Raw genomic sequence first — 113,638 nt, forward strand, 5'->3', positions numbered from 1 at the left:
TGAGCCATGTAGCCGAAGGAGTAGAGATGCACGAGGGCGGACACCGTGTTGACCACAATCAACATGATCGCGGTGAGACGATCCATGCGAATGCCCCAATCGACCGACAGCGCCCCGGATTCGATCCAGCGCAGCACAGTGATGTGATGGGTCTCGCCATCTTGGCCGAGGAACACGACCCAAGACAGCAATGCCGCCAGGAACAAAAGACCCGTGGTCAGATATTGCGCGCTCTTTTCGCCAATCACACGCCAGCCAAAGCCCGCGATGATCGCGCCCACGAGAGGCGCAAAAAGGATGATCGTTTCCATGGACTTTACCCTTTCATCACGTTGACGTCTTCGACGTCGATCGTGCCGCGGTTGCGGAAGAAGCTCACAAGAATGGCCAACCCGATCGCCGCTTCAGCGGCGGCCACGGTGAGCACCAGCATCGTGAAAATCTGCCCCGTCAAATCCCCGAGATACGAGGAGAAAGCGACAAGGTTGATATTGACCGACAGCAGGATCATCTCGATGGACATCAAAATGATGATGACGTTCTTTCGGTTCAAAAAGAGCCCGAAAATGCCGATGACAAACAGCGCCGCTGCGACTGTCAGGTAATGTTCAAGTCCGACCATGCCGTCCCTCAGTTCTTTCTCTCACGCCGCGTGTCGCGGCCTTTGGTTCGGGGCGCTGCGCTCAGGCGCGCCCCTCGTAAGTTTCGTCAGACAGGCTTAAAGCCCCTGCCCCGGTTTGACGTCCTTGAGCTCCATGGCTTTGCCCGGATCGCGGTACATCTGTTGCAACACGTTTTGGCGTTTGACGTCCGAACGGTGGCGCAGCGTCAATACGATGGCACCGATCATCGAGACCAAAAGCACCAGACCCGCGAGTTGGAACAACATCAGATATTGGTCATACATCAACAGGCCCAAAGCGGCGGTGTTGTGGATCTCACCCGCGTCCGGGGTCACCGACTGGCGCAGGGCTTGTGCCCCCTCCGAGGTGGTCCAATCGCCAAAGGCAAGCCCCATCTGCAACAGCAACACCACACCGATCAGCAAAGCGAAGGGCAGGTATTTCGCCATCCCGGCTTTCAACTCGGCAAAGTCCACGTCCAACATCATCACCACGAAGAGGAACAGAACCATGACGGCCCCGACATAGACGATGATCAACAACATCGCGACGAATTCCGCGCCCAACAGCACGAAAAGCCCGGAGGCGGACAAGAACGTCAGGATCAGCCAAAGCACGGAATGCACCGGGTTTTTAGAAACCACAGTGAAAAGCCCGGCCACCAACATCACGATGGCGAAGGTGTAAAAAGCGAAATCTACGACAGTCATTCACTGCCCTCCTGCGTCTCGGAGAAGACGGCCTGCGCCAACTCCAGTGCCTTTGACATTGCGGGCACACCGCCCAACATCGACATTTGATAGATCACTTCCGCGATCTCCTTTTGCGTGGCCCCCGCTTGTATCGCGTGGCGCACGGTCATTTTAAACGGCACCTCGGCCTGAGCCCCCAAAACCGTTTGCCCGGCAAGCACGACGAGCAGGCGGGTTTTGGCATCCAAACCGTCCTTGTTGAACGCATTTCCCCAAAACATTTCCAATTGTTCCTTCGACATGGTCGGGAACAGCTTGTCGAACGCCGGCATCTGGAAATTTTCCAAAGCCGGGTTGAAAGAGGCAGCCATCTTTTGGCTTTGTTCGATCATTTCTGCGAAAAGTTTGGTGAAATCATTCATGGGAATCCCTTACCGATACGGTGCATCGAGTTCGAGGTTACGGGCGATTTCCGCTTCCCACACCGCGCCGTTTTCAAGCAGTTTTTCCTTGTCGTAAAACAGCTCTTCGCGGGTCTCGGTGGCGAACTCGAAATTCGGACCTTCGACGATGGCATCGACCGGACAAGCCTCTTGGCAAAAGCCACAGTAGATGCATTTGGTCATGTCGATGTCATAGCGCGTGGTGCGGCGCGAGCCGTCTTCGCGCGGTTCGGCATCAATGGTGATCGCCTGCGCCGGGCAAATTGCTTCGCACAGTTTGCAGGCAATGCAACGCTCTTCGCCGTTCGGATAGCGACGCAGCGCGTGCTCGCCGCGGAAACGCGGAGACAGAGGTCCCTTTTCATGCGGGTAGTTGATCGTCGCCTTGGGCGCAAAGAAATACCGCAACCCGATTTTGAAACCGGCAATGATGTCGGTCATCAGGAAGTATTTCACAGCGCGGCTGTAATCGAAGGGAGTGTCGGTTTGAGCCATGATCAGCCTCCAATCGCCCAGCGGGCATAGAACCCACCGAAGACTTCGAATTTTGCAAGGAATGCCACCAGAACGACCCAGAACAGCGACAGCGGCAGGAAGACTTTCCAACCAATGCGCATCAACTGGTCGTAGCGGTAGCGCGGCACGATGGCTTTGACCATCGAGAAGATAAAGAAGAAGAACAACATCTTGCCGACGAGCCAGAGGATACCGTCCGGCAGGAATTCAACCGGGGAGTTCCAGCCGCCAAAGAACAAGATCGACACGAGCGCGCACATCAGCACCACGGCCATCAATTCGCCCATCATGAACAACAGGAACGGTGTGGAGGAATATTCGACCTGATAACCAGCCACGAGTTCCGATTCCGCTTCGGGCAAATCGAACGGCGGGCGGTTGGTTTCGGCCAGCGCGGAGACGAAGAACAACACCACCATCGGGAAATGCGGCAACCAGTACCAAGAGAAAATCCCGGCCCCGTCTTGCGCCGCGACGATGTCGCCAAAGTTCATCGAGCCGGTGGAAATCACCACACCGATGATGATCAAGCCGATGGAGACCTCATAGGAAATCATCTGTGCCGCAGAGCGCAGCGCCCCCAAGAACGGGTATTTCGAGTTCGACGCCCAACCGCCCATGATCACGCCGTAGACCTCAAGCGAGGAGATGGCGAAGATATAAAGGATCGCGACGTTCAAATCGGCAATCACCCAACCCTCGTTCCATGGGATCGCTACCCAGGCGATACAGGCGGTGACAAAGGTGATCATCGGCGCAAGGTAAAAGACAAATTTGTCCGCCCCCGCAGGCACAACCACCTCTTTCACGATGTATTTGATAAAGTCCGCAAAGGACTGCAACAAACCAAAGACGCCCACGATATTGGGGCCTTTGCGCATCTGGACCGCCGCCCAGATTTTACGGTCGCCATACATCAAAAAGGCGAGCGCAACGAACAAAGGCACCAAGACCAACAGACATTGTCCGAGGACCAGGAGCGCAATGCCCAGATTTGTTGTCGTGAAAAATTCGACCATGTCTTAGCCTCTCACACCATCGGTATTCTATTTTCCCGGCAGTTTGCCACCACGACCTCAGCGTCGAGTTTGCTTACACCATCGGGGAGCGCTGGCGAGATGGTGTAAACAGCATCCGCGCGCCAAATTCCAGCCTCTTGTGCGACATTCGTGCGCACATGTCGTGCAAATCCGAAACCACGGATCAGCGTATATTGCGCGGCGGCGCATTCTGCATAAGCCACCACATTTTTTTCGCCCTCATGGCCCCGAAAGGACACAAGAAAATTGACCAGATCGCCGTCCAAAAGCCGGGTCTCAACACCGAGATACTCACGGACCTGCGCCGCACGCCCCACCTGTGCGTTCGGGGTCGCAGGAGCCGCCATCGCACAGCCCGCAAGCGGGACGAGCGCAGCCAGCGCCAGCGCCTGAACGGCGGAGGGATATGCGGTGGGTGCGGCCATTATTCCGCAGCCATCGCCGTGTCTTTGCGGGCTTTCGCCTGCGCCGACAATTCCGCCATCAATGCGGATGCCCGTGCAATCGGGTTGGTCAGGTAGAAATCTTTGACCGCATTGCGGAAGGTGGCCGTGCCAAGCTTTTTGGTGGCCAAGGGTGACCATGTATTTTCCGCCACCTCGTCGATCAGTGCCAGATGCGGCACCTCAGCGATCAAAGCGTTGCGCAACTGCGCCAGTGAGTCATAGCCCAACTTGGCCCCGACTTCGGCAGAGAGCGCGCGAATGATCGCCCAGTTTTCTTTTGCCTCGCCAGGTGGGAAAGCGGCGCGTAGCGCAAGCTGCGGGCGACCTTCGGCGTTCACGAACAAGCCGTTTTCTTCGGTGTAGGCAGCGCCCGGCAGGATCACGTCAGCGCGGTGTGCACCACGGTCGCCGTGGCTGCCTTGATAGATGACAAACGCGCCCTCGCCCACTTCGACCTCATCCGCGCCGAGGTTGTAAATCGCTTCGGCCCCGTCGAGCGCCGCCGCCAGGCCGCCCTCGGTGGTGGCATTCACATCCATCGCACCGACGCGCGAGGCCGCGGTGTGCAGGATCATCAGCTTGGATTTGGTGGCTTCAGCCAACTGCATCGCGGCGGCCAAAACGGCCTCGCCATCGGCTTCGTTGATTGCGCCTTGGCCGACGATCACGAGTGAAGGCTGATCGAGAACCGCGCCGTAGTCTTTGTTCAACAGGCTGTCCAAAGCGGCACGGTCGGTGCCAACATGGGCATATTTATAGGTGAGATCAACGGCTTCGCCGACCAAACCGATATTGGCGCCATTGGCCCAAGCGCGGCGGATACGCGCGTTCAACACCGGTGCTTCGTCGCGCGGGTTGGTGCCGATGAGTTGGATGAATTTCGCCTCATCAATGTCAGCGATCGTCGCAGTGCCCGCATAAGCGGCACGGTTGCCGCTTGGCAGTTTTGCGCCATCAATGCGGCATTCAATCGCCCCACCCAGACCTTCGACCATTTGTTTGAGCGCGAAAACCGCCTCAACCGGGGCCAAATCGCCAACCAAAGCGGTGACTTTTTTGCCCTTCAAACCCGCAGCGGCGGCAGAGAGAGCCTCAGACCAAGTGGCTTTGCGCAGCTTGCCGTTTTCACGGATGTACGGCGTGTCCAAACGCTGACGACGCAGACCGTCCCACACGAACCGGGTCTTGTCGGAAATCCATTCTTCGTTCACGCCATCATGGTTGCGCGGCAGGATGCGCATCACTTCGCGCCCCTTGGTGTCGACGCGGATGTTAGACCCGAGCGCATCCATCACGTCGATGGATTCGGTCTTGGTCAATTCCCACGGACGGGCGGTGAAGGCGTAGGGTTTAGAGGTCAGCGCACCGACCGGGCAAAGATCAATGATGTTGCCCTGAAGGTTCGAAACCAGCGTTTCGTTCAAATAAGAGGTGATTTCGGCATCTTCGCCGCGCCCGGTTTGGCCCATCTGGGTGATGCCCGCGACCTCGGTCGTGAAGCGCACGCAGCGGGTGCAGGAAATACAACGGGTCATCGTGGTCGCGACGAGCGGGCCAAGATCAAGATCCTCGGTCGCACGTTTCGGTTCGCGGTAGCGCGAGAAATCCACACCATAGGCCATGGCTTGGTCCTGCAAATCGCATTCGCCGCCTTGGTCGCAAATCGGACAATCGAGCGGGTGGTTGATCAGCAGGAATTCCATCACCCCTTCGCGGGCCTTTTTGACCATCGGCGAATTGGTTTTCACCACCGGCGGCGCACCCTCCGGCCCCGGACGCAAATCTTTGACCTGCATCGCGCAACTTGCGGCGGGTTTCGGCGGACCGCCGACAACTTCGACCAGACACATGCGGCAGTTGCCCGCAATAGAGAGCCGTTCGTGGTAGCAAAACCGCGGCACTTCGACACCAGCCTGTTCGCAGGCCTGAAGCAGTGTCAGGCGCGGATCGACCTCGATCTCGGTCCCGTCAATGATGATTTTGCGCGTATCTGCCATGTTCTAATCACCTGTTTTTCATGAGTTTGCCAAGCGCTGTCTTGTCGGCAATCTCAGCTGTTCCAAAGGCACAGAGCGCCTTCGTATTGTTAGGATCGACACCGCGCGCCGACAACATGTCGTCCGCCGCTTGTGCCAGTTGCGCAAGATAGGATTCGTCGCGCAGCAAAATGATTTGAGCCGAGCCATACCCGGTCTCGTCGATATAGGCGACCATCTCGGCCGTCTGTTTTTTAAGCTGCGCCTTGCGCGGCGCAATCGTGTCACACTCTGAAATCAACCGGGTCGAAATCAGCGACTGAACCATGATCTCTTTGATCACGGTATCCTCGGTGATCAGCTTTTGTGTCTGCGCCAGTGCGGGCGTGGCCAAAAGCGTCATCGCGATCAAAGCGACATGATATGTCAAACGCGCGCTCATGATTTATCCTTCAAAAAAGACCCAATGATCGAGCCGCGTGCAATCTCCGCTTTGCCAAAGGCACAAAGCCCCTCCGATGTGGTCGGGTCAAAGCCAGAGGCGCGAATATAGGCGGTTCCGAGGTCGCGAATGCGCGCCTCTTCGGCGTCGCTATCGACATAGGCACGGATTTCATCGTCCGAATAGCCCAACGCGGAGGCTTTGCTTTTCAGCCCCCACAGAAAGGACAGGCCTTTCATTTTCTTCACGTCGATGGTCGGGCATTCATCCGCAACCTCAATCGCCAGCCCGGCCCAAAGCATGTTTTGGTCAATCTCTTTGACCTCGCGCAGAGGCGGCAAATCGGCGGCGGCCACAGGCCCGGCGATGAGGGCAAAGGCCAATGTCAAAGAAGAGGCGATATGTTTGAAAGATGTCATAGGGTCACTCCGCAGCTATGGGCCGACAGCTTTTCGTTTTGAAAAGCGTGGCCTCCGTCAGATACGACCAGCCAAAGGCATGATCGCTGTCCCCATGTGTGTCTTTGTAGGCCAGGCGTTCGAGCGCCTCGTCCAATGTGGGCTTATGCCCTTTCTCGACAAACCACATCACAAAATGCGGCCTGGTCATGACCTCGAACCACTCTTGGCGGCGGTCGTAGACCTGTTTGTGGACCGTGTTATAGACGAAGTTTTCCAAAGACTGGACATCTTCCCACACGGTCAGGTTGGAGACGAATTGCGCGTCTCCACCGATGGCGTTTTCAGTGTTGCCAGTCCCCGGCTCCCCGGAGCCCTCCATCATCCACACGAAACCCGGCATGCGTTTGCCAAGCCCGTTGATCCGGTCCAGCGCGCCCATGAACTCCGCCACGCGCGGGTCATCGGTGGGCGCGATGAGGCGTCCAACGTTGAGTTCCGCGATATGATGGCTGGTGTTCATGATTGCTCTTCAGTCCCAGATCACTCTGCCGCCATGGCGCCCATGCGCCCGGTTTTCTTGGCTTTGATACGGTCTTCGATCTCTTCGCGGTAGTGGCGGATGAGACCTTGGATCGGCCAGGCGGCGGCGTCGCCAAGCGCACAAATGGTGTGGCCTTCGACCTGTTTCGTGACATCGAGCAACATGTCGATCTCTTCGATCTCCGCGTCGCCCGTGACCAAACGATCCATGACGCGCATCATCCAGCCGGTGCCTTCGCGGCACGGTGTACACTGGCCACAGCTTTCGTGTTTAAAGAACGACGCCAGACGCCAGACGGCTTTGATCACATCGACCGAGTTGTCCATGATGATCATACAGCCGGTGCCGAAGGAGGATTTGTTTTCCCGCATCCAGTCGAAATCCATGATCGCATCTTCCAAAGCGTCTTTCGGCAAGATCGGGCAAGACGCCCCGCCCGGAATGATGGCTTTGAGATTGTCCCACCCGCCGCGAATACCGCCGCCGTGACGTTCGATCAATTCACGCACCGGCATGGACATGGATTCCTCAAACACGCAGGGCGTGTTGACGTGGCCAGTGAGGGCAAACAATTTGGTGCCGACGTTGTTCGGACGCCCAAAGGACGAGAACCACTCCGCGCCACGCCGCAGAATAGTCGGGACAACAGCGATGGATTCCACGTTGTTCACCGTGGTCGGGCAACCATAAAGACCCGCGCCCGCCGGGAAAGGCGGTTTCATCCGCGGCATGCCCTTTTTGCCCTCCAGGCTTTCGAGCAACGCGGTTTCTTCACCACAGATATAGGCCCCTGCCCCATGGTGCAGATAGACGTCGAAATCATAGCCGGATTTGCACGCGTTGCGCCCGATCAGACCGGCATCATACGCCTCGTCAATTGCCGCCTGAAGCGCCTCTTTTTCGCGGATATATTCACCGCGAATGTAGATGTAAGCGGCACAGGCACCCATGGCGAACCCGGCGATCAGCGCGCCCTCGACCAGCGTGTGCGGGTCGTGACGCATGATTTCGCGGTCCTTACAGGTCGCGGGTTCGGATTCATCGGCGTTGATCACCAGATAGGCCGGGCGTCCGTCAGACTCTTTCGGCATAAACGACCATTTGAGGCCCGTCGGGAAACCCGCACCGCCACGACCCCGCAGGCCGGAGGCCTTCATCTGGTCGATGATCCAATCCCGGCCATTGGCCATGATGCCAGCCGTGCCATCCCAGTGGCCACGCTTTTGCGCGCCCGCAAGGCTACGGTCATTCATACCGTAGAGGTTGGTAAAGATCCGATCCTGATCCTTGAGCATAGCTCTCGTCCCTTCAGTCCTGCTGACGCCGGTCGCGCCAGATCTGATAAATCACCACAAACGCCCAGACAAATGCCGCGAGCGCTGCCAGATCGAGGAGAAACACGAAACGCGTTTGCATCGCGAATTTCCCGCCCAACCATTGCGCCCCGAGCCACACCAGCATTGTCACGGCGATCACCACGGAGACCATCCGTGCCTTCTTCGCCAATGCTTGGTCTTTATCGGGGGCCATTTTTCTTCCTTAGTAGACGTCGCCCTTTTGGACGCGTTTCGAAAACTCTGTCTCGCCGCCTGCGGCAAGGATTTTGGCCTGTTCGGCCCATTTGCTCAGCTGTGCCGCCGAGGTGCCTTTGAGTGCTGCCCCCAGATCTTCGATCTCGGTGGCGCTCAGGGCCGCAACCTGGGCGAAGGTCACGATGCCACGTTCATGGAGTTGGACCTCGATCTTCGGCCCCACGCCTTTGATCTCTTTGAGATCATCCGCGCCAGAAACGGCCGCAGCGGCCGGGACTTCAGCCACGGTTTCGGCAACCGGCTCAACCACCTCTTCAACCACCTCAGCAGGCTCATCCTCAATGGGACGCGCCCGCTCAGAGGCCGCAGCCGCAGCCGAGCGCACTTCGCGCGTGTCCGCCGCATGATGCTCCACCGCAATCTCCGGTGCCGCAGACATCGGCTCATCGCCCACGGAGGTCGCCGCCATCAAGCCAGCCGTGGTCACATCCGCCTCAGGGTGACCGTTGTCCACGGAACGCATTGTCTCCTTGTCCTCGGTCTCCTTGTCCTCGGTCTCCGAGTCCTCATACCAGCCGATCCACAACAGGATCGCCACCAAAAGCGCCACAAGAACGCCAACGATCAAAGAAGCCGCCGTGGAATAGCCTGCAATCCACAACAGCGCCATAAAGGCCAAAACGCCTATGATGGCTGAAATCAGCCCAATCTTAAGGGTTTTCCCCGAAGTCGTCTCAGTCATCGCATCGCTCCTTTAATCCCTGTTGGTTCAATACCATACGGGCCTTTTGGCCTCTTAGGTCAGTCGTATTTGGCGCGTTTGGAAAACTCGGTGCTGCCGCCTGCCGCCAAAATCTTGGCTTGATCGACCCAACCATCACGTGCAATGCGGCCTTTGAATTTCAGGTTCTCATCGACCCATTCAATTTCCTCAGCGGTCCATTTGGCAATTTGGTCGAAATGCCAGAATCCCATGGCATTCAACGTTTCTTCCAATTTCGGGCCCACACCTTTGAGCATCTTGAGATCATCGGCCCCGGCTTTGCGCGGGGCTTTCATCGTGCGGGGTTTCTTTTGGGCGGGCGCGTCTGCCACAGCGGCGTCTACTTTAGGTGCCACAGCTTTGGGCGTCGCTTTGGGGGCCGCCTTTTTCGCCTCTGCCGCCTGTTGCACGGCGGATTTCGCCGGGGCTGCGGGTTTCGGCGGGGTCGGTTTTGATCCGCCTTTGGAAATCCATGGCGTCAACAGCGGCACTTCGGTGCCATCAATGCGTTTGATCGTGTCGCCAATGTCCACCGCGCGCTGCACAGAGCCGTTGTACTGTGCGCCCGTGCCTTTGTACTCGGCCAAAGTCACCAGTTCACCCGCAGGCTCGGACGAGAAGCGGCCGGTTTGCGAGCCGGGAAGCGGCACATTGCCGGCGGCCATGTCGTCCAAGAGTTTGGAGAAATTCTCCGCCGTCAGGTCTTCATAATAGTCTTTGCCGATCTGGGCCATTGGCGCGTTGGCGCAAGCGCCCAGACATTCGACCTCTTCCCACGAAAACTTGCCATCTGCAGAGACCGTATGCGGCGTCGGGGAGATTTTCTCTTTGCACACAGAGATGATGTCGCCAGAGCCACAAATCATACAGGTGGTGGTGCCACAAACCTGAATATGCGCCACCGAGCCGACAGGCGCGAGTTGGAACATGAAATAGAAGGTCGCCACTTCGAGCACGCGGATGTAGGGCATGCCCAACATATCCGCGACCGTTTCCAGCGCCGGTTTGGTCAACCAACCGGTCTGTTCCTGCGCCCGCCACAACAGCGGGATGACCGCAGAGGCCTGACGCCCTTCAGGATATTTCGCGATTTGGCCCTCGGCCCAGGCAAGGTTTGCCGGGGTGAATGCGAAAGAGGCCGGTTGTTCATGATAAAGACGGCGCAGCATTAGCGGTCGACCTCCCCAAACACGATGTCCATGGTGGCGATGAGGGCGGAAACGTCAGCCAATTGGTGACCTTTCGCCATATGATCCATCGCCTGCAAATGTAGATAGCCGGGCGCGCGCAATTTGGCGCGGTAGGGTTTGTTGGTGCCGTCCGAGACCATATAGACACCGAATTCGCCTTTGGGCGCTTCGACGGCTGCATACACTTCGCCCTCGGGCAATTTGAAGCCCTCGGTGTAAAGTTTGAAGTGGTGGATGAGCGCCTCCATCGAGGTTTTCATATCCGCCCGCTTTGGCGGGGTCAGCTTGCCACGCGCCAAGACATCGCCTTGGTTTTCCGGCAATTGCAGCAGGGCCACCGCCTGTTTGATGATCTTGGTCGACTCGTACATTTCCTGCATCCGGCACAGATACCGATCATAGCAATCGCCATTGGTGCCGACCGGAATTTGGAAATCGAATTCGTCGTAGCACTCATAAGGCTGCGCCCGGCGCAAATCCCATGCCATGCCGGAGCCGCGCACCATCACACCCGAAAAGCCCCAATCCAGCGCCTCTTGTTCGGAGATCACACCAATATCCACGGTCCGCTGTTTGAAAATCCGGTTTTCGGTCAGCAAGTAATGGATGTCGTCCAAAATTTTGGGGAAGTGATCGGCCCAGGCGTCGATATCCGCCAAAAGCTCCGGCGGCAGGTCCTGGTGCACACCACCGGGCCGGAAATAGGCGGAGTGCAGACGCGCACCACAGGCGCGCTCGTAAAAGATCATCAGCTTTTCGCGCTCTTCAAAGCCCCAAAGCGGCGGAGTCAGCGCGCCGACGTCCATCGCGCCGGTGGTGGTGTTCAACAGGTGGTTGAGCACGCGGCCAATCTCGGAATAGAGCACGCGGATGAGCGAAGCGCGTCGCGGGATTTCGACACCTGCGAGTTTCTCGATCGCCAAGCACCATGCATGTTCCTGATTCATCGGCGCCACATAATCGAGGCGGTCGAGATAGGGCAGGTTTTGCAAATAGGTGCGGCTTTCCATCAGCTTTTCGGTGCCGCGGTGCAACAACCCAATATGCGGGTCGGCGCGTTCCACAATCTCACCGTCAAGCTCAAGCACCATCCGCAACACGCCGTGCGCAGCCGGGTGTTGGGGCCCAAAGTTGATGTTGAAATTGCGGATCTTTTGTTCGCCCGGTTGGGCGTCCCGCGAACCATCATCATAGGTATTTTGCCGGATGTCGCCGTCCATCATTCAGATCCTCGCCATATTCGCCTGCCACCGCGCGGGTAACGGGCCAAAGGTCTTTTCTACATAGGCATATTGCGGGGCCAGAAATTCCGCCGCTTCACACCGCTGTTTGTCACTCAGTTTCAATTTCACGCCCTCATGGGCACGGAGTTCTTTTTTCACGGGGTTCTCCGCGATCCCCAAAAAGGCGCAGAGCGTCTTAAGCCCCTCGCCCGTCAAAAGGTCTTCGGTAAAGCCCACCAGGAGCTTGCCTTCGGGGACCGCGCGTTTGAGCTTTTCCGCGATCTCCACATAATCCCCACGTGACGTAATTTGGGTTTCCAGCCCTTGTTTCACGACGCGGTCCATGATCCGCTGCGCCTTGTCTGGAATCTGTTCACCGGGCTGTAGCTGGTGTATCGCCTGCATGCGCACATGCGACCACAACCGCCCCACCGGGTCGCGCATCAAAAAGACAAAGCGCACATCGGGCGCCATATGCGCCATCCGTCGCAGCCGCGCCTCGGACAAAAGCGCATAGGCAGGCGTGATGTCACAAGCAACTTTGCGCTCGTCGTGTCCCTCCAGAAGGTAAACGAGATAATCTTCCTCACCGTCTTCACCACGCTCCAACATGCTTACCACGGCAGCTACATCGGCAATCTGGCGTTGAATATTCAGGCTTTTCCACACATCCAGATCAGCTTCGGCCGCGGCCAGTTGCCGTTCAAGATCGGCCCGCCGTCGCGATAAGGTCTTCAACTGATACTGATAAGTATCGAAGTCCACCGTGTCGAAATAGTGAATCTCTTTGATGGACCGCGCATAGACGTCCGGGTGATTGCGCAAATAGCGGTAAAGCGAGCTTGTGCCCGCTTTGGTCGCACCTACACAGATCAAGATGGCCGGATCGTCACTCACGGGGCTTACGCTCCCTTCTCGTCACCGGGGAGGATGTATTTGGCCCCTTCCCACGGAGAAAGGTTGTCAAACTGGCGGTATTCCTGAACCAGGGACACCGGCTCATAAACCACGCGCTTGAGTTCATCGTCATAGCGCACTTCGGTGTAGCCGGTGGTTGGGAAATCCTTGCGCAACGGGTAACCACGGAAACCGTAGTCGGTCAGGATGCGCCGCAGATCCGGGTGGCCGGAGAAAATGATCCCAAACATGTCGAACACTTCGCGCTCAAACCAACCGGCGGAGGGGTGAACCGAGATGATCGAAGGGATCGTCTCATCTTCGCGCACGGCGGTTTTGATCCGAATGCGGTGGTTTTGATACATCGACAGAAAGTGATAGACCACGTCAAACCGCGCCTCGCGGCTTGGGTGATCCACCGCGGTGATGTCCACCAGCGAGGAGAATTTGCAGGTGCCGTCGAGTTGCAAAAACTCCACGAAATCCACAATCCCCGCCGGTGTCACCGTGATCGTCAATTCGCCAAAGGTGATCTCGGTCGAAATCACATCCTCCGGGCGTTTGAATTCAATATGGGCGCCGAGTTCTTGAAGGGCTTCGCTCATCGTCAATCTCCTTAGCGCGCAATCGTGCCAGTGCGGCGCATTTTGCGTTGCAACTGAAGAATGCCATACATCAACGCCTCAGCAGTCGGCGGGCAACCCGGAACATAAATGTCGACGGGCACAATGCGGTCACAGCCGCGCACAACCGAATAGCTGTAGTGATAATAACCACCGCCATTGGCGCAGGACCCCATCGAGATCACATAGCGCGGTTCTGGCATCTGGTCATACACCTTGCGCAGAGCCGGGGCCATTTTATTGGTCAGGGTGCCCGCAACGATCATCAAATCGGACTGACGCGGAGAGGCGCGCGGCGCTGTGCCGTAGCGCTCAAGATCATAGCGCGGCATCGAGGTGTGCATCATCTCGACGGCGCAGCAGGCCAAACCAAAGGTCATCCAGTGCAACGAGCCGGTGCGCGCCCAGTTGATGAGATCCTCGGTCGAGGTCAACAGAAAGCCCTTGTCCTGAAGCTCTTTGTTCAGCACTTGAGTGGAATTCTCTTTGTCCACGCCCGCAGTATTTGCAGAGGTCATCACGCCCATTCCAGCGCCCCTTTCTTCCATTCGTAGGCAAAACCTACGGTCAGAACGCCCAAGAACACCATCATCGACCAAAATCCGGTCATGCTCAGGTCCTTAAAGGCGACGGCCCAAGGAAAGAGAAAGGCGATTTCGAGGTCAAAAATGATGAACAGGATCGACACAAGGTAGAACCTGACGTCGAACTTCATCCGCGCGTCGTCAAAGGCGTTAAAGCCACATTCATAGGCCGACACTTTTTCCGGATCCGGGTTGCGTACGGCAATGATGAGGGCGGCGAAAATAAACACAAGACCCAGCGCAATGGCGAGGCCAAGGAAGATGACGATGGGGAGGTAGTCCCGAAGCAAAACGTCCACGTGCGGCTCCTTGATAGGCGCGCGTGCGGGTCTCTGAAAGAGAAGCGACCTTAGGCGCGCGGCAATGCTAGCTTGTCGTGGTTTAGCCCTCTGTGGCAGAGGGGTCAACCGAACCGAGGTGGAGAAAGCCCTTTGTTTCGAGGCCGCTGGCAAGTTTTTTTGGCCGAAATGCGACTTGGAGCGGATTGTGCCGTGAAATTCAGCTTTGACGCGATTCGAAGCGCGTTACCTTATCATTTCACTCGGACATGAAACCTCGCCTGCTGCAGAAGACACAGGGATTCCCGCCAATATAGGGTGTGACCGCCTAAGCGCACTCTGCGACCGCCGCCACCTCATCGCGAATGATCCGCGCCAGCGTCGCACAGTCCTCAAGCGAAAAGGTCAAGGGCAGGCGCATATCGACAATCGCCCGCAACACCCGGTCACTGTCGGGCAAAGGCTGAGGATCGGCGTAGCGCCAAGAATCATAGCGCGAGGTAAAGGCCACCGGCTCCGCCGCGCCAAACCATTTCAAATCCACACCGCGCTTGCCGCAGCCCGCCACCACCGCTTCGATTTTTTCGTCCGGCCAATCGAGTAAAAGGAACTGAATCGACGAGCCAACAAAGCGTTCTTGTTGCGGACGCACAATGCGCGTCAGCCCCGGCACATCTGCCAGCCCCTCCTCAACCATCCGGTAACGCGCGTTCCAATTGTCCACCTGAGAGGTCAGGTTTTGCAACTGCACCCGCAGGATCGCCGCCCGCAAATGATCCATCCGACCCGACACATTTGGCGTGTCATATTTGATCTTTTCGAACACTTCCGGGGCCGGTCCGGCGGTGTGTTTGGGGTATAACATGTACGAACCGGACAACATGATGGCGCGCGCCGCGATTTCATCCTCATCGGTGACGAGCAACCCGCCCTCCCCCGAATTGATGTGTTTATAGGTCTGGGTCGAATAGCAGCCGATGATCCCGTGCCGCCCCGAGGGCACACCATCCCAAGCCGCACCCATCGTATGCGCGCAATCTTCGATCACCGCCACACCCGCGCCGTTACAGATATACATCAGCGCATCCATATCCGCGATATGCCCACGCATATGCGACAGCATCAAAACCTTGGCCCCGCTCTCGGAAATTTTCACCTGAAGATCATCGAGATCAATCACCAGCCCCTCGGTGACGCCGACAAACACCGGACGCGCACCGACCGACGCAATCGCGCCCGGCACGGGGGCCAAGGTAAAGGCATTGGTCAAAACCGGCTCCCCCGGCTGCACCTCAAGCGCACGCAGCGCACAGCCCAAAGCATAGCCGCCCGAGGCCACGGCGAGTGCGTATTTTGCCCTGGTGACGGCGGCAAACTCCTCCTCCAAAAGCGCCACCTCGCCTTTTTCCCCCGGCAAAGTGTTGTAACGATGCAGCCGTCCCGAACGCATCACTGCGACGGCGGCCTCAATTGCCGCCTCCGGGATTGGCTCTTGTTGCGTGAAATTTCCGGTGAAGACCTCAGATGTCATCCGATCAACTCCTGTGTCACGCGGGCCAGATCATCATAATGATGCAACAGCGCCTCGGGGGACAAATCACGCACGCCCTCGCCATCCGGGCCAAAGGTCACCAGCGCACAAGGTACGCCCGCCGCCCGCGCCGTTTTACGATCCGTATCGGTGTCCCCCACCAAAAAGCTCTGCGCCACCACCCCGCCCGCCTCTGACACAGCGGCCAGATAGGGTTTGGGATCAGGTTTCGAGACCCCCACTGTTTTCGCGCCAATCATCGAGGCAAACAAATCGCGCACGCCCAAACGGGTGAGCAACCGATCGGCCAGATCCTCGGGCTTATTGGTGCAGATGCCCACCGCATAGCCCTTTGATTTCAAAACCTCAATCGCGGCAACCGCGCCGGGATAAAGCTGTGTGTGGATATCAATCGCCTCGCCATATGCTGCCAGCAAAAGCGGATATTGCGCCATCACGTCGGCCTCGGAAAACCCCGGCTGCACCTTTGAAAACCCAAGCGTCAACATCGCCCGCCCGCCATGAAAGGCGGTGGACGCGTCCGCGACCGGGTCCAACACATCACCATAGCCAAGCCCACGAAAACAGGCATTGGCGGAGGCGATCAGATCGGCGGAAGTGTCCGCCAACGTGCCATCGAGATCGAAAATCACCGTGCGCATGGTCTCTCCCTATGCCTCTTCTTCGCTGTCGCAACTCCGACCCGGTCACCCAGCTTTGGCAAACTGTCGCGCATTGCTGTAATGTGGCGTCAAAATAAGTGAAGCGGTTTCACCGCAACTGGCCTTGCGGCCCTCTCTCCCATGGGTAAAACGACAGACAGATAAAGAAAAGAGCAGATCGGGACCCAAATCACATGGCCACAGCCCTCATTCTTTTGGCCGCAGGCCAAGGCACGCGGATGAACTCCGACCTCCCCAAGGTGTTGCACCCCATCGGCAACGCGCCGATGTTTGCCCATGCGCTGGCCTCCGGTGCCGCATTGGACCCTGCCCGCACGGTGGTCGTGGTTGGGCACGGCGGCGATCTTGTGGCGCGCGAAGCGCATAAGATTGACGAGGACATCCTCATCGCCCGCCAAGACGAACAACTGGGCACTGCCCATGCGGTGTTGCAGACAAAGGAGGCTTTGGATGGGTTCGAGGGCGACGTCTTCATCCTCTATGGCGACACGCCTTTTGTGTCTGAAGATACGATCTTGCGCATGGCCGAAGCCCGCCGGACCCATGACGTGGTGGTGCTGGGCTTTGAGGCCGCTGATCCGGGCCGCTACGGACGCTTGGTGATGGTCGGTGACAAACTGACCCGCATTGTAGAATATAAAGACGCCACGGAAGCCGAACGCGCGATCACCCTGTGTAACTCCGGGCTGGTCGCCGCAGACGCTAACGTATTGTTTGACCTGTTGGACCAAGTCGGAAATGACAATGCGGCGGGGGAATATTACCTGCCCGACATTATTGAAATCGCTTGGAAATCGGGATGGACAGCGACGGCGGTCTCTTGCGCCGAAACCGAAACCTTAGGCGTCAACACCCGCGCGGAACTGGCCCGCGCCGATGGCATTTTCCAAGCCGCCAAACGCGCCGAGGCGATGGAGAATGGTGTCACGTTGATGGCCCCTGAGACGGTGTTTTTCTCGCTCGACACCTATCTGGGCCGGGATGCGGTGATTGAACCGAATGTGATCTTTGGCCCCGGTGTGACGGTGGAAAGCACCGCACGCATCCGGGCGTTCAGCCACCTTGAAGGCTGTCATGTGTCGATGGGATCGACCGTCGGTCCCTTTGCACGGCTGCGCCCCGGCGCGGAACTGGCGAACAACGCCCATATCGGCAATTTCGTCGAGGTCAAAAACGCTCAGATCGGCGAAGGCACCAAGGTCAATCACCTCAGCTATATCGGCGACGCCGACATCGGCGATGGCACCAATATCGGCGCGGGCACGATCACATGTAACTATGACGGCGTCTTCAAACACCGCACCACGGTGGGACGCGATGCCTTTATCGGCTCCAACACAATGCTGGTCGCCCCGGTCACCGTGGGCCATGAGGCGATGACCGCGAGCGGATCTGTGATCACCTCTGACGTGCCAAACGGCGCCTTGGCAATTGGACGCGCCAAGCAAGTGAACAAACCTATGTTGGCGGTGCGAATGTTCGAAAAGTTAAAGTCTCTCAAAGCTAAAAAGCAAAAAGGGCAGTAAAATGTGTGGTATTATCGGTATCTTGGGAAATCATGAAGCCGCCCCGATCCTTGTCGAGGCGCTTAAACGGTTGGAATATCGCGGCTATGATAGCGCCGGGATCGCCACGGTTCACGAAGGCAAGATCGAGCGTCGCCGCGCCGTTGGCAAGTTGGCGAACCTGTCGGATTTGTTGGTGCATGAACCTCTGGCGGGGAAAACCGGCGTGGGCCAGACCCGCTGGGCCACCCATGGCGCCCCCTCCGTGACCAACGCCCACCCGCATAAATCCGGGCCTGTCAGCGTGGTCCACAATGGCATCATCGAGAATTTCCGCGAATTGCGCGCAGAGCTGGCCGAAAAGGGCTATCCCCACAACACCGACACCGACACCGAGCCGGTTGCGCTTTTGTGTCATAGCTTCATGGATGCGGGCAAAACGCCGGTGGAAGCCGCCATGGCGACGGTGGACCGGCTTGAAGGCGCCTTTGCGCTCTGTTTCATGTTCGACGGCGAGGAGGATCTTTTGATCGCGGCCCGCAAAGGCGCGCCGCTGGCCATCGGTTACGGTGACGGCGAGATGTTCGTTGGCTCAGACGCCATCGCGCTTGCCCCCATGACCCATCAGATCACCTATCTCGCAGATGGCGACCGGGCCGTGCTCAGTCGCGTGAGCGTCGAGATTTTCGACGAAACCGGCGCACAGGTCCAGCGCGAGCGTCGCGAAATCCGCATGGATTCCGCCCGGATCGAAAAAGCCGGGCACAAACATTTCATGGCCAAGGAAATTGCCGAACAACCGACGGTGATTTCCGAGGCGCTGGCCTATTATCTGGCCAATGACGGTGCGGGGATCATCCTCCCCGATCCGGGCATTGATTTCTCCGCTTTTGATCGCATCACCATGGTCGCCTGTGGTACGGCGTTTTATGCCTGTTACACTGCAAAATATTGGTTCGAACAGGTGGCCCGTATTCCCGTCGAGATCGACGTGGCGTCCGAGTTCCGCTATCGCGAACCGCCCGTCTCCGCCAACACTTTGGCGATTTTCGTCAGCCAATCGGGTGAGACCGCTGACACTTTGGCGGCTCTGCGCTATATGAAGGGCAAGGCCAAAACCATCCTGTCGGTGGTCAACGTGGCGGAAAGTTCGATTGCGCGCGAAAGCGATATGGCGCTGCCGATCCTGGCCGGTGTCGAGGTCGGCGTGGCCTCGACCAAAGCGTTTTCGTGCCAGTTGACGGTCCTCGCACTTTTGGCGCTTGAGGCGGCGTGCGCACGTGGCGAAATGAGTGCGGACACGCTGGCTACGCGCCTGTCAGAACTACGCACATTGCCGGGGCTTTTGACCCGTGCACTTGACCTTGATGAAACGCTGAACGCGGTGTCAAACGAACTGTCCGAGGCAAAAGACGTGTTGTTCCTAGGGCGCGGGATGATGTTCCCTCTGGCTCTGGAGGGCGCATTAAAACTCAAAGAAATCAGCTACATTCACGCCGAAGGTTATGCGTCCGGCGAATTGAAACACGGCCCCATCGCGCTCATCGACAGCCACACCCCGGTGATCGTTTTTGCCCCACATGACGCCTTGTTCGACAAGACCGTGTCGAACATGCAAGAGGTCATGGCGCGCGGTGGAAAAGTGTTGTTGGTCTCGGACAAAAAGGGACTTGAAGTGGCGCGCGAGGGCGTTTGGCAAACGGTGCAAATGCCCGAAGTGCCGGACCTTTTTGCCCCGATCCTCTATGCCATTCCGGCGCAATTGATCGCCTATCACACGGCGGTGGCCAAGGGCACGGATGTGGATCAGCCGCGCAATTTGGCGAAATCTGTGACCGTGGAGTAACCGCAAAATGTCGGATCAGTTTCCCAACATCAGTGACGAGCACCGCGCCTTTATCGAAGCGCAACACATGTATTTCGTCGGCACCGCCGCCCCCGAGGGCCGGGTTAATGTCTCTCCCAAGGGCATGGACAGCCTGCGCGTTATGGGACCAAACCGGATCGTTTGGATGAATTACACAGGGTCTGGCAATGAGACCGCGGGGCATCTGCCGCGCGCGAACCGAATGACGCTCATGTGGTGTTCGTTTGACAAAAAGCCGCTGATCCTGCGTGCCTATGGCACCGCCCGCTCCGTGCATATGACCGACCCCGATTGGGACGAAATGGCCGCACTCTTTACGGTGGAGCCACACATACGGCAGTTCTATGACATGACGGTCGATTTGGTGCAAAGCTCCTGTGGCTTTGCCGTGCCCTATATGACATTTGACAAAGACCGTCCGGTGCTCAGCCAATGGGGACAGACGCGGGGCGAAGACTATATTCATGACTATTGGCGTCGCAAAAACACGCAGACGATTGACGGGTTTGACACCGACATTCTGCGCCTCAATTTGGGAGAAGATCAATGACGCCACAGGACGCAATCAGCGCGCTGAACGCCGCCGCGGACCCCACCCGCGCCGCCGATTTGGGCGCACGGTTTGGGGATGGGGAGTACCTTGGCGTGGCCCCCGCCGCCCTCGAAGAGATGGCGCGCGATTGGCGTCAAACGGTGGCCTTTCCCCAACGGCTTGACCTCGCGCGCGCGCTTTGGGCCACGGGCGTGTTTGATGCGCAACTGATGGCGGCCAAGCTTTTGACACAGGCCCGGATCAAAGACGATGCTGAGATTTGGGCGCAGATTTGCGACTGGTTAGAGCAAGCTGCGACATGGCCGATCATAGACGCGCTGTCTGCCGCTGGCGGCCGTCGCATCGCGGTGGATCTGTCCAAAATGGACAAGGTGCATGCCTTGGTCCAATCCGAGCGTGGCCTGGATCGCCGCGCCGCTTTGATGTTGTCCATGCCCTTGGCGAAACTGGCCCACCCGACGGATGCCGAGAAACTGGCCATTGATGACGTGCTGTTTTGGCTGACCTATGCGCTGCAAGATGCTGACAAAGATGTATCGCGCACCGCCGAAACATGGCTGAAAAGCCTTGGCAAACACGATGTCAAACGGGCGAAGATGGTGCGGCGTGTGGTTCAAAGCCGCGTGAGCGACAGCTAATGCCCTTGGCAGAACTCGGCGCGCGCCCTAAATAGTCTGACATGTCCAACGCCCTCGCCCCACGCCTCATCGACCCATTTGCCCGCGCGATCACCTATCTGCGGGTGTCGGTGACGGATCGGTGCGATTTCCGCTGTGTCTATTGCATGTCGGAAAACATGACGTTTCTGCCGAAAAAAGAATTGCTCACGCTCGAAGAATTGGACCGGATGTGTTCGACCTTCATCGGCTTGGGGGTCGAAAAACTACGGATCACCGGCGGCGAACCTTTGGTGCGGCGCGGGATCATGACGTTTTTCGACGCGATGTCGCGGCATTTGGACAGCGGCGCATTGAAGGAACTGACCGTCACCACCAATGGCTCACAGCTCGACCGTTTCGCCACCGACCTTTATGCGGCGGGGGTGCGGCGCATAAATGTCTCGCTCGACACACTCGATGCGGCGAAATTTGAACGTGTGACGCGCTGGGGCAAGCTCGATAAAGTGCTTTCCGGCATCGACGCCGCACGCAAGGCAGGGCTCAGAGTCAAGATCAACACCGTGGCGCTCAAGGGCTTTAACGAAGACGAGTTGTTCAGCCTCACCGACTGGTGCGCCCGCGAGGATATGGACCTGACCTTTATCGAGGTCATGCCGATGGGCGATCTGGGCAATGAGGACCGCGTGGGCCAGTATTGGGCCTTGGACGATTTGCGCGCGCAGCTTGCAACACAGTTCACCCTCACCGATCTGACGGAACGCACGGGCGGTCCGGCGCGCTATATTCGCCTTGAAGAAACCGGGCAAAAGATCGGGTTGATCACGCCTTTGACCCATAATTTCTGCGAAAGCTGCAACCGGGTCCGGATGACCTGCACCGGCGAATTGTACATGTGCCTGGGCCAAGAGGACAACGCCTCTCTGCGCGACATTCTACGCGCCTCGCCCGAAGATGACGCCCCTTTGATTGCTGCCATCGAGGCCGCAATCCTGCGCAAACCCAAAGGCCATGACTTTGATTATTCGCGGCAAAAGGCGGATGGTCAGGTCTCGCGCCACATGTCGCACACGGGTGGGTGAGCTTTGAAAGCTCAGACCCAAACCACAGCCACAAGCGCGACCAATGCCGGAACGGTTTGAATAAACAGGATTTTGCGCGACGAACTGATCGCGCCATAAATCCCGGCCACGGCCACACAAAGCAGGAAAAACACCACCACATCGGCCTTTGCGGCCGCCAGCCCCCAAATCAACCCCGCTGCCAGAAAGCCGTTATAGAGCCCTTGGTTCGCGGCCAGAGCCTTGGTCGATTTGGCAAACTCTTCGCTGGTGCCAAAGGATTTTCGGGTGCGCGGGCGCTCCCACGCAAACATTTCCAGGTAGAAAATATAAACATGCAGCAAGGCCACCAAGGCGGCCAGAAAAATGGCGAAAAAAGACATGTTCACTCCCGAAAGCCGAGTTTGACGGCCCCGATCGGGACCGCCTGTTTCCTTAGCTGATCACCGTTTCACATCACGCCGCAGGCAGGCGGCTTTCCACCATTTCGGCATACCAAGAACAGCCCGCAGGCAGGGTCTCATCGTTGAACATATATTTCGGGTGATGCACCGGGGCACCGGGGCCGTTGCCGACGATGATATAGGCTCCGGGACGTTCCTCAAGCATATAGGCAAAATCCTCGCCCCCCATGACCAGCGGGTATTCCCCACAGCCGCCCGACACTTTGGTGGCAGCTTCAATCGCGTATTCGGTTTCTTGGTCGTGGTTGACCATCACCGGGTAGCCGCGGTGATAATTGACCTCGATCTCAGCCCCGTAAGTGGCGCCCACGCCCGCACAGATCGCTTTGATCCGCTCTTCGGCCTGATCACGAATGCCTGCGTCGAGTGTGCGCACGGTGCCTTTCAACAGCACACTGGCGGGCAGCACGTTATGGGCTTTTGAGGAGGATTCGATGGTGCAGACGGAGACCACGATTTGTTCGGTCGGATCGACATTGCGCGAGGCAATGGTTTGCAGCGCCAGCACAAGATGCGCGGCGGTCACGGTGCTGTCGACGGTTTCATGCGGCTTGGCGGCATGGCCCCCCTTGCCACGCACCACGAGGTCGAACTCGTCGGCCGCGGCAAAAAACGGGCCCGGACGGATCGCGAATGTGCCGGTCTCCAAGTTCGGCCAATTGTGCATGCCATACACTTCGTCAATGCCGAAACGGTCCATCAACCCCTCTTCGCACATCACCCGGCCACCGCCGCCACCCTCTTCGGCAGGCTGGAAAATCATCACGGCGGTGCCGTCGAAATTCCGGGTTTCACAAAGATATTTGGCCGCGCCCAAAAGCATCGAGGTGTGGCCATCGTGACCGCAGGCGTGCATGACGCCTGGATTTTTCGACGCATACTCCGCCCCGGTTTCCTCCAAGATCGGCAATGCATCCATATCGGCGCGCAACCCAATGGTGCGGCCTTTGGTGTCGGTTTTGCCTTTGATCACCCCCACGACCCCGGTTTTGGCCATGCCTTCGACCACCTCGTCACACCCGAACTCACGCAACAAATCCGCGACCTTTTTCGACGTGCGCGGCAGGTCGAATTGCAGCTCAGGGTTTTCGTGGATGTCCCGTCGCCATGCGGTGATTTCGGGAAGCATTTCTGCGAGGCGGTTTTTGATCGGCATTTTGGGCTCCGAGGGTCATGTGAAAAGGCCGCCCGATGGGGCATCTGGCCTGAGGTCGCGTTTAAGGGACGGCGATGACGCGCCCGAGGCAAGTGCCGATTTCGCACAGCCCCCCTGTTCGCGATTGAATAAGGTGAAAGTGATCGTGCTTTGTGCGAAGGTCAAGGGAATGTGCCACAAAATTTATCGCGTGGTAAAAAAAGTTACAAAAAACGTCACGTTGGGTCTTGCGGCCTCGGTCCGAGGTGATACCGTTTGAACAATTCAAGCCCCGGACAGCCGGAGCAAACATAACAAAAGTCAACAACACCAACAACTTGGGGGTCTGCGCATGGCCGATGGGGCCGCACCCGTGCTCAATGTCCGGGACCTGACGACTGTTTTTAAAACACGGTCCGGTGCCGTTCATGCCGTGAATTCCGTTTCCTTCTCGCTCAAGCCCGGTGAATTATTAGGCATTGTTGGCGAGTCTGGTTCGGGCAAATCCGTGACGATGATGTCGCTCATTGGGCTGATCCCCGCTCCGCCTGCGATTGTGTCGGGCGAGGCGGTTGAATTTGGCGGCCTTGATTTGCTGACAGCACGCGACGATGAGCTGCGGCGCATTCGTGGCGCACGCATCGGCTTTGTCTTCCAGGACCCGATGACCTCGCTGAACCCGGTGTTCACCATCGGCTATCAGATCATGGAGCCACTCAGAAAGCACATGGGGATGACCAAACCGGAGGCGCGCGCGCGGGCGCAGGCGCTTTTGGAATTGGTCGGCATTCCTGATGCCGAGCGGCGGTTGAAAGACTATCCGCACCAGTTTTCCGGCGGGATGCGCCAACGGGTGATGATCGCCATCGCGCTGGCCTGTGATCCCGAAGTGTTGATCGCCGATGAACCGACAACCGCGCTCGATGTGACCATTCAGGCGCAGATTTTGGAATTGATGCATGAGCTGCGCGCCAAATTGGGCATGGCGGTGATTTGGATCACCCATGATCTGGGCGTGATTGCCGGCATCGCGGACCGGGTGTTGGTGATGTATGGCGGGCAGATTGTTGAACATGCCGATGTGCGCGACCTGTTCAAACAGCCGCGCCACCCCTACACCCGCGCATTGTTGCAAACCGTGCCACGGGTACGGGGTGAACGCGCCGAGCGGTTGGAAGTGATCGAAGGCCAGCCGCCGATCCTGCATGCCGCCCCCTCAAGCTGTTCTTTCGCGGCGCGCTGCCCCTTTTCCTTTGAGCGTTGCCTGCGTGAAAACCCGGCCCGATTTGAGGTTGGCCCCGGTCACGATGCCGCCTGTTTTTATGATTTTGATGCCGGAGGCCCGCGCGATGTTGGATGATCCGAAAGTGTCTAAAATCCTGGTCGAAGTGCGCGATCTCAAGATGCATTTCCCGATCCACGCCGGTGTTTTGAAAAAACGCGTTGGCGAGGTGAAGGCGGTCGATGGCATAAGCTTTGACATTTACGAGGGCGAAACGCTTGGCCTTGTGGGCGAATCCGGTTGCGGCAAATCCACCGTCGGGCGGGCGATTTTGCGGCTCTACGACATCACCGAAGGCTCGGTGAAAATTGACGGCATCGAGATCGGTCATACGCCGCAGTCAGAGCTGCGCACCATGCGTCCGACGATGCAAATGGTGTTCCAAGACCCGCAAGCCTCGCTCAATCCGCGCATGTCAGTGTCCGCCATCATTGGCGAGCCCTTGGACGAGCACACCAAGATGAGCAAGATTGAGAAGCGCGCCAAGGTGATGGACCTGATGGATCAGGTCGGGTTGAACCGTGATTTCGCCAACCGCTATCCGCATGAATTTTCCGGCGGTCAAAGGCAACGGATCGGCATCGCCCGTGCCTTGGCCCTGAATCCGAAATTCATCGTCTGTGACGAACCGATTGCCGCACTTGATGTGTCGATCCAAGCGCAGGTGGTAAACCTTTTGGAGGATTTGCAGGCCGAACATGGCTTGACCTACCTGTTTATTTCGCATGACCTGTCGATGGTGCGCCATATCGCGGACCGGGTGGCGGTGATGTATCTGGGCCGGGTGGTCGAGTTGGCCAGCCGCGAGCAACTGTATGAAGCGCCCAAACACCCCTACACCCAAGCGCTGTTGTCCGCCGTGCCCGAACCCGATCCATGGATCGAGGATAAGATCGAGCGGGTGATTTTGCAGGGCGATGTGCCCTCCCCCGCCAACCCGCCGAAGGGCTGTAATTTTTGCACGCGCTGTCCGCAGGTCATGGAGATTTGCAAAACGGACGAGCCACCGACTTTTGAGATCGCACCCGGCCATGTGACCGCCTGCCATCTTTATTCCGCAACAAACACAGAGAGCGCCAGTTAAGGCGCCGGCCCACCGAGGACAAAAAGAGCATCCAACAAGGAGAGGTTAATTATGAACTTCAAAACAGTCTTAATGGGCGCAGTGGCGGGTATCGCCATGGCTCCCGCCGCTTTCGCAGAACGCGGTGCGGACGGCCACGTCAATATCATCTATTGGCAAGCCCCTTCCACGATGAACCCCTATCTGTCAGGCGGCACCAAGGAGCTTGAAGTCGCGTCACTCGTCCTCGAACCGCTGGCGCGTTACGACGAAACCGGCGCGATGGTGCCGTTTTTGGCCGAAAGCGTACCGACCGTTGAAAACGGTGGTGTCTCCGCAGACCTCAAAACGATCACATGGAAGCTCAAAGAGGGCCTGAAATGGTCCGATGGCTCCGATCTGACCTCCGCAGATGTGAAATTCTCTTGGGAATATTGCACCTCGGAAGGTGGCGGTTGTGCGCAGTCCGAAAAATACAATGACGTTGAAAGCGTCGAGACCCCGGACGATCTGACCATTGTGGTCCATTTTGCTGTCGCCAAACCCTTCCCTTATGGACCTTTCGTCGGCGCACAAGCCCCGATCATTCAAAAAGCGCAGTTTGCCGATTGTACCGGCCCTGCGATGGCCTCTTGCACCGATCAAAACTTTGCCCCCATCGGAACCGGCCCGTTTGTGGTGGATGAGTTCAAGACCAACGACGTTGTGTCGATGTCCGCCAACCCGAATTACCGCGATCCGATGAAACCGGCCTTTGCAACCGCGACCGTCAAAGGCGGTGGCGATGCCGCAGCCGCAGGTCGTGCGGTTTTGGAAACCGGCGAATTTGACTACGCATGGAACCTTCAGCTTGCCCCCGACGTGTTGGCCGATATGGAATCCAAAGGCAAAGGTCATTTGGAAGTCTCCTTCGGCACGCTGGTGGAACGTATCATGGTCAACTACACCGACCCCGATCCGGCCCTTGGGGAGGAGCGCGCCACCGCGGCACATCCGCACCCGATCCTGTCCGACAAAGCCGTGCGTCAGGCGCTGTCCATGGCGATTGACCGCGAATTGTTGGTCGAAATCGGTTATGGCGCGGCGGGTAAAGTGACCTGTAACGTGCTTCCCGCTCCGGCAATCTACGCCTCGACCGCCAATGACGCCTGCATGACTCAAGACATCGAAGGCGCGAAAGCACTTTTGGAATCCGCTGGCTGGGTTGACTCCGACGGCGACGGCATCCGCGAAAAAGACGGCAAGAAACTGGCATTGTTGTTCCAGTCCTCGACCAACGCCGTGCGTCAGGATTTCCAAGCGATCATCAAACAGTGGTGGGAAGAAATCGGTGTCCAAACCGAGCTGCGCAACATCGACAGCTCCGTGTTCTTTGGCGGCGATGCGGGGTCTCCCGATACGTTCCAAAAGTTCTTTGCGGACGTCGAAATGTATGCCAACAACTTTGATGGCACCGACCCCGAAGCCTACATGGCCAACTGGGAATGCAAACAGGCCCCGCGTCCGGAAACCCAATGGCAGGGCAACAACATGCCACGTTATTGCACCCCTGAGTTCGACGCGCTGGTGGCTGAAATGGCCAAAACCGGCGAGCTTGAGAAACGTGCGGAACTTGCCAAAGCGATGAACGACATGTTGATGCAAGACTATGCGATCATCCCGCTGGTCTATCGCGGTCGTGTCTCTGCGGCCTCCAACACTTTGGGCGGCGTGATCATGAACTCGTGGGATTCCGAGCTTTGGAATGCCGCCGATTGGTATCGCGAAAAGTAATGCACTGATCTCTGGGTGTCCCGTCACATCATGGCGGGGCACCTTTTTATTTCATCCAAGACAAAGACCTGAACCGAGGCGCCGCCCATGCTCAATTACACGATCCGTCGATTGCTGATCTCTATTCCGACGCTTCTGTTCATCTCTTTGGTGATCTTCCTTTTGCTCGACTTGGCACCGGGCGATCCGATGTCTTCGATCCCGCTCACCGTGCCGCCCGAGGTCAAAGAGAAAATGCGCGAAGCCTTGGGCCTTGGCGAACCCGTTCACATTCGGTTTTTGAACTGGCTCTACCAATTCTTTGTCGTTGAGCCGCAAGTCGCATGGGATCACCTGTTCGGCACCGATTTTGCCGAGGGAAAACAGCGGATCATCTCGTTCCAATCGCGCTCGCCGGTGATGACCGTGGTGGCCGAACGCATGCCGCAAACGCTTTGGGTTGTCGGCCCGTCCTATGTCATCGGCATCCTGATCGCCCTGCCGATCGGCATTATTTCCGCCTACAAACAATATTCGTGGTTCGACCAGATCGGCACGTTCATTTCGATGATCGGCTTTTCGATCCCCACCTTTTTCTCTGGCGTGTTGTTGATCGTGGTCTTCTCGGTGATCTTGCAATGGTTCCCGTCGATCTATGACACCACCCACACCGTCACCGACTGGGGCAGTTTCTGGTATCAAGTCAAACAGATGATCATGCCGGTTTCGGTCCTGGCGCTGTATAACGCCGCGCAAATCTCGCGGTTCATGCGCGCGTCTATGTTGGACAACCTCAACCAGGATTACGTTCGCACCGCCCGTGCCAAAGGCATGTCGGAGAAAGTCGTCGTGCTCTCCCATGTGCTGCGCAATTCGATGATCCCGGTGGTCACCGTCATTGCGCTGGGTGTGCCGACAATTTTTGGCGGCGCGATCATCACCGAGCAGGTGTTTCAAGTGAACGGTCTGGGACAGATGTTGATCACCGCCATCTACGCCTCTGACGCGCCGATGGTGCAAACCCTGACCTTCATCTTCGCCGTGCTTATCGTTCTTTTCAATCTCATCGCGGATATTCTGTATGGCATCCTCGATCCCCGCATCCGCTACGACTGAGGCCCATCATATGACTGACGCAACCGCACAGACCCAGGCCGCCCGTCCGCCCCGCAATCAATGGTGGGACGTGTGGGACCAGTTCAAAACCCACAAAGGCGCGATGGCCGGGCTGATCTTTTTCATCTTTATCATCGCCGCCGTTTACCTTGGCCCCTATCTGTGGAAAATCGACCCAACCTACATCGACATCCGCGCCCGTAACAAAGGCCCGTCTTTGGCGCATCCGTTTGGTGCCGATCAATTGGGTCGCGACATCTTGGCCCGGATGCTCAAAGGTGGGCAAACCTCGATCTCCGTTGGTCTGACCGCGATGGGGCTGTCCTTGGTTTTGGGCACCTTCGTCGGCGTTCTGGCCGGCTATTGGAAACGGCTCGACGGCCTATTGATGCGCTTCACCGATCTGTTTTTGGCGCTGCCGCTGTTGCCGCTTTTGCTGGTGATCATCATGCTGTTTCGCGATCCGTTGCGGGCGATGTTCGGGCTTGAGACCGGGATTTTCGTCCTGATCGTGTTCGTGATCGGCATCACCTCGTGGATGCAGACCGCGCGGATTGTGCGTGGTGATGTTTTGGCCCTCAAAGAGCGCGAATATGTGCTGGCCGCCCGCTCCATCGGCACGCCAAGCCGCCGCGTCGTGTTGCGTCACATCCTGCCCAATATCATGTCGCCGATCATGGTTTCGGCCACGTTGGGCATCGCCAATGCGATCATCACCGAATCCGCGCTGTCTTTCCTCGGCCTCGGCTTTCCACCGGATTTCCCAACTTGGGGTCGGCTGTTGTTCGATGCTAAAGACATGATCCAGCAATATCCCGAGCGGGTGATTTGGCCGGGTCTGGCGATCTCGCTGACCGTGTTGGCGGTGAATTACATCGGCGACGGGCTGCGCGACGCTTTGGATCCACGCATTCGCGGTCGCTAAGCCGACCCGACAATAAAAACGAAAAACGCGCTGGTCTCGCCTGCGCGTTTTTTTGTGCCACATCACTGCTGGACCGCGAAATGACAGGCCGGGGAATTTGGTCCGAACGGGAACAAAATTCCTGACAATGCGTCCATTTGGAACGGCCTCGAGATTGCAAAGCCACACGATCGGCCTTTATCAAGACAAATATTCCACGCACAGCAGACCTCGGAGACGGACCCATGTACGAGACCCTCGGGCTAGACATTCTGCCACGCCAAGCGGCGATCCTTTTGGGCTTGGCCCTTGGCCTTGCTTTTGGCGTCTTGGCCGAGGTGTCGAAATTCTGTTTCCGCCGCGCGGTGGCTGGCCCCATAGGCGACCGTCGCGCCGCTGCCGGGGTTTGGCTTGCGGGTCTTGCAACCGCCATCATCGGCACCCAACTCGCCGTCACTCAAGGCCTTATCAGCTTCGACGAGCACCGTTTCCTCGCCACCGATCTGCCGTGGCTGGCGATCCTTTTGGGCGGATTGATGTTTGGAGCGGGCATGGTGTTGACCCGTGGCTGTGTGTCCCGACTCACCGTCTTGACGGGCACCGGCAACCTGCGCGCGGCCCTCGTCTTGGTGGTTTTCGCCGTCGTCGCCCACGCCACGCTCAAAGGCATCTTGGCACCGCTGCGCACCACGCTTGGCGGCTTTACCCTGCCGCTGCAATCCGCCGCGCTGCCCGGCTCTGCGCTGATCTGGACCGCCGTGTTGGCCGGAGGCGCCGCCTTGGCCGCCTGGCGCTTTTCGGCGCGCGGCCGCGACCTTGTACTGGGCGCCTTGATCGGCCTTTTGGTGCCCTTGGCCTGGATCGGCACCGGCTATGTGTTGTTCGACGAATTCGACCCAATCGCAATGGAAAGCCTGTCCTTCACCTCGCCTTCTGCCGAAACCCTGTTTTGGACTGTCGCGGCCTCCTCCATCCCTGCTGGGTTCGGTACGGGCCTCATCGGTGGCGTGATCTTGGGGGCGCTGATTTCGTCGCTTTCCGCCCGCCGGTTCCAGTGGCAAAGCTTTGAGTCCCCGCGCCAAACCGGACGCTACATCGCAGGCGCGGCTTTGATGGGCATCGGTGGCGTTTTGGCGGGCGGCTGCACCGTGGGTGCGGGGCTTTCGGGTGTGCCGACGCTGTCGTTGGCTGCGATTTTGGCGCTGATCTCGATTGCGGTGGGCGGCGCATTGACCGCCCGCCTTATCCAAGGTGATGCTTCTTTATCCGCCGCAGGCCAAGCCACACGGCAAGGACAACCAGCGGCGTGACCATCGCCAAGGCCAAGCCTTTCGAGAGGCCCAGAGGTTCCAAAACCGGGTAGACCAGATAGCCGACGAGGCTGACCGCATAATAGCTGATTGCCACCACGGACAGGCCCTCCACCGTCTCTTGCAACCGCAATTGCAAATCGGCACGTTTGTCCATGGATTCAAGCAACGCCTGGTTTTGCGCCTGGCGCCCGACATCGACCTTGGTGCGCAACAGATTGGCCGCGCGCGCCGCCCGTTCAGCGAGACTTTCCAATTGCCGTTCGGCGGCTTTGACCGTGCGCATCGCCGGATCATAGCGCCGCATCATGAATTCCGAAAACAACTGCCGTCCCATGAACCGCGCCTCGCGCAGCACCTCCACCCGCTGCGTGACGATGGCCTCATAGGCCCCCGTCGCGCCAAAGCGGAAATTGCTGCGTGTCACCAGATCTTCGATCCGGGTCGAAAGCCCCAGAATATCATCCAACACCTCCTCAACCGGGGTGCCATTGCGCTCGGTCAGTGCCGTCATCAGTTCCGACAGTTCCTTTTCGATATCGGCCAATTCGCCGACAACTTTGCGCGCCTGAACGAGACCCAGCATCGACATGGCTTTGTAGGTTTCGATCTCGCAAAGCCGCTGAACCACCCGCCCGATCCGGCGTTGGCCACAGTCCTCTTGCGGAAACAGCGCAAAGCGCATGTGCCCGGCCTCATCAATGCGGAAATCGCCCGCAACCACCATGGCCCCATCCAACACCCGCGCCGTGGCAAGGCTCTCGCGCTCGAACCACTGGTCAATCCGCTCAGACACGGCGGCATCATCCGCCACCGTTTCCACCCGGATCAACGCCGAGGTGATCCTTTGGCCCGGAGCTTCGGTCAACCAGTCCTCGGGGAACAACTCAAACGTGCCCTTGTCATAGGCGCGCTCAGAAACGCCATCGGCAAAGATGGTATAGGTGACGAATTCGGTGTGGCTTTCCCATTTCAGCCGGTATTTGCCCAAAGACCCGGCGTAATGGGTCGCCCCCGGTGCCGGATGCGCCGCCCCATAGCGATCCAACAGTGCCAAGAGATGCGCCCGGTCCAAATCCCGATCCCGCCGCGCTGCGTCCCCCGATGCCCGGATCGCCAAATAGGCCGCGCGTGCCTGCCCTGGCATTTCGGGAAAGGGCCGTGCGTGCAATTCATTGGCCAATTCATAACGGCGAGGGTGATCAGTCAGGGGAGCCATAGGACGCCTTTATAGATATGGAACAGGTGCGATTTGGGCGCAGCATAGCGGCAAAACCCGATCTGAAAAGAGATAAATTGCCGCAATATCAATACCTTGCTGGAATACCTCCGTATACAGGACCATAGTCGCAGATCATCCACGCCCCATCTCTGCCCCAGGGCGAGCGTCAGCGCGATCCATGCCGGGCCGCAAAAGGCTTTGAAATCTTTGGCTTATCGCCTCTGACGTAGAGGCTTCACGCGCTGGATTCTGTCTTTATCGCGATGCAAATACTCAAAGAAAAAGGGCGGCCATATGAGGGCCGCCCTTTCGTGAGTATTTATCCTACGACGAAACTCAGTCGAGCTTCGGCAGCAGCGCGTTCATGCTGTCTTTGGCATCGCCATAGAACATGCGGGTGTTCTCTTTGTAGAACAGCGGGTTTTCGATGCCCGAATAGCCGGTGCCCTGACCGCGTTTCGACACGAACACCTGCTTGGCTTTCCACACTTCGAGAACCGGCATCCCGGCGATCGGGGAGTTCGGATCTTCTTGGGCGGCCGGGTTCACGATGTCGTTGGAGCCGATAACAATGACCACATCCGTGTTCGGAAAGTCTTCGTTGATCTCGTCCATTTCCATCACGATGTCGTAGGGCACTTTGGCTTCGGCCAAGAGCACGTTCATGTGGCCCGGCAAACGACCCGCAACCGGGTGAATGGCGAAGCGCACGTTTTTGCCTTTGGCGCGCAGCTTGTTGGTGAGTTCAGAGACAGCCGCCTGCGCCTGAGCCACAGCCATACCGTAGCCCGGAACGATGATGACAGAATCTGCCTCGTTCAACGCCGTGGCAACACCATCGGCATCAATCGCGATCTGTTCGCCTTCGACTTCCATCGCCGGCCCCGTGGTGCCGCCGAAGCCGCCCAAGATGACCGAGACAAAGGAGCGGTTCATCGCCTTACACATGATGTAAGACAGGATCGCACCGGAAGACCCCACCAGCGCGCCAACCACGATCAACAGGTCGTTGCCAAGCGAGAAACCAATCGCCGCCGCGGCCCAGCCCGAGTAGGAATTGAGCATGGAGACCACCACCGGCATATCGGCGCCGCCGATGCCCATGATCAGGTGGTAACCGATGAACAGCGCCATCAGCGTCATAATCGCCAGCGGCAAGAAGCCACCAGTGTTGAAGTACCAAATCAACGACAGCACGGAGATCGCAGCGGCAGCCGCGTTCAACATGTGACCGCCCGGAAGTTTGGTGGCTTTCGAGTTCAGTTTGCCCGCGAGTTTGCCAAAGGCCACGATGGACCCGGTAAAGGTCACCGCCCCGATAAAGATGCCGAGGAACAATTCGACCTTGAGGATGTTCAGCTCGACCGGGGTTTTGTGAGCCAGAAGCGCCGCAAACCCGTCAAGACCATGACGTGCAGCCGCGTCCAGACCCGCCACATTTGTCGCTTCGAAATGGGCGTTAAAGCCCACGAAGACCGCAGCCAAACCAACGAGCGAGTGCATCGCGGCCACGAGTTGCGGCATTTCGGTCATTTCGACCTTGGTGGCGACCATCCAGCCGATGATCCCGCCGCCCGCAATCAGCACAAGCGACAAAAGCCACAGGCCAGAGCCCGGCCCGATCAGGGTGGCGAACACGGCCAAAGCCATGCCGACAATCCCGTACCACACCGCGCGTTTTGCGCTTTCTTGGCCCGACAATCCCCCGAGAGAGAGGATGAAGAGCACCGCTGCGACCACATAGGCCGCTGTCGTAAATCCGTATTCCATGATCCCTACCCCTTAAGATTTCTGGAACATGGCAAGCATGCGCCGTGTGACCATAAAGCCGCCAAAGATGTTGATCCCGGCCATGAAGACCGACAAAGCACCCAGAACGATCACGAGCCAGGAGCCCGACCCGATTTGCATCAGAGCGCCTAGAATGATGATCGAAGAAATGGCGTTGGTGACAGCCATGAGAGGCGTGTGCAGCGAGTGCGACACGTTCCAAATGACCTGGAAGCCGATGAAGACGGAGAGAACGAAGACGATAAAATGCTGCATGAACGAGGCAGGCGCAACAAGGCCAACCCCCAGCAAAAGCACCGCACCGATCGCCATCAAAGTGACCTGTTGTTTGGTCTGGGCTTTGAAAGCGGCGGTTTCTGCGGCGCGTTTTTCCTCAGCCGTCAATACCTTAGCCGCTTCTTTCGGCTTGGCGGCGATGGCTTTGATTTTCGGCGGCGGCGGCGGGAAGGTGATCGCGCCTGCGTAAGTCACCGTCGCGCCACGGATCACGTCATCTTCCATATTATGCACGATCTGGCCGTCTTTTTCCGGCGTCAAATCGGTCATCATGTGACGGATGTTGGTGGAGTAAAGCGTCGAGGCCTGAGCCGCCATGCGGGACGGGAAATCGGTGTAACCGATGATGGTCACGCCATTCTCGGTGACGATTTTCTCGTCCATTTTGGTCAGCTTGCAGTTGCCGCCCTTTTCCGCCGCGAGATCGACGATCACGGACCCCGGCTTCATCGCCGCAACCATGTCTTCGGTCCAAAGTTCGGGCGCTTCGCGGTTCGGGATCAACGCGGTGGTGATCACGATGTCCACTTCGGGGGCCAATTCGCGGAATTTCGCCAGCTGCGCTTCGCGGAACTCAGGCGAGGACACAGAGGCATAGCCGCCCGTGGCCGCGCCATCCTGTTGTTCTTCCTCGAAATCGAGGTAGACGAACTGCGCGCCCATGCTTTCGACCTGTTCGGCCACTTCGGGACGCACGTCAAACGCATAGGTGATCGCACCGAGCGAGGTCGACGTCCCAATGGCGGCAAGACCGGCCACACCGGCACCGACAACCAACACTTTAGCGGGCGGCACTTTACCCGCGGCGGTGATTTGCCCGGTGAAGAAACGGCCGAAATTGTTGGAGGCCTCGATGACTGCGCGGTAGCCCGCGATATTGGCCATAGAGGAGAGCGCATCCATTTTCTGGGCGCGCGAAATCCGCGGCACCATTTCCATGGCGATCACGTTGGCGCCTTTGGATTTGGCCATCTCCATCCCGGCCTCATTGGCACCCGGATTGAAGAAAGAGATCAAAGTCTGACCCGATTTGAGCCGCTTCATCTCCGTCTCGGACGGCTGGCGGACCTTGGCGACGATGTCGCAGTCCTTCCAAAGCGCAGCGGCGGTCTTGATGACCTCGACGCCTGCCTCCGCATAATCTTTATCGGAGAACCCGGCAAGCGCACCGGCCCCGGTTTCAACGGCACAGTCATATCCAAGCTTTTGTAATTGCTTGGCGCTCTCAGGAGTCAACGCGACGCGCGCCTCCCCCTCAAAGACTTCCTTTGGAACCCCAAATTTCACGAGATTTTCCTTTTCCCCAGTCCTATTCGCATTCTTGGTGCATCCTTACCCAATCCTGCCGATGTTTCGCAACATTATTGCGCTAACATTTTCGACTCGTGACGGGAGACTACAACCAACGTCGCGTTTTTTTGGCCCAAACGGAGAAATCCTGTGGAAATCCCGCCCGGAGCTTTTGTTCCTCCTCAATGATAAATCGCTTTTGTATCACGGCCATAAAGGCCGGAACCAACACGATCCCCATCGAACTGCCGCAAAGTAAAGCAAAGCCTGCGAGTGTAAAGACGTCGCCCAGATAAATTGGATTGCGCGACAGGGCGTAGACACCATTGGTGACGATGGCCGAGGGCCGTTTGTGGGGGATGACTGTGGTTTTGTGTTGCCACATCGTGAAGGCGGCCACCCCCATAAGCCCCACGCCCAGCGCGATCAAAATCCACCCGACCAGAGCCACCAGCGGCGGCACGGTAAAATCGACCCCCACACCGGCCAAGGCGTAAGCGGCGCACATAAAGGCCAAAAGCCAAACCGGGGGATAATCGAGATATTTCATATCGGCCACTCTAGCCGAGACACCGCCCGCGCGCTACAAGTTCGGACATGAAAATACGCGCCCTCACATTGCGTCCGATCACAGTACGTCCGATCACCGTCAAAGACGCTGATGCCTGTTACGCGCTGTTTCACCGCACGGTGCACGGCGGCACAGGCGCGTTTTATACGGCGGCGCAGCGTGCGGCGTGGGCACCGGACCGCGACCATGCCCCCGAAACCTGGCCCGCACGGCTGACTGCGGGCTATGCGATCTGCGCCACGCGATGGGGACGGCTCAAAGGCTTTTTCACCATGGGGCATGACGGTCATATCGACTTTGCCTATGTCGCCTTGGAGGAGATGGGCAAAGGCACCGCCGCCAAGCTCTATGACGCCTGCGAGACGGAGGCGCGTCGTCTTGGCCTGCCCTACATGGACACAGAGGCGTCGCATCTGGCCCGGCGTTTCTTTGAAAAACGCGGCTGGCGGGTGACGGCCCGGCAAACGGTGATCCGCGACGGTGTCGGAATTGAAAATTTTCGGATGGAAAAGGCGCTTTGAAAGGGATTTGACCGCTTAAACGGCCTTCGACAGCGGCCGCGAGACCCCTGCGCGCGCCGCAGCATAAGCATGAACCGCCTCACCAAAGGCGGCAAACAACGGCCGCGACACCGGGTCCTGACAGGCGTTCCATTCCGGGTGCCATTGCACCGAAAGTGTGAACCCCGGCGCATCTTTGACATAAATCGCCTCAGGCGTGCCATCGGGGGCGTAGCCGTCAATCACGATGCGCGCACCGGGGGTTTTGATCCCCTGCCCGTGCAGCGTATTGGTCATCACCTCGTCGGTGCCAAACAAGCGATGAAACACCCCGCCCTCGCTCAAACGCACCGGGTGGCGCAGGGCGAATTTTTCCTCAATCGTGCCATCTGGCGGCATCCGGTGGTTCATTCGCCCCGGCAGATCGCGAATTTCAGGATAAAGCGTGCCCCCCATGGCGACATTGATCTCCTGGAAGCCGCGACAAATGCCAAGGAACGGCAGACCCGCCTCAACACAGGCGCGAATAAGCGGCAATGTCACCGCATCGCGACAGCGATCAAACGCCCCATGGGCTTCAGTCTCAGGTTCGCCATATTCCTCTGGGTGCACATTGGGCCGACCGCCGGTGAACAAAAAACCGTCACAAACGCCCATCAGCTCCTCGGGGGAGACGAAATTGGGATGCGCCGGGATCAAAAGCGGCATACAGCCCGCAACATCGGAGACGGCCTCGGCGTTCATCTTGCCGCCGGTAAAGGCCGGGTATTGCCCGTTCAGCAGGTCCGAATTTCCGATCACGCCAACGATGGGTCTGCTCATGATATGCCTCTCCTTTTGGTTAAGGATACCTGCTTTGCGAGCAGAGAAAAGGGGCATGGGTGCGCAAGGCCTCTGCATCCCTGCGCACATGCACCTTTGCGCTGTTCGCATACTCACCCAATTGCGCCCGCTGCCCCTTTATTGATCACATCCGGCATCGCGACTGAGTTTTGAGCGCCCATATCGCACCATGCAAAGGCCCACGACTGGCCTCGACCGGACCAAAACATTTGTGAGGTTAGGGGAGGTGCGAAGCTGAAGAGCTTGTTTGCAACTTGCCTTTGAGATCAGCACTTCATGGCGCTGAAACCTGTCATGACGCGCAACCATACGCGGGTTTTCGTTTCAACCTGGCGACGACACCGGCCAGCGCGCTCCCAAACGTCACTCGACAAAAACTTAGCCAAAATCCTAAGTTTTTCTTGCATCACGCGGCAAAATCCGAATACTTAGCTACATGACTAAGCATTCAAACGATCTCGACACGCTGTTCTCAGCCCTCAGTGACCCAACCCGCCGCGCAATCCTGACCCGGTTGGCGCGCGGCCCGGCCACCCTGTCGGAGCTGCACAATCCCCATGACATGGCTCTTCCCTCCCTCATGGCTCATGTGAAGAAACTTGAAACCGCCGGGCTGATTTCGACTGAAAAACGAGGCCGCATCCGCACCTGTCGCCTCACCCCCGGTGCCTTTACCCCGGTGCAAAGCTGGCTTGAGCAGCAACGCAGCCTTTGGACCGGCCGCCTCGACCGTTTTGATGCCTATGTCACCCAACTCACCCAATCCGCAAAGGAGCACACAGATGACCCTCGATCCAAAGACTGACCTCAGCTTTACCCGCACTCTGGCCGTGCCCCGCGCCCTGGTCTGGGACTGTTGGACGCAGCCCGAACACATCCCGCATTTCTTTATCCCCGCCCCACACAAAGTCACCGCCTGCGACATTGATCTGCGTGTGGGAGGGCGGTTCAACACGGTCTTTGACGTAGATGGTGCGGTGATGGACAACACCGGCGTCTATCTTGAACTGATCCCCGGAGAAAAGCTTGTCTTTACAGATGGCTATTCCGAAGGGTGGAAACCCGCGCCGGACCCGTTCATGACGGCGATCCTGACCTTTGCGGATGCGCCAGACGGCGGCACGATCTATACAGCCACCGCCCGACACCGCTCCGAAGAGGCGGCACAAACCCATAAAGACATGGGCTTTTTTGACGGTTGGGGCACAGTGGCGGATCAACTCGTCACCTATGCCAAGGGGTTGCTCTGATGGACCGCTCTGCCGAAAACCGCACCATGACCCTCTCCCGCGACATCGCCGCACCCGTTGCGGCGATCTGGAGCGCATGGACCGCCCCCGAGGCGCTCCCCAAATGGTGGGGACCCGATGGGTTCAGTTGCCGCACCACACGCATCGACCTGCGCGACGGTGGCGAATGGGTGTTCGACATGATCGGGCCGGATGGGACCGTCTTTCCAAACCATCACCGCTACACCCGCGTGATCCCCATGGAGCGGATTGAGTACGAGCTTCTCTGGGGTGAAAACGGCCCCAAACATGCTGACGCATCGGCGGTTTTCGAAGCCACCGGCCACGGATCGCGGATCACATTGCGGATGATCTTTTCGAGCGATGCGGAATACCAAGAGGCCAAGGGCTTTGGCGCGGTCGAACTTGGGATGCAAACCTTGGGCAAACTCGCCGCCTTTGTCGGTGCGGCATAACCTCATCACGGGCTGTCCCTCTTGCCAGGCACGCGCGCCATCGCGCGCGTGATCACAAGATGATTACATTGAGACCCGTGGGTGTTGAAGCCCCCTGTCCCCCGCTCTAACGTGCCAAAAACGCGCCACCCGCGAAAGGACAGAGAATGAAAGATGCAGCCACCCAAACGATCTACCTCAAAGATTACCAAGAGCCGCACCATTGGGTGCGCGATGTGCATCTGACCTTTCGGCTGGCCCCTCGGGCCACGCGGGTTCTGTCCAAAATCACCTTTGTGCCGAATGTGCAAAATCCCGGCGATCTGATTTTGGACGGCGAAGGCCTGAGACTCATCGCCGTGGCCGTGAATGAAGCCATCGTGCCTTATCAGGTCACGGACACCCATCTGGTAATCAAATCCGGCGATCTTCCGACCGCCCCCTTTACCTTTGAAGCCGAGGTGGAGATCAGCCCGCAGACCAACACCGCCTTGGAAGGTCTCTACATGTCTCCGCTGAACGTGGAAGCCCCCGAAGAGGGCGAGCGCGAAAGTCAGCCCGGACAAAATGCCATGTATTGCACCCAATGCGAGGCCGAAGGCTTTCGCAAGATCACCTATTACCCGGACCGCCCCGATGTGATGGCGCCCTTCTCCGTACGCATTGAATCCGACATGCCGGTGATGTTGTCCAATGGCAATCCGGGGGCCTTTGGACCGGGCTTTGCCGAGTGGCATGACCCCTGGCCGAAACCCTCCTATTTGTTCGCTCTGGTGGCCGGAAATCTAATCAACCATCCCGGCGGCTTCACCACAAAATCCGGCAAGCAGGTCGAATTGAACATCTGGGTGCGGCCCGGTGACGAGGGCAAATGTGCCTTTGGGATGCAGGCGCTCAAAGACAGTATGGCATGGGACGAGCGGGTCTATGGTCGTGAATACGACTTGGACATATTCAACATTGTGGCTGTTGATGACTTCAACATGGGAGCGATGGAAAACAAGGGGCTGAACGTGTTCAATTCGTCCTGTGTTTTGGCTTCGAAAGAGACCTCGACAGACGCGAATTTTGAACGGATCGAAGGCATCATTGCCCATGAGTATTTTCACAACTGGACCGGCAACCGCATCACCTGTCGCGATTGGTTTCAGCTTTGCCTCAAAGAGGGACTGACAGTCTACCGCGATCAGATGTTCTCCGGCGACATGCGCAGCCATGCCGTCAAAAGAATTGAAGAAGTCCTGACCCTGCGCGCCCGTCAGTTCCGCGAAGACAACGGACCGCTGGCCCATCCGGTGCGGCCCGAAAGTTTTGTCGAGATCAACAATTTCTACACCGCCACGGTCTATGAAAAAGGCGCGGAAATCATCGGGATGCTCAAGCGGATTGTCGGTGACGAGGCTTATAAAAAGTCCTGCGATCTCTACTTTGAGCGCCATGACGGACAGGCAGTGACCATCGAGGATTGGCTGGCAGCCTTTGCCGATACGACAGGGCGCGATCTTGCACAATTCAAACAATGGTATTCTCAGGCGGGCACGCCGCGTCTAAGTGTTGAAGAGGACTGGCAGGACGGCACATTCACCCTGACCTTCACCCAATCCACCCCTGCCACACCGGGCCAGAGCGACAAAAAGCCGATGGTCCTGCCCATTGCCGTGGGCCTCATCGGCCCAAATGGCGCTGAGGTTGTTCCCACCACAGTGTTGGAGATGACAGAGGCGACACAGAGCTTTTCGTTCGAGGGGTTGGGCGCGCGTCCAACGGCCTCGATCCTGCGTGATTTCTCCGCCCCCGTGGTGCTTGAGCGCGAGATGAGCGCCAAAACCCGTGCCTTCCTGTTGGCCCATGACACCGACCCGTTTCAGAAATGGGAAATGGGGCGAATGCTGGCGAAAGACACGTTGATCGCGATGATCATGGACGGCACACCGCCCGCCAACGCCTATCTCGACGCGATCAAAACCGTGCTCACCGATGACAGCCTTGATCCCGCCTTCCGCGCGCTGACGCTTGGGCTGCCGTCACAGGACGATTTGGCACAAACGCTCTATGATGCCGGCGTCACGCCGGACCCGGATAAAATCTATGCCGCCCGCGAAGAGGTACGGCGCATTTTGGCGGCGCATCTGCGCGAAGTGCTGCCCGCGCTCTATGTGGAAAACGATGCCGGGGCCTTTGCTCCCGACGCAGAAGGCTCGGGCAAGCGCAGCCTGCGCCTGTCTGCCCTCTCACTTTTGACGCTGAGTGATGGTGGAGCCACGGCGCGCGCGCTTTACAAACGCGCGGACAATATGACCGAACAGGCCGGGGCATTGCAGGCCTTGTTGTCGGCGGGACTTGGCGAAGATGAATTGGCGGATTTTGCCGCTCAGTGGCAAGACGACCGTTTGGTCATGGACAAGTGGTTCATGATGCAAGTCGCCTCCGCCGCCCCCGATCAGGCCGCGGACATTGCCAAATCCCTCACCCAACACCCTGATTTCACCATGAAAAACCCAAACCGATTCCGGTCGGTGTTTGGCGCATTGGCGGGCAATCACGCAGGTTTTCATGCCTCTGATGGCAAGGCCTACGCGCTTTTGGCCGATCACCTCATTGCGCTGGATGCGCTTAATCCGCAAACCACAGCCCGGATGTCCGGGGCATTTGAAACCTGGAAACGCTATGATGCGGATCGCCAAGGCATGATGCGCGACCAGTTGGAGCGGATTTTGGCCACCCCGACCCTGTCGCGGGACACGACCGAAATGGTGACGCGCATTCTGTCCGCCTGACGCTCGGATGATGCAAACCACAACAAGCAACCGGGTGCGACATTGCGCCCGGTTAGCGCCATCATAACAAAAAATTGAACCGATTCCGGAGCTTGCATCGCCGGGCGGGACAGATTGTCATATTCACTTTGCACAATACCATGACATGATTGGCCAATCGTGCGGACACATTCGTCATTCATTACGTCACCTGACAGGGAACATCATCTATGCGTAAACTCATTATCTCGACCGTCATCGCCGCCACTGCCGCGACCGGAGCGTTTGCCCAATCCCCCTCTGACGTGGCCAAAGCACGCCGCGCGTATTTCACCCTTGTGGGCTTTGAAATGTCCACATTGGGCGCCATGGCTCAGGGCAAAATCGACTACGATGCCGATGTCGCAAGCCAAGCGGCAAAGGATCTGGCGGCTCTCACCGGCTACACCATGTCCGACCTTTTCGCACCCGGCACCTCGAACGACGACCTGCCGGGTGAAACCCGCGCCAAGGCCGACATCTGGGCCGATATGCCCGGAGTTCAGGACAAAGGCATGGCCTTTTACCAAGCTGTGGCCGAGTTGAACGGCGTCGCGGGCAACGGCCTTGAGGCGCTGCAGCCCGCCGTCGGCAAACTCGGCGGCACCTGCAAAGCCTGCCACGACGACTACCGCGCCAAAGATTTTTAAGCGCTAAGACTGAGGCGAACCGATGTCAGAGCCGCTGAACAAAACCTATGTTTGGGACCCCGTTGTCCGCATCCTCCACTGGGCTTTGGTGATTGCTTTCGCCACCTCATGGGGCTTGGGCAAATTTGGCCCCAATATCATGACGTTGCATTTCTATTCTGGCTACATCCTGGCCGGGATCGTGGTGTTGCGGCTGTTGTGGGGGCTGTTCGGCACCAAAACGGCGCGGTTCGCCACATTTGTCAAAGGTCCGGGCAAGGTTATGGCCTATGCCCGGACGCTGCCCTCACCTACGCCCTCACGCTCCTATGGTCACAACCCGGTCGGCGCGATTTTTGTCGTTGGGGTTTTGCTTGTTCTCACGATGCAGGTGATGTCCGGGCTATTGGCAGACCCGGAAGATTACATCAATGTCGGCCCGCTGGCGCAGTATGTCTCAAGCGATGTGGCGCGCAAGGCACTGTCGCTGCATGAGCCGCTCTCAACCCTGCTTTTGCTGATGGTTCTGGGCCATGTCGCCGCGATTTTTTGGTATAAAAAGCGCAAGGGCGAGAATTTGGTCAAGCCGATGATCACCGGCTATGTCGATCTGCCCAAAGACAAAATCCCGCATTGATCGGACGCTAAATCGGGCCGGGGCGGCGTTCCTCGGACAAAAGCACATTGGCCTCAACGTTGCCCACACCGGGCAGCGTCATGATCCGCCGCCTGAGCACGCGCTCAAAATCCGGCAGGTCTTGCGCCACCACGCGCAGGCGGTAATCAAACAGGCCTAAAACGTGCTGCACCGTCTGCACCTCCGGGATCGCGCGCACGGCACGTTCGAAATCCTCCAAGGACACTCGGCCTTTCGTGGCCAGTTTGATGCCCAAAAACACCGTGACGCCAAATCCCAATCCCTCAAGATCCAAATCCACCCGGCGCGGCCCGAAAATGCCCAGTTCTTTCAGCCGCTTGATCCGCCGCCATGTCGCCGGTTGACTGAGCCCCATCTCACGCCCCAAAGCGCCCGCCGATTGCGTTGCATCCTCGCATAAAGCGCGGATCAGGTGCCGGTCGATATCGTCCAATTCCATCGCATCTTGGCTCATAGCGGCACCGATTGCGCGTCTTTAATGGTCGCCACCTGCATTAGCGCTTCGATGTCGGTCATATGCGGCAGGGACAGGATGTATTCGCGATAAATTCGTTGATAATCAGACATATCGCGCGCAATCACCAAAAGCCGCGCATCGACCCGGCCCAGGAACGTGCCAATGGAAATCACTTCCGGCACAGCGCGCGCGGCAATGATGAATTCGTCAAAGGCGCGCGGTTCGGTTTTGTCCAAGGTGACGCGCAACGACACCTCGACCTCATAGCCCAAGGCGCGCCAATCGACCTGTTCGCGGATCGCTTTGACCACGCCGCCCTCGCGCATCCGCTCCAATCGGCGGGCGAATGTGGCGGGCGTCACCCCGGCGCGCTCGGCCAATTCCGAGGCGGGTGCTTCGGGATCGGCCTGCACTTGGCGCAGGATGCGGCGGTCTGTGTCGTCTACTTGCATGATTTTTTCATAAATTTAATATTGTGCGAATGATCTTATTTCACAAACCAGAAATGAGGTCAAATTTTGCACGCGACAGAGGTTGGATTTGAACGATAGTGCCCGCAGACTCGAAAGAGGCTTGCACACAGACAAAAAATAAGGAGCGCCCATATGCGCGTTTATTACGATCGCGATTGCGATGTGAACATCATCAAAGACAAAAAAGTCGCCATCCTGGGCTACGGCTCGCAAGGTCACGCCCACGCGCTCAACCTGCGTGACTCCGGTGCGAAGAACCTCGTCGTCGCTCTGCGCGAAGGTTCTGCTTCGGCCAAGAAAGCCGAAGCGGAAGGCCTCAAAGTCATGGGCATTGCCGAAGCCGCCGCGTGGTGTGACGTGATCATGTTCACCATGCCCGACGAATTGCAGGCCGAAACCTACAAAAAATACGTTCACGACAACATCCGTGAAGGTGCTGCAATTGCCTTTGCTCACGGCTTGAACGTGCATTTTGGTCTCATCGAGCCGAAAGCGGGCGTTGACGTGATCATGATGGCCCCCAAAGGTCCGGGTCACACCGTGCGCGGCGAATACACCAAAGGCGGCGGCGTGCCCTGCCTCGTGGCCGTCGACACCGACGCCACTGGCAAAGCGCTTGAAATCGGCCTGTCCTATTGCTCCGCCATCGGTGGCGGTCGTTCGGGCATCATCGAGACCAACTTCCGCGAAGAATGCGAAACCGACCTGTTCGGTGAACAGGCTGTGCTCTGTGGCGGTCTGGTCGAGCTGATCCGTTGCGGTTTTGAAACGCTGGTCGAAGCCGGTTACGCGCCGGAAATGGCGTATTTTGAGTGCTTGCACGAAGTGAAACTCATCGTTGACCTGATCTATGAAGGCGGCATCGCCAACATGGATTACTCGATCTCCAACACCGCAGAGTACGGCCAATACGTCACCGGCCCGCGCATCCTGCCCTATGAGCAGACCAAAGCCGCGATGAAAGCCGTTTTGACCGACATCCAGCAGGGCAAATTCGTCCGCGACTTCATGTTGGAAAACGCTGTGGGCCAGCCGACGATCAAAGCGTCCCGCCGTGCCAACGACGAACACATGATCGAAGAAACCGGTGCGAAACTGCGCGGCATGATGCCGTGGATCACTGCCGGCAAAATGGTCGACAAATCGCGCAACTAAAGCGCAGTGTCAAAGATGACGAAAGGCCCCGGCGGATGCGTCGGGGCCTTTTTCATGAGGATCTATGACCTCTTTCAACGGCCAATCCGCCCACACCCCTTACGAGGATTAACCATGTCGCCCCTCCCCAATATCACCCGCGCCTCTTGGATCATGGTCGGCGTCTTAGGATTTGTCTGGGGCTCAACCTTCATGGTGATCGAGATCGCGCTCACCGGCATTGCACCGTTTTGGTTGGCGACCTTCCGGCTGGCCATTGCGGCAATGGTGATGGCAGTGTTTTGGGGCAAGGACGGGTTCAAAATGGGCACCGACCCGGATAACAAGCCACATCCCATGGCGTTGATCTGGGCCGGGGCGATTTCCTCGGGCGTGCCGTTTTTGTTGCTCAATTGGGGGCAACAATATGTGACCTCGGGTTTTGCCGGAACCTCGATGGCGGCCGTGCCTTTGGTGGTCTTGCCGATGGCGCATTTCATGGTGGCAGGCGAGCGCCTGTCCCTGCGCGCGGTCATCGGTGTGACGCTTGGGTTTTGCGGCGTGGCCTTGCTCATTGGCAAAAGTGCGTTGGACAGCACGGGCGCCGATTTGGAATTTTGGGGTCGCATGGCCTGTCTCACCGTGGCATTTTGCTATGCGCTCAATTCCATCACCATCCGCCGTATCCCGCCAATCAACTCGACCGCCTTAACCACGATTATGATGGCGACCGGGGCGCTGATCACCCTACCCTTTTCGATCTTGACCGAAGGCGCGCCGGGCATCCCTCCGCTCAAAGCCTTTGTTGCGTTGATTTTCCTGGGTGTGGTCTCGACTGCGGCGATGAACCAGTTGCGCGTTTTGGTGATCCGCTCTGCCGGGCCAACCTTTATGACTTTGGTCAATTATCAGGTGCCCGTGTGGTCCGTGGTCTTGGGCGCACAGGTTCTGGGCGAGCCTTTGCCGCCCACGCTGTTGATCGCGCTGGGGCTGATCCTTGGCGGGGTGGCGATTTCGCAATGGGCCTCAGTGAAACGCATCTTTGTGCGCGGATGACAGAGAGGTCCTGCGGAAACGTTATATTGTAACGCATCCAGCCCTCCCCATATCCCCCCCATGATACACACAGTGGACACAAGACAGGGGCTGCCAGAAGAGATGCAGCTTCTGCTTCGGGACTATCCGCGCGATGTCTGGCCGGATCACCCGAATTTCGCCAGCTCCATCCAAAATTGGATGGGCGCTCACACCATGTTTCGCACGCTGTCCTCCTATGTTTTGGAGGACACCGAGGCCTTTATCGACACCGAGTTGGACGATCAAATCTATGCTCAAAAGCTCGCCAAATACGGCGATCTCCTGTTGCGCAATCTGCATGGGCATCACAGCTGGGAAGATCGGAAATTCTTTCCCGAATTGGGGACCGCAGAGGGGCGTCTGATGGCAGGGCTTGAGATGTTGGAGGCCGATCACGCGGCCCTCGACGCCACATTGGATCGGTTCCAACGCAGCGCCAACCGCGTGGTGCAACTGGCGCATTTGTCGCCTGTCGATATGCGCGCTGAGGTCGGCGATGTTGAGAGCAGCGCCCGAGACATCAGCGCCCTTTTGACGCGACACTTAAGCGACGAAGAAGACCTCGTGGTGCCGATCATCCTGCACCATAAATTGCGCGGATAAGCCCAAGAAGACGCCCAAATGCGTCGAAAGAGCGCCTTGCGGGGCGCTCTTTTTCATGTGCAGATGGGCCAAAGGAGTTTCCCATGACCAATACGCCACATGACGACCACATCCCTGCCGATCTGACCCCCAAAAATGAGGGCGAGATCCAAGCCGAGCGGGCGCGGATGTTTACTTTTGGGTTTTGGAAAAGCCTTTTGGCCGGGCATGAGGGCCTTGGCGACACGTTTTGGGCCGGCAATTATCTGGCAGGCTTGTTGTTTTTGCCCGTCATGGTTGTTTTTTTAGCGCTTGCCTCATTCGTTCCATTCTTGGCGCCGCTGTTGAGTGCGTCGTTTGTCGTGTTCGGCGTCTTCCTTTTGGGCGTCGCGCGCGCCGTAGCGGTTGCTCAACCCAAAGGAAATTCTGGGATCGGCCTGCGTATCGTTGGCGTGATCTGGACACTGATGAACGCGGGCATGTGCCTCGTCTACTCCCCTTTTGTGGCGGGCCAGTAAACGAACAGCTTGCACAAATGCGATATATTATAAAAAAGGCGGCCCATTAAGCCGCCTTTTTTTATCTTTATCCAACATATCGGTTTACCGCGTTGCGGCTTCCACCGCCGCAACCACCTGATCTACAGCCCCGTTCAACACGGTCTCGCTGACGCTTTCCGCCATCACGCGGATCAACGGCTCGGTGCCGGATTTACGGATCAACAACCGGCCATTGCCCAAAAGCTTGGCCTCCGCATCCGCGATCGCCGCTTTCACGCCGCCATTCTCCAAAGGAAGCTGCCCTGAGGCATAGCGCACGTTTTTCAAAAGCTGCGGCACCGGGTCGAACACCTGTGACATCTCAGAGGCCTTTTTGCCGGTCTCAACCATAGCGGCCAGGAATTGCAGGCCCGCCAACAAACCGTCACCGGTCGTGGCATAATCGGTCATCACGATATGACCGGATTGCTCGCCGCCAAGGTTGAACCCGCCCTGACGCATCCGTTCGACCACATAGCGGTCGCCCACAGAGGTGCGCTCCAACCGTAGGCCTTCCGCCTCCAAGAATCGCTCCAACCCGAGGTTCGACATCACGGTCGCGACCAAAGCCCCTCCCGCCAAACGGCCCTGATCGGCCCATGATTTGGCCATCAACCCCATAAGCTGGTCGCCATCAGCCACCTGCCCGGTCTCGTCCAAAATCATCACCCGGTCGGCATCGCCATCCAAGCAAATGCCAACATCCGCGCCATGTGCCACCACCGCTTCGGCGGCAGTTTGAACATAGGTCGAACCACAGTGATCGTTGATGTTGCGGCCATTGGGATGGGTGCCTACAGGGATCACTTCGGCACCCAATTCCCAAAGCACTTCAGGGGCGGTGCGATAGGCCGCGCCATTGGCGCAATCAATCACCACCTTGAGACCCGAAAGGGTCATCCCACGCGGCAGGGTGGATTTGACTCGTTCGTTATAGCGAAACCGACCATCGTCGATCCGTTTGGCGCGGCCGATATTGTCGGCCTGCGCCGGCTCAATATCGGTTTCCATCAGGCGTTCAATTTCAGTCTCGGCCTCGTCCGACAATTTGAACCCATCGGGGCCAAAAAATTTGATGCCATTGTCCTCAGCCGGGTTGTGCGAGGCGGAAATCATCACGCCGACATCAGCGCGCATCGAGGTGGTCAACATGCCCACGGCCGGGGTTGGCACCGGACCAAGCAGAAACACGTTCATGCCCGTCGAGGTAAACCCCGCCGTCATCGCGGTTTCAAACATGTAGCCCGACAGGCGCGTGTCCTTGCCAATCACCACGCGATGTTCGCGCGAACCATCGCGGCGGAAATAACGCCCCGCGGCGGCGCCAAGTTTCAGCGCCATCTCCGCCGTCATCGGTGCGGAGTTGGCCCGCCCACGCACACCATCCGTGCCAAAAAGTTTACGCGTCATGCTGACCTCCCTCGCCACTCACTGCCTGCCACAGGGCAAGCGCTTGTTTTGTCTCTTTGATATCGTGGACCCGCAGAATCTGAACTCCCTGCGCCACCGCGGCCAAGGCCACTGCGATGGAGCCCGGCGCGCGATCTCGCGGCGCTGGCGCCTGACCGATCCGGCCAATAAAGCCTTTGCGCGACACGCCCAAAAGCACACCGCATCCAAGCGCATGAAACAGCGAAATGCGCTGCAAAAGTGCAAGATTATGATCCTGAGATTTGCCAAATCCGATGCCCGGATCAACGAGAATGCGGGTGCGGTCAATGCCCGCCGCCTCTGCCACGGCAATCCGCGCCGCAAGGAAGTCATAGACATCCAACAGCACATTTTCATACTCGGGATGCTCTTGCATCACCTCCGGGTCCCCTTGGGCATGCATCAGGCACACAGGCGCGCCCGCTTGCGCCGTGACACTAGCCAAATCGGGATCATGGCAAAACGCATAGACATCATTGACCAAATCCGCTCCGGCGGCCAAGGCCGCAGCCGCCACAGGCGCTTTGCGCGTGTCGATGGAAATTGGCACCGATGAGCCCGCCCGAATGGCGGCAATCACCGGCGCGGTGCGGGTGATTTCGACCTCAGGGGCAATATAAGCCGCGCCCGGACGGGTGCTTTCGCCACCAATATCAAGGATATCCGCGCCCTCAGAGACCATCATCTGCGCCCGTGCCAGAGCGGCTTCGGGGGCGTCAAACAACCCGCCATCGGAGAAACTATCGGGTGTGACATTGAGAATGCCCATCAGGTTTGGCCGCGCAAGATCCAGCCCAGCCAAAGGCGCACGGGGAACGGTCAGGCGGGTTTTGACCTCCTCGGGCAGATCGGCGGCGGGAATGATCTGCGGCGGGGCTGTGCGCGACAACACCTCGACCTGCGAAAACCAGACCCAGCCCCCCGCAAGCGTCAAAGCGCCTGAGGGACGCGCAGGATCAATGGAGAGGATGGGACGATAATAGAGAGAGGACATCGCGAGGCTCACTTGGAAGCCGCAGGAAGCTGACAGGGACCAGCCAGATCAAGCGCATGCGCGCCGTCAATCGGGGTGTCCCCCAGCGTCAAAAGCGCGACTGCAGACATTTCTTGCGCCAACCACACGACCAGATCACCGACCTCGCCCTTTGGCCCGTGCACCGCATCGAGTACCATTTTTGACGGGGCCCAAACCGAGATATGGCCTTGGCGCGCCGCCCAATCAAGTTCGGTGCGCGAGGCACGCACCACACAACGCGGGTCACGGCCCGCAAGCGTCCACGCATTTTGTTCTATCGCCAAAAGGTCAATCCGCCGCTGCGCAGGCTTTGCCTCCGACTGCGGACGTTCGCTCAACGGCAGGCCAACCGTGACAATCACCGGACGCGGGTCGGCATCCATCGCGTCGATCCAAGCCGTAAGATTTGGATGGGACAACGCCTCAGGCGAAAGATGCACAATCACCGGATGCGGCACGGGTGTCACACTCTGCGCGCTTATGGGGTGATCCGTGGCGGGGTCAGAACTGCGCACAATTTCAACGCCCAAAGCGCCCGGCCCCCGGTCCAGTTTTTCGATGCGGACAAAGACCCGAAACGCGCGCGGCTCGGACAGGATGCGCAGGGCAATGCGTTCGGCCAGAGTTTCCAACAGGTTGAGACGCTCTGCGGCTAATTCGATCTGAATGGCCTCGGTCAGTCGATCATAGGACAGGATGCGGTCGACATCGTCGTCAATGGGGCCACTGACCGGCGTCAATTCAACCACCACGTTGAACACCACCCGTTGCCGCACGCCGCGCTCGGCCTGAAAGGCACCGATTTCGACCTCGACCACATGATCGCGCAGGGAAATTCGGTCATGTGGAGCCTCTGCGGCGGTGGCGCTGGCGCGCACTTCGGGATGCTCAAAGGCCTGTCGGATCTCGGACACGTTTGGGTCTTTCGTGGTTATTTTCGCCTTGCTACAATTATTTTCCCGGCGCGTCCAAGGCCAATGTCCCTTTCGCCCCTCACCTCGCTGCGAACGGCAAAACCCCGCCGTTTTACCGGCGGGGTCTGAAACAAATCCGTGATCTGCGCTGTTAGACTTTGGGTTTGCGATAGAAATAGTGAACCCCGATCTGCGCCGTGCGGGCGAATTTGCGCGCCCAGCTCGGCGTCACCGCACGGGTATGATAAAATGTGGCCCCTTCGGTGAGCGGGCGCGGCGCACCATCCAACATCAGGCGGGCGACCTTGCTGACCCGATCCCATGCCGCCGGCTCTGAAATCACTTCGGCGCGGCCATCGCAGGTATAGGTGAATTGGCACTGGTATTTTTTGCCGGTACCCTGATGGATGACGCCACAAACGGTGTTCGGGAAGGCCGGAGAAGACACGCGGTTGAGGATCACTTCGGCCACGGCAAACTGACCTTTGACGCTTTCGCCGCGGGCCTCGAAATACAGCGCCTCAGACAGACACTGCCATTGCTCGCCACCCGTCGCTTTGGGCTGTTGCAACAAGAACGCGTCGGAATACTCGACGCTCACGGGGGGCGTCGGCTTTGGCTTCGGCTTGAAGCTGGCCAGCAACCGTTCGATCGCATCCGCATCGACATTTTTCAAACCGTTGCGCTCTTGGTCCAAAAGCGCCGTCAGCGGCAGGCCAAGCGCGAGGCTTGGGTCGTTTGACGAGCTGAGTTTGACGTCAGCCTGGCCTGCACCGGGAAGGGCGCAAAGGCCAAGTGTAGCCACAAGCGCAAGCGCCGTCAGCTTGTTTAAGGATCTCATTTATCCCTCCATTGCGCCCAACCTTTAGGCCTCACGGGGTGTCATTCGAACGGCGGGATAGGGTAATTTTCCTCAAAGGTCCAGTCTAGGGCGTTCCAGCGGGTTTCTGGACAGTCAAGACACAGTTGTAAAAACCCATAAAATTCTCAAAAAACGGCCAATAAGAGCCTTTATTTTCAGCAACTTGAAAGCCGACTGTGATCACTTTGCCTCTTCGGCGACAAGTTGCGCAGCGGCAAGGCGGGCAACCGGCACGCGGAACGGTGAACAGGACACATAATCCAACCCAATGGCCCGACAGAAGGCGATAGATTCGGGGTTACCGCCATGTTCGCCACACACCGCCACGGTGAGGTCCGGACGGCTACCCCGCCCGCGCTCCGTACCAATCCGCAACAACTCCCCCACCCCTTCGATATCGAGCGTATGGAACGGATCTTCGGGGAACACGCCCTGTTGCACATAGGCGTTCATAAACCGACCCGCATCATCGCGCGACAGGCCATAGGCCATCTGTGTCAAATCATTGGTGCCAAAGGACAGGAAATCGGCGTGTTGGGCGATGTCATGGGCACGCAACGCGGCGCGCGGCGTTTCAACCATCACCCCAAGCCGATAGGTAAAGGCGGCACCAGTTTCGTTTTTCACGGCCGCCGCCACCCCGTCGATCTGGGTTTTGACAATCTCCACCTCGCGGCGCGCCGATACCAGCGGGATCATGATCTCGGGCACCACAGGCGCGCCATGTTTGGACGCCTCCACCGTGGCCTCAAAAATCGCCCGCGCCTGCATTTCGTAAATCTCGGGGAAGGTGATGCCCAAACGCACGCCACGCATCCCCAACATCGGATTGAACTCGGACAGCCATTCGATCCGGCGCGTCACATCGGAGAGCGGCAAATCGAGCGCTTCGGCCAGTTCCTTGGCCCCTTCGCGATCGGAGGGCAGAAATTCATGCAGCGGCGGATCAAACAGCCGAATGCACACGGGCAAGCCTTCCATGATCCGAAACAGCTCAATGAAATCAGACCGTTGCATCGGCAACAGCCGGGCGATGGCTTCGGAGCGATCTTCGTGCGCGGAGGCGAAAATCATTTCGCGCATCACCGTCAAACGGTCCGCCTCAAAGAACATATGCTCAGTCCGGCACAGCCCGATACCTTCGGCCTTAAAGTCGCGCGCCATGGCGGCGTCTGCTGGCGTGTCGGCGTTGGCGCGCACGCCCAAATCGCGGATCGCGTCGGCCCATTCCATCAATTGCAAATACCAATGGTCCTTCACCGGCGGCAACATTTGCGCCTCCCCGACCAAGGCCTCGCCTGCCGAACCATCGAGGGTCAAAATGTCCCCCTCGGCCAGTTTGCGCCCGTCTTCCAAGGTCAGCGTGCGTTCGCGCGTGTTGATGCGGATCGACGCGCCGACCACACAGGGCACGCCCATGCCACGCGCGATCACCGCCGCGTGCGAGGTCACGCCGCCGCGTTCGGTCAAAATGCCGACCGAGGAATGCATGCCGCGGATGTCTTCGGGCGTGGTTTCGCGCCGCACAAGGATGCAGGGCTCACCGCGCGCCTCATAGGTTTGCGCCACCGTGGAGTTGAACACGATCCGACCAACCGCGCCACCCGGCGAGGCGGCGATGCCTTTGGCGATCACATCTCGCGGGGCGTTTGGATCGACTTGGGGGTGGAGCAATTCGGTCAACGAGCGTGGCGGCACCCGCAAAATCGCATCTTCGTGCGAAATAATCCCGTCTTCGGCCAATTGCACGGCGATGCGCAGCGCAGCCCGCGAACTGCGAGGCACCCGCACCGCGTCCAGCACGCTCAATTTCCCACCCGAAATGGTGAATTCCACCTGCATCTCTTCGCGCAGCCGTTGACGGCAGAGTTTGCTCATCTCAACCAATTCGGCAAAGAGTTTCGGCTGTTCTTCCTCAAGCGACGGGCCACGCACGTCCTGCGTCAGGTACATCGCGTTGCTCTGTGCCGAGAGCGCCTCGCGCCCCTGTGCCTGACGTTTGTAGCGGCCTTTGATCAACGGCGCGCCGGTCGTGGCATCGACAAGCTGCATCACCCCCGCCCCGGATTCGCCCGGCCCAATGCCCAAGGACATCGCCTGAACGATCAAGCCAAGTCCGGCATCCGCAGGCGCGCCTTTGGCCTGACGCAACAGCCGTGCGGTCGTGCCCTCCCACGCGCGCGCCATCGAACGCAACACCTGCCCCAATTGAAACGCCGGATCTTGCGGGAACGGATCGCCGGTCTCGTCTTCATGGGCGCTCAGAGCCGATTTCAAAGCGTCGGACACCGACATAGACGCGTCAAATTCGAACACTTCCGGGTCCAAACGCTCGACATGCACGGCATAAGATTGCACGAATCGAAGATAAAGCGCGTCCGCCGCCTCTGGACCGTGGGTTTTGGTCAGCTCGGCGTGGCGGGCATCATTCATCCCGATGTTGAGAATGGCGCCGGGGCCGCCCCAATCGGGGTCCTCGGACGAGGGCCGCACAGAGAGCAGTGGCGCATCGCCAAACACCCGCAACAGCGCATGTTTGTCGAACGTCTGCCCTTCGGCCAGCCGGTGCACCGCATCAAAGCTCAGTGCGATGGTTTCAGGCACGGGGAGATCAAGCCGGATCAAACGCTGAAGGCATTTCGCCCGCCCGCCATGGGTGTTCACGGCAATCGGTGCGACGCGGCGGATGCGGGTAAACCCGAGGTTTTCATTGTCTTGCTGCACTGCGGCACTCCCTTTGTGGCGCAGGGTACGCTTGGGGAGGGCGTGAGCGCAACTGAAAGGTTTGCGCTCACATCAAATGTTGCAGCCCCAAAGCCGGGTTTAGCCCTCTAGCTTGGTCAGGTCAGCGACAGAGAGGCAAATGTCGCGAATACGACCCAAAAGGTTCAAGCGATTGCGGCGCAGGATGTCATTGTCGGCATTGACCTGAACCGCCTCAAAAAACCCATCCACCGCTGGGCGCATCGCGGCCATGGCGGACATGGCGGCGGCGAAATCTTCTTCTGCCATCGCGGGTTTGATCGCGGCTTCGGCGGTGTCGAGTGCGGCAAACAACGCCTTTTCTGCATCGTTTTCGGCAAATTTGATGTCCGGGCCAAAGGAATATTCGACGCCATCTTTCTCCTCGGCCTGGGTGAGGATGTTGTTGGCGCGTTTGAAGCCTTGGATCAGGTTTTTGCCATCTTCGGTGGCCAGTGTTTCCGAGAGCGCGCGGGCGCGTTTGACCAGAAGAGTGATGTCGTCGGCCCCGTCCATCGCGAGACAGGCGTCGATCACATCATGGCGGATGCCTTCGTCACGCAGGAAGACTTTCAGGCGGTCATGGAAGAACGCGAGCAGATCCTCGGACGTATCGGGTACAGTGCCCGCCGCCGAAATCACTGCATCCTTTTGCGCCTCAGACAGCTTGTCTGCAATCGCCTCGAACGCTGCGCCGAACACGCCATGTTCCGCGATCTCTTCGAGAATTTCTTTCAGCGTGTCGATGATACCGTCATTCTCGTCCGCTTCGGCGATCTTGTGCTCCAGAAGTTGCGCATCGACAAAACGGTCGAGGTTCAGACGCACGTTGTTTGTAATCAACAAGCGGATCACCCCCAACGCTGCCCGGCGCAGCGCGAACGGGTCTTTTGATCCCGTGGGTTTCTCGTCAATCGCCCAGAAGCCTGTCAGCGTGTCGAGCTTGTCGGCCAAAGCCACGGCGACGGAGACCGGGTCGGTCGGCACGTCGTCTGAGGGGCCAAGCGGCGAGTAGTGGTCGCGGCAGGCGTCGGCGATGGCGTCAGACAGCCCGGCTTTTTTGGCGTAGTAGCGCCCCATGATGCCTTGCAGCTCGGGGAATTCGTAGACCATTTCAGAGGACAGATCGGCCTTGGCGACTTTCGCGGCCAATCCCGCTTCATCTGCATCGGCCCCAACGATGGGCGCGATTTCACGGGCCAAAGCGGCGATGCGGGCAATGCGTTCGGACTGCGAGCCAAGTTTGTTGTGGAAGGTGACATTGGCCAAGGGCGCGCCCATGGCCTCAAGGCCCTTATTGTCTTTGGCGCGCTCCACCGTGCGCACGTCATTTTCCCAAAAGAATTTCGCATCTGAGAGACGCGCGGAGAGCACCTTTTGATTGCCCGCCAAAATCGTCGCGCCATTGTCCGCCGTTTCGCGGTTGGCCACAGTAACGAATTTCTCGATCCGACCGGTTTTGGGATTGCGCACGGAGAAGAATTTTTGGTGTTCTTTCATCGAAGTCTGAAGCACCTCGGGCGGCAGACCAAGGAAAGCGTCGTCAATATCGCCCATCAACACCACCGGCCATTCGATCAGCCCCGCGACCTCGGCCAAAAGGCCTTTGTCGTCCACGACTTCCAGACCCTGTGCAAAGGCTTGGGTGGTGGCGTCCTGCCAAATATGATCAGCACGCTCAACCGGGTCCAAGACCACGAAATTCTGTTTGAGTTTTGCGACATAGCCGTCAAAGTTCGACACCTTGAACGATCCTTTGGACATAAACCGATGACCCCAAACGGTATTGCCCGCAGTGATCCCGTCGATCTCCAACGGCACGACGTCTGCGCCCTCCTCAGAGGACAAGATGCAAACGATAGAGTGCAGCGGTCGCACCCATTTCAGGCTGCCATTGCCCCAACGCATGGATTTGGGCCACGGGAAAGTGCGGATCGTGTTTTCCAAAACCTCGGCCACGATCTCCGCGGCCGGACGGCCCGGCTTGGTGATCTTGGCGACATAGACCTGGCCTTTTTTCTCATCGCGGATGTCCAAATCATCCTTGGTCACACCCGCGCCACGCAGGAAGCCATCAAGCGCCTTTTCCGGCGCATCCACACGAGGACCTTTGCGCTCTTCAACCGTGGTCGGCGAGGCGGCCAACAGCCCCTCAATGGACAAGGCCAAACGGCGTGGCGTGGCGAACGCACCGGCAGAGGCATAGGTCAGACCCGCCTCAACCAGACCGTTGGTGACAAGGGATTTCAAATCCTCAGAAGCGCGCTTTTGCATCCGCGCCGGGATTTCCTCAGAGAAGAGTTCGATCAGCAAATCGGGCATGGATCAGTTTCCTTCTGGCGCGGGGGGACAATCCGCAGGCGCGGGATCGCCGTCAAACACGGCCGCGCCACAATGGTTGATTTGGTTCCAGGCATAGCCGCGCCCGTCCGGGTAAACGGCGACCACACGGTCGATGCCGTAGGGGGCGTTTTCTTCGCCCAGAAACGCCACGGCGGTCCCGGCTTCGATGTCAGCGCCAATGCGCCCGGCGTCAAAACAGTCAAACCATTTCTGCGCCACCAAAGGGGCGGCATCGGTATAGGGTTTGAAGGTCTCGGTCATCATTGGCAGCGAGAGCGGCGTGGTGAAACAAGCGCGGAATTTGATCGGCGAGGTGTCGGCGTCGATGCCGTTGAAATTCTCGGCCAAAATATCCTCTGTCACTCCGTCAAACGTGGTCAGGCGCACGGTGGCGGCGGGGGCATTGGCGTCGATCGGTTTATAATAGGCGTAGATTTGCGAGTAATAGAGACCCGCGCCAAAAACGATTGCTGTTAACACGATGCCACCTGCGACGAATTTACCATTCATTGCGCTGCTGCCTCGGGGGCATATCCACCCGCCGTGGTTTGCACGAAGGCATCAGCACAGGCCTTGGCCAAGGTGCGCACGCGCCCGATATAGGCCTGACGTTCGGTGACCGAGATCACACCGCGTGCATCGAGCAAGTTGAACAGATGCGAGGCCTTGATGCATTGGTCATAAGCCGGGTGGACCATGATGATGCGCTTTCCGGTTTTCGGGTCCTGTGCATCATTCGCCAGCAAAGCATGGCATTCGGCCTCCGCCTCTTCGAAATGTTTGAGCAACATCTCGGTGTTGGCGGCGTCAAAGTTGTGGCGCGAATATTCTTCTTCGGTCTGTTTAAAGATGTCGCCGTAAGTGAGCGGAATCGGCGATTGCGGGTCATTGAACGGCATGTCCATGACGTGATCAATGCCCAAAACATACATCGCCAGACGTTCCAACCCGTAGGTCAATTCGCCCGACACCGGACGGCAATCATGGCCGCCGACCTGTTGGAAATAGGTGAACTGCGACACTTCCATGCCGTCACACCAGACCTCCCAGCCCAGCCCCCACGCGCCAAGGGTGGGAGATTCCCAGTCATCCTCGACAAAGCGAATGTCATGCAAATCAGTGTCGATGCCGATGGCTTTCAAAGAGCCAAGATAGAGGTCCTGAAGATCGGGCGGGCTTGGTTTGATCAGCACTTGGTACTGATAATAGTGCTGCAACCGGTTCGGGTTTTCGCCATAGCGGCCATCGGTCGGACGACGCGACGGCTGCACATAGGCGGCGGCCCAAGGCGTTGTGCCCAAAGAGCGCAAAGTCGTGGCCGGGTGAAAGGTCCCCGCCCCCACTTCCATGTCGTAAGGTTGCAAAATGGCACAGCCCTTTGCGGCCCAATAGGCCTGAAGCCGTAGGATGATCTCCTGAAAGGAGCGCGGTTTTTCGGTCATCTCGGACATGGGTCACTCTCAGCCTTCGGAGCTTGGGAAACGCGGCTTCTCACTAGCCAAGAGCCGACGGGGCGTCAATCGAAAGGGGCGCCCACACGCGCATCTCGGCTGCATTCTGGCACATTCAGGCGGATTTGCCTGCCACACCTGACTTTTTTCCGTCATATCTCACCGGGTTGTTTGTTGACCTTCCTGTAAAACATGGTTTCTTTGCGAAAAGTTACAAGAATTGGGCCAAGCCCAGTCATCAGCAAGTAAGGGTTTCTATGCATAGGTTTTTCGCCGCAGTCCCATTTGGACTTGCCGCCACGTTGTCTTTCACTGCGGCCAACGCCCAACAATGGATTCAGGTCGAAGCCCAGCCGACCCTGACCCAAGCCACCGACGCGGCGCAAGGCTATGCCGCAAAACTGCCAAATGTGGTGGGGTTTAACCTTCCGGGCCGCTGGCATGCCATCGCATTGGGCCCCTACGCGACCGAGGCGGAGGCCGAAGACGCCCGCCGCGCCCTGCGCGCCCAAGGCATCATTCCCGGCGACAGCTATCTGACCGAAGGCGACCGCTTTCAACAACCGTTTTGGCCCGTGGGCGTCAATGTCGCGACCCTGACCCCGGCGGCCCCCGCTGAAACGGCTGCGCCTGTGACCGAACAGGTCGTTGAGACCGCGATGACCCCGGTGGAGATCGACGAAACCCCGGCCCAAGCCCGGCAATCCGAACGCGATCTGGACCGTCCGTCACGCGAGGCGTTGCAACGTGCGTTGAAATTCGCGGGTGTGTATAATTCCGGCATCGACGGCGCTTTTGGCCCCGGCACGCGGCGCGCCATGTCCGACTGGCAGGCCGCCAATGGCTATGACGTCACCGGCGTGTTAACCACCCGCCAACGCGGTGCGGTTTTGGCCGCCTATAACACCGTGATCGACAGCCTGTCCTTGGCCCCCGTCACCGACGATGTAGCAGGCATTGCCATCACCCTGCCCACCGGCATGGTGGGCTTTGATGCCTACACGCCGCCCTTTGCCAAATACTCTGCCAAAAACGGTTCCAATGTTCAGGTCATGTTGATCTCGCAAACCGGCGATGAGGCGACGTTGGGCGGGCTCTATGAGATCATGCAGACGCTTGAGATCGTCCCCATGGATGGCCCACGCAACCGCGACAGCACATCCTTCACCCTGACCGGGATGAATGCCAACATCGTCTCACACACCGAGGTGCGGTTGGCAAATGGAACGGTCAAAGGCTGGACCCTGATTTGGCCAGCAGGGGACGAACAACGCCGCGAGATGGCGCTTGCCGCGATGAAAGCCTCTTTCACCCCGATCGACGGCGTGCTGCCCGATGCCTATGGCAACGGCGCCACGCAGGACATCGACCTGATGGCTGGGCTTGAGATTCGCCGTCCTGAGGCCGCCGGAAGCGGCTTTTACGTCAATGCCTCCGGCGCGGTTTTGACCTCCGCCGCTCTGGTGGCGCAGTGTACGAAAATCACCTTGGACGACAGCTATGAGGCCACGGTCACCGCGACCCAAGGCGGTATGGCGCTTTTGACCCCCACCGAGCCTCTCGCCCCCCTCTCTGTCGCCCAATTCGACAGCCACTTGCCTCGGCTTCAGTCCGAAGTGTCTGTGTCTGGCTTTGCCTATGAGGGCCGCCTCGGCGCGCCGACCCTGAACTATGGGCTGATGGCCGAGCACAAAGGCTTGAACGGCGAAGAGGATTTGTTGCGTTTGGCGATGACCACGCTGCCGGGCGAAGCGGGCGGGCCGCTTTTGAACGGTCAAGGCGCGGTCATCGGCATGTTGGTGGACAAAGACGCCATCTCCGAGTCTCAAGCGCGCACCCTGCCCGGTGATGTCGCCTTTGCCTATGACATGGAAAAGCTCGCGACCTTCCTCTCAAACAATGGCATCGCCGTGTCGGCCTCGGACGCGGCGCGCGATATGTCGGATAGCGAACTGGTCACGGTGGGCCGCGATTTGACGGTCTTGGTGAGCTGCTGGAACTAAGTCAGCCCCCTCGTAAAATCGAAAGCCCCGCACATTTTGCGGGGCTTTTTTATGGGATGCGTAGCTATGCGCGCTTTAGGCACCGGGGACGATTTTGCGCATCAACCGGATCGCGGATTGATCCGCCTTGCCTTTGGTCAACCACGCCAAAGCGAAAATCCAAACGCCCAAGGCCTCGCCCCAGAAAATCAGATTGTGCCGAGAGACAAACTCCGCCGCCGCCTCACCGCCCAAACGCCCCGCCAAAAAGGCGGAGGTGATCAACACCAGCGTCGCCAAAATGCCGTAGCCACAGGCGCGGTAAATGCGGCGGCGGGCCAGGTCAGAGGTTTTGGGGAACTGCACCAAACAGAACACCACAAGACAGAGGAAAAACACCACAGCAGAGATATTATGCACCCAGGCCGATGGTCCGGTGTGGACCAGAATTTGGGTCACGGTGCGCTCCGGCACGACACAGCTCTCAGTCTTCACAGGACAATCTTCGAGCGATGGGAACACCGAGACCATCAGGGCGGAGAGGCCCGAGATCCGGGCCAGCACCAGATCAGAGAACCGCTCATCTGAGCGCCGCGCGTAACCTTTGTAGGAGATCAGGAACACGCCAATGGCCCAAAGCGCGCCGACAAAAACCTCGCGCAAAGGCGAGAAAAAGTAGTTGGACAGGCTGTCACGCAGGCTGCCCTCCACCCCCACCCCACCAAGGATCAAACTCAATGGCAGCAAAAGCGCAACAGCGCCAAGCGCTTGGCGCACACGATGGTAACTCATCACATGCGGGTCAGTGTCGGGCGTATTCGGTGTCTCAGACATGCGTGGTCTCCCAAGCGTTGTGTGGGGGAATTATGACCGCCAAAACCGGATGGTAAACAGTGCAAAGACCGACATAACCTCAAGCCGCCCGACCAACATGGCAAGGGCCAAGACCCATTTTGCCGGATCATTGAGCGAGGCGAAGTTGCCCGAAGGCCCGATGATGTCCCCGAGCCCCGGCCCGACACAGGCCAGTGCCGTGGCCGCGCCCGAAATCGCAGTCACAAGATCCAATCCGGTCGCCGCCAAAAGTACCGACGTGATGCCCAATGTGACGATGAAAAATGAGAAAAACGCCATCACCGAGGAGAGTACATCCTCAGACACCGGGCGGCCTTGGTAGCGCGGGGTGAAGACGCCGTTTGGGCTGTGAATTTTACGAATTTGCGCCCGCATCGAGGCAAACAATAGCTGATAGCGAAAGATTTTGACCGAGCACGCCGTCGATCCCGCGCAACCACCGATCAGGCCGATGAAAAAGAACGCAACGGCGGGAAAGGCGCCCCAAAGCTGGTAATCGACCGAGGCATAGCCGGTGCCAGAAATGATCGAGGTGACGTTGAAAATCCCTTCGCGAAAGGAGTGTTCGAAATGGTCCTCGTTGACGATCAGCCGGTAGATCGCGAAACACAGGGTCAGGCCAAAAATCACCGCCAAATAGGCGTGGATTTGGGTGTCGCGCCAAAACGGCCTGGCACTGCCCGCGATCAATTGCACATAGCGCACGAAGGGCAAGCTGGCGAGGATCATGAAGAAAGATGAGACATATTCCGCCGGGCCTTGGAAGGCTCCGAAAGAGGCGTCTCGGGTTGAGAACCCGCCGGTGGAGAGCGTGGTCAGCGCGTGGTTGATCGCGTCAAACCCGCTCATCCCCACCACCAGATAGGCGATAAAACAGGCCACGGTGAGCCAGACGTAAATCACCGAAATCCGCGAGGCGATTTCGGCGGCGCGGGGCAGGACTTTGCCATCCGTATCAAAGGCTTCGGAGCGAAACACCTGCATCCCGCCGACTTTGAGTTCGGGCAGGAACACCATGGCGACGACGATGATCCCGATGCCGCCGAACCATTGCAACATCGACCGCCAGAGCAACAGCCCCTCAGGCAGATCGTCCAGACCGGAGAACACCGTGGAGCCGGTGGTGGTCATCCCCGACATCGCCTCAAAAAACGCGTCCGTAAACCCGGCCTCGGTCGCGCCGAGCATAAAGGGGATGCCACCGAAGATCGGCAAGATGAGCCAGATCAGCGTGGTCAAAAGGAACATTTGTTGAATGGAGAGGCCTTCGGATTTGCCATTGGCACAAGCCAAAGCCATGGACACGCCCGCCACGGTGGTGACCACGCCCGCCTCCAAAAACACGCCCCATTCGGCATTGCCATAGGCCAGATCGACCAACAACGGGATCACCATCGTCAGCCCCAAAAGGGCCACGAGCGTTCCGACTACATATCCTACAGGCCGCAGATCCGTCATAGCGGCAAGGCTTGGCTGGCCAAAGTGCGCATGTCAAGAACGCGCAGCGTAACGATCATCCAACGTGAAAAAGTGTGGCAAAGAGTTTCGGATCAATACTTTGCGCCGCGAACGTGTCGCCCTCGGTCAGAACCGACACCGCATCATGGGAATGCAGGCTTTCCTGATGCGAGGCAATGATGCGAAAATCGCCGATCCGGTGGTCATGTTCGAGATTTTGCGCAAACAGCCGCGCCGCATCTTCTACGAAAATCGGATTGGCGGCGTTGAGTTCGGCAAAGGCCTGTTCGTCTTCGCGTTTGACCATGACCTGCGTCTCGGTCGGCACAGCCGCACGGCACAGATCAATCAGGTCTTCAAACCAAAGGGTGTCCGTCTGGTCGCGCACCTCGACCGAAATCCGCGCCACGGAGCGTTGTGAATGTGGTGTGGCCAATTGGTGCCGGGTGCGGCGCGCATGTTCGGAAAGTTCAAGAGAACAGGGGCAGGTGGAGCTATACACATAGTCCAAATGCATGATTTCTGTTATTTTCCCTTTGGTCTCCACCAGTTCCAAAGCGATGTCGTAATACTGATACCCGCTCAGCCCAGAGCGCAGCGAGGCGCGTTTGACCGGGAAGGAAAACCGCATCTGAATGCGCGCATCGAAACTGTTGAGATCGGCTTTGTAATCGCGCAGCGCGGCTTGGATCACGTCAAAGGAAAACGTGCGCTCGGAATGTTTGTAAAAGGAGCGCATGATCCGGGACATGTTGATGCCCTTTTTCTCCGCATCCAAACTGACCGTGCCGGTGACCGAGGTCTCAAGTGTCAGATCGCCCCCCGCGTCATGGCTGTCACGCGTGTGAAACCGGATCGGCAGGCGAAAATTCGAAATCCCGACATGCTGAATCTGACGTTTCGCGCCTTTGATCAGGCTTTCAGGTCCGTTTTGCAAATCAGGCAGCGTGTCGCGATAGGCCTCCGAGGCCTCGAAATCCTCAGGGTAGGCGCGCCGCAGCGCCGGGTAATTGGCGAAATCATCCGCCTCCGGCAAAAGCCGCGAAATCGCCGGGTCAAGTTCGGCCACCTCGGTCGGCGTGGCGCGGGTCGCCCAGTCACGCAAAACGGCCAAAGCCGCCTCGGCTTTGGCCCGCTCCGATGAGGTCTCAAGATCGCTTGGGTACATGTTCATGGGCACTCCCCCAAAAGGCTGTTTCGGTTGATATAGGGCGTCTTGCGCTCGTTACCAACAGATACGTGGGAGAAACCCCACCAGATCACAACGTATCCAAGGCCGCACGCAGATCAGCGATCAAATCATCAGGGTCTTCAAGCCCAAGCGACACGCGGACCATGCCGGGCGTGATGCCCAACGTGTCTTTCTGCTCTTGCGGCAGGCGTTGGTGCGTGGTGGTCGCCGGGTGGGTGACGATGGATTTGGCATCCGCGAAATTGTTGGAGATGGTGAAAATCTCCAAGGCATTCAGAAACTTAAAGCAAGCTTCCTTGCCGCCCTTGACGTCAATCGTCAACACGGTGCCGCCCGCCTCCGCTTGCGACTTGGCCAGATCATATTGCGGGTGGGCTTTGTGGGTTGGATAACGCACAGCATTCAGCGCCGGGTGCCCATCAAGCGCGTCGGCCACGGCCAAAGCCGTCGTCGCCTGTTGCCGCACGCGAAGGTCGAGCGTTTCCATCGACTTGAGTTGAACCCAGGCATGGAACGGGCTCATCGCGCCGCCAGTGTGTTTGAGATAGGCCTCAATCGGCCCCCGGATCAGATCGCGTGAACCGCAAATCATCCCGCCCAAACACCGTCCCTGCCCGTCCACATGTTTGGTGGTGGAATAGACCGACAGATCCGCGCCCGCCTCCGCGGCATAGGAGAAGATCGGCGTGCACATGGCGTTGTCGACCACGACTTTGGCATCGACCGCATGGGCCAGATCGCACACGGCTTTGAGGTCGATCACCTCCAAAGTCGGATTGGAAATACTTTCAAGGAAGACCAGCGCCGTGTCGGGGCGAATGGCTGCGCGCCACGCGTCCAGATCGGTGCCATCGACCAAGGTGATCTCCACACCAAAGCGGCCCAGAACCTCTTCGAGAATATAGAGACAGGAGCCAAAGAGCGCCCGCGACGACACGACATGATCCCCGGCTTTGAGCAAAGCCATCAACGCGCCATTGACAGCGGCCATGCCAGAGGCACAGGCAAACGCGTCCTCATAGCCTTCCAAAGAGGCCATGCGATCTTCGAACATGCGGGTGGTGGGGTTGCCGTAGCGGGCGTAGATAAATTCATCCTCGCCCAGCGACACAAACCGTTCTTCCGCCGCCTCAGCCGTATCATAGACAAAGCCTTGGGTTAGAAAAAGGGCCTCGGACACTTCGCCATATTGGCTGCGCCGAATGCCTTCATGCACGAGTTTCGTGCGGGTTTTCCACCCCGTGGTGTTCTTGGTATTGCTCTTCGCGTTGCTCATTTCACGGTTCCTTTCCGCCAACAAAAAAGCCCCCTCTCGATCAAGAGCGGGGGCGCGGCGGGTCATCCAACCCAGCGTCTCGTCCTGACCTCTTTAGCGGAATATTTTCGACGTACCCGTAGTTAAGAGCACCCCTGTGGCCCGCAATCCGGAGAACAAATCGCCACATCTGGTGGGGTACAAACCCTGCGACACTCTGTCAACTGCGTGCGGCACCGTTAACAAAGATTCACTCCGATGTCGCAGCATCGTGACAAACCCCACGCAGACTATGTGCAGTTCTCGGCGCATATCGAACCCAGGGGAGCGGCGTCCATGCCCCTCATGCAACTCAATGTCGACGGTCCTTTCCCCGCGTCCCGGACCAAGGACGCCTTAGAGCGCGCCTTGGCGGCAACCCCCGCGCAGGCGCCGGTGGTGATTTGCATCCACGGCTATAAATTTTCGCCCCATGTGCCCCAACATGACCCGCATGATCATATCCTGTCACTGGATCCCGGCTCCCATTGCCCAAAGGCACTCAGTTGGCCACGCGGCCTTGGATTTGGCCGCGGGGAGGCGGACGAAGGCCTGTGCATCGCCCTGGGTTGGGAGGCGCGCGGCACGATTTGGCAGGCCTACGCACAGGCCCGTCTCGCGGGTGAGGCCTTGGCGCGGTTGATTTGGACCATCAAGCGCCCGGTGCAGGTGATCGGCCACTCGCTGGGCGCGCGGGTGGCCCTGTCGGCGCTGCCGCATCTGTCTGAGGGGTCTGTGGGACGGGTGATTCTTTTGGCCGCTGCCGAGTTTCGTAGCACCGCGCTTTTTGCCATGGACAGCGCCGCCGGGCGCAGCGCCGAGGTGATCAATGTCACCTCACGCGAAAATGATCTGTTTGATCTGATGGCCGAACTGGCCCTGGCCCCCGATCATGGCGCGTCACGCACATTGGGGTCCGGGCTTGGCCAAGAGTTGCGCGGCTGGTGCGATCTTCAGATTGACGATGCCAGGACGCGGGCCTGTTTGGCGCAATTGGGCTATATGATCCCCGAAGCGGACAAACGCGTGTGCCATTGGTCGCCTTATCTGCGCGACGGGGTGTTTGATCTGTACCGCACGGCGCTGCGTCATCCCGAACAGCTTCCCATCGGATTGTTGAAACATCTGATGCCTGACGCCCCTGCCCCACGCTATTCGCGTCTTTTCCGGGGCCGTCGCACAGCTTCGCTCTTGTCCTTTTCGCGCAAAGCGTCATCCTGAGGCCATCCTTCCCACCCTCTTTCCTTTGATGACCGCACGGAACCGTTTTCATGATCGACACTCCCATCACGCTCTTCTATTGGCCAACGCCGAATGGCTGGAAAATCTCTATCGCGCTTGAGGAAATGGACCTGCCTTATGAGGTCAAATTCATCAACATCGGCGCGGGCGAGCAATTTGATCCCGCGTTTTTGAAACACGCCCCCAACAATCGGATGCCCGCGATTTATGACCCCGAGGGGCCAAGCGGTCGACCGATTTCGATTTTTGAATCCGGGGCGATCCTGCAATATCTGGCACGCAAATGCGGTCACTTTTATGGTGGTGGCGAACGCGACCAAGTCGCCGTGGATCAATGGTTGATGTGGCAAATGGGCGGGCTTGGCCCGATGGCGGGACAGGCGCATCATTTCCTCAAATACGCGCCCAAAATGGAGCCGCCGCACGATTTGCCCTATGCCAAGGACCGCTACCGCAACGAGGTCGCGCGGCTCTATGGCGTTTTGGATCGGCGTTTGGCCGAAGAAGAATTCGTCGCAGGCGATTTTTATTCCATCGCGGATATGGCGATTTGGCCTTGGGCCTCGCTATGGGAAGGCCAGGAGCAAACCTTGGACGACAAACCCCATCTTGCCCGCTGGCTTGCCCGGATCGCGGCGCGTCCTGCCGTTCAACGTGGCCGTGCCCTTGGGGCCGAACGGCGCACAGACACCGCCCATGACAAGGCCGCGCAAAAGATCCTCTTTGGCGGGACAAAAGGCACATAACGTGACAGTCTCCCGGCGGCACATTCTGTTGAGCGGCGGTGCTTTTGTCCTCACCGGCTGCGCGCAACCACTGATCAACAGCCCGCCGGGAGTGACCCCGGAGCAGACCCGCGACATTTTTGTCCTCACCAACCGCACAGTCTCGCCCGATGCGAAAGAAGCCTTTGAAGGCCGGCGGTCCGACGAGACCTTTTATCGCAGCTACACAATCTCCGTGCCGCCGGACCGGAAACCGGGCCATTTTTCATTTCCAAGGCGCAGCATTGATCCCAAACGCGAATTCTTTGTCGCACAGAGCAAAGCCTATGACGGTACTGCCGGGTTTCGCGCCGATTTAAACGCCCAAATCGCGCGCCGTCCCAAGGGCGATCGCGGCGTCATTTTGTTCGTGCATGGCTATAACGTCTCCTATGCCAGTGCGGTGTTTCGCGCCGCACAGATCGCCACCGATTTCAAGATGACCGAACCTATGGTGGCGTTTTCATGGCCCTCTGCGGGTCGGGTGTCGCAATATGCCTATGACCGGGATTCGGTGCTTTATGCCCGCCGCGCCTTGGCCGATGCGATCAAAGATCTGGCCAGATCGAACGCGCAAAGCATCACCATTCTGGCGCATTCGATGGGCGGGCTTTTGACGATGGAGGCCCTCAAACGGCTGGCTTTGGAGGGAGATCGACGCACATTGGACGCGCTCAACGGCGTGGTGTTGATTGATGCCGATATCGACGTCGATGTGTTTCGTCGTCAGGTCAAAGATGTGGCGCCCTATGGCGTGGAACTGGCCGTTGTGGCCTCGCGCCGGGATTCCGCGCTTAAGATTTCGTCGATCCTTACGGGCGGTCATCCGCGCGTCGGGGCCGCTGATGACATTGGCGCACTGCGCGAGATGGGCGTTTTGGTGCTTGATGTCACCAACGCGCCGGGGGCCGGGATGCTTGGGCATTTTGCCATGCTGGAATCACCCGAACTCTTGGCGATTATTGCCTCGGGCCAGTTGGTCAACGACATCGTCGCAGGCGCGCCCGGTCAGGATATTTTAATCGACGGGCTGACGCTCACCGGCAACGCCGCCTTGGCGATTGCCTATCTGCCTTACACCGCCACCGGGAATTAGGCCTTTGGCGTTTTGTCCTTGGGGGTGTCCTCTTCGGTCGAATGCCGGCTCATCAAGCCGCCTTGGGCCATGAAAAACGCGATCATTGCGATGGGCAGGCCAAAGGTTTTGAATTTGACCCAAGTGTCGGTCTCCATCGTCCGCCAAATCATCTCATTGGCCACGGCGAGCGCGAAGAAAAACAACATCATCCGAAAGGTGAGTTTTTTCCAACCTTGCGCATCCAACGGCATGACCTCACCCAGCACCAGCGACAGATAGGATTGGCCGCGCAGCAAGCCCACGCCCAACGCTCCGCCAAACAGCAGGTAAATCATCGTCGGTTTCATTTTGAAAAACCGTTCGTCATTGAGCCAGATCGTCAGCCCGCCAAAGACCACGACCAACACAAGCGTCATGATCTGCATGACGGAGAGCTTTCCGGTCAGCCGCCACAGCACGAAAGTCGATGCGGCCAAAAGCGGGATGAACACGGCGGTCATCACGATAAAGCCGGAATATTCCGTCCCCGCGATGGTGAACACCTTGTTTTTCAAAATCACATAGCCCGCGAAAAACGCCAGGATCGGCCCCATTTCGAGCACGGTCTTGACCACAGGATTGAGCTTTTTTTCGGCGATCGTCTCTGGTGCGTCTTCTGGCATGGTCTGTCCTTTATCCCCCTATCTCAACTATGATCGCACCGAGCGCAATCAAGGTCATCAACGCCAAACGGCGCGGTCCGACCTTTTCGCCCAAAACGATCCAGCCAATCAAGGCCGCAAACACGGTCGAGGTTTCGCGCAACACGGCGGCTTCGCCGACATTGTCCAACCGTGTGGCCAACATGATGCAACCAAACGAAAAATACGCCACGATGCCGCCGGTAAACCCACGCAGCGCCAAAGGGCCGAGCGCGGGCTTATCGACCATCTGACGATAGCGCAACGCGGCGACAACCGGCATCACAAGACCGTCAAGGAAAAAGAACCACGCCAAAAACGTGAACGGATCGGCGGTGGCGCGGATACCGTAGGCGTCATAGGTGGTGTAAAGTGCGACGAAAGACCCGGTCAAAACCGCCAACATCAGGGCGGGCACCATGGTCTCACGGCCCAAAGTGATGGTGCGCAAGTTATAAACCGCAAGGCCGAAGATCCCGGCGATCAACACCATCACACCCGACCATTGGATCAGGGTGAAATGTTCGCCAAAGACCAAGCCCGCGCCGATGACCGCGAAAAACGGCCCGGTGCCGCGCACCACCGGATAGACCACTGTGTAAGCGCCTTTGGTGTAGGTGTAGCCTTGGGCGATTTTATAGCCCATGTGGATGACAAACATGCCCGCAAAAATGATCCACATATGCGGTTCGGGCCATGGCACCACGAAAAGCGCAAAAGGCGCCGCAATGATGCAATAGAAAAAATCCATCGCGCCCCGAGACATCCACGGATCATGCCGCCCCTTTTGCAGCGCGCCAAACAAGGCATGCAAAAACGCCGCCGCCAAAGCCAAAGTGAGGGCTGCGTGGTGACCGGCCTCTGTGCCTTCAAGGGATAGGATCCAACTGCTCATAGCGCCCTGCTACAGAAGCCCATTGAAAAGGGCCAGAGGATTAAGCGCACAGGGGCCATGAGAGGGCAAACACCCATGCACGCTTCTGGTTGAAATCAGGCGGCAAGCGGACCGCGACGTTCGCGCAGGCCTTCGATCTCAGAATAGGGATTGGGCACCAGCGCGCCATCTGTGGCCTCGATAAACGGATAGGCCGGATCAAGATGGGCGGCGCGAATGAGCGTTTCTTCCAAGGTTTGGATGATGAAATCCGTGCGAAACGCCGGCAAGACACCCATGCCCCAAATCCGCGCCGGGCGATCTTCGCGTTCGGGATCGACCACCAACATCGCAGTGCCGACCAAACGCTCGCCCTCAACCACCACCATTTCGGCGTAGAGTTGACGATCATCGGGCCAGTCCTCTTCGGTCTCCTCCGGGCACACCGGGTGATCGAAAAACAGCTCCTGCATGGATTCGCGACGCTCAACAACGTCACCGCCCGAAACCCAGTTGCCCGGGCCGATTGCGTGCAGAATTTCTAACATCAAACCTCCAGACCCATCAGGGCCTTGGCAAAATCTTCGGGGTCAAACGGCGCAAGGTCGTCGATTTGCTCGCCCACCCCGATCGCATGGATCGGCAGACCGAACTTATCCGCGAGGCTCACAAGCACACCACCGCGCGCCGTGCCGTCGAGTTTCGTCATCACAAGGCCGGAGACATCCGCGAGTTTTTGGAAAATCTCAACCTGTGAAATCGCGTTTTGCCCGGTTGTCGCGTCCAACACAAGCAATGTGTTGTGCGGCGCGGTGGCATCCTTTTTGCGGATCACCCGGACGATTTTGGACAGCTCTTCCATCAAATCGGCGCGGTTTTGCAACCGTCCGGCGGTATCGATCATCAACAGATCGGCACCCAATTCTTCGGCTTTGGTCATGGCATCAAAGGCCAATGAGGCGGGATCAGAGCCCTCGGGCGCGGTCAAAACCGGCACGCCCGCGCGCGTGCCCCAGACTTGCAACTGTTCGACGGCGGCGGCGCGGAACGTATCTCCGGCCGCAATTACCACGGTTTTCCCGGCGGCTTTAAATTGGCTGGCCAATTTGCCGATGGTCGTGGTTTTGCCCGATCCGTTGACGCCCACCACCAAAACCACCTGCGGGGTCTTGGGATAAAGCGGCATCGGCTTGGCCACGGATTCCATGATTCGCGCAATTTCACGGGCCATCAGCCGCTTGATTTCATCGACCGAAAGCTTTTTGCCATAGCGCCCCTCGGCCATCGCGGCAGTGACGCGCATCGAGGTCTCAACCCCCATATCAGCGGTGATCAACAGCTCTTCAAGCTGCTCCAACATCGCATCATCAAGGGTGCGACGCAGCACCGGCTGGGTCTCTTTGCGGCCCAAAAGGCGTCCAACCAAGCCCGGCTTATTCGCGGTTGCACTTGGCTCGGGAGCCTCGTTCACAACGGTTTCAACCGGGATTTCCAACGGTGTCACCGCATCCGGGATCTCAATCGGCGTCTCGTCGGGCGTCTCAATCGGCGTTTGCGGCGCAAATGTTTCTGGGATCGGCGCGGGCTGCTCCAGCGGCGGCTCAACCGGCACACCCTCCGGCATCACCGGATCGGCCAAAATCGCCTCATCCGCACTGCTTTCCACACCGCCATCTTCGACAATCGCCTCAAGCCCCTCGTCGAGTTTCGACGAGGTTTTCATCAGGCGAGATTTCAGTTTCGAAAATAGCGACATAGGGCCTCCGTTCCTTGCTCACTTAATCGGTCTTGGCCTTTTAGAAAAGCCCTAGCCATGCGGTTTGACCGCAACAAAGGCGAAAAGAATCGTCATTTGCCCAAGGATATACAGGGTCCAAAGCGTATAGCCCGCCCAGCGCGCCCGTTTGGTGTCCGGCAACATGCGAAACATCTGAAGCGCAAGGATCAGATCAGAGGCCATGAAAAGCAGCGCGCCGACGCTTGCCATGCGGTAAAGATCAGGCAGGCTCAGCGCCGCCATCACCATTGCGCAAATCAAACCCACATAGACCCGCACGGGCCAACGCATGTCCCCGGTGAATGGCGCCAGCCAAAGCTCGCTTGAAAGAGCAAACCCAATCAAGAGGATCACGGGAAGGATGCGCCACGTCTCGACCAAGCCGATGAAAAGACCAAGATAACACAGATGCGCGAGGGCAAAACTCACCAACCCGGCCATAAACGCCCGCTCAAAGGGACGCGACAACGCCCAATCGCCCAAGGCCGAAAGCGCCAATCCCGCCACCAAAAGCCCCGGCGCGCCCTGCACCGCCGCACTCCCTGCGAACACCGCGACGGGCATGGTTTTGAGCACGCTATGCCAAAGCGTTTTGTCGCGATGCGTGAAGGGCAAATAGGCCAGCGCCGCGAGAAGCGCCGCAAAAACCACCACAGCCATCCCGCCACCAAGGCCCATGCCAAATAGCACCATCCCGATCCTCCTCGTCCTCTTTGACTTGCGCCCTCTCTGGCACCCTAATGCTTTTGCACCCGTGCCTCACACCGCCTATAGTCTGCACAGTCCTGAAGGTGTGTCCATGATGTCCAATCCCACAAAAACCGCTCACATCATTCGCTTTTTTGCTCTGTCCACCCTCGCCCCCGTCGCGCTTTTGTCGCTGGGCGCGCTGTTTGGTGGACTATGGGCCGTGGTCGGGTTTCTCTATATGACCGTGCTGGCCTATGGCTTTGACCAATTGGTCAGCCTCGCCCGCGATCCCGCCGATCCAGAGGCCGAATTTCCCGACGCCAATGCCCTGTCAACCATCCTAGCCATTTCGCATTTTGCGATGATGCCCTTGGCGGTCTGGGCGCTCTCGGTCGGGCCTTTTGCACTTTGGGAACGGATATTCATGTTTTTCGGTTTTGGTCTGTTCTTGGGTCAGGTCTCCAATTCCAACGCTCATGAGCTGATCCATCGCTCGGACCGCACACTGCGGCGGCTGGGCACTTGGGTCTATATCACGCTGTTGTTCGGCCATCACGCCACCGCCCATGTCCGCGTTCATCATCGCTATGCCGCCTCGCCGGACGACCCAAACTCCGCCCCCCTTGGCATGAGCTACTATCGGTTTCTGCCGCGCGCTTGGATCGGGTCTTTTAAGGCTGGGTTGCGCGAAGAAAACGCCTTGCGAGCGCGCTCTGGCAACACCGATCTCCACCCCTATGCGCTTTATATCGGCGGGGCTGTGATCTGTCTGTTCATCGCCTTTCAAATCGGCGGAATATTGGGGGTTTTCAAATACATCTTGCTGGCGGGCTATGCCTCTTCGCAATTGATGCTCTCGGATTATGTTCAACATTACGGGTTGCGCCGTGCCGAAGTCTCAGAGGGAAAATATGAACCCGTCGGCCCCGCGCATTCGTGGAACAGCCCGCAATGGTTCACCTCGTTCTTGATGCTCAATGCGCCGCGCCATTCCGATCATCACGCCCATCCGATGAAGCCCTATATCGCGCTTGATTTGTCAGATGACATGCCACGGCTGCCACGCTCATTACCGGCCATGGCGACACTCGCGCTGATCCCGCCAATTTGGTTTAAAGTGATGGACAAACGGGTGGCGCGGGTGATGGCCGATGCGGACAGCGCTCCCACACCGCGTTGAACAGCTCTTCAGATGTTCAGCCGGTTAACCAGATGTTAAGAATGTGAATGGAGCTAAACGCAATGCTGTGGCATGGTTTCCAAATGATGAAAAAGCTGTCCCTCCCGGCCTGTTTGGCCCCCGCGATCTTGGCCGTTGCCGCCTCGGCTTTCGCTGCTCCGGCGGGCTCTGACCCGCTGACCGGCGCGGAATTCGAAGCCTATGCCACAGGCAAGACCCTGACCTTTGCCGAGGACGGCCACCCCTATGGCGCCGAAGAATACCTGCCCGGCAACCGCGTCCGCTGGGCCTTTGACCAAGACACCTGCAAAGAGGGCATCTGGTATGAATCCGGGCAAAACATCTGTTTCGTCTACGAAGACGGCACCGCCCCGCAATGCTGGCAGTTCTTTGTCGAGAGCGACAAGTTAAAGGCGGTGTTCCAAGGCGAAAGTGGCACCGAACTCTACGAGGCCTGGGCCAGTGACGGGCCGCTCAGTTGTATGGGGCCGCAGATCGGGGTTTGATCCGCTAAAACAAAGACCCCTGCTCCGGCCCACCACCTTTTGGCTTTTTCGCCTTAGACGGCACCGGGGCCACAGCCACGCCGCCGCCAATCCGCGCCCGGCCATCGGCAAATTGCACCTCATGCATCCGGCTCGCCTCCTTGGCCGAGGTCACTACCCCGCCAGCGGTATCCCAAACCACGGCATAGCCGCGCTCCAAGGTCTTTTGGTAGGACAGCGCCTCTAGCATCCCGGCCCGGCGGTCCAACGCCCCGCGCCAGCGCTCGGTCTGGGCCTTTGAGGCGCGTTCAAACCGGGCTGCGAGTTGATCCAACTGACCCCGCGCCTGAACTGTGTGGCGCGACAGGCGCAGAGGGTCCAAACCTTTGGTGGCACTGGTAAAATCACGGCGCTTTTGCGCCACGGCACGGGCCAGAGCCGGGCTAAGACGACCGCCAAGGATCACCGTTTTCTCCTGCCCGCGTTTCAACATCCCGCGCAACAGCGTGGGCCGCAACACGGCAGAACGGTTCGAAAGCTTCAAGCGCCGGGTACTGACCGAGGTGATCAACGCCTGATTGAGCCGAACTTCCATTTGATCGACGCGCTGACGCGGCCCGTCCAAAAGCCGCCCGCGCTGTGGCAAAGCGCGAGACAGGTCGCTCAACCGTTGCCGCCGACGCGTCACGCCAAGGCTCAGCGCCCGCTCCATCCGCGCCCGCATCTCTTGCAACGTGACCCAAAGTTCACGTCGCACTGGCACGGCGATTTCGGCGGCGGCCGTCGGTGTCGGCGCGCGCATGTCAGAGGCGAAATCAATCAGCGTCGTGTCGGTTTCATGCCCCACGGCGGAGATCAACGGGATGTTTGAGGCCGCCGCGGCACGCACCACGATCTCTTCATTAAAGCCCCACAGGTCCTCGACCGAGCCACCGCCCCGCGCGACAATGATCAAATCCGGGCGCGGGATCGGCCCGTCTTTGGGCAGCGCATTAAACCCTTCGATCCCACGGGTCACTTCGGCGGCGCAATTTTGGCCCTGAACCGCCACCGGCCAGATCAACACATGGCGTGGAAAACGGTCGCGCAAGCGGTGTAAAATATCGCGGATCACAGCACCGGAAGGCGAGGTTACGACGCCAACTACCGTTGGCAAATAGGGGATAGGTTGCTTGCGCGCCGGATCAAACAGACCCTCTGCGGCCAAGGCCGCTTTGCGCTTTTCCAGCATCGCCATCAAGGCGCCCGCCCCCGCCGGTTCGACACTGTCGACGATGATCTGATAGCGCGACCCGCCGGGGAACGTGGTCATCCGGCCCGTGGCGATGATTTCCATCCCCTCCTCGGGCTGGACCTGCATCTTGGCGACTTGCCCTTTCCAACTCACCGCATTGATCACGGATTTGTCGTCCTTGAGGTCGAAATACAAATGTCCTGAACGTGGCCGTGACACCCGCCCGACCTCGGCGCGCACCCGGACAAAGCCAAATTCGCCCTCGATGATCTTTTTCACCGCACCCGACAGCTCGGAGACGGTGAATTCGGGCGCATTTGACGGGCCTTGTGGGCCGTCCTCTTCGAAAAGCTCGGACATATGGGTGCTCACGCTTGTGTCGTGTTCGTACTCACCCTAAAACGCCCGAAACCGGATGAAAAGCGGGGACGCGAGAATGAACATTCTGATCTTGGGCAGCGGCGGGCGCGAACATGCTTTGGCTTGGGCTGTGATGCAAAACCCGAAATGCGATAAATTGATCGTCGCCCCCGGCAATGCGGGGATCGAAATGATCGCCGAATGCGCCTCATTTGACATCAACGATGGCGCAGCGGTGGTCGGGTTTGTCGAAGAGAACGCGATTGATTTTGTGATCATTGGACCAGAAGCCCCCTTGGCCGCAGGCGTCGCCGATGATTTGCGTGCCGCTGGTGTGTTGACCTTTGGCCCCTCAAAGGCAGCGGCGCAACTGGAGGCCTCGAAAGCCTTCACCAAAGAGATTTGCGACGCCTCCGGTGCGCCAACCGCTGGCTACGCCCGCTTTACCGAGGCCGCCCCCGCCAAAGACTACATCCGCGCCCAAGGCGCACCGATTGTGGTGAAAGCCGACGGTTTGGCCGCAGGCAAAGGCGTGATCGTGGCGATGGACGAACAGGCCGCCTTGGACGCCATCGACGACATGTTCGGCGGTGAATTTGGCGCGGCTGGGGCCGAAGTGGTGATCGAGGAATTCATGGAAGGCGAAGAGGCCTCTTGGTTCATCTTGTGTGATGGCGAAAACGTCCTGCCCATCGGCACGGCGCAAGACCACAAACGCGTCGGCGATGGCGACACCGGGCCGAACACCGGCGGCATGGGCGCCTATTCCCCAGCCCCCGTGATGAGCGACAGCGTCATCCAAAAAGCCATGGACGAGATCGTCAAACCGACCGTTGTAGAAATGGCCAAGCGCGGGATGCCCTATCAAGGCGTGCTTTACGCGGGTTTCATGATCAAAGACGGGCAACCGCGCCTTGTTGAATACAACTGCCGCTTTGGCGACCCAGAATGTCAGGTGTTGATGATGCGGCTTGGTGCGCAGGTGCTGGATCTGTTGCTGGCGACCGCCGAAGGCCGACTGGATCAGGCGCAAGTCAACTGGGCCGATGATCATGCGATCACCGTGGTGATGGCCGCAAATGGCTATCCGGGTGCTTACGCAAAAGGCTCTGAGATCAAAGGCTTGGGCGGCTTACCCGAGGACAGCAAAAACATGGTGTTTCATGCGGGTACTGCCCTCAAAGACGGCGTGATTGTCGCCGTGGGCGGTCGTGTGTTGAACGTGACGGCGCGTGGCGAGAGCCTAAAAGAGGCCCGTGATCGCGCCTATGCGATGATCGAAGGGATCGAATGGCCGGGCGGCTTCAACCGCACTGATATTGGCTGGCGGGCACTGTAAGACATGCGCGGAGTATGGTTAGGGGAATTTTAACCTTACCCTGCGATAAACCATGGTGCGAAATGCACCACTGGCTCGAATGGCCCTCCGGTTTGGAACTTTGGTGTAAAAGCCCAAACACTGGCTGTCGCGACAGAACAGGGGCGTGCTCGAACGGCACGCCTTTTTCCATGTCTCCGGCGTTGTTTTATTGGGGGCCTGCCCCCCAAACCCCCGGGATATTTTCAGACAAAAGAAATGACCCTCCGCTTGAGGAGAGCGAAGGGCCTTCTTCCGTCACGGCCATCGGCGTCCCCGCCTATACCGTGGGGTGAGCTTCGCGCATCAAGCTTAAGGACCGGTAAACCTGCGGCTTCTTTTGTCTGAAAATATCCCGGAGTGAGACAGGGCAGCGTGCTGCCCGGACGAGGGGCAGAGCCCCTTTTCGCCCCTACCCCATCCGCTCAGAAGCGTAGCTGCCGGGAGAGGCCGGAAACACCACCGTTTTATTGCCGTTGATGAACACGCGGTGGTGGATATGGGCATGGATCGCGCGCGAGAGCACCTGGGCTTCGACGTCACGGCCCAAGGAGACGTAATCCTCCGAGGATTGCGCATGGGTGATCCGCACCGTGTCTTGTTCAATAATCGGACCTTCGTCCAGATCAGCGGTGACATAATGCGCCGTCGCTCCGATCAGTTTCACCCCCCGCTCAAACGCCTGTTTGTAGGGGTTTGCACCTTTGAAAGACGGCAGGAACGAATGGTGGATGTTGATGATCCGACCTGACATATGTTGGCACATTTTATCCGACAGAATTTGCATATAGCGCGCCAAAACGATCAGTTCGGCACCAGTGTCCTCAATCACCTGCATGATCGCGGCTTCGGCCTCGGGTTTGTTCTCTTTTGTCACCTTGATGCAGTGGAAAGGAATATCGTGATTCACCACAAGCTTTTGATAATCCATGTGATTTGAAATCACGGCAACGATGTCGATCGGCAAGGCGCCGATCCGCCAGCGGTACAAAAGATCGTTGAGACAATGGCCAAAGCGCGAGACCATGATCACGACTTTCATCTTCGTCGCCTCGTCCTGCACCGCCCATTGCATGCCAAAGGCCTCGGCCACGGGCACGAATCCCTGCGCCAGTTCAGGTTGGGTCAGGCCGGTTTCTGAGACAAAACTCACCCGCATGAAAAACTGATCGGTGCCCGGATCATCGAATTGCGCGGAATCGGTGATGTTGCAGCCAAGCTCCGCCAGTTTGCCAGAAATCGCGGCCACGATTCCACGCCTGGAGGGGCAAGTCACGGTCAGCACATGAGAGGTCATGTCAAAGTCCTCGATCTTTCTTTGAAGGGTCGAGGCGTTGTGGCACAGCCGACAGTGAATGCCAGAGCCAAAACGCACGACATGGCCAAATTTACGGGGTTTTCAGGCGGTTAAGTTTCCGAAAGGCGTCGCGCTGTGCCTCAGGCGCGCATCACGGACAGATCAGGAAGGGCGCAAAGCTGTCGGCCCCGGTGTAGGGCGCAACGGGAGTGCTGACCAACTCAGTATTCTCAAATCTGGTTTCCATGACCTGCGACCAGTCCGCATTGGCGGTGACAATCACCGGCACATGCCCGGAACAGTCGCGTATGCCACCTTCGATCCCGGCGGAGCCAAGGTGATGATTGGTCAGGCCGGCAAGGCTTGCAGTGGCATCTAACATCCCCGGCCCCGCCAGATCGACGGGAAGGATCACCAGCTCTTTGGTCAAATGCGGGCGGTCGATATAGGCAATGTCATCGGTGCCATCGCCATCAAAATCGGCAATGCCCGCGATCGCGAGCCAGCGGTGGCGCGCACCGATGGGAGCATTGGATTTGACCGGGATCAGCACGCCGGAGGCATTGAGCGACCAGACCTGCACCCAAGCGCCGGTGGCAAAGCCGCTGACGACAGTGACAATTTCAGGGGACCCATCGCCATCGAAATCATGCAGGCGCGGTGCGGTATCCTCGAAAATGCTTTTCTTGAAAGACACATTGCGCTCGGTGCCGTCACTCAACGCCACACGCATCTGCGCATATTCACCGCCCGCCACGGCCCCATGGCCGTAGACATCCGTCGGCTCAATGTAGCGCGCGGAAGTGACATCATTCGTGATCTCAGTGGCGGCAAGCGGGCTGGCCGCCAGCACAAAAGCCGCGGCCAGACGCAGCATCAGATTTGCTTTTCGGGCAGGTTGACGACAAGACCGTCAATCGCGTCTGTGACCTTGATCTGACAGGTCAGGCGCGACCGCACCGGATCGGGTTGATAGGCGAAATCCAACATATCCTCTTCCATGTCGTCTTTCGCGGGGATTTTATCGACCCATTCAGGCGCGACATAGACGTGACAGGTGGAACAAGCACAAGCCCCGCCGCAATCAGCGTCGATGCCCGGCACGCCATTGTCGCGCGCGCCTTCCATCACGGTGCGCCCCACCGGCACGTCCACAACATGTTCGGTGCCGCCAAATTCGACATAGGTGATCTTGACCATAGGCTTGTCCTTCTCTCGCATTTCTTCGTGTTGCCACAGGCTTAGCCTGTCAGTTTCCCGGTGAAAAGGGCCATTGCGTCGCGCCCTGTGGTCCGGTTGGTGTCAAGGCAACCCGCGCGCCTATATTTCTGGCACGTGACGTACCTGTGTGCCGTCCCGCCCTCTGACAGGCCTCCCAAAGGCGATACCATTCAAACCCTTTGGAAAATCTGAATTTCACGGTAGACTTGCCCCAAACAGCCCCCAAAGGGGCAAAGCAGACAGGCATGCCGATGAAACAGGTCCCTTTTCCCGCCCGATTGCCGCTTTTCATTCTGACGGGACTTTTGGCCGCCTGCCAAATAAGCGCCCCGGAAGATGGCATCATGCGTGCCTCAGAGACGCCCGGCGCGCCACCGGGAGCCGACCCAAACACCTGTTACGGGCGGCACGTCACCCCCGCGATCATCGAAACCGTCACAGAGCAGGTTTTGGTGCAACCGCCACAAATCGAGGCCAATGGCACCGTCTCCTACCCCGCTGTCTACCGCACGGAAACCCGGCAAGAAATTGTGCGCGAGCGCAAGGAATTGTGGTTTGAGACCCTGTGCCAAGAGGAGCTGACGCCCGAATTCATCGCGTCGCTGCAACGTGCTCTGTCGGTGCGTGGCTATCACGCGGGAGCTGCAAATGGGCGGATGGATTTCGCGACAAAACGCGCCATCCACGCTTATCAATCGGACCAAGGGGTCGACAGCGACATCCTGTCTCTGGCGGCGGCGCGCCAACTTGGGCTCAAGGAAGTGCCGCGCGAGGGCTGATCTTCGGACCGTCCAAGATAGAAAAAGGCGGCCCACCAGAGCTGGGGGCCGCCTTTTTGTTTTATGAGGGAAGGCGCTCAGGCTCAGTTGTCATCGACACCAAGGGCCACAAAGCGCGGGTCACCAGCGCGACGCACCAAGAGCAACACGGTCTTACGCCCACCTTCGCGCGCCTCGCTTACGCGGGCCTCAAGATCGGCCACAGACATCAGTTTTTGCTGGCCCGCTTCGGTGATCACATCGCCCGCCCGCAGGCCTTTGGCAAAGGCTTCGGAGGCCTCATCCACCTCGACCACAACCAGACCATCGGTGCCGGAGGTCACCCCCAGCTCTTCGCGCAGCGTGTCGTCCAGCGGTTGCAAGCTCAGGCCCAGCATCCGGGTGGTGTCGGGCACTTGCGGCGCCGCGCCATCGTCGGTCGGGAAAGCGACGTTTTCCGCCTCTTCGCGGCGGCCCAGAGTGACCATCAGCGTTTTGGTTTTGCCGTCACGGAACACCGTAACACGCACCGCTTTGCCAACTTCGGTCTCCCCCACCGTGCGCACAAGGCTGCGGGTGTCAGTGACCTCTTTGCTGTCAAAGGTCATGATCACGTCGCCGGATTCAAGTCCGGCTTCTTTCGACGGACCCTCGGGCACATCGGTGACAAGCGCGCCTTTGACAGCCTCAAGCCCCATGGCCTCGGCCACATCGGGTGTCACATCCTGAATGCGCACACCCAACCAACCGCGACGGGTTTCGCCGAATTCTTTCAACTGATCGACGACTTTGGAGACCACGTTGGAGGCCATCGAAAAGCCGATGCCGATGGACCCACCGTTGGGCGAGAGGATCGCGGTATTCACGCCAATGACCTGACCGTCCATGTTGAACAGCGGGCCACCGGAGTTGCCGCGGTTGATGGCGGCGTCGGTTTGAATGTAATCGTCATAGGCGCCCTGGAGCGCGCGGCCACGTTGCGACACGATCCCCGCAGAGACCGAGAACCCTTGGCCAAGCGGGTTGCCCATGGCCATCACCCAATCGCCAATGCGCGACAGGTCGCTGTCGCCAAAGGGCACATATTTCAAAGGCTTATCGCTTTCGACTTTCAGCACGGCGATGTCGGTCTTCGGATCAGTGCCGATCAATTTGGCCGGAAGGGTGAAACCTTCAAAGAATTCGATCGAAATCTCGTCGGCGCCTTCAATCACATGGTTGTTGGTGACGATATAGCCGTCCTCGGAGATCACAAAGCCCGACCCCAAAGCCTGGGAACGGCGCGGAGCCTGTCCACCTTGACCGTTGCGATCCATGAAATCGCGAAAGAAATCCTCAAACGGCGAGCCCTCGGGCACAACCGGCTGATCGTTGGCGACAGCCTCAACCATGGTTGTGGTGGTGATGTTCACCACGGCGGGGCTGACCTTTTCAGCGAGATCGGCGAAACTTTCAGGCGCGCCACGCGCCTCGGCAGACACGGTTTGAAACAGAAGTGCAATGACCCCAATCAGGGCAAAGACCATCATGCGAAGATCAGCGCGGGAGGGAACCATCCCTCTGCTTTGATCGGTGGAAACGGCGCGAGCCTGTATCATCGGTAAAATATCCTCCGTCTGATGCCCCCGAATGCTTGTGCCGGAAATGGCATGGCCGGGCGCGACACGTGTCTTTGGGGTATAGATAGGTGCGGTGTCGCACAACTCAAAGTCGGTCGCGTTCAGTCAACAGCATGTGAGCGGGCTGTGACAAGGGTAAAGCGCACCAAAATGAACAGCTTATAAAGCTGGGCCATAAAAAGGGGCCGGTGTTGCCACCCGCCCCTTTCGATTTTCACACGAGGATCAAAAGCCCATCGCAAACGCTCCGTCTCAGCGACCTGAATTGGATTTCAGGTAGTCAAAGAATTCGCTGTCCGGCGAAATCACCATGGTGGTGTTCTCGCCATTTAGGCCCTTCCGGTAGGCATCCAACGAGCGATAGAACTCAAAGAAATCCGGGTCGGCACCATAGGCATCCGCATAGATGCGGTTTTTCTCGGCATCGGCTTCACCACGGGTGATCTCGGCCTGACGCCCGGCATCAGATTTAAGTTCGACCACGGTCCGGTCCGCCTGTGCCCGCACACGCTGTGCGGCCTCTGCACCACGCGCCCGCTCGTCGGCGGCCTCGCGTTCACGTTCTGCCCGCATCCGGGCAAAGGTGGCCTCAAGGTTTTGTTCCGGCAAAAAGGTCTGTTTCAACCGAACGTCCATGATGTCGATGCCCAACGAGGCGGCCTCGATCCGGGACTTGTCCCGAATGCGCAGCGCCAACGACGCCCGCTCCGCCGAAATGATCGTGTTCGAGGTGATCGTGTCAGCGCCCAAAACCTCACGCAGCTGTGCGTTCAGGATGCCTTTGAGACGATCTTCGGCCAGGCGGATCCCGCCGGTGGACACCGCCTGACGGAACTTCACCACATCCGCGATGCGGTAGCGCGCAAAGGAGTCGACCAAAAGACGACGGTCATCCGAGGGCGTGACCTCGATTTCCGGCGTTTCGAGCGACAGGATGCGGTCATCGTAGTAAACGACGTCCTGAATGAACGGGATTTTAAAGGAAAGCCCAGGTTCCTCTTTGACGGCCTTGATCTGACCGAATTGCAGAACCAGCGCTTTTTGACGTTCGTCCACGACAAAAAACGAAGAGAACGCCAGCACAGCCGCCACGAAAAGAACGGCGATGAAAATAGGAAGTTTCTTCATCAGTTCGACCCTCCGGTGGTGGTTGATTTCCGAAGCTCATTGAGCGGAAGATAGGGCACGACGCCCTGACCACTGGCGGCATTATCATCGAGAATGATCTTGTCGAGACCGCCGTAAACCTCTTCCATCGCCTCAAGATACAGACGTTTGCGCGTCACCTCGGGGGCGTTTTGATATTCGGTCAAAACAGCGGAGAACCGGCTTGCCTCACCCTTTGCAGCGTTGACAACCTGGGCACGGTAGCCTTCGGCTTCTTCAAGGATCTGCGCCGCGGACCCGCGGGCACCGGCAAGGGCCGTGTTGGCATAGGCGTCGGCCTGACGCTGCAACCGGTCCCGTTCCTGTTCGGCAGCCTGCACGTCACGGAACGCATTGATCACGTCCGTGGGCGGGTCGGCCTTGTCGAGGTTGACGCGGATCACGGTGATGCCGCTGTCGTAGCTGTCGAGTGTCGATTGGATCAGTTCAAACGCTCTGTCGGCGATCACACCACGGTCCCGGTTGAGGATCGGGGCCAGTGTCGAAGCCGCGATAATCTCGCGCATGGACGCCTCGGACACCGCCTGTACCGTCTGAACCGGATCGGAAAGGTTGAAAAGGAATTTCGCCGGATCGTTGATATTCCAGACCACCTGAAAGTCGATGTCGACGATGTTCGCGTCGGTCGTGAGCATCATGCCAGACCCACCACTGCCGGCGAGGCCGACCGTTTCGGTCCGTTCGCCCGTCACCACGACTTTCTCGTAGCTCACCACCGGCCATGGCGCAAAGTTCAGGCCCGGATTGCCGATCTTGGAAAACTTACCAAGGAACAATTCGACCGACTGTTCTTCGGGTTTCACGGTGTAGAAAGAGGAAAACGCCCAAAGGCCAACAGCCCCCAAAACCACAAGAGCGATAACGCCCTTGGACATGCCGGGGCCGTCGCCATCAGAACCGCCGGAGCGGCCACCGCCGCCCCCCTTGCCGCCCATCAACACCTTCAGATATTCGTTGCCCTTGTTGAGCATATCTTCGATTTCGGGGATCTGGGGCTGATCACCGGGACGGCGTCCGCCATTCCGGTTGTCGCCGCCACGATTGTCGCCACCGGGACCGGTCGGGCGGTTTCCACCACCTCCGGTGCCCCAAGGGCCGCCATTGTTACTGGCCATAAAGGTCTCTTCCTCTCTCGTATGGGTCTGACCCGGCAGGACGGTCCTGTCGGGCCAAGGCTCTTGTCTAACCTGTTCTCTCTCGCCCCGAGTTTCAAGGGTGCGAGATGGTCGCAGGGGTGGTTTCCGGGCTGTTTGGGCCCCTTTCGGGGTGTTTTACTCAGTTATGAACGCGGGTCGGCGTTTTCATCAGGACAATTTCTTCGGCCATGGTCGGATGCACCGCCACGGTGGCGTCGAAATCCTCTTTGGTGGCGCCCATTTTCACGGCCACCCCCGCGATCTGGATCAGTTCCCCGGCATGGGGCGCGATGATGTGACAGCCCAGCACCTTGCGCGAGGTGGCACAGACGATGAGTTTGAACATCACCCGTTCGTTTTTCTCGATAAAGGCGTTTTGCATCGGCCGGAACGCGGCGCAATAAACCTCAATCGGCCCCTCTTCGCGCGCCTGTTCTTCGGTCAGACCGACCGCGCCATATTCCGGCTGAGTGAAAATCGCCGACGGCACGTTCGAGTGATCCGGTTTCATCGGATTGCCCTTGAACACCGTCTCGTGAAACGCCACCGCCTCGCGGATCGCCACGGGGGTCAGTTGGATACGGTCGGTGACATCGCCCACGGCATAGATCGAGGGGATGTTGGTTTGGCTATAGGCGTCCACTTTGATCTCGCCATGACGGCCCAGCTCAACGCCCGCATCCTCAAGCCCAAGGCCTTTGGTGTTGGGCGTGCGCCCGGTGGCATAAAGCACCACATCAAACAGGGTTTCACGCCCATCCGTGGCCTTGACCCAAATGCCGTCGTCACGCTTTTCAAGCCGCTCAACATCGGTGCCGACATGCAGGTTGATGCCCTGCCCGGTGATCAGCTCGGCAATATGGCCGCGTGCTTCGTCGTCAAAGCCGCGCAGGATTTGCGCACCGCGATAATATTGCGTCACCTCAGAGCCAAGCCCGTTGAAGATACAGGCGAATTCACAGGCTATGTAGCCGCCGCCGACGATAAGGATTTTTTTCGGCAGCGCCGGAATGTCGAAAATCTCGTTCGAGGTGATCGCATGTTCGATCCCCGGCACGGTGTCAGGCACAAACGGAGTCCCACCCACAGCCACAAGGATATGTTTCGTGGTTTTTTCCGTGCCATCGGCCAACACAACCGTATGCGGGTCTTTCACCGTGGCGCGTTGGTGCAGGATCTCGACCCCTGCCGTGTCGGCGTTGCGGGTATAAATGGCCTCAAGCCGGGACAATTCGGCATGGAGCCGCTTTTGAAACGACGGCCAATTGAAATCCCCCAAGGTGATGTCCCAGCCATATGTCCCGGCCTCTTCGGCGTAGTCCGAATAGTGCGAGGCAAAAACCATCAGCTTTTTCGGCACACAACCGCGAATGACACAGGTGCCGCCCATGCGGAACTCTTCGGCCATCGCGACCTTTTTCCCATCCGCCGCCGTCAACCGCGCCGCGCGCACACCGCCCGAGCCACCGCCAATTACGAAGAGATCATAATCGAAATCCATGCTACCGCCTTTTAGAAGAAGTCTAAGTTGAGGGTAGATGTAGGGGGTTTGACGCCAAAGGAAAACCCCGCGGTTTTAGAGCAGGATGGTGTGCAATTCTATCGTCCCACCAAAGATGCGAACCAAGACAGGAAGACCAAAGCCAAAAGCCCTCCACAAGCAATGGGAAGCTGTGCCCGCCAGTCTTTCATGAGATCCAATGGAGACCAAAACGATCCGTTCGGATGGCGACGTTTAAATCCGCGCCACGAAATATAATTTACCCCGCCAACCCATGCCAGCATGCAGAAGGACCATAGAGCGAAAGACATGACCCTTAGCTCACTACAGATCGGCAAAAATGTTTTCGCTTTCCGCGAACTCGATCTGATCTTCGCTTTCCTCGCCCGACAGGATGTCCCGCGTCGTCACCCGGCCATCGCCATGGCCGATGATGACCTTGTCGCAAATATCGATGAACAGTCCGTTTTCGACCACGCCGGGGATTTGGTTCAACACCAAAGTCAATTGCCGCGCATTGCCAATGCGTTGCAGGTGAAGATCGACGATGTGATTGCCCTCGTCCGTGACATAGGCGGCATCGCCGTTCATCCGCAGGGTCGCATGTTGACCCAGCACATCCATCGACACCAACGTCTCTTCGATCAGTGCCTTGGTGGTCTGCCAGCCAAAGGGAATGACCTCGACGGGCAAAGGAAACGCACCCAACATATCGACCTGTTTCGAGACATCCGAAATCACGATCATCTGATCCGACGCGGTCGCCACGATCTTTTCTTGCAACAACGCGCCGCCGCCGCCCTTGATCAGGTTCAGATCGCCATCAAATTCATCGGCGCCATCAATCGTCAGATCAAGCCATTTCGCCTCATCCAAAGAGATCACTTTGATCCCCTGTTGCCGCGCCAGTTCGGCGGTGCGGCTTGAGGTCGGAACGCCGACGATATTCAGCCCCTCGTCGCGCACCAATTCGCCCAAACACCGCACCATCCACGCCGCCGTGGAGCCTGTGCCCAGGCCCAGCTTCATCCCGTCCTCGACAAATTCCACCGCCTTTTTGGCGGCGACAAATTTGGCGGTGTCAATCGGCGACAGGGTGTCGGACATGCTGTGTTTCCCCCAATGGCTGAGCGCGCGTTTGTGACTGAAAGTGTCACTGGCGGTTATAGGCGGCACACCGCCGTTTGAATAGGATAAATGCGTGGTGCCCCCCCCTCTGCGCCCGTCTGCGGCGTCAAGGCGACTGGACAGCGCGCAACTTGAGCGTAAATGCTTGGGTAAGGGGGACGTAGTAGAACAAGGCATGGTTGAGCGGATGTCAAAATATATCCATCTTACCCTCGGCGGGTTTTGCGTGGCTTTGGGCCTGATCGGTGCGGTGTTGCCGGTCCTGCCGACGACCGGGTTTCTGATTATGGCTGCGTTCTTTTTCACCAAAGGCTCGCCGCGCCTGCGGATGTGGTTGCTGGACCACGCCCATTTTGGCCCCCTCATTCGCAATTGGGAAGAAACCGGGGCCATCCCGCGCCGGATCAAAGCCCTCTCCATCTCGATGATGGCGGCGAGTTTTGTGATCTGTCTGATCCTTGGCCTGCCCGCCTATGTGCTCATCGCGCAGGCGGTTTTGATGAGCGCGGGGGCGGCCTATATCCTGACACGACCAGACAATTGAGCCGGAACGCATAGGCGCATTTTCATCTCGAAACGGACTTGCGCGCCCGCGCCCTCTGCCTGACAAAGGCCCATGATCCAAAATCGCCCCCCAGATCACCCCGTGTTCGGACTCCTTTTGATGGTCGGCTTTTGCGCCATTGCGCCGCTGATTGATGTCAGCGCCAAATTGGCCTCCGTGGCCCATCCGGCGGCGCAAATCACCGTTGGCCGCTTTGTGGTTCAGGCGCTGATCCTGGTGCCTTTGTCGGGGATCATGGGGCTGTCGTGGCGGATCAGCCGCCGTGACTGGGGCCTGATCGCGTTGCGCGCGCTCTTCACCTTGGGCGCAACCTTTGCCTTTGTCGGCGCCGTGTCGGTCATGCCCTTGGCCGACGCCCTGGCGGTGACCTATGTCGAACCTTTCGTGATCTTGCTTTTGGGCTGGATGATCTTTGCCGAACAAATCGGCCCGCGCCGGATCATGGCCGCCGTGGTCGGCTTTGTCGGCGCTTTGATCGTGGTGCAACCGGGGCTTGCGGCCTTTGGCGCAGTGGCGCTTTTGCCCTTTGCCGCGGGTGTCCTGTTTGCCTGTTACATGTTGGTCACCCGTGCGCTGCGCCACCACAGGCCCGTCCTGTTGCAAGCCGCCACAGCCGTGGTCTCCGTGCTCATGGCGCTGCCGATTTTGGTCTATTTCGACGGCAAAGGCGGGATATTTGACCCGGTGATGCCCGAAGGGATCATGTGGGTCTGGCTCATTTCCGTCGGCTTGGCCGCTACCCTGTCGCATCAATTTCTGACCTTGGCGCTGCGCCTTGCGCCCTCCGCAACACTCGCGCCGCTGTCCTATCTGGAACTGGCGTTTTCCACCCTCGCGGGGCTTGTGGTCTTTGGCGATTTCCCCAGCCTCACCGTCTGGGTCGGCATCGCGGTGATCGTCGCCTCGGGGCTGTATCTGATCCACCGCGAACGGATGCACGCGCAAAAACCCCCGGTGGTCGCGGGGCCCACCGCCTCTTAATCACGCATCAAACGCGAGCCCCTGGACCAGCGCCGCAAGGTCCGAACGCGGCAGGATCAACAACATTCCCGGCCCGTCAAAAGCCAAATGGACCTGTGCCTCAGAGGCTTCATTCGAGGTGCCAACCCGGCCCGCCGGGGCAAAATGCAACCCCTCGATCGGCCAGCGCAACCCCTCTGAGCGCCCCGTCACCGGCCCCATTGGGAACAGCGACACGCGCGTGCCGGGCGCAAGGGTGAGGGAAATAGAGCTGGGCACATGGGCGATCACATCAAACTCGCCCACGATGATGCAGCGCTGCTTTGGATGGCGCATCAAAGCCGTGTAGACCGCCAATTCGTGATCCACCCGCGCGCCGGTGAATCCGACGCCAAAAATCAGCGGCGCGTCGATGCGGCTGAGGCATTTTTCGAAATCCGTGCTGTCTTGTTCAGGAATGTGATGCAGCCGCTCTTGGGGAATCACCTCCCGCGCATGCTGTGACACACTGTCAAAATCACCAATCACCGCCTCCGGCATCAGACCTTCGGCCAGGGCGCGATCTGCCGCACCATCGGCTGCGACCAAAATTGGGGCTGATTTTAAGATATCGACAAGAATTTCGCGGTTAACCTGTCCACCGCCCAGTAAAGTCACACTTTTTTCGGTTTTCAGGACAGGATTCTTCATGCTTCAGGCTCCAGCGTTAACCATTTTGCCACATTTCGAACAAGAAATGATCACGGCGATTTCCTTGTTCTGTTCCTATTTGCGAACCAATTCATGGTAAACAGATAGGTGCTGAGCAAGAGCAGAAAGCGAGTATTGGCATGGTGAGTGAGAGTAAAATTCTAACTGTATCCTACGGGACGTTCTCCTGTACGTTGGAGGGATTCGACGATCCGTTCAACACGATGCGGTCCATTGCAGAGTATTTCCGCGATCTCGCGGCGGATGATCGGTATTTCGGGGCCGAACCTCCAACTCCTGATCCCCAAATGTTACATTCCATCGCCGAAAAGGAAATTCAGCGCCGGGTCGAAGCCCGCATGCAAGACAACAGTCTGGTGTTGCGCCAACTTGAGGATGACAGCGATGTCGATGGCAGCGAGGCCGGTCTTGATGCCGCCGCCTCCGGCGCCCGTGCCGCATCACAAGAGGCCAAAGTCCAACGTAAAAAGGCCAAGGCTCACAAAGCCCAAGCCAAATCCACGCCCAATGCCACGACCCCTCCGGCACAAGAGACCGCTGCTCCGGTTTCCTCGCCTGCCCCTCTTGCACAAAACAAACCTGCCCCCACCGCCAAAGTCGCTGCCCCCGCAGTCGGCAACTCCATCGCCGACAAGCTCGAACGCATTCGTGCCGCTGTCGCCCAACGTGGCGAGGCCGAATTCGTTGAAGATCAACAGGCCTCGGTGAATTTCGGCGGTTTCCAAACCATGCCGGATCACACTGAGGTGTTTGATGAGATCGAAGCAGAACAAGAGACCCCGGCGAGTGTGCCAGCGGATGAACCTGTCGCCTTGACCGAGATCGAAAACGATTTTGCCGATGAGATGACCGACGATACCGCCACTGAAGCTGAAGAAAGCCTCACCGAAGAAATCGAAACGGTTCAAGAATCTGTCGAACCCGACGCCGTCAGCGCCAAGGCTGATGACGAGGCCAAACTCGACACCGTCCTCTCCAACCTGCAGCAAGACAATGACACCGCCGCGCAAGAGGCCGTGGCGGTGATTGAGAGCACCGACCGCGCCACGCCGGACATCGACGTCAACCTCGCCGCAGACATTGCCGAGGCCAGCGGAACATCCGCAGAGGCCGAGATCGCCGCAGAAGACACACCAGAAGACGCACCACAAGATCCGCTGCGTCGCGTGCGTGCCCGCGTCGTCAAAATGCGCCGCTCTGACTACGAGGCTCAGCCGCAAGAGGTTGAGGTCGAAGCTGAGACTGAGACAGTCGCCGAGACCGCCAACAGCGATGCCGATTTAACTTCGGCGCTGCGCCGCGAACTTGGCTCCTCTTCGCTCGATGATGAGGCCGAAGACGAGTTGATGCGCGAACTGGCCGAAGTCGCCGCAAGTGGCGCTCTGTCACCGGAAGTGGCGGCCGACATTTTGGACGATGATAGCGAAACCGGCGCGATTGCCGCCGAATACGACGACGACAGCGTCGAAGGCGACGACGACAGCCAACTGTTGGCGGATGAAGACGACGGCGAGGACGAGGGTGACAGCGACACACGCAATGTGTTTGCCACCTCCGATGCGTCGATGTCACGCCTGATGGACGAAACCGACCGCGAAATGGCCAAGGGGGAAAACGCCCGCCGCCGCAACGCAATCCAGCATCTGAAAGCCGCCGTGGGTGCGATTCGCGCCGAGAAAATCGACAAAGATACCACCGCTGAGGACGACGACGATGCGGATGTCTACAAACAAGACCTGGCGCGCGTTGTGCGCCCGCGCCGCCCCGCGGTCAGCGGCCAGACCCACCGCCAATTGCCCCCTTTGATGTTGGTGTCGGAACAACGCATCGACGCCCCTGTCGAAGTCGCCGGTGGTGCCAATATCACTCCGGTTCGGCCGCGCCGCATTTCGACCTCGGCCCTTGCGGTACAACAAGAACAGGTTTTTGACACCGCCGAGGAACTCGATCAAACAGCCGCCGAGACGGTGACGGAATTTGCCGAATTCGCCGAACGTCTTGGGGCTGAAACCCTGCCGGAATTGTTGGAAGCGGCTGCGGCCTATACCCATTTTGTCCAAGGCCGCGACACCGCCACCCGACCACAGATCATGCGACTGGCGACCCAAGCGATGCCCACCGACGTGCCGGTCGAAGAACGATTGCGATCTTTTGGTCAGCTTTTGCGGCAAGGCAAGATCAAAAAGATGACGCGCGGCCAGTTTGCCGTTGCGGCCAGCACGCGGTTCAAGCCGCGCTGAATGTCGTTAAAAGACCTACGAAAAAGGCCGCCCTTCGGGGCGGCCTTTTTAAGTCATCTGACTATCTTGGGGTCAATCTTCGTGATCTTGCCGCGGCGCATCAGGATCGGCCTGACCGATGCCTTTGAACACCGCCTTAAGCGGCAGCGCCCAAAGCACGCCCAGCCCAATATAGACCGCCAGTTCGACCCAAATCGACGGGCGCTCCAGCCAGTTCATCACCGTCACCGCCACCACGATATAGCCGGGCAGACCCAGCACAAGGATCAAAAGCGCCAGACGGCGACGGGATTTGTAGCTTAGAGCCATGCCGCGCCTTAATCCGCAAACGGATCGGTGACGAGGATCGTGTCTTCGCGCTCGGGCGAGGTCGACAACATCGACACCGGGCATTCGATCAGCTCTTCGATGTGACGGACATATTTGATCGCATTGGCCGGAAGATCGTTCCAAGAGCGTGCGCCTTCGGTCGATTCGGACCAGCCGGGCATTTCCTCATAGATCGGCGTGCAGCGCGCCTGTTGATCCGCAGCGGTCGGCAGGTAATCGAGACGCTCCCCGTCCAGATCATAGCCAACACAGATTTTCAGCGTCTCAAACCCGTCCAGAACGTCGAGCTTGGTCAGGGCAATCCCGGTCACACCAGAGGTCGCACAGGTCTGACGCACGAGCGCGGCATCGAACCAGCCACAGCGGCGTTTGCGCCCGGTGACAGTGCCAAACTCATGACCGCGTTCGCCCAACCGCTGACCATCGTCATCAAGCAATTCGGTCGGGAACGGACCTTCGCCCACGCGGGTGGTATAGGCTTTGACGATGCCCAACACATAGTTGATCGCCCCCGGCCCCATGCCCACACCCGTGGCGGCCTGACCGGCGATCACGTTCGACGAGGTCACAAACGGATAGGTGCCGAAATCAATGTCCAAAAGCGCGCCCTGAGCGCCTTCAAACAGAATGCGCTTGCCGGCCTTGCGCTGCTCGTTGAGCACTTTCCAAACCGGTTTCGCATAAGGCAGAATTTCGCCCGCAATGGCTTTGAGATCGTTGATCAAACGGTCGCGATCGACCGGCTCGATGCCAAGACCTTTGCGCAGCGGATCGTGGTGCTGAAGCGCACGATCGACACGGGCAATCAACGTGGCCTCATCGGCCAAGTCCGCCACGCGCACCGAACGCCGACCGACTTTGTCCTCGTAAGCCGGGCCGATGCCGCGGCCCGTGGTACCAATCTTTGTCCCTTTGGAGGCCGCTTCTTCGCGCGCCCGATCCAATTCACCGTGGATCGGCAGGATCAGCGGCGTGTTTTCCGCGATCATCAAGGTCTCTGGCGAAATGTCCACGCCTTGCTCGCGGATCTTTGCGATTTCCGCCACAAGATGCCACGGGTCCAACACAACCCCATTGCCGATCACCGACAATTTGCCGCCACGCACCACACCCGAAGGCAATGCGTTCAGCTTATAGACCTTGCCGTCGATGACGAGCGTGTGGCCGGCATTGTGACCACCTTGGAAGCGCGCGATGATGTCTGCGCGTTCAGAAAGCCAGTCTACAATCTTGCCTTTTCCCTCGTCACCCCACTGGGCGCCGACAACGACGACGTTAGCCATAATGAATCCTTTGGATTGGATGAAGCCCGGGGCTGTATAGCCAGCCAGACCGCGCGATGAAACCACAATTTAAAGGCTACGGCTTTATATTGCGCAAATTTCGCTGAGATCGGCCCAGCCATAGGCGATCTCGTCCAGACCTTCGCCATTCTGGCCGTCGATCCGTTCGGCGGACACAACGCCACCAATCGCCTGATAAAAGCCACGCGCCCCCGCGTTTTCGGACAGGACCCAAAGGGCTGCGGCACCATGCCCCATCGCGGTGAGCGCCCTTGCCCCCTCGCCCATCAACGCCCGGCCAATCCCCTGTCGTTGTACGCTGTCTGCGACATAAATCGCAGAGAATTCGCCGGGGAAAGACGTCAGCAACTCTTCGTCGCGCTGATCGCTACAGGACAAAAAGCCCACAACAGCGCCCGATTGTTCAGCCACAAACACCGCGCCTCGCCCGGATTCCGCATAAGCCGTGAGGATTTTCTCCCAACCGTTTTCACGATCCGCCACCGACATGCGTTCAATCAACGCGGCGGGCAGGATGTCGCGATAGGCGCTTTGCCACACCGCCACTTGCACCTCGGCAATGGCATGAGCGTCAGAAAGCGTAGCGGGGCGCAGGGAAAAAGGCAGCGGCTGGGTCTGTGTCATGACCGCTTTTTTAGCCCGCGGAATAGGACAAGCACCAGCCCCAAAAGCAACACCCCAAAAATCGCAAAGGGCGCGACCGCCGACCCCGCCTCGGGGCTGAACAGCACCGACCAGAGCAGTTTCAACCCAGCCCCAAGCGCGACAACGGCAAAGCCAAGCCACAGGGACCGCCGCCAAAAGGCCAAGGCCACCAGCCCCAAATAGACCGCAACTGCGAGAGCGCCCAACAGATTGGCCGTGGTCCACCCCGATTGCAAAAGCGCGCGCTCCATCGCCAGAAAGGCCAGAACATCCTCCCGTGGCGCGGCGGGGACAGGGAACCAGAACATCGACGTTACAATCGCCAGAACCGCCAAAATCACCCCCGGCAACCAGCGCCGCCACGCGAAATAACAATAGGGCAGCACCAAAACCGGGCGCGAGATCCACGACAGGGTGTTTTGATGGCGCGCAAAGGCCCAGTCGAAAAAGGTTGAATTTGTGAAAAACAGCCAAAGCACGACGACAAGCGCCGCCGTGCACACAATCGACAAAATGATAGTCCCGCGGGACATGGCGAACCTATGGTTTGGGCATGGCAGACGCGGGTCAAAGAGGGCACATCCCGCTTGATTATGTCAAGAAAGCGCAGCGGCACCGAAGCCGCACACGCATTTGACATGGTTTGTGGGGTTGCGTCAGTCCACCGAAGCTTTTAAGTAGCCCCATCGAACGACCCAAAGGCCTGATCCATGGAAAATGTCATCCTCGTCATCCACCTGATCCTAGCGCTTTGCCTGATTGGCATTGTGCTCTTGCAGCGCTCTGAGGGTGGCGGCCTTGGCATGGGCGGCGGCGGCGACGTCATGACCGGCCGCGCGGCGGCCACGGCCCTTGGCAAACTGACCTGGATCTTTGCGATCGGCTTTATCTGCACCTCCCTGACACTGACCGTTTTGGCGCGTCGGGATGCGGCCACCTCCTCTGTGATGGACGGTGTCGCAATCGAGGATGTGGCTCCGGCTGAGACCACCACACCGGCCTTGCCGTCGGGTGACAGCTTGTTGCCGCCCTCCGCGGATGCACCAATCGAAGCACCGCGCGCCGACTGATCCACCTAAACCTCAGGCTTTAACAATCCCTTGGGCGTTGAGCGGATTTCTCCCTCAACATGTTGCGGTTTGGTTGCGCGGGACGACCGAATCTGATATCGCTTAAATCCCGTGAACCGTGGTGTTTTTGGCCCCTCTACTGGACCGAAATCAAACACCGCGTCCGCATGAATTTTGGACTATCACGGGAGACACTCCAGCCCATGGCACGTTACGTTTTTATCACCGGCGGTGTTGTATCCTCGCTTGGCAAAGGCCTTGCCTCGGCCGCCCTCGGCGCGCTTTTGCAAGCCCGCGGTTATTCGGTCCGTCTGCGCAAACTTGACCCTTACCTCAACGTCGATCCGGGCACGATGAGCCCGTTTGAACACGGCGAAGTGTTTGTGACCGACGATGGGGCGGAGACCGATCTCGACCTTGGCCACTACGAACGCTTCACTGGCGTGGCGGCCCGCAGCACAGATTCGATTTCCTCTGGCCGCGTGTACACCAATGTTTTGGAAAAAGAGCGCCGTGGCGATTACCTTGGCAAGACCATTCAGGTGATCCCGCATGTCACCAATGAAATCAAAGACTTCCTTGAAATCGGCGATGATGAGGTCGATTTCATGCTTTGCGAGATCGGCGGCACCGTGGGCGACATCGAAGGCCTGCCCTTTTTCGAGGCCATCCGCCAATTCGCCCAGGACCGCCCGCGCGGCCAGTGCATTTTCATGCACCTGACGCTGCTCCCCTACATCACCGCCTCTGGCGAGTTGAAAACCAAACCGACCCAGCACTCGGTGAAAGAGCTGCGCACCATCGGCCTTCAGCCGAATGTGTTGGTCTGCCGCTCCGAGCATCCGATCCCGGAAAAAGAGCGCGAAAAAATCGCCCTGTTCTGTAACGTCCGCAAAGAGGACGTGATCGCAGCACCGGATTTGAAATCCATCTACGAAGCCCCTCTCGCCTATCACCGCGAAGGTCTGGACCAGGCCGTGCTGGATGCCTTCGGCATCGCGCCTGCGCCGAAACCCGACCTGACCGTGTGGCATGACGTGGCCGACCGGGTGTTCAACCCCGAAGGCGAAGTCAAAATCGCCATCGTCGGCAAATATGTCCAACTGGAAGACGCGTATAAATCCATCGCCGAAGCGCTGACCCATGGCGGCATGGCCAACCGGGTGCGCGTCAAGGTCGAATGGGTCGACGCCGAGATTTTCGAACGCGAAGACCCTGCCCCCTACCTCGAAGGCTTCCACGCCATTTTGGTTCCCGGCGGCTTTGGCGAGCGCGGCACCGAGGGCAAAATCAAAGCGGCGGAATTCGCCCGCACCCGCAAAATCCCCTATCTCGGCATCTGTCTTGGCATGCAATTGGCCGTCATTGAGGCCGCGCGTAATCTGGCGGGGATCGACACCGCCGGGTCCGAAGAGTTTGATCACGAAGCGGGCAAAAAACGGTTTGAACCGGTGGTCTACCACCTCAAAGAATGGGTGCAGGGCAACCATACCGTGCGCCGCAAAGCCGGTGACGACAAGGGCGGCACCATGCGCCTTGGCGCCTATAGCGCGACCTTGACCGAAGGCTCAAAAGTGGCCGAGATTTATGGCGGGACCGAGATCGAAGAACGCCACCGTCACCGCTATGAGGTCGACACGAAATACCGTGAGAAACTGCAAGACTGCGGCCTGATCTTTTCCGGCATGTCGCCTGACGGGCGCTTGCCCGAGATCGTCGAACTCAAAGACCATCCGTGGTACATCGGCGTTCAGTTCCACCCGGAATTGAAATCCAAACCCTTTGCCCCCGCGCCTTTGTTCCGCGACTTTGTGCGCGCTGCCAAAGAGATTTCGCGTCTGGTGTAAGTCGTTCAAAAACCACAGAAAAGGCGCTCTTTGGGGCGCCTTTTTTCGTTTTTACCTTAGTCTTGAGCCGCCGGGAAAGACGCCAAGGCCTGCGCCAGATCCATGCCCTGTTCGCCCGACGCCATCAGCCCCTCATAGGTGCCCTGACGGTCGGCGGACGATTTGTGCTGGTTGACCTTCCATTTGCCCTCCAACCGATCCACCCTGAACCGCAGCCCGATGATGCCGCGTTTGAGCGCCGCGAGATAGGGCACCGGCGCATCCGACATCGCCCAAGGCTCCGCCCGTCCCGCCTCATGGCGATGGGTCAAATCCCCCAGATGGGCATGAAGCTCCTCCGCGCCATTGAAACTTTCAAACACCCCATGGGCATGAACCACGATATAGGCCCAGGTCGGCACAACTTTGCCATCCACCTGTTTTGACGGGTAAAATGAGGGTGACACATAGGCTTGCGGCCCTTGAAACATCACCACAGAGCCAGCCCCCGCCAGTTTCCAATGCGGATTGGGCCGCGCCACATGACTTTCCAAGATGACCCGGCCGCCCTCTTCGCGCACGATCCACGGCAGGTGGCTGATCTCAATCCCGTCCGGCGTCGGCGTGATCAGCGCGCCAAAGGAAATCTCGGTCATCACATGAGCCAGCGTTGCGGGGTCGTTGATGGCGGAATTGTTCGGTGTGTACATGCGGGTGCATCCTCTTTGCCCCCGCCTAACATGCGCCTCCGCAGCTCGAAACAGAAATTTGGGGGATGGGCGCGAATCCGACGATCGGGCCTCAGGCCCGCAAATCTTTTGGGCTTTCCATCACGATGTAAGAGGTGATCGAGGCCACCTCCGGCACGGTGCCCAACACTTCGGTATGAAAGCGTTTGTAGGCGGTCAAATCCACAGTTTCGACCCGGAGCAAATATTCAAACACCCCGGCGATGTTGTGACATTCCTTGACCTCGGGAGCGTAGCGCATCGCCGCCTCAAAGCCCTTTTGCGCCGCCTTGTTGTGCACCGACAGGCCGACCGCGATATAGGCGGTGAAGCCCTGCCCGATCTGTGAGCGGTCGATGATGGCGCGGTAACCGCGAATGACGCCGCGCCGCTCCAACTCGCTCACCCGCCTCGACGTGGCCGAAGGTGACAGGCCGACACGCTCCGAGAGTTGTAGGTTGGTGAGGCGGCCATCGCGCTCAAGCTCACGCAATATATTTTCGTCTATCCCATCCACATTCGTCATTCCGTGCAAAATAACCGCCATTCCTCACATCTTTGCACGGATATTGCGGCATCAAAAGACTAATCTGCCCGGCATGGATATGACCCTTTTCATCGCCCTTCTGGCCTTCGCCTTTGTCTCCTCGGTCACGCCGGGGCCGAACAACCTGATGCTTCTGGCCTCGGGGGCCAATTTCGGCCTGCGTCGGACGGTGCCGCATATGTTCGGGGTCTCGCTGGGCCATAGTTTCATGGTGTTCATCGTCGGGCTTGGGCTGGCGCAGATGTTTCAGGCCTACCCACCGTTGCGCCAGATCATGTTGGTCGCCTCCGTCGCCTATATGAGCTGGCTGGCGTGGAAAATCGCCCATGCCAGCGCGCCCGAAGGGGGCAAAGTCGGCGGCAAGCCGTTGACGTTTTTTCAAGCGGCGGCGTTTCAATGGGTGAACCCGAAGGGTTGGATCATGGCGATCAGCGCGCAGACCAACTATGCGCAGGATGCCACATGGGGGGCCGCGCTCATGGTCGGTGTTGGCTTTGTGATCGTCAACTTCCCGGCGATCACGCTTTGGGCCTGGCTCGGTCAGGAAATGCGCCGTTTTTTGACCAACAGTCGCCGTTTGACGGCGTTCAATTGGACAATGGCGGCGCTTTTGATCGCCTCTTTGATGCCAATCCTTTTCCATTAAGAAACCGTCATGTATGCGTGGTTAAACGCACTTCAGAATTGCGACCCCAATCGCAACACAGTGCACAGACAGACGGAGTAGATGATGAGTTTTGACAAAGACGCCCAAGACTGGCTTGAGGCCGAACTGGCCGACACACTCGACGAAGAGTGGGAAATTGAGCTCGAAGATTCGATCCTGTCGCGCGAAATCAAAAAGATTTACCAAAAAGAGCATCCCGATATGCTCGAACGTGCGGTCTATTTCCGCGAATTGCTGCGGCTTCAGGCCGAATTGATCAAGCTGCATGATTGGGTCGAACAGACCGGACAAAAGGTCGTGGTCTTGTTTGAGGGCCGCGATTCGGCGGGCAAAGGCGGCGTGATCAAACGGATCACCCAGCGGCTGAACCCGCGCGTCGTGCGTGTCGTTGCCCTACCCGCGCCGTCCAATCGCGAAAAAAGCCAATGGTATTTCCAACGCTATGTGCCACACCTGCCGGCGGCGGGTGAAATGGTGCTGTTTGATCGCTCTTGGTACAACCGTTCCGGCGTGGAGCGGGTGATGGGCTTTGCCGACGAGGATCAGGTCGAACAATTTTTCCAGGACGTTCCCGATTTTGAACGGATGCTGGTGCGCTCTGGCATCAAAGTGATCAAATATTGGTTCTCGATCACCGATGAAGAACAGCAAATGCGATTCCTGATGCGCATCCATGACCCGATGAAACAGTGGAAGTTGTCACCGATGGATTTGCAATCGCGCATCCGTTGGGAAGATTACACCAAGGCGAAAGAAGACACATTCGCCCGCACCAACATCCCCGAAGCGCCATGGTATATCGTTGAAGGCAATGACAAAAAACGCGCGCGGCTGAATTGCATCGACCATTTGCTGTCGCAGTTCAACTATCACGAAATGCCACATGAAGAGGTGCATTTGCCGGAGCGGGTTTACAACAAGACCTATGAACGCGCGGTGTTGCCGCCTGAGCTTTACGTGCCGAGCAAATACTAAGGCCGCTTCAGGCGGGGCGGTGTTAACGTTCTCGCGAGCCAAGGCCGGACCCGACGGTCCGGCCTTTCCCTTTTGTCAAAGGCATCCTATATCCGTTCCATGTTTGGTGATTTTCTCAAAACTCTGCTGCAACCCGCCCCGCCACGTCTTCAAGTGACAGACGCGCGGCGTGCTTTGGCGGCGCTCTTGGTCCGTGTGGCCCGCGCTGACGGTCATTATGCGCCAGAAGAAGCGGTGCGGATCGAGAAAGTCCTGATCGAACGCTATGCCCTGTCGCCCTTTGAGGCGGCGAAACTGCGCGGCGAGGCCGAGGTGCTTGAAGACGAAGCCCCCGACACCGTGCGCTTTACCCGCGCCATCAAAGAGGCCGTGCCCTATGAGGACCGCGAAAGCGTGATCGAAGGGCTTTGGTCGGTGGTTTTGGCCGACGGCGTGCGCGACAGCGACGAGGATACGCTTTTGCGTTTGGTTGCGAATCTTTTGGGTGTGAACGACCGCGACAGCGCTTTGGCGCGCAAAAGGGTCGAGGCACGATTGGGCTAAGCCCGGCCATAAGGCCCAAAGCAAGCCCAAGCCCTAGGCGCGGGCCATACATATGATCAAAAAACAGGCGAAACGCTGCGGCACCCTGATGATCATTGTTGCATATGCTTAAGATTTCGCCCTAACTCTTGTTGATGTTGACCAAAGACTCAAAAACCGCACCCGCCACTCAGCCTCTTGAGGCAACTCCCGTGATCGAAATCCGGGATTTGCACAAATCCTATGGCGAGTTGGAGGTGCTCAAGGGCGTTTCACTGAGCGCCCCGCGCGGCCATGTGCTTTCACTCATTGGCTCGTCGGGCTCAGGCAAATCCACGTTGTTGCGCTGTGCCAACCTGTTGGAGGACAGCCAAAGCGGCGAGATCCTGTTTGAGGGTGAGCCGATCACATGGAAAGGCGAAGGCCTGCACCGGCGCCCCGCGGATCGCAAACAGGTGCTACGCATCCGCACCAACCTGTCGATGGTGTTTCAACAATTCAATCTTTGGGCCCATATGACAATTTTGGAAAACGTCATGGAGGCCCCCGTCACGGTCATGGGGCGCGACAAAAAAGAGGTCGAAGCCAGCGCGCGCGCCTATCTCGACAAGGTCGGCATTGGCGACAAATGTGACGTCTACCCGGCGCAGATGTCCGGCGGCCAACAACAACGCGCCGCAATCGCGCGCGCCTTGTGCATGGAACCGAAAGCCCTTTTGTTTGACGAACCGACCTCTGCCCTTGATCCCGAATTGGAACAAGAGGTGGTCAAGGTGATCAAGGCCCTGGCCGAAGAGGGCCGGACTATGATGATCGTCACCCATGACATGCGCATGGCGGCGGATATTTCCGATCATGTGGTGTTTTTGCACAAAGGGTTGATCGAAGAAGAGGGTCACCCGACCCAGCTTTTCAATCAGCCCAAATCCGAACGCCTGCAACAGTTTCTCAGCGCGACTGTGCCGGCCTAAACAAGCGCTACCAATGGGAGAATTTTCATGAAGACACTCGTCCTAACTGCTGCCGCATGCGCCCTGATGGCCGGCGCCGCCTCTGCTGAAACCATCCGTCTGGGTACCGAGGGCGCCTACCCTCCGTACAACTATATCGACGACAACGGCCAAGTCGCAGGCTTTGAGCGGATGTTGGGCGACGAGTTGTGCAAACGCGCCGAGCTTGAGTGTGAATGGGTCACCAACGATTGGGACAGCATCATCCCGAACCTTTTGTCCGGCAACTATGATGCGATCATCGCGGGCATGTCGATCACACCCGAACGCGCCGAGAAGGTCGATTTCTCCGTCAACTACACCCCGCCGTCCTACTCGTCTTACGCGGCCATGTCCGAAGATGCCGACCTGACCGGCGGCATCGTGGCGGCACAGTCCAGCACCATTCAGTCCCAATACGTTGTTGACACGGGCGCCACGCTTTTGGAATTCCCCTCCTTTGAGGACTCTCTGGCCGCCATGTTGTCCGGCGAAGCCGACGCTGTGTTTGCCGACAAAGACACCCTCGTGCCCGTCGTCGAAGAAGACCCGACTGTGATGTGGGCTGGCGAAGACATCGCGCTTTCTGTCGGCATCGGCATGGCGTTCCGCAAATCCGACCCGGACTTGCGCGCAAAATTTGATGCAGGGATTGAAGCGATGAAAGCCGATGGCACGCTCAACGCCATGATCAAAGAATACCTGGGCGAAGACAGCCCGGGCTTTTAAGCCCGTTTTGGCGGGGCTGCCTGACGTGGCCCCGCCGCTTTTGTCCGATCTCGCCACGCGTTTTTCCCTGACCCCACAGGTGATCCATCTTTTCCTATTGCGCCACTCCTGAGACGCTCGAAGGCCTGACTTGGCTGAGCTGTTACATGACGACCGGAAAGCATCTCGCTTTTTATGCCTCCTTTGGGACGGTTCTGATGTTGTTGGCGGTGACTGCGCCGCTGGCCTTGGCGTTTGGATTTTTCTCTGCCACTGGCAGCCGCGCGCAGTTTGCACCGCTGCGCTGGATCTCACAGACCTATATGGCACTGGTTCGGGGCATTCCCGACATCGCCTTTTTCCTGTTTTTCGTGATTGCTTTGGACCAGGGCATCGAGTGGCTGCGCCATCAGGCGAAGTGCCCCGACTGGGCCGAACCGATCCGCCAAGGCAATGATTTCATTGTCTGTGCTGCGGCCAAAATGCCACTCAACAACGCCCCCGAAAGCGTCCACCAAATCTACGGCTTTGCCTTGGCCGTGTTGACCTTTGCCATCGTGTTTGGCGCTTTTGCCGGGAATGTGTTGGCCGGGGCGATGAACACCGTCCCCCATGGTCAAATCGAAACCGCCGAGGCCTATGGCATGAGCCACCGCCAAGCGTTTTGGCGCATCATCGTGCCGCAGATGTGGATTTACGCCCTGCCCGGCCTGTCGAACCTGTGGATGGTGTTGATCAAGGCCACGCCGCTGTTGTTTCTGTTGGGCGTCGAAGATGTCGTCTATTGGGCGCGCGAATTGGGCGGCACCAAGAACATCCGGTTCACCGAATATCCCCATGGAGATTGGCGGATGTGGTATTTCTTGGCCCTATTGGTGTTCTACCTTCTCTTCACCAAAGTCTCTGAAATCGTCCTCTCCCGCGTCACCCGCAAACTGAGCCGAGGACAGGCGACAGCGGGCGGTGAAGCCCTACGCAAAGCGGGGGCTGCAACATGAGCTGCCTGCAAACGGTTGCCGACTACGGCCTGCGCTCCATCGGCATTGGCGAACGGCTTTTGCCGCGTGCCGACATCACATTGTGCGAACAGGTCACCCTGATCGGCTCGGGCATGTTGTGGAACATCTATTTTGGCCTCCTCGCCATCCTGTTTGGCTTTTTCTCGGCCACGGGACTGGCTTTGGCCAAAAACAGCGCGTACAAGCCGCTGCGCAAAGCCGCCGAGTGGTTCATTTTTATATTCCGTGGCTCGCCACTGTTCATCCAGTTTTTCTTTGGCTATTTCCTGTTTCTCTCCTTGAAACAGAGCTTTCCGCTCTTTGACGCCTTCACCAGCGCATGGATCGGAGCGGCCATCGTCTTGTGGCTCAACACCACGGCCTATTCCGCCGAGATTTTTTACGGCGCTCTGCAATCCATCCCGAAAGGCGATATTGAGGCCGCCGACGCCTATGGCCTCTCCGGCTGGAAACGCTTTCGCCGGATCACTTGGCCAACGCTGTTGCGTCTGGCTTGGCCCGCCTACACCAATGAGGCGATCTTTATCTTTCACTCCACCACCTTGGTGTTTTTCTCCGGCTTCCCGGCGCTGCAACAAAAGGGCGATGCGCTGTATTACGCCTCCTATTTTGCCGACAAGACGTTCAACCCCTTTATCCCCTATCCGATTTTGGCGGGCTATTTCGTCTGTGTGACGCTCTGCATCATCCTGAGCTTTGGCGCGATCAATCGCTATCTGAACCGCCATTTGCCAAGCTCAAAACGCCCCCGTCTTCGCCTGCGTCCACAGGTGATCCGATGATCCGAAACGCGGGTTGGCTGGGCGAACATCCGGAGGTCAAAACCATCCGCGTCGCCGCCGCCGATCTCAACGGCCAAGCCCGTGGCAAACGTATGTCGGCGCGGTTTGCAGGCAAGGTCGAACAGGAAGGCACGCGCTTTCCGCTCTCTGTCCTGAACCTCGACATTTGGGGCGAGGATATCGAAGACAGCCCTTTGGTGTTTGAAACTGGGGACCAGGACGGGGTGCTTTTGCCGACCGAGCGCGGCTTTACCCCGATGCCGTGGCTGGAAGGCCCCACAGCCCTTTTGCCGATGTGGATGTTCATGGAGGATGGCCGCCCCTTTGATGGCGATCCGCGTCAGGCCTTGGCCCGCGTGGTCGAACGCTACAAAGCGCGCGGGCTGACCCCGGTTGTGGCCACCGAATTGGAATTCTACATCGTCGATGACAGCTCGCGCCAACTGCGCGTCCCGCGCTCACCGCGCTCTGGCAAACGACGGCCCGGCGCGGAGACATTGGCCCTGCGCGCGCTCGATGCCTTTGATGCGTTTTTCACTGACCTCTATGAGGCCTGCGAAGAAATGGACATCCCGGCCGATACCGCGATTTCCGAGGCAGGTCTGGGCCAGTTTGAAATCAACATTGTCTATAGCGCCGACGCGTTGAAAGCCGCCGATGATGCGTGGTTGTTCAAACTTTTGGTCAAAGGTCTGGCGCGCAAACATGGCTTTGCCGCCTCTTTCATGGCCAAACCCTACGAGGATTATGCCGGCAATGGCATGCACACCCATTTCTCCCTGCTCAATGAGGCCGGTGAGAATGTGTTTGACGATGGCTCAAGTGCTGGCACCGATCTGATGCGCCATGCGATTGCCGGGTGCCTTCATGCCATGGCGGATTCGTCGTTGATCTTCGCGCCGCATGGCAACAGCTTTGATCGCCTTGTCGCTGGATCGCACGCGCCCACCCGGATATGTTGGGGCTATGACAACCGTACGGCGGCGGTGCGCGTACCGGGTGGCGCGTCCAAAGCACGGCGGATCGAACACCGGGTTTCAGGCGGGGACGTGAACCCGCACTTGATGATTGCGGCCATTCTCGGCGCTGCCCTCATTGGCATGGACGACACACTGAAAGCGCCCCCGCCGATCACCGGCAACGCCTATGCGCAAAACCTGCCGGAAATGCCCGGCGACTGGGGCACGGCGATTGATACATTTGCCGCCTCCCCCCTGATGCGGCGCATTTTTCCAGAGCAATTGGTGCGCAACCTGACCCTGACCAAGCGTCAGGAGTTTCGGGACTGGGCCGAATTGACGCCCGAAGAACAGGTCGAATTGTACCTCGATACGGTGTGACTTCGGTGTGAAGGCGCTCAGACACCGGGCGCGCAAAAATATTTGATCAAATTATTGCAACAGACCCCGTGGCCCCCTTGCGGCGTTTTGACCAACGCGCTACCGTCGGGCATTCACAACAGTCGGTGACTTATGAAACTCGGCATTCTGCAATGCGGACACGCGCCTGACCCGGTGGCGCAAAAACACGGGGATTTCGATCATATGTTTGCGCAGCTTCTTGCGCCTTATGGCTACAGCTATGAGGTCTGGAACGTTGTCGACATGGAGTTCCCGGACGGGCCAGAGGCCGCCGATGCCTGGCTTTTGACCGGCTCCAAACATGGTGCCTATGAAGACCACCCGTTTATCCCGCCGCTTGAGGCACTGATCCGGGACATTCATGCCTCCGGTCGACGGATGCTTGGCATCTGTTTTGGCCATCAAATCATCGCCAAGGCGTTGGGCGGCACGGTGGAGAAATTCAAAGGCGGCTGGTCGATTGGCCGCACCGCCTATGACATCCCGGCGCTGGGTCATGTGTATCTCAATGCCTGGCACCAAGATCAGGTCACCACGCTGCCCGAAGGGGCCCAAGTGGTAGGGCAGAATGAGTTTTGCGCCAATGCCGCGTTGGTCTATGGCGACAGCATCCTGACGATTCAGCCCCACCCGGAATTGTCGCCAGCCATCATCGCTGACTATTTGGCCGCACGCGCACATGATCCAGCCTATCCACAGGATCGCATCGCAGCGGCCCTTGAGGAAAACACAAAACCCACCGATGACGCGCGCTTTGCCGCCCTCATGGCGGGATTTCTTGAACATGGGCGGGAGGCCCTGACCTGATGGATTTCTTCGATCAACTGCCCCAGGCCGCTCTTGATTTCATGGACGGGCGCAAACTGGATGAGGTCGAATGTATCGTCGCCGATCTCTCCGGCATTGCCCGCGGCAAGGCGATGCCCGCCGCGAAATTCGCCACGCAAAAACATTTCTACCTACCCAACTCGATCTTTTTGCAATCCATCAATGGAGATTGGGTCGATGATGCGGATGCGCCGTTTACCGAACCCGACATGGTCTTGGTGCCCGATTTCACCACCGCTTCCGCCGCGCCATGGACTGCCGATTGCACGCTTCAGGTCATCCATGATGTGTTCGACCAAAAGGGTGATTTAATGCCCGTCGCGCCGCGCAACGTGTTGAAACGCGTCGTCGATTTATATCATCAACAGGGCTGGGACCCGATTGTCGCACCGGAGATGGAATTCTTCCTCGTCGCGCGCAACACCGACCCGAACCAACCGATTGAGCCGCCGATTGGCCGCTCCGGTCGTCGTGCCGCACAACGTCAGGCCTATTCCATGTCCGCCGTGGACGAATACGGCCCGATCATTGACGACATTTACGACTTTGCCGAGGCTCAGGGCCTTGAAATCGACGGTATCTTGCAAGAGGGTGGTGCTGGTCAGATTGAAATGAACCTGCGCCATGGTGACCCGGTCAAATTGGCCGATGAAATGTTTTATTTCAAACGCTTGATCCGCGAAGCCGCTCTGCGTCACGATTGTTTTGCCACCTTTATGGCCAAACCGATTCAGGACGAACCGGGGTCTGCGATGCACATTCACCATTCGGTGGTGGATCTCAAAACCGGCGAGAATATCTTTTCGGATGCCGATGGCGCAGAGACCGAAGCCTTTCATCATTTCATCGCCGGTCTGCAAAATCACCTTGCTTCGACGATTGCGATTCATGCGCCCTATGTGAACAGCTACCGCCGCTATGTCCGCGATTTCGCCGCTCCGATCAACCTCGAATGGGGCCGCGACAACCGCACCACCGGGCTGCGCGTGCCGATCTCTGGACCGGAAGCACGGCGGATTGAAAACCGTCTGCCGGGGATGGATGTGAACCCCTATTTGTCGATTGCAGCCTCGCTGGCCTGTGGCTATCTCGGCCTGATGGAGCGGCGTGAACCGCGCGCGGAATATGTTGGTGACGCTTATGCCTCGGCCGAGGGCATTCCGGGGACTTTGGCCTCCGCGCTCGATCTGTTGCAGTGCGCCGATCAGATGCAAGAGGTGCTGGGCCGCGATTTCTGCCGCACCTACATTCAGGTGAAGCGCACCGAAAACGATGCGTTTTTACAGGTGATTTCGCCATGGGAGCGCGAGCATCTTTTGCTCAACGTCTAAAGGCATGTAGCGTTAAAATGGACACGGAAAGGGGGCGCGTTCGCCCCCTTTTTGCTGCGCGTCCACCCCGAAAATGTGAATTTTTTGCGAAAACCCGCCGGTGCGACAGCACAAGAGTAGATTTCTCATCGCACACCACTTACAGTTATTCTGAAAGAAGAATTCAAGAATGGTGAAAGACATGTCCGACGGAGCTTCTCACGCCCCCAACGTCTACGATGCCGAACCGATCCCCACCCCGGCCCGCGAAGAGGTCGAACGCCTGCTTTTGTCCGGCGATTTGTTCCGCTACACAGCCGCCAAAGACGCACCTGTGACGTTGCTCGAACAGGAATTCGCCGCCATGTTGGGCGCGAAATATGCCCTCGCCGTTGCCTCTTGCTCCGCCGCTCTGTTCCTCTCACTCAAGGCACTCGACCTGCCCCGCGATGCGCGAGTGTTGATCCCGGCCTTTACCTTCGCCGCCGTGCCCTCCGCCATCGTTCATGCCAACTGCACACCGGTTTTGGTCGAATGCGGCGACAATTACCGTATTGATCTGGACGATTTTCATGCCAAAATCGAAGGTGCCGACGCGGTGATGATCTCGCATATGCGCGGCCACACCTCCGATATGGACGCGATCAAAACCGCCTGTGACGCCAAAGGCATCCCGTTGATCGAAGACGCTGCCCATAGCCTTGGCACGGTTTGGGACGGGCAAAACATTGGCACAATCGGCAAAATCGGCTGTTTCTCCTTCCAGTCCTACAAACTTTTGAACGGCGGCGAAGGCGGGATCATGATCACCGACGATGCCGAAGTCTATGCCCGCGCCGTGATCATGTCCGGCGCCTATGAGCACAACTGGGCCAAGCACAATCCGCAGCGCGACAATGCGCTTGTCGAGGCGTTTGACCGTTGGCAAAACAAGCTGCCGCTCTACAACACGCGACTGTCCAACATGTCCGCCACTCTGGTGCGTCCGCAAATCACAGAAGTGCCGCGCCGTGTGGCCGATGGTCGTCGCAACCATGATTATGTCGCAGCATTGCTTGAGGCTTCGCCCTATCTGACTGTGCCCGCCAAGCTCGACAAAGAGGTCCGCGCCCCCGACAGTCTTCAGTTCAACTTGGTGGATTTCTCCCGCGAAGAAGCGCTGTCCTTTCAAAATGCCGCCAAAGCGCGTGGTGTCTCGGTTCAGGTCTTTGGCCTCTCCACCGACAACGCCCGCGCCTTTTGGAACTGGCAATTCCTGGGCGAAACGCCCGAGTTGCCGAAAACCCGCGAGATGCTGTCCAAGGCCTGTGACACCCGCCTTCCGGCGCGGTTGCAACAGCCCGATCTCGACTTTATCGCTGACGCTTTGCTTGGTGCCGCCGAGGCGGTCAAAGGCGTGCGCGCCGCCGCCGAATAAGCACGTTCAGTTTAAAAATCAGAAACGCCGCCCGGCATCTGGGCGGCGTTTGCGTTAGAGCAGTTTGACGTACCCCTCAAGCCATGGGTTGGCCGCGACCAAGGGTGTGACCACCTGATCCTGCAACAAGGGACGCAAACGCGTGGCGATTTCGCTGGCCATCTCGGACACACCATCCCGGCGCACGGTCAGGGAAATCCGACGCGACAGCGGCGTCGTCGGCAACGGGATCACCTCAATCGCTCTGGCATATCGCCCGGCATTGAGCACCCCCAGAGACGACAGGATCGTCCACCCGGTGCCCCCCGCCACCATCGCCAACATGGCGCGGTAACTGTCCAATTCAAACCGCTGGGTCAGCCGCATTCCCTGTTCTGACAGGTGATGGGCCACCATCCGCCCCATCGCATGACGACGGGTGTATTGGATCAGCGGCAGGGTGTGGATCGCCTCGCGATGGCCCTTTGGCACCACCCCAACGAACGGGTCTTGCAACATCGGATGGCTTTCGCGCCAATCCTCAGCCACCTCCAATTCGGCGGCAACAATCACGTCAAGAGCCCGGTGTTCCAACCGGTCGAGCAGCCGATGCGACGGGCCGGTTTCCAATTCAAACCGGGTGTTGGTCAACGTGTCGGCCATCTGTGCGATCAGCAAAGGTGTGACACTCGATTCAAAATCCTCGACCATGCCGAGGCGCAATTGGCCCAATTGGCTGAGGTCCAGACCGGCAATTTCAGAACGCGCGCGCGCCGCTTCCAACAGGATCGTTTGCGCCCGTTTGCGCAACACCCGGCCCGCGGGCGTCAGGCTCATCGGCCGCTCGCGCCGGTTCATCAATTCGGTGCCCAGCGCGGTTTCGAGGTTTGAGATTTGTTGCGATATGGCCGAGGGCGAGGCCCCTAACCGCTTGGCCGCCGCAGAGACCGACCCCTCCTCGGACACGGCCAAAAACACCTCAACCCCCCAAAGCGTCAACCGCCCAACCTTGTCACTCATCGCGCTGCGTCACCCTTTTGGTGTTTGATCTCGTGTTGATCGCAAGCCTAGGGGGTGCTGTGCGGGCTGTCACCCGCCGAATCGATGGGGACCGTCATTCATGCCGCAATTGCAAAACAAAGCCCCGCCGATTGGGCGGGGCTTGTCGCGATCAGCAGATCAAACGGGTCGCATTTATTGCAGTTTGGACAGCTTGTCCTGAAGCTCGGCGAGTTGCTTTTTGATCTCACCCAGATCTTCTTTGCCCTCAGCCGCAGCTTCGGCTTTCGGCGCGGTCCAATTCGATCCAAGCCCACTGCCCAAGCCCCCTGTCATTGCTTTCAGGAAGGCCTCTTGTTGCGCTTGCAGCGCTTCAAATCCTGGCAAACTGGTGCCAAAATTTTGCATCACCTGCTCTTGGCCATGGCGGAGCATTTCAAAACTCTGCGCCAAAAATTGCGGCACAACGGATTGAATATCCGTGGTGTAGCTGCGCACAAGATCGGTCAGGACATTGAGCGGCAACACGCTTTCACCGCGGCTTTCATGTTCCGCGATGATCTGCAAAAGATACTGACGGGTCAAATCATCCCCGGATTTCAGATCAACGATCTGCACATCCCGCCCCTCGCGGATAAATCCCGCGATGTCCTCCAGCGTGACATAATCAGACGTCTCAGTGTTATAGAGGCGACGCGACGCATAGCGTTTGATCAACAACGTCGCGGTTTTATCATATGTTTTTTTTTCGGCGGCCATTCTGGGCTCCCCTCCCTTATTGGCATTGCAGCGAGCCTAAGCGACGGATTTTCCAAAAGCAAAAGAAATCCCCACCAAACCGATACCGCTATCATGTCGAGGGGGCCAAACCGGCGTGACCAAGGCCACTTTGCGCATTCTGCATCGCGGCATAAACCCGAAGGCACACCAAGAAAAATGGGCCCCCAAAAGGAGGCCCATTTCTGATGCGGCGGGGTCAGGGAGGCGAACCCCGCGCGCGAATGCTGTCGTTAAACCCGAGACCTTAGGCGGCCGGGGTTGTGACTTTTTTCGCAGCTTTGGTCATTTCGTCTGTCGCTTTTTTCGCGGCAGCGGTCATGTCTTCGCCTGCGTCTTTGCCGGCTGCGAGCATCAGTTCAACGGTTTCCATCTGAACTTTTTTCGCAACTTCCGCGAAAGCGGCCATGTTTTCAGCAGCCAATTCAGCCTGAGCGGAAGCGAAATCGGTGACCGCTTTGGTGTAATCGGTCGGCTCTTCTTTCACAGAGGCCACGACAGAAGCTTTTGCGAGAACTTCTTTGGTCCATTTGGAGGAAATCTCGGTGGATTTCTCAGCCGCTTCGAGAGCCACTTTGGCCATTTTCTCACCAAGCGATGCTTGGGTTTTGAACGCGTCCTGCATTGCGGACATGTCCATCGGGAAATTGCCCATCATGTCTTTCATCATCTTGGTGAAGTCATCAGTTTTAGCCATGTCACAGTCCTTTGCGGTTACTAAATAAGCGGTCCGATCCGGTGTGCCGCTCTGAATTCGTTACAGACCGGCGTTCGATGTCGCTCTGCACTTGCAAACAGAATATGCATGCTGCGGCGCAGAAAATCAAGTGTTTTATGCTGCGCCGCAGAAAAATACCCAAAACAACGTAGATTCAGGGTGTTGCCTGTGACGCAACGTAATCGCCCGGAGCCGGACCCAATGTCGCACGCCCCGAATCACCCGGATGACGCGCTGGGACCATTTTACCCGCCTTAGATGACAACCAGTTTTCCCAACGCGGCCACCAAGAGCCTTGATGAAAATCGGCCCCCGCTTTCCACTCCTGCGGCGACAGTGTCAGATCGCTGTTGGTGTAGTGGCCGTATTTCTTTTTCGATGGCGGATTGACGATCCCGGCAATATGCCCGGATTCAGACAGGATGAAGGTTTTGTTCTTCGACCCCATCTGACGCACCCCATTATAGGAACTGGTCCAGGCCGCGATGTGATCGGTCTCACAACCAATGGCGCAAAGCGGCACGTCCACGTCGCTGAGATGCACCTTGGTTCCGGCAATCGGGAAACCCGTGGTCGACAGCTCATCGCGCTGGCACAGACCACGCAGATACTCGACCGCCATCCGCCCCGGAAGGTTGGTGGCATCGCCATTCCAGTACAAAAGATCAAAGGCAGGCGGCGCCTCCCCCATCATATAGGAGCGGATCGCGGGCTGATAAATCAGATCGTTGGCACGCAGGTAAGAGAAAGTGCGGTTCATATAAAGCGACTTCATCAAACCGGTGCGTTCCGCCTCCGCCTCGATTCCATCGACGAAATCATCGTCCAAAAACACCCCAACCTCCCCCTGATCGGCAAAATCGGTCAGGGTGGTAAAGAAGGTGGCGGATTTGATCGACTTGTCGCCGCGTTGTTTCATCAACCCCAAAGTGATCGCCAACGTCGTGCCCGCGATACAATAGCCGATCACATTGATCTTGGCTTCTTTGGTGATCTCTTTGACCTGAGCGATGGCGGTCAAAAATCCCTCTTCGACATAGGTGTCCATGCCGACATCGGCATAGCTTTCGTCGGGGTTGACCCAAGAGACGACAAAGACGGTGTAACCCTGCTCCACCACCCATTTGATCAACGAGTTCTGTTCGCGCAGATCGAGAATGTAGAATTTGTTGATCCATGGCGGAAAGATCAAAAGCGGGGTCTTATGAACCTCATTGGTCAAAGGCGCGTATTGGATCAGCTCAAACATCCGGTTGCGAAACACCACCTCGCCCTTTGAAGTGCCGATGTTTTTACCAACTTTAAAGGCGGCCTTGTCGGCCAGGTTCACAATCGCCTCACCTTGGTGCTCCTCAAGGTCGCGCACAAGGTTTTCCAAACCGCGCACCAAGCTTTCGCCATTGGTGTCGATCGCCTGCTGCAATGCATCCGGGTTGGTCGCCAGGAAATTGGTTGGCGACATCATATCAATGATTTGGCGAGTGAAATAATCGACGCGGCGGCGTTCACGGTCTTCCATCACCTCAAGATCGCTCACAGCGGTTTCAATCGCCTCGGCGTTCATCTTGTATTGCTGTTTGATAAAATTGAAATACGGGTTGTTGTCCCAAACCGGATTGGCGAACCGGCGATCCTGAGGGGTCTCGTCCGGCGGCGGGCTCATATCCCCCTTCGCCAACCGATGTTGGGCATCGACAAAATGTTTTAACGTTTTGCCCCAATGCCCGACCTGATGTTCGATCACCCGCGCCGGGTTGTTCATCATTTCGGCCATATAGGCCGCAGCGGCTTTCATGAATAATTCTTGGTTCGGCCCCTGCAACGACTGCGGCACAGGCTTTTTTTGGGCCAGCGCTGTGATCAACCGTTGTGACAGAGCTTCTATCTTTGCGATATTCGCGTTCAATACCTCAAATTCTTGCGGTTTGTCTTGCGTTTTGACATCTCCATCCCCTGTCATCTCGCCTCTTCCCTCCATTTTGCACTTGCAGCATGACAAAATGCTGTAAGACTATATAAACTACGATAGCGATAGAGAGGACTGGTGGGAAGGCGCTGATGCGCCCTTATCTCACAAGACTCAAACGAGACACCAAGGAGTGACGCATGCGATTTATGGCGACCTATGATTTCATGGAGACGATGCGCAACACCAACCAATGGCTTGGGGCCTCGGCCTTGGCGCTTGGCTCCTACCCGGCCATGGCGATGGTGCCCAATCCCGCGATCCAATGGCTCACCGCCTGGGGTCAGGTGACCGAACGCTCCTTTGCACGTATGGCGGCCAAACCCGACTGGGGCATTCAATCCGTGGTCGGCGAAGATGGCCGCGATCATATCGTCGACATCGAAGTCGAAGTGTCCAAGGCCTTTGGCGACCTGATCCATTTCAAGGTTCAGGGTCGCAAGGAAATGGCCCGCAAAGTGCTGCTCGTGGCCCCCATGTCCGGCCATTACGCCACACTGCTGCGCTCGACCGTCGTATCCCTTTTGCCCGATTGCGAACTCTACATCACCGACTGGCACAACGCCCGCGACATCCCCGTGTCCGAAGGCAAATTCGATGTTGAGGATTACACCCTCTACCTTGTTGATTTCATGAAATATCTGGGGCCACAAATCCACGTCATCGCGGTCTGTCAACCGGCCCCGCTGACCCTGGCCGCGACCGCGTATCTGGCCGAAGAAGACCCCAAAGCGCAACCGCGCAGCCTGACCTTGATCGGCGGGCCGATTGACCCGGACGCGACCCCGACCGAAGTCACCGACTTTGGCAACCGCATCACCATGGGCCAGCTTGAACAAAGCATGATCCAGCGCGTGGGCTATAAATACAAAGGTGTGGGCCGCAAGGTCTATCCGGGCCTGTTGCAGCTCAGTTCTTTCATCGCGATGAATTCCGAGAGCCACACCAAAGCCTTCAAAGATCAAATCAACCGCGTCGCCAAAGGCGAAGCCTCGGATCACGACAAGCACAATAAATTCTACGACGAATACCTC

Annotated in this window: 115 protein-coding genes (2 of these 115 cut by a window edge); 47 read left to right on the plus strand and 68 right to left on the minus strand. The window is 58.3% G+C overall.

Annotation, left to right across the window (positions count from 1 at the left end; genetic code table 11):
- The 22 genes from nuoL to B30_RS04710 all read right to left on the minus strand — a co-directional run.
- Positions 1-311: the beginning of an NADH-quinone oxidoreductase subunit L gene (gene nuoL, locus B30_RS04605; protein WP_009570852.1), read on the minus strand. 1,789 nt of this gene lie to the left of the window's left edge; the window shows 311 of its 2,100 coding nt (coding positions 1-311); its start codon is at positions 309-311; the stop codon falls past the left edge of the window.
- A 5-nt stretch (positions 312-316) separates the two neighbouring features.
- On the minus strand, positions 317-622 hold the full coding sequence (gene nuoK, locus B30_RS04610) for an NADH-quinone oxidoreductase subunit NuoK (RefSeq protein ID WP_009570853.1): 306 nt from the start codon (positions 620-622) through the stop codon (positions 317-319).
- A 96-nt stretch (positions 623-718) separates the two neighbouring features.
- Positions 719-1,333 carry an NADH-quinone oxidoreductase subunit J gene (locus tag B30_RS04615; RefSeq protein ID WP_009570854.1) on the minus strand — a complete coding sequence of 205 codons (615 nt, stop codon included), beginning with the start codon at positions 1,331-1,333 and terminating at the stop codon, positions 719-721.
- Positions 1,330-1,737 carry a carboxymuconolactone decarboxylase family protein gene (locus B30_RS04620; protein ID WP_009570855.1) on the minus strand — a complete coding sequence of 136 codons (408 nt, stop codon included), beginning with the start codon at positions 1,735-1,737 and terminating at the stop codon, positions 1,330-1,332. Before B30_RS04620 ends, B30_RS04615 begins: the two co-directional genes overlap by 4 nt.
- 9 nt (positions 1,738-1,746) lie before the next feature.
- The gene (nuoI, locus tag B30_RS04625; RefSeq protein WP_009570856.1) at positions 1,747-2,253 is read right to left on the minus strand and encodes an NADH-quinone oxidoreductase subunit NuoI; all 507 of its coding nucleotides are present in this window, start codon (positions 2,251-2,253) and stop codon (positions 1,747-1,749) included.
- 2 nt (positions 2,254-2,255) lie between these two features.
- Complete coding sequence (gene nuoH / locus B30_RS04630) at positions 2,256-3,293, minus strand: NADH-quinone oxidoreductase subunit NuoH (protein ID WP_009570857.1); 1,038 nt, start codon at positions 3,291-3,293, stop codon at positions 2,256-2,258.
- Positions 3,294-3,304: 11 nt separating this feature from the next.
- Positions 3,305-3,739, minus strand: coding sequence for a hypothetical protein (locus B30_RS04635; RefSeq protein ID WP_009570858.1), 435 nt, complete (start codon positions 3,737-3,739; stop codon positions 3,305-3,307).
- Entirely contained in the window at positions 3,739-5,757 is a 2,019-nt protein-coding gene (gene nuoG, locus B30_RS04640; protein WP_009570859.1) for an NADH-quinone oxidoreductase subunit NuoG, read from the minus strand. Before nuoG ends, B30_RS04635 begins: the two co-directional genes overlap by 1 nt.
- Positions 5,758-5,764: 7 nt before the next feature.
- Positions 5,765-6,178 carry a DUF5333 domain-containing protein gene (locus B30_RS04645; protein ID WP_009570860.1) on the minus strand — a complete coding sequence of 138 codons (414 nt, stop codon included), beginning with the start codon at positions 6,176-6,178 and terminating at the stop codon, positions 5,765-5,767.
- A complete protein-coding gene (locus tag B30_RS04650) occupies positions 6,175-6,597 on the minus strand; it encodes a DUF5333 domain-containing protein (protein WP_009570861.1) in 423 nt (140 codons plus the stop codon). Before B30_RS04650 ends, B30_RS04645 begins: the two co-directional genes overlap by 4 nt.
- Before the next feature lie 4 nt (positions 6,598-6,601).
- Positions 6,602-7,099 (minus strand): DUF3291 domain-containing protein, encoded by a 498-nt coding sequence (locus B30_RS04655; RefSeq protein ID WP_009570862.1) that lies wholly within the window; start codon positions 7,097-7,099, stop codon positions 6,602-6,604.
- A gap of 20 nt (positions 7,100-7,119) precedes the next feature.
- Positions 7,120-8,415, minus strand: a complete 1,296-nt coding sequence (gene nuoF / locus B30_RS04660; protein WP_009570863.1) for an NADH-quinone oxidoreductase subunit NuoF — start codon at positions 8,413-8,415, stop codon at positions 7,120-7,122.
- A gap of 13 nt (positions 8,416-8,428) precedes the next feature.
- Positions 8,429-8,650: a DUF5337 domain-containing protein gene (locus B30_RS04665; protein ID WP_009570864.1), complete on the minus strand. Its 222-nt coding sequence runs from the start codon at positions 8,648-8,650 to the stop codon at positions 8,429-8,431.
- A 9-nt stretch (positions 8,651-8,659) separates the two neighbouring features.
- Positions 8,660-9,394, minus strand: coding sequence for a helix-hairpin-helix domain-containing protein (locus B30_RS21270; protein ID WP_009570865.1), 735 nt, complete (start codon positions 9,392-9,394; stop codon positions 8,660-8,662).
- Positions 9,395-9,453: 59 nt separating this feature from the next.
- Positions 9,454-10,584 (minus strand): NADH-quinone oxidoreductase subunit E, encoded by a 1,131-nt coding sequence (locus B30_RS04675; RefSeq protein ID WP_009570866.1) that lies wholly within the window; start codon positions 10,582-10,584, stop codon positions 9,454-9,456.
- Positions 10,584-11,828 carry an NADH-quinone oxidoreductase subunit D gene (locus B30_RS04680; RefSeq protein WP_009570867.1) on the minus strand — a complete coding sequence of 415 codons (1,245 nt, stop codon included), beginning with the start codon at positions 11,826-11,828 and terminating at the stop codon, positions 10,584-10,586. The genes B30_RS04675 and B30_RS04680 overlap by 1 nt, the downstream gene beginning before the upstream one ends.
- The gene (locus B30_RS04685) at positions 11,829-12,725 is read right to left on the minus strand and encodes a sulfotransferase (RefSeq protein WP_009570868.1); all 897 of its coding nucleotides are present in this window, start codon (positions 12,723-12,725) and stop codon (positions 11,829-11,831) included.
- A 5-nt stretch (positions 12,726-12,730) separates the two neighbouring features.
- Positions 12,731-13,330: an NADH-quinone oxidoreductase subunit C gene (locus tag B30_RS04690; protein WP_009570869.1), complete on the minus strand. Its 600-nt coding sequence runs from the start codon at positions 13,328-13,330 to the stop codon at positions 12,731-12,733.
- 11 nt (positions 13,331-13,341) lie between these two features.
- Positions 13,342-13,875, minus strand: coding sequence for a NuoB/complex I 20 kDa subunit family protein (locus tag B30_RS04695; protein ID WP_009570870.1), 534 nt, complete (start codon positions 13,873-13,875; stop codon positions 13,342-13,344).
- On the minus strand, positions 13,866-14,231 hold the full coding sequence (locus tag B30_RS04700) for an NADH-quinone oxidoreductase subunit A (protein ID WP_009570871.1): 366 nt from the start codon (positions 14,229-14,231) through the stop codon (positions 13,866-13,868). The genes B30_RS04695 and B30_RS04700 overlap by 10 nt, the downstream gene beginning before the upstream one ends.
- 307 nt (positions 14,232-14,538) lie before the next feature.
- Positions 14,539-15,741: a DegT/DnrJ/EryC1/StrS family aminotransferase gene (locus tag B30_RS04705; RefSeq protein ID WP_009570872.1), complete on the minus strand. Its 1,203-nt coding sequence runs from the start codon at positions 15,739-15,741 to the stop codon at positions 14,539-14,541.
- Complete coding sequence (locus B30_RS04710) at positions 15,738-16,403, minus strand: HAD-IA family hydrolase (protein WP_009570873.1); 666 nt, start codon at positions 16,401-16,403, stop codon at positions 15,738-15,740. The genes B30_RS04705 and B30_RS04710 overlap by 4 nt, the downstream gene beginning before the upstream one ends.
- Positions 16,404-16,597: 194 nt before the next feature.
- Between B30_RS04710 and glmU the strand changes: the two genes are divergently transcribed.
- From glmU to moaA, 5 genes are read left to right on the plus strand one after another with little or no spacing between them, the layout of a single operon-like run.
- Positions 16,598-17,950: a bifunctional UDP-N-acetylglucosamine diphosphorylase/glucosamine-1-phosphate N-acetyltransferase GlmU gene (gene glmU, locus B30_RS04715; RefSeq protein WP_009570874.1), complete on the plus strand. Its 1,353-nt coding sequence runs from the start codon at positions 16,598-16,600 to the stop codon at positions 17,948-17,950.
- Position 17,951: 1 nt separating this feature from the next.
- The gene (gene glmS, locus B30_RS04720; protein WP_009570875.1) at positions 17,952-19,775 is read left to right on the plus strand and encodes a glutamine--fructose-6-phosphate transaminase (isomerizing); all 1,824 of its coding nucleotides are present in this window, start codon (positions 17,952-17,954) and stop codon (positions 19,773-19,775) included.
- Positions 19,776-19,782: 7 nt separating this feature from the next.
- Entirely contained in the window at positions 19,783-20,346 is a 564-nt protein-coding gene (locus tag B30_RS04725; protein WP_009570876.1) for a pyridoxamine 5'-phosphate oxidase family protein, read from the plus strand.
- Entirely contained in the window at positions 20,343-20,987 is a 645-nt protein-coding gene (locus B30_RS04730) for a DNA alkylation repair protein (protein ID WP_009570877.1), read from the plus strand. The genes B30_RS04725 and B30_RS04730 overlap by 4 nt, the downstream gene beginning before the upstream one ends.
- A 41-nt stretch (positions 20,988-21,028) precedes the next feature.
- On the plus strand, positions 21,029-22,048 hold the full coding sequence (gene moaA / locus B30_RS04735) for a GTP 3',8-cyclase MoaA (protein WP_009570878.1): 1,020 nt from the start codon (positions 21,029-21,031) through the stop codon (positions 22,046-22,048).
- Between the two features lie 11 nt (positions 22,049-22,059).
- Here the strand turns inward: moaA and B30_RS04740 are convergent, their stop codons facing one another.
- Together B30_RS04740 and B30_RS04745 are read right to left on the minus strand one after the other, a co-directional pair.
- Complete coding sequence (locus tag B30_RS04740) at positions 22,060-22,410, minus strand: DUF1304 domain-containing protein (protein WP_009570879.1); 351 nt, start codon at positions 22,408-22,410, stop codon at positions 22,060-22,062.
- A gap of 73 nt (positions 22,411-22,483) precedes the next feature.
- Positions 22,484-23,647: a M20 aminoacylase family protein gene (locus tag B30_RS04745; RefSeq protein WP_009570880.1), complete on the minus strand. Its 1,164-nt coding sequence runs from the start codon at positions 23,645-23,647 to the stop codon at positions 22,484-22,486.
- Between the two features lie 331 nt (positions 23,648-23,978).
- On the opposite strand from B30_RS04745, the gene B30_RS04750 reads away from it, so the two are divergent.
- The 6 genes from B30_RS04750 to B30_RS04775 all read left to right on the plus strand — a co-directional run bounded on the left by B30_RS04750 (position 23,979) and on the right by B30_RS04775 (position 31,053).
- Positions 23,979-24,986, plus strand: a complete 1,008-nt coding sequence (locus tag B30_RS04750; RefSeq protein WP_009570881.1) for an ABC transporter ATP-binding protein — start codon at positions 23,979-23,981, stop codon at positions 24,984-24,986.
- Positions 24,976-25,992 carry an ABC transporter ATP-binding protein gene (locus B30_RS04755; RefSeq protein ID WP_040401933.1) on the plus strand — a complete coding sequence of 339 codons (1,017 nt, stop codon included), beginning with the start codon at positions 24,976-24,978 and terminating at the stop codon, positions 25,990-25,992. The genes B30_RS04750 and B30_RS04755 overlap by 11 nt, the downstream gene beginning before the upstream one ends.
- A gap of 51 nt (positions 25,993-26,043) precedes the next feature.
- Positions 26,044-27,744, plus strand: a complete 1,701-nt coding sequence (locus B30_RS04760) for a peptide ABC transporter substrate-binding protein (protein WP_009570883.1) — start codon at positions 26,044-26,046, stop codon at positions 27,742-27,744.
- An 87-nt stretch (positions 27,745-27,831) separates the two neighbouring features.
- Positions 27,832-28,839, plus strand: coding sequence for an ABC transporter permease (locus B30_RS04765; RefSeq protein WP_009570884.1), 1,008 nt, complete (start codon positions 27,832-27,834; stop codon positions 28,837-28,839).
- 10 nt (positions 28,840-28,849) lie between these two features.
- A complete protein-coding gene (locus tag B30_RS04770) occupies positions 28,850-29,764 on the plus strand; it encodes an ABC transporter permease (RefSeq protein ID WP_009570885.1) in 915 nt (304 codons plus the stop codon).
- Positions 29,765-29,988: 224 nt separating this feature from the next.
- Positions 29,989-31,053 (plus strand): YeeE/YedE family protein, encoded by a 1,065-nt coding sequence (locus B30_RS04775; protein WP_009570886.1) that lies wholly within the window; start codon positions 29,989-29,991, stop codon positions 31,051-31,053.
- Here B30_RS04775 and B30_RS04780 read toward each other — a convergent pair.
- The 4 genes from B30_RS04780 to B30_RS04795 form a co-directional block, all read right to left on the minus strand.
- A complete protein-coding gene (locus B30_RS04780; RefSeq protein ID WP_009570887.1) occupies positions 30,986-32,272 on the minus strand; it encodes a DUF3422 family protein in 1,287 nt (428 codons plus the stop codon). The two genes, B30_RS04775 and B30_RS04780, sit on opposite strands and share 68 nt — an antisense overlap.
- A 339-nt stretch (positions 32,273-32,611) precedes the next feature.
- Positions 32,612-34,045, minus strand: coding sequence for an NAD(P)(+) transhydrogenase (Re/Si-specific) subunit beta (locus B30_RS04785; RefSeq protein WP_009570888.1), 1,434 nt, complete (start codon positions 34,043-34,045; stop codon positions 32,612-32,614).
- A gap of 12 nt (positions 34,046-34,057) precedes the next feature.
- Positions 34,058-35,629 (minus strand): Re/Si-specific NAD(P)(+) transhydrogenase subunit alpha, encoded by a 1,572-nt coding sequence (locus B30_RS04790; RefSeq protein ID WP_009570889.1) that lies wholly within the window; start codon positions 35,627-35,629, stop codon positions 34,058-34,060.
- 109 nt (positions 35,630-35,738) lie between these two features.
- Positions 35,739-36,182 carry a methyltransferase family protein gene (locus tag B30_RS04795; RefSeq protein ID WP_009570890.1) on the minus strand — a complete coding sequence of 148 codons (444 nt, stop codon included), beginning with the start codon at positions 36,180-36,182 and terminating at the stop codon, positions 35,739-35,741.
- Positions 36,183-36,229: 47 nt separating this feature from the next.
- On the opposite strand from B30_RS04795, the gene B30_RS04800 reads away from it, so the two are divergent.
- On the plus strand, positions 36,230-36,724 hold the full coding sequence (locus B30_RS04800; RefSeq protein WP_009570891.1) for a GNAT family N-acetyltransferase: 495 nt from the start codon (positions 36,230-36,232) through the stop codon (positions 36,722-36,724).
- A gap of 15 nt (positions 36,725-36,739) precedes the next feature.
- On the opposite strand, the gene B30_RS04805 is transcribed toward B30_RS04800, so the two are convergent.
- Complete coding sequence (locus B30_RS04805) at positions 36,740-37,525, minus strand: gamma-glutamyl-gamma-aminobutyrate hydrolase family protein (protein WP_009570892.1); 786 nt, start codon at positions 37,523-37,525, stop codon at positions 36,740-36,742.
- Positions 37,526-37,982: 457 nt separating this feature from the next.
- On the opposite strand from B30_RS04805, the gene B30_RS04810 reads away from it, so the two are divergent.
- The 6 genes from B30_RS04810 (at position 37,983) to B30_RS04835 (ending at position 43,291) form a co-directional block, all read left to right on the plus strand.
- Positions 37,983-38,351: an ArsR/SmtB family transcription factor gene (locus B30_RS04810; RefSeq protein ID WP_009570893.1), complete on the plus strand. Its 369-nt coding sequence runs from the start codon at positions 37,983-37,985 to the stop codon at positions 38,349-38,351.
- Complete coding sequence (locus B30_RS04815) at positions 38,329-38,796, plus strand: SRPBCC family protein (protein WP_009570894.1); 468 nt, start codon at positions 38,329-38,331, stop codon at positions 38,794-38,796. The genes B30_RS04810 and B30_RS04815 overlap by 23 nt, the downstream gene beginning before the upstream one ends.
- Positions 38,796-39,251 carry an SRPBCC family protein gene (locus tag B30_RS04820; RefSeq protein ID WP_009570895.1) on the plus strand — a complete coding sequence of 152 codons (456 nt, stop codon included), beginning with the start codon at positions 38,796-38,798 and terminating at the stop codon, positions 39,249-39,251. The genes B30_RS04815 and B30_RS04820 overlap by 1 nt, the downstream gene beginning before the upstream one ends.
- Before the next feature lie 146 nt (positions 39,252-39,397).
- Positions 39,398-42,007 carry an aminopeptidase N gene (gene pepN, locus B30_RS04825; protein ID WP_009570896.1) on the plus strand — a complete coding sequence of 870 codons (2,610 nt, stop codon included), beginning with the start codon at positions 39,398-39,400 and terminating at the stop codon, positions 42,005-42,007.
- A gap of 209 nt (positions 42,008-42,216) precedes the next feature.
- Entirely contained in the window at positions 42,217-42,675 is a 459-nt protein-coding gene (locus B30_RS04830; RefSeq protein WP_009570897.1) for a c-type cytochrome, read from the plus strand.
- A 22-nt stretch (positions 42,676-42,697) separates the two neighbouring features.
- Positions 42,698-43,291 (plus strand): cytochrome b/b6 domain-containing protein, encoded by a 594-nt coding sequence (locus B30_RS04835; protein WP_009570898.1) that lies wholly within the window; start codon positions 42,698-42,700, stop codon positions 43,289-43,291.
- 7 nt (positions 43,292-43,298) lie between these two features.
- Here the strand turns inward: B30_RS04835 and B30_RS04840 are convergent, their stop codons facing one another.
- Positions 43,299-43,766 (minus strand): Lrp/AsnC family transcriptional regulator, encoded by a 468-nt coding sequence (locus B30_RS04840; protein ID WP_009570899.1) that lies wholly within the window; start codon positions 43,764-43,766, stop codon positions 43,299-43,301.
- On the minus strand, positions 43,763-44,221 hold the full coding sequence (locus tag B30_RS04845; RefSeq protein ID WP_009570900.1) for an Lrp/AsnC family transcriptional regulator: 459 nt from the start codon (positions 44,219-44,221) through the stop codon (positions 43,763-43,765). The genes B30_RS04840 and B30_RS04845 overlap by 4 nt, the downstream gene beginning before the upstream one ends.
- Positions 44,222-44,359: 138 nt before the next feature.
- Between B30_RS04845 and ilvC the strand changes: the two genes are divergently transcribed.
- The 4 genes from ilvC (at position 44,360) to B30_RS04865 (ending at position 47,553) form a co-directional block, all read left to right on the plus strand.
- Positions 44,360-45,397: a ketol-acid reductoisomerase gene (gene ilvC / locus B30_RS04850; RefSeq protein WP_152002170.1), complete on the plus strand. Its 1,038-nt coding sequence runs from the start codon at positions 44,360-44,362 to the stop codon at positions 45,395-45,397.
- A gap of 114 nt (positions 45,398-45,511) precedes the next feature.
- Positions 45,512-46,432, plus strand: a complete 921-nt coding sequence (locus tag B30_RS04855; protein WP_009570902.1) for a DMT family transporter — start codon at positions 45,512-45,514, stop codon at positions 46,430-46,432.
- A gap of 102 nt (positions 46,433-46,534) precedes the next feature.
- A complete protein-coding gene (locus B30_RS04860) occupies positions 46,535-47,056 on the plus strand; it encodes a hemerythrin domain-containing protein (protein WP_009570903.1) in 522 nt (173 codons plus the stop codon).
- Positions 47,057-47,139: 83 nt separating this feature from the next.
- Positions 47,140-47,553, plus strand: coding sequence for a hypothetical protein (locus tag B30_RS04865; RefSeq protein ID WP_009570904.1), 414 nt, complete (start codon positions 47,140-47,142; stop codon positions 47,551-47,553).
- A gap of 84 nt (positions 47,554-47,637) precedes the next feature.
- Here the strand turns inward: B30_RS04865 and glmM are convergent, their stop codons facing one another.
- From glmM to B30_RS04905, 8 genes are all read right to left on the minus strand, one after another.
- Positions 47,638-48,984: a phosphoglucosamine mutase gene (gene glmM, locus B30_RS04870; protein WP_009570905.1), complete on the minus strand. Its 1,347-nt coding sequence runs from the start codon at positions 48,982-48,984 to the stop codon at positions 47,638-47,640.
- Positions 48,974-49,999: a dihydropteroate synthase gene (folP, locus tag B30_RS04875; protein WP_009570906.1), complete on the minus strand. Its 1,026-nt coding sequence runs from the start codon at positions 49,997-49,999 to the stop codon at positions 48,974-48,976. The genes glmM and folP overlap by 11 nt, the downstream gene beginning before the upstream one ends.
- A gap of 8 nt (positions 50,000-50,007) precedes the next feature.
- A complete protein-coding gene (locus B30_RS04880; protein WP_009570907.1) occupies positions 50,008-50,934 on the minus strand; it encodes a dihydroneopterin aldolase in 927 nt (308 codons plus the stop codon).
- 151 nt (positions 50,935-51,085) lie between these two features.
- Positions 51,086-51,775 (minus strand): cell wall hydrolase, encoded by a 690-nt coding sequence (locus B30_RS04885; RefSeq protein WP_009570908.1) that lies wholly within the window; start codon positions 51,773-51,775, stop codon positions 51,086-51,088.
- A gap of 201 nt (positions 51,776-51,976) precedes the next feature.
- Positions 51,977-54,520 (minus strand): putative PEP-binding protein, encoded by a 2,544-nt coding sequence (locus B30_RS04890; protein ID WP_009570909.1) that lies wholly within the window; start codon positions 54,518-54,520, stop codon positions 51,977-51,979.
- Between the two features lie 99 nt (positions 54,521-54,619).
- The gene (gene glyS / locus B30_RS04895; protein ID WP_009570910.1) at positions 54,620-56,860 is read right to left on the minus strand and encodes a glycine--tRNA ligase subunit beta; all 2,241 of its coding nucleotides are present in this window, start codon (positions 56,858-56,860) and stop codon (positions 54,620-54,622) included.
- A 3-nt stretch (positions 56,861-56,863) separates the two neighbouring features.
- A complete protein-coding gene (locus B30_RS04900) occupies positions 56,864-57,391 on the minus strand; it encodes a DUF6446 family protein (RefSeq protein WP_009570911.1) in 528 nt (175 codons plus the stop codon).
- Positions 57,388-58,332: a glycine--tRNA ligase subunit alpha gene (locus B30_RS04905; RefSeq protein ID WP_009570912.1), complete on the minus strand. Its 945-nt coding sequence runs from the start codon at positions 58,330-58,332 to the stop codon at positions 57,388-57,390. The genes B30_RS04900 and B30_RS04905 overlap by 4 nt, the downstream gene beginning before the upstream one ends.
- Positions 58,333-58,589: 257 nt before the next feature.
- Here B30_RS04905 and B30_RS04910 point away from each other — a divergent pair, with 257 nt between their 5' ends.
- The gene (locus B30_RS04910) at positions 58,590-60,335 is read left to right on the plus strand and encodes a trypsin-like peptidase domain-containing protein (RefSeq protein WP_009570913.1); all 1,746 of its coding nucleotides are present in this window, start codon (positions 58,590-58,592) and stop codon (positions 60,333-60,335) included.
- 75 nt (positions 60,336-60,410) lie between these two features.
- Here the strand turns inward: B30_RS04910 and B30_RS04915 are convergent, their stop codons facing one another.
- The 4 genes from B30_RS04915 to metZ all read right to left on the minus strand — a co-directional run bounded on the left by B30_RS04915 (position 60,411) and on the right by metZ (position 65,095).
- Complete coding sequence (locus B30_RS04915) at positions 60,411-61,148, minus strand: DUF998 domain-containing protein (RefSeq protein WP_009570914.1); 738 nt, start codon at positions 61,146-61,148, stop codon at positions 60,411-60,413.
- 30 nt (positions 61,149-61,178) lie between these two features.
- Entirely contained in the window at positions 61,179-62,627 is a 1,449-nt protein-coding gene (locus tag B30_RS04920) for a TrkH family potassium uptake protein (RefSeq protein ID WP_040401875.1), read from the minus strand.
- Positions 62,628-62,682: 55 nt separating this feature from the next.
- The gene (gene folE2 / locus B30_RS04925) at positions 62,683-63,801 is read right to left on the minus strand and encodes a GTP cyclohydrolase FolE2 (protein ID WP_009570916.1); all 1,119 of its coding nucleotides are present in this window, start codon (positions 63,799-63,801) and stop codon (positions 62,683-62,685) included.
- Positions 63,802-63,886: 85 nt separating this feature from the next.
- Positions 63,887-65,095: an O-succinylhomoserine sulfhydrylase gene (metZ, locus tag B30_RS04930; protein ID WP_009570917.1), complete on the minus strand. Its 1,209-nt coding sequence runs from the start codon at positions 65,093-65,095 to the stop codon at positions 63,887-63,889.
- Positions 65,096-65,410: 315 nt separating this feature from the next.
- On the opposite strand from metZ, the gene B30_RS04935 reads away from it, so the two are divergent.
- Genes B30_RS04935 through B30_RS04945 form a run of 3 tightly spaced genes read left to right on the plus strand, consistent with a single transcriptional unit; the run spans position 65,411 to position 68,215 of the window.
- The gene (locus B30_RS04935) at positions 65,411-66,334 is read left to right on the plus strand and encodes a hypothetical protein (protein ID WP_157789788.1); all 924 of its coding nucleotides are present in this window, start codon (positions 65,411-65,413) and stop codon (positions 66,332-66,334) included.
- 50 nt (positions 66,335-66,384) lie between these two features.
- Positions 66,385-67,101: a glutathione S-transferase family protein gene (locus tag B30_RS04940; protein ID WP_009570919.1), complete on the plus strand. Its 717-nt coding sequence runs from the start codon at positions 66,385-66,387 to the stop codon at positions 67,099-67,101.
- Position 67,102: 1 nt separating this feature from the next.
- The gene (locus B30_RS04945; RefSeq protein WP_009570920.1) at positions 67,103-68,215 is read left to right on the plus strand and encodes an alpha/beta hydrolase; all 1,113 of its coding nucleotides are present in this window, start codon (positions 67,103-67,105) and stop codon (positions 68,213-68,215) included.
- Here the strand turns inward: B30_RS04945 and B30_RS04950 are convergent.
- The 5 genes from B30_RS04950 to B30_RS04970 all read right to left on the minus strand — a co-directional run bounded on the left by B30_RS04950 (position 68,212) and on the right by B30_RS04970 (position 72,221).
- Entirely contained in the window at positions 68,212-68,859 is a 648-nt protein-coding gene (locus B30_RS04950; RefSeq protein WP_009570921.1) for an inner membrane-spanning protein YciB, read from the minus strand. The two genes, B30_RS04945 and B30_RS04950, sit on opposite strands and share 4 nt — an antisense overlap.
- A gap of 10 nt (positions 68,860-68,869) precedes the next feature.
- A complete protein-coding gene (locus B30_RS04955) occupies positions 68,870-69,772 on the minus strand; it encodes a DMT family transporter (protein WP_009570922.1) in 903 nt (300 codons plus the stop codon).
- A gap of 95 nt (positions 69,773-69,867) precedes the next feature.
- Positions 69,868-70,299 carry a GNAT family N-acetyltransferase gene (locus tag B30_RS04960; RefSeq protein WP_009570923.1) on the minus strand — a complete coding sequence of 144 codons (432 nt, stop codon included), beginning with the start codon at positions 70,297-70,299 and terminating at the stop codon, positions 69,868-69,870.
- Positions 70,299-71,507, minus strand: a complete 1,209-nt coding sequence (gene ftsY / locus B30_RS04965; RefSeq protein ID WP_009570924.1) for a signal recognition particle-docking protein FtsY — start codon at positions 71,505-71,507, stop codon at positions 70,299-70,301. Before ftsY ends, B30_RS04960 begins: the two co-directional genes overlap by 1 nt.
- 51 nt (positions 71,508-71,558) lie before the next feature.
- Positions 71,559-72,221 carry a lysoplasmalogenase gene (locus B30_RS04970; RefSeq protein ID WP_009570925.1) on the minus strand — a complete coding sequence of 221 codons (663 nt, stop codon included), beginning with the start codon at positions 72,219-72,221 and terminating at the stop codon, positions 71,559-71,561.
- Between the two features lie 109 nt (positions 72,222-72,330).
- Between B30_RS04970 and B30_RS04975 the strand changes: the two genes are divergently transcribed.
- Both B30_RS04975 and B30_RS04980 read left to right on the plus strand, forming a co-directional pair.
- Positions 72,331-73,398: an alkane 1-monooxygenase gene (locus B30_RS04975; RefSeq protein WP_332835013.1), complete on the plus strand. Its 1,068-nt coding sequence runs from the start codon at positions 72,331-72,333 to the stop codon at positions 73,396-73,398.
- A 47-nt stretch (positions 73,399-73,445) separates the two neighbouring features.
- Positions 73,446-73,904 carry a hypothetical protein gene (locus tag B30_RS04980; RefSeq protein ID WP_226946214.1) on the plus strand — a complete coding sequence of 153 codons (459 nt, stop codon included), beginning with the start codon at positions 73,446-73,448 and terminating at the stop codon, positions 73,902-73,904.
- A 4-nt stretch (positions 73,905-73,908) separates the two neighbouring features.
- Here B30_RS04980 and xseA read toward each other — a convergent pair whose 3' ends face one another.
- Positions 73,909-75,477: an exodeoxyribonuclease VII large subunit gene (xseA, locus tag B30_RS04985; protein WP_009570928.1), complete on the minus strand. Its 1,569-nt coding sequence runs from the start codon at positions 75,475-75,477 to the stop codon at positions 73,909-73,911.
- Positions 75,478-75,553: 76 nt separating this feature from the next.
- Here xseA and purD point away from each other — a divergent pair, with 76 nt between their 5' ends.
- Positions 75,554-76,816 (plus strand): phosphoribosylamine--glycine ligase, encoded by a 1,263-nt coding sequence (purD, locus tag B30_RS04990; RefSeq protein WP_009570929.1) that lies wholly within the window; start codon positions 75,554-75,556, stop codon positions 76,814-76,816.
- Between the two features lie 430 nt (positions 76,817-77,246).
- Here the strand turns inward: purD and purU are convergent, their stop codons facing one another.
- The 3 genes from purU to B30_RS05005 form a co-directional block, all read right to left on the minus strand.
- Positions 77,247-78,131 carry a formyltetrahydrofolate deformylase gene (gene purU, locus B30_RS04995; protein WP_009570930.1) on the minus strand — a complete coding sequence of 295 codons (885 nt, stop codon included), beginning with the start codon at positions 78,129-78,131 and terminating at the stop codon, positions 77,247-77,249.
- Between the two features lie 151 nt (positions 78,132-78,282).
- Entirely contained in the window at positions 78,283-79,008 is a 726-nt protein-coding gene (locus B30_RS05000) for an FG-GAP repeat domain-containing protein (protein ID WP_009570931.1), read from the minus strand.
- Entirely contained in the window at positions 79,008-79,331 is a 324-nt protein-coding gene (locus B30_RS05005) for a 2Fe-2S iron-sulfur cluster-binding protein (protein WP_009570932.1), read from the minus strand. Before B30_RS05005 ends, B30_RS05000 begins: the two co-directional genes overlap by 1 nt.
- A 272-nt stretch (positions 79,332-79,603) precedes the next feature.
- On the opposite strand from B30_RS05005, the gene B30_RS05010 reads away from it, so the two are divergent.
- Positions 79,604-80,131: a peptidoglycan-binding domain-containing protein gene (locus B30_RS05010; RefSeq protein WP_232616891.1), complete on the plus strand. Its 528-nt coding sequence runs from the start codon at positions 79,604-79,606 to the stop codon at positions 80,129-80,131.
- A gap of 83 nt (positions 80,132-80,214) precedes the next feature.
- On the opposite strand, the gene B30_RS05015 is transcribed toward B30_RS05010, so the two are convergent.
- The 5 genes from B30_RS05015 to rpiA form a co-directional block, all read right to left on the minus strand.
- A complete protein-coding gene (locus tag B30_RS05015) occupies positions 80,215-81,708 on the minus strand; it encodes a DegQ family serine endoprotease (protein ID WP_009570934.1) in 1,494 nt (497 codons plus the stop codon).
- A 273-nt stretch (positions 81,709-81,981) separates the two neighbouring features.
- Positions 81,982-82,857 carry a protease modulator HflC gene (gene hflC / locus B30_RS05020; RefSeq protein ID WP_009570935.1) on the minus strand — a complete coding sequence of 292 codons (876 nt, stop codon included), beginning with the start codon at positions 82,855-82,857 and terminating at the stop codon, positions 81,982-81,984.
- Positions 82,857-84,011, minus strand: a complete 1,155-nt coding sequence (gene hflK / locus B30_RS05025) for an FtsH protease activity modulator HflK (RefSeq protein ID WP_009570936.1) — start codon at positions 84,009-84,011, stop codon at positions 82,857-82,859. Before hflK ends, hflC begins: the two co-directional genes overlap by 1 nt.
- 160 nt (positions 84,012-84,171) lie before the next feature.
- Entirely contained in the window at positions 84,172-85,533 is a 1,362-nt protein-coding gene (gene gor, locus B30_RS05030) for a glutathione-disulfide reductase (protein WP_009570937.1), read from the minus strand.
- Positions 85,534-85,857: 324 nt separating this feature from the next.
- Positions 85,858-86,640 carry a ribose-5-phosphate isomerase RpiA gene (gene rpiA / locus B30_RS05035; protein ID WP_009570938.1) on the minus strand — a complete coding sequence of 261 codons (783 nt, stop codon included), beginning with the start codon at positions 86,638-86,640 and terminating at the stop codon, positions 85,858-85,860.
- A 208-nt stretch (positions 86,641-86,848) separates the two neighbouring features.
- Between rpiA and B30_RS05040 the strand changes: the two genes are divergently transcribed.
- Complete coding sequence (locus tag B30_RS05040; RefSeq protein WP_040401946.1) at positions 86,849-87,205, plus strand: YbaN family protein; 357 nt, start codon at positions 86,849-86,851, stop codon at positions 87,203-87,205.
- 72 nt (positions 87,206-87,277) lie between these two features.
- The gene (locus tag B30_RS05045) at positions 87,278-88,207 is read left to right on the plus strand and encodes a DMT family transporter (RefSeq protein ID WP_009570940.1); all 930 of its coding nucleotides are present in this window, start codon (positions 87,278-87,280) and stop codon (positions 88,205-88,207) included.
- Here B30_RS05045 and B30_RS05050 read toward each other — a convergent pair whose 3' ends face one another.
- Positions 88,208-88,876 carry a thiamine diphosphokinase gene (locus B30_RS05050; protein WP_009570941.1) on the minus strand — a complete coding sequence of 223 codons (669 nt, stop codon included), beginning with the start codon at positions 88,874-88,876 and terminating at the stop codon, positions 88,208-88,210. It lies immediately after the preceding gene.
- A 140-nt stretch (positions 88,877-89,016) separates the two neighbouring features.
- Here B30_RS05050 and B30_RS05055 point away from each other — a divergent pair, with 140 nt between their 5' ends.
- On the plus strand, positions 89,017-91,137 hold the full coding sequence (locus B30_RS05055; RefSeq protein WP_157789789.1) for a hypothetical protein: 2,121 nt from the start codon (positions 89,017-89,019) through the stop codon (positions 91,135-91,137).
- Positions 91,138-91,209: 72 nt separating this feature from the next.
- Here B30_RS05055 and B30_RS05060 read toward each other — a convergent pair whose 3' ends face one another.
- From B30_RS05060 to B30_RS05075, 4 genes are all read right to left on the minus strand, one after another.
- Positions 91,210-91,446: a DUF2842 domain-containing protein gene (locus B30_RS05060; protein ID WP_009570943.1), complete on the minus strand. Its 237-nt coding sequence runs from the start codon at positions 91,444-91,446 to the stop codon at positions 91,210-91,212.
- An 8-nt stretch (positions 91,447-91,454) separates the two neighbouring features.
- Complete coding sequence (locus tag B30_RS05065) at positions 91,455-92,750, minus strand: adenylosuccinate synthase (protein ID WP_009570944.1); 1,296 nt, start codon at positions 92,748-92,750, stop codon at positions 91,455-91,457.
- A gap of 84 nt (positions 92,751-92,834) precedes the next feature.
- Positions 92,835-93,395, minus strand: a complete 561-nt coding sequence (locus B30_RS05070; RefSeq protein WP_009570945.1) for a GNAT family N-acetyltransferase — start codon at positions 93,393-93,395, stop codon at positions 92,835-92,837.
- Positions 93,392-93,949 carry a hypothetical protein gene (locus B30_RS05075; protein WP_009570946.1) on the minus strand — a complete coding sequence of 186 codons (558 nt, stop codon included), beginning with the start codon at positions 93,947-93,949 and terminating at the stop codon, positions 93,392-93,394. The genes B30_RS05070 and B30_RS05075 overlap by 4 nt, the downstream gene beginning before the upstream one ends.
- A 177-nt stretch (positions 93,950-94,126) precedes the next feature.
- Here B30_RS05075 and secG point away from each other — a divergent pair, with 177 nt between their 5' ends.
- Both secG and B30_RS05085 read left to right on the plus strand, forming a co-directional pair.
- Positions 94,127-94,486, plus strand: a complete 360-nt coding sequence (gene secG / locus B30_RS05080) for a preprotein translocase subunit SecG (protein WP_009570947.1) — start codon at positions 94,127-94,129, stop codon at positions 94,484-94,486.
- Positions 94,487-94,689: 203 nt separating this feature from the next.
- Positions 94,690-96,333, plus strand: coding sequence for a CTP synthase (locus B30_RS05085; protein ID WP_009570948.1), 1,644 nt, complete (start codon positions 94,690-94,692; stop codon positions 96,331-96,333).
- A 56-nt stretch (positions 96,334-96,389) separates the two neighbouring features.
- Here B30_RS05085 and B30_RS05090 read toward each other — a convergent pair whose 3' ends face one another.
- Both B30_RS05090 and B30_RS05095 read right to left on the minus strand, forming a co-directional pair.
- Positions 96,390-97,022 (minus strand): FMN-binding negative transcriptional regulator, encoded by a 633-nt coding sequence (locus B30_RS05090; RefSeq protein ID WP_009570949.1) that lies wholly within the window; start codon positions 97,020-97,022, stop codon positions 96,390-96,392.
- A gap of 91 nt (positions 97,023-97,113) precedes the next feature.
- On the minus strand, positions 97,114-97,587 hold the full coding sequence (locus tag B30_RS05095; protein WP_226946217.1) for an Lrp/AsnC family transcriptional regulator: 474 nt from the start codon (positions 97,585-97,587) through the stop codon (positions 97,114-97,116).
- A gap of 52 nt (positions 97,588-97,639) precedes the next feature.
- Here B30_RS05095 and B30_RS05100 point away from each other — a divergent pair, with 52 nt between their 5' ends.
- From B30_RS05100 to B30_RS05150, 11 genes are all read left to right on the plus strand, one after another.
- Positions 97,640-98,233 (plus strand): LysE family translocator, encoded by a 594-nt coding sequence (locus B30_RS05100; protein ID WP_009570951.1) that lies wholly within the window; start codon positions 97,640-97,642, stop codon positions 98,231-98,233.
- Between the two features lie 84 nt (positions 98,234-98,317).
- Entirely contained in the window at positions 98,318-99,229 is a 912-nt protein-coding gene (gene ppk2, locus B30_RS05105) for a polyphosphate kinase 2 (protein ID WP_009570952.1), read from the plus strand.
- Positions 99,230-99,328: 99 nt separating this feature from the next.
- On the plus strand, positions 99,329-99,772 hold the full coding sequence (locus B30_RS05110) for a TerB family tellurite resistance protein (RefSeq protein ID WP_009570953.1): 444 nt from the start codon (positions 99,329-99,331) through the stop codon (positions 99,770-99,772).
- A 134-nt stretch (positions 99,773-99,906) separates the two neighbouring features.
- Positions 99,907-100,722: an ABC transporter ATP-binding protein gene (locus B30_RS05115; protein WP_009570954.1), complete on the plus strand. Its 816-nt coding sequence runs from the start codon at positions 99,907-99,909 to the stop codon at positions 100,720-100,722.
- A 27-nt stretch (positions 100,723-100,749) separates the two neighbouring features.
- Positions 100,750-101,469, plus strand: a complete 720-nt coding sequence (locus B30_RS05120; protein WP_009570955.1) for a transporter substrate-binding domain-containing protein — start codon at positions 100,750-100,752, stop codon at positions 101,467-101,469.
- Positions 101,470-101,615: 146 nt separating this feature from the next.
- On the plus strand, positions 101,616-102,446 hold the full coding sequence (locus B30_RS05125; protein ID WP_009570956.1) for an ABC transporter permease: 831 nt from the start codon (positions 101,616-101,618) through the stop codon (positions 102,444-102,446).
- On the plus strand, positions 102,443-103,249 hold the full coding sequence (locus B30_RS05130; RefSeq protein ID WP_009570957.1) for an ABC transporter permease: 807 nt from the start codon (positions 102,443-102,445) through the stop codon (positions 103,247-103,249). Before B30_RS05125 ends, B30_RS05130 begins: the two co-directional genes overlap by 4 nt.
- Positions 103,246-104,589, plus strand: a complete 1,344-nt coding sequence (locus tag B30_RS05135; protein WP_009570958.1) for a glutamine synthetase family protein — start codon at positions 103,246-103,248, stop codon at positions 104,587-104,589. Before B30_RS05130 ends, B30_RS05135 begins: the two co-directional genes overlap by 4 nt.
- Positions 104,590-104,721: 132 nt before the next feature.
- Positions 104,722-105,417: a type 1 glutamine amidotransferase gene (locus tag B30_RS05140; RefSeq protein WP_009570959.1), complete on the plus strand. Its 696-nt coding sequence runs from the start codon at positions 104,722-104,724 to the stop codon at positions 105,415-105,417.
- Positions 105,417-106,769, plus strand: a complete 1,353-nt coding sequence (locus B30_RS05145) for a glutamine synthetase family protein (protein WP_009570960.1) — start codon at positions 105,417-105,419, stop codon at positions 106,767-106,769. The genes B30_RS05140 and B30_RS05145 overlap by 1 nt, the downstream gene beginning before the upstream one ends.
- Positions 106,770-106,950: 181 nt before the next feature.
- Positions 106,951-108,165, plus strand: a complete 1,215-nt coding sequence (locus B30_RS05150) for a DegT/DnrJ/EryC1/StrS family aminotransferase (protein ID WP_040401950.1) — start codon at positions 106,951-106,953, stop codon at positions 108,163-108,165.
- A gap of 54 nt (positions 108,166-108,219) precedes the next feature.
- On the opposite strand, the gene B30_RS05155 is transcribed toward B30_RS05150, so the two are convergent.
- The 4 genes from B30_RS05155 to phaC form a co-directional block, all read right to left on the minus strand.
- Entirely contained in the window at positions 108,220-109,164 is a 945-nt protein-coding gene (locus B30_RS05155) for a LysR family transcriptional regulator (protein ID WP_009570962.1), read from the minus strand.
- A gap of 174 nt (positions 109,165-109,338) precedes the next feature.
- On the minus strand, positions 109,339-109,902 hold the full coding sequence (gene phaR, locus B30_RS05160) for a polyhydroxyalkanoate synthesis repressor PhaR (RefSeq protein ID WP_009570963.1): 564 nt from the start codon (positions 109,900-109,902) through the stop codon (positions 109,339-109,341).
- Positions 109,903-110,167: 265 nt separating this feature from the next.
- Positions 110,168-110,617, minus strand: coding sequence for a phasin family protein (locus B30_RS05165; protein WP_009570964.1), 450 nt, complete (start codon positions 110,615-110,617; stop codon positions 110,168-110,170).
- A 175-nt stretch (positions 110,618-110,792) separates the two neighbouring features.
- Positions 110,793-112,598, minus strand: coding sequence for a class I poly(R)-hydroxyalkanoic acid synthase (phaC, locus tag B30_RS05170; RefSeq protein ID WP_009570965.1), 1,806 nt, complete (start codon positions 112,596-112,598; stop codon positions 110,793-110,795).
- 146 nt (positions 112,599-112,744) lie between these two features.
- On the opposite strand from phaC, the gene phaZ reads away from it, so the two are divergent.
- On the plus strand, positions 112,745-113,638 hold the 5' portion of the coding sequence (phaZ, locus tag B30_RS05175) for a polyhydroxyalkanoate depolymerase (RefSeq protein ID WP_009570966.1). The gene runs 411 nt beyond the window's last position; the window shows 894 of its 1,305 coding nt (coding positions 1-894); its start codon is at positions 112,745-112,747; its stop codon lies off the right edge, out of view.

This window comes from Celeribacter baekdonensis B30 (genome assembly GCF_000299875.1).
In the GTDB taxonomy this organism is placed as follows: Bacteria; Pseudomonadota; Alphaproteobacteria; order Rhodobacterales; family Rhodobacteraceae; genus Celeribacter; species Celeribacter baekdonensis_A.

Coding starts and splice junctions, on each gene's coding strand:
- nuoK (WP_009570853.1), bottom strand. CDS start 622: ATGGTCGGACTTGAACATTACCTGACAGTCGCAGCGGCGCTGTTTGTC.
- B30_RS04615 (WP_009570854.1), bottom strand. CDS start 1,333: ATGACTGTCGTAGATTTCGCTTTTTACACCTTCGCCATCGTGATGTTG.
- B30_RS04620 (WP_009570855.1), bottom strand. CDS start 1,737: ATGAATGATTTCACCAAACTTTTCGCAGAAATGATCGAACAAAGCCAA.
- nuoI (WP_009570856.1), bottom strand. CDS start 2,253: ATGGCTCAAACCGACACTCCCTTCGATTACAGCCGCGCTGTGAAATAC.
- nuoH (WP_009570857.1), bottom strand. CDS start 3,293: ATGGTCGAATTTTTCACGACAACAAATCTGGGCATTGCGCTCCTGGTC.
- B30_RS04635 (WP_009570858.1), bottom strand. CDS start 3,739: ATGGCCGCACCCACCGCATATCCCTCCGCCGTTCAGGCGCTGGCGCTG.
- nuoG (WP_009570859.1), bottom strand. CDS start 5,757: ATGGCAGATACGCGCAAAATCATCATTGACGGGACCGAGATCGAGGTC.
- B30_RS04645 (WP_009570860.1), bottom strand. CDS start 6,178: ATGAGCGCGCGTTTGACATATCATGTCGCTTTGATCGCGATGACGCTT.
- B30_RS04650 (WP_009570861.1), bottom strand. CDS start 6,597: ATGACATCTTTCAAACATATCGCCTCTTCTTTGACATTGGCCTTTGCC.
- B30_RS04655 (WP_009570862.1), bottom strand. CDS start 7,099: ATGAACACCAGCCATCATATCGCGGAACTCAACGTTGGACGCCTCATC.
- nuoF (WP_009570863.1), bottom strand. CDS start 8,415: ATGCTCAAGGATCAGGATCGGATCTTTACCAACCTCTACGGTATGAAT.
- B30_RS04665 (WP_009570864.1), bottom strand. CDS start 8,650: ATGGCCCCCGATAAAGACCAAGCATTGGCGAAGAAGGCACGGATGGTC.
- B30_RS21270 (WP_009570865.1), bottom strand. CDS start 9,394: ATGACTGAGACGACTTCGGGGAAAACCCTTAAGATTGGGCTGATTTCA.
- B30_RS04675 (WP_009570866.1), bottom strand. CDS start 10,584: ATGCTGCGCCGTCTTTATCATGAACAACCGGCCTCTTTCGCATTCACC.
- B30_RS04680 (WP_009570867.1), bottom strand. CDS start 11,828: ATGATGGACGGCGACATCCGGCAAAATACCTATGATGATGGTTCGCGG.
- B30_RS04690 (WP_009570869.1), bottom strand. CDS start 13,330: ATGAGCGAAGCCCTTCAAGAACTCGGCGCCCATATTGAATTCAAACGC.
- B30_RS04695 (WP_009570870.1), bottom strand. CDS start 13,875: ATGGGCGTGATGACCTCTGCAAATACTGCGGGCGTGGACAAAGAGAAT.
- B30_RS04705 (WP_009570872.1), bottom strand. CDS start 15,741: ATGACATCTGAGGTCTTCACCGGAAATTTCACGCAACAAGAGCCAATC.
- B30_RS04710 (WP_009570873.1), bottom strand. CDS start 16,403: ATGCGCACGGTGATTTTCGATCTCGATGGCACGTTGGCGGACACTTCC.
- glmU (WP_009570874.1), top strand. CDS start 16,598: ATGGCCACAGCCCTCATTCTTTTGGCCGCAGGCCAAGGCACGCGGATG.
- glmS (WP_009570875.1), top strand. CDS start 17,952: ATGTGTGGTATTATCGGTATCTTGGGAAATCATGAAGCCGCCCCGATC.
- B30_RS04725 (WP_009570876.1), top strand. CDS start 19,783: ATGTCGGATCAGTTTCCCAACATCAGTGACGAGCACCGCGCCTTTATC.
- B30_RS04730 (WP_009570877.1), top strand. CDS start 20,343: ATGACGCCACAGGACGCAATCAGCGCGCTGAACGCCGCCGCGGACCCC.
- moaA (WP_009570878.1), top strand. CDS start 21,029: ATGTCCAACGCCCTCGCCCCACGCCTCATCGACCCATTTGCCCGCGCG.
- B30_RS04740 (WP_009570879.1), bottom strand. CDS start 22,410: ATGTCTTTTTTCGCCATTTTTCTGGCCGCCTTGGTGGCCTTGCTGCAT.
- B30_RS04745 (WP_009570880.1), bottom strand. CDS start 23,647: ATGCCGATCAAAAACCGCCTCGCAGAAATGCTTCCCGAAATCACCGCA.
- B30_RS04750 (WP_009570881.1), top strand. CDS start 23,979: ATGGCCGATGGGGCCGCACCCGTGCTCAATGTCCGGGACCTGACGACT.
- B30_RS04755 (WP_040401933.1), top strand. CDS start 24,976: ATGTTGGATGATCCGAAAGTGTCTAAAATCCTGGTCGAAGTGCGCGAT.
- B30_RS04760 (WP_009570883.1), top strand. CDS start 26,044: ATGAACTTCAAAACAGTCTTAATGGGCGCAGTGGCGGGTATCGCCATG.
- B30_RS04765 (WP_009570884.1), top strand. CDS start 27,832: ATGCTCAATTACACGATCCGTCGATTGCTGATCTCTATTCCGACGCTT.
- B30_RS04770 (WP_009570885.1), top strand. CDS start 28,850: ATGACTGACGCAACCGCACAGACCCAGGCCGCCCGTCCGCCCCGCAAT.
- B30_RS04775 (WP_009570886.1), top strand. CDS start 29,989: ATGTACGAGACCCTCGGGCTAGACATTCTGCCACGCCAAGCGGCGATC.
- B30_RS04780 (WP_009570887.1), bottom strand. CDS start 32,272: ATGGCTCCCCTGACTGATCACCCTCGCCGTTATGAATTGGCCAATGAA.
- B30_RS04785 (WP_009570888.1), bottom strand. CDS start 34,045: ATGGAATACGGATTTACGACAGCGGCCTATGTGGTCGCAGCGGTGCTC.
- B30_RS04795 (WP_009570890.1), bottom strand. CDS start 36,182: ATGAAATATCTCGATTATCCCCCGGTTTGGCTTTTGGCCTTTATGTGC.
- B30_RS04800 (WP_009570891.1), top strand. CDS start 36,230: ATGAAAATACGCGCCCTCACATTGCGTCCGATCACAGTACGTCCGATC.
- B30_RS04805 (WP_009570892.1), bottom strand. CDS start 37,525: ATGAGCAGACCCATCGTTGGCGTGATCGGAAATTCGGACCTGCTGAAC.
- B30_RS04810 (WP_009570893.1), top strand. CDS start 37,983: ATGACTAAGCATTCAAACGATCTCGACACGCTGTTCTCAGCCCTCAGT.
- B30_RS04815 (WP_009570894.1), top strand. CDS start 38,329: ATGACCCTCGATCCAAAGACTGACCTCAGCTTTACCCGCACTCTGGCC.
- B30_RS04820 (WP_009570895.1), top strand. CDS start 38,796: ATGGACCGCTCTGCCGAAAACCGCACCATGACCCTCTCCCGCGACATC.
- pepN (WP_009570896.1), top strand. CDS start 39,398: ATGAAAGATGCAGCCACCCAAACGATCTACCTCAAAGATTACCAAGAG.
- B30_RS04830 (WP_009570897.1), top strand. CDS start 42,217: ATGCGTAAACTCATTATCTCGACCGTCATCGCCGCCACTGCCGCGACC.
- B30_RS04835 (WP_009570898.1), top strand. CDS start 42,698: ATGTCAGAGCCGCTGAACAAAACCTATGTTTGGGACCCCGTTGTCCGC.
- B30_RS04840 (WP_009570899.1), bottom strand. CDS start 43,766: ATGAGCCAAGATGCGATGGAATTGGACGATATCGACCGGCACCTGATC.
- B30_RS04845 (WP_009570900.1), bottom strand. CDS start 44,221: ATGCAAGTAGACGACACAGACCGCCGCATCCTGCGCCAAGTGCAGGCC.
- B30_RS04855 (WP_009570902.1), top strand. CDS start 45,512: ATGTCGCCCCTCCCCAATATCACCCGCGCCTCTTGGATCATGGTCGGC.
- B30_RS04860 (WP_009570903.1), top strand. CDS start 46,535: ATGCAGCTTCTGCTTCGGGACTATCCGCGCGATGTCTGGCCGGATCAC.
- B30_RS04865 (WP_009570904.1), top strand. CDS start 47,140: ATGACCAATACGCCACATGACGACCACATCCCTGCCGATCTGACCCCC.
- glmM (WP_009570905.1), bottom strand. CDS start 48,984: ATGACGCGTAAACTTTTTGGCACGGATGGTGTGCGTGGGCGGGCCAAC.
- folP (WP_009570906.1), bottom strand. CDS start 49,999: ATGTCCTCTCTCTATTATCGTCCCATCCTCTCCATTGATCCTGCGCGT.
- B30_RS04885 (WP_009570908.1), bottom strand. CDS start 51,775: ATGAGATCCTTAAACAAGCTGACGGCGCTTGCGCTTGTGGCTACACTT.
- glyS (WP_009570910.1), bottom strand. CDS start 56,860: ATGCCCGATTTGCTGATCGAACTCTTCTCTGAGGAAATCCCGGCGCGG.
- B30_RS04900 (WP_009570911.1), bottom strand. CDS start 57,391: ATGAATGGTAAATTCGTCGCAGGTGGCATCGTGTTAACAGCAATCGTT.
- B30_RS04905 (WP_009570912.1), bottom strand. CDS start 58,332: ATGTCCGAGATGACCGAAAAACCGCGCTCCTTTCAGGAGATCATCCTA.
- B30_RS04910 (WP_009570913.1), top strand. CDS start 58,590: ATGCATAGGTTTTTCGCCGCAGTCCCATTTGGACTTGCCGCCACGTTG.
- B30_RS04915 (WP_009570914.1), bottom strand. CDS start 61,148: ATGTCTGAGACACCGAATACGCCCGACACTGACCCGCATGTGATGAGT.
- B30_RS04920 (WP_040401875.1), bottom strand. CDS start 62,627: ATGACGGATCTGCGGCCTGTAGGATATGTAGTCGGAACGCTCGTGGCC.
- folE2 (WP_009570916.1), bottom strand. CDS start 63,801: ATGAACATGTACCCAAGCGATCTTGAGACCTCATCGGAGCGGGCCAAA.
- metZ (WP_009570917.1), bottom strand. CDS start 65,095: ATGAGCAACGCGAAGAGCAATACCAAGAACACCACGGGGTGGAAAACC.
- B30_RS04935 (WP_157789788.1), top strand. CDS start 65,411: ATGCCCCTCATGCAACTCAATGTCGACGGTCCTTTCCCCGCGTCCCGG.
- B30_RS04940 (WP_009570919.1), top strand. CDS start 66,385: ATGATCGACACTCCCATCACGCTCTTCTATTGGCCAACGCCGAATGGC.
- B30_RS04950 (WP_009570921.1), bottom strand. CDS start 68,859: ATGCCAGAAGACGCACCAGAGACGATCGCCGAAAAAAAGCTCAATCCT.
- B30_RS04955 (WP_009570922.1), bottom strand. CDS start 69,772: ATGAGCAGTTGGATCCTATCCCTTGAAGGCACAGAGGCCGGTCACCAC.
- B30_RS04960 (WP_009570923.1), bottom strand. CDS start 70,299: ATGTTAGAAATTCTGCACGCAATCGGCCCGGGCAACTGGGTTTCGGGC.
- ftsY (WP_009570924.1), bottom strand. CDS start 71,507: ATGTCGCTATTTTCGAAACTGAAATCTCGCCTGATGAAAACCTCGTCG.
- B30_RS04970 (WP_009570925.1), bottom strand. CDS start 72,221: ATGGTGCTATTTGGCATGGGCCTTGGTGGCGGGATGGCTGTGGTGGTT.
- B30_RS04975 (WP_332835013.1), top strand. CDS start 72,331: ATGTCCAATCCCACAAAAACCGCTCACATCATTCGCTTTTTTGCTCTG.
- B30_RS04980 (WP_226946214.1), top strand. CDS start 73,446: ATGGAGCTAAACGCAATGCTGTGGCATGGTTTCCAAATGATGAAAAAG.
- xseA (WP_009570928.1), bottom strand. CDS start 75,477: ATGTCCGAGCTTTTCGAAGAGGACGGCCCACAAGGCCCGTCAAATGCG.
- purD (WP_009570929.1), top strand. CDS start 75,554: ATGAACATTCTGATCTTGGGCAGCGGCGGGCGCGAACATGCTTTGGCT.
- purU (WP_009570930.1), bottom strand. CDS start 78,131: ATGACCTCTCATGTGCTGACCGTGACTTGCCCCTCCAGGCGTGGAATC.
- B30_RS05000 (WP_009570931.1), bottom strand. CDS start 79,008: ATGCTGCGTCTGGCCGCGGCTTTTGTGCTGGCGGCCAGCCCGCTTGCC.
- B30_RS05005 (WP_009570932.1), bottom strand. CDS start 79,331: ATGGTCAAGATCACCTATGTCGAATTTGGCGGCACCGAACATGTTGTG.
- B30_RS05010 (WP_232616891.1), top strand. CDS start 79,604: ATGAAACAGGTCCCTTTTCCCGCCCGATTGCCGCTTTTCATTCTGACG.
- B30_RS05015 (WP_009570934.1), bottom strand. CDS start 81,708: ATGATACAGGCTCGCGCCGTTTCCACCGATCAAAGCAGAGGGATGGTT.
- hflC (WP_009570935.1), bottom strand. CDS start 82,857: ATGAAGAAACTTCCTATTTTCATCGCCGTTCTTTTCGTGGCGGCTGTG.
- hflK (WP_009570936.1), bottom strand. CDS start 84,011: ATGGCCAGTAACAATGGCGGCCCTTGGGGCACCGGAGGTGGTGGAAAC.
- gor (WP_009570937.1), bottom strand. CDS start 85,533: ATGGATTTCGATTATGATCTCTTCGTAATTGGCGGTGGCTCGGGCGGT.
- rpiA (WP_009570938.1), bottom strand. CDS start 86,640: ATGTCCGACACCCTGTCGCCGATTGACACCGCCAAATTTGTCGCCGCC.
- B30_RS05040 (WP_040401946.1), top strand. CDS start 86,849: ATGTCAAAATATATCCATCTTACCCTCGGCGGGTTTTGCGTGGCTTTG.
- B30_RS05045 (WP_009570940.1), top strand. CDS start 87,278: ATGATCCAAAATCGCCCCCCAGATCACCCCGTGTTCGGACTCCTTTTG.
- B30_RS05050 (WP_009570941.1), bottom strand. CDS start 88,876: ATGAAGAATCCTGTCCTGAAAACCGAAAAAAGTGTGACTTTACTGGGC.
- B30_RS05055 (WP_157789789.1), top strand. CDS start 89,017: ATGGTGAGTGAGAGTAAAATTCTAACTGTATCCTACGGGACGTTCTCC.
- B30_RS05060 (WP_009570943.1), bottom strand. CDS start 91,446: ATGGCTCTAAGCTACAAATCCCGTCGCCGTCTGGCGCTTTTGATCCTT.
- B30_RS05065 (WP_009570944.1), bottom strand. CDS start 92,750: ATGGCTAACGTCGTCGTTGTCGGCGCCCAGTGGGGTGACGAGGGAAAA.
- B30_RS05070 (WP_009570945.1), bottom strand. CDS start 93,395: ATGACACAGACCCAGCCGCTGCCTTTTTCCCTGCGCCCCGCTACGCTT.
- B30_RS05075 (WP_009570946.1), bottom strand. CDS start 93,949: ATGTCCCGCGGGACTATCATTTTGTCGATTGTGTGCACGGCGGCGCTT.
- secG (WP_009570947.1), top strand. CDS start 94,127: ATGGAAAATGTCATCCTCGTCATCCACCTGATCCTAGCGCTTTGCCTG.
- B30_RS05085 (WP_009570948.1), top strand. CDS start 94,690: ATGGCACGTTACGTTTTTATCACCGGCGGTGTTGTATCCTCGCTTGGC.
- B30_RS05090 (WP_009570949.1), bottom strand. CDS start 97,022: ATGTACACACCGAACAATTCCGCCATCAACGACCCCGCAACGCTGGCT.
- B30_RS05095 (WP_226946217.1), bottom strand. CDS start 97,587: ATGGCGGTTATTTTGCACGGAATGACGAATGTGGATGGGATAGACGAA.
- B30_RS05100 (WP_009570951.1), top strand. CDS start 97,640: ATGGATATGACCCTTTTCATCGCCCTTCTGGCCTTCGCCTTTGTCTCC.
- ppk2 (WP_009570952.1), top strand. CDS start 98,318: ATGAGTTTTGACAAAGACGCCCAAGACTGGCTTGAGGCCGAACTGGCC.
- B30_RS05110 (WP_009570953.1), top strand. CDS start 99,329: ATGTTTGGTGATTTTCTCAAAACTCTGCTGCAACCCGCCCCGCCACGT.
- B30_RS05115 (WP_009570954.1), top strand. CDS start 99,907: ATGTTGACCAAAGACTCAAAAACCGCACCCGCCACTCAGCCTCTTGAG.
- B30_RS05120 (WP_009570955.1), top strand. CDS start 100,750: ATGAAGACACTCGTCCTAACTGCTGCCGCATGCGCCCTGATGGCCGGC.
- B30_RS05125 (WP_009570956.1), top strand. CDS start 101,616: ATGACGACCGGAAAGCATCTCGCTTTTTATGCCTCCTTTGGGACGGTT.
- B30_RS05130 (WP_009570957.1), top strand. CDS start 102,443: ATGAGCTGCCTGCAAACGGTTGCCGACTACGGCCTGCGCTCCATCGGC.
- B30_RS05135 (WP_009570958.1), top strand. CDS start 103,246: ATGATCCGAAACGCGGGTTGGCTGGGCGAACATCCGGAGGTCAAAACC.
- B30_RS05140 (WP_009570959.1), top strand. CDS start 104,722: ATGAAACTCGGCATTCTGCAATGCGGACACGCGCCTGACCCGGTGGCG.
- B30_RS05145 (WP_009570960.1), top strand. CDS start 105,417: ATGGATTTCTTCGATCAACTGCCCCAGGCCGCTCTTGATTTCATGGAC.
- B30_RS05150 (WP_040401950.1), top strand. CDS start 106,951: ATGTCCGACGGAGCTTCTCACGCCCCCAACGTCTACGATGCCGAACCG.
- B30_RS05155 (WP_009570962.1), bottom strand. CDS start 109,164: ATGAGTGACAAGGTTGGGCGGTTGACGCTTTGGGGGGTTGAGGTGTTT.
- phaR (WP_009570963.1), bottom strand. CDS start 109,902: ATGGCCGCCGAAAAAAAAACATATGATAAAACCGCGACGTTGTTGATC.
- B30_RS05165 (WP_009570964.1), bottom strand. CDS start 110,617: ATGGCTAAAACTGATGACTTCACCAAGATGATGAAAGACATGATGGGC.
- phaC (WP_009570965.1), bottom strand. CDS start 112,598: ATGACAGGGGATGGAGATGTCAAAACGCAAGACAAACCGCAAGAATTT.